The 104,469-nt window shown below is 47.2% G+C and carries 91 protein-coding genes, 3 tRNA genes, 1 pseudogene and 1 riboswitch (1 of these 96 cut by a window edge); of the genes and pseudogenes, 32 read left to right on the forward strand and 63 right to left on the reverse strand.

Annotated features, from left to right (window positions below; genetic code table 11):
- The 16 genes from ACR0QV_RS00545 to ACR0QV_RS00620 form a co-directional block, all read right to left on the reverse strand.
- Positions 1-710: the 5' portion of a pilin gene (locus tag ACR0QV_RS00545; RefSeq protein WP_432634076.1), read on the reverse strand. Its footprint begins 52 nt before the window's first position; the window shows 710 of its 762 coding nt (coding positions 1-710); its start codon is at positions 708-710; its stop codon lies beyond the left edge, outside the window.
- Positions 711-1,613: 903 nt separating this feature from the next.
- Positions 1,614-2,126: a 50S ribosomal protein L9 gene (gene rplI, locus ACR0QV_RS00550; RefSeq protein ID WP_428052697.1), complete on the reverse strand. Its 513-nt coding sequence runs from the start codon at positions 2,124-2,126 to the stop codon at positions 1,614-1,616.
- 17 nt (positions 2,127-2,143) lie between these two features.
- Positions 2,144-2,467 (reverse strand): 30S ribosomal protein S18, encoded by a 324-nt coding sequence (gene rpsR / locus ACR0QV_RS00555; protein ID WP_432634077.1) that lies wholly within the window; start codon positions 2,465-2,467, stop codon positions 2,144-2,146.
- 23 nt (positions 2,468-2,490) lie between these two features.
- Positions 2,491-2,937 carry a single-stranded DNA-binding protein gene (locus ACR0QV_RS00560; RefSeq protein WP_432634078.1) on the reverse strand — a complete coding sequence of 149 codons (447 nt, stop codon included), beginning with the start codon at positions 2,935-2,937 and terminating at the stop codon, positions 2,491-2,493.
- A gap of 7 nt (positions 2,938-2,944) precedes the next feature.
- Entirely contained in the window at positions 2,945-3,265 is a 321-nt protein-coding gene (gene rpsF / locus ACR0QV_RS00565) for a 30S ribosomal protein S6 (RefSeq protein WP_428052703.1), read from the reverse strand.
- 121 nt (positions 3,266-3,386) lie between these two features.
- Positions 3,387-4,085, reverse strand: coding sequence for a type IV pilin protein (locus tag ACR0QV_RS00570; protein WP_432634079.1), 699 nt, complete (start codon positions 4,083-4,085; stop codon positions 3,387-3,389).
- Positions 4,086-4,595: 510 nt separating this feature from the next.
- Complete coding sequence (locus ACR0QV_RS00575) at positions 4,596-4,823, reverse strand: DUF167 domain-containing protein (RefSeq protein ID WP_432634080.1); 228 nt, start codon at positions 4,821-4,823, stop codon at positions 4,596-4,598.
- Between the two features lie 131 nt (positions 4,824-4,954).
- Positions 4,955-6,508, reverse strand: coding sequence for a 2,3-bisphosphoglycerate-independent phosphoglycerate mutase (gene gpmI / locus ACR0QV_RS00580; RefSeq protein ID WP_432634081.1), 1,554 nt, complete (start codon positions 6,506-6,508; stop codon positions 4,955-4,957).
- A 2-nt stretch (positions 6,509-6,510) separates the two neighbouring features.
- Positions 6,511-7,104, reverse strand: a complete 594-nt coding sequence (locus tag ACR0QV_RS00585) for a 3'-5' exonuclease (protein WP_432634082.1) — start codon at positions 7,102-7,104, stop codon at positions 6,511-6,513.
- A gap of 3 nt (positions 7,105-7,107) precedes the next feature.
- Positions 7,108-7,821, reverse strand: a complete 714-nt coding sequence (locus ACR0QV_RS00590) for a hypothetical protein (RefSeq protein ID WP_432634083.1) — start codon at positions 7,819-7,821, stop codon at positions 7,108-7,110.
- Positions 7,818-9,527, reverse strand: coding sequence for a sensor histidine kinase (locus tag ACR0QV_RS00595; protein WP_432634084.1), 1,710 nt, complete (start codon positions 9,525-9,527; stop codon positions 7,818-7,820). The genes ACR0QV_RS00590 and ACR0QV_RS00595 overlap by 4 nt, the downstream gene beginning before the upstream one ends.
- 116 nt (positions 9,528-9,643) lie before the next feature.
- Positions 9,644-10,948, reverse strand: a complete 1,305-nt coding sequence (locus ACR0QV_RS00600) for a hypothetical protein (protein WP_432634085.1) — start codon at positions 10,946-10,948, stop codon at positions 9,644-9,646.
- A 354-nt stretch (positions 10,949-11,302) separates the two neighbouring features.
- Positions 11,303-12,493, reverse strand: coding sequence for an FAD-binding protein (locus tag ACR0QV_RS00605; protein WP_432634086.1), 1,191 nt, complete (start codon positions 12,491-12,493; stop codon positions 11,303-11,305).
- Positions 12,490-13,278: an electron transfer flavoprotein subunit beta/FixA family protein gene (locus tag ACR0QV_RS00610; RefSeq protein ID WP_177747937.1), complete on the reverse strand. Its 789-nt coding sequence runs from the start codon at positions 13,276-13,278 to the stop codon at positions 12,490-12,492. Before ACR0QV_RS00610 ends, ACR0QV_RS00605 begins: the two co-directional genes overlap by 4 nt.
- Positions 13,279-13,285: 7 nt before the next feature.
- A complete protein-coding gene (locus tag ACR0QV_RS00615) occupies positions 13,286-14,929 on the reverse strand; it encodes an acyl-CoA dehydrogenase family protein (protein WP_432634087.1) in 1,644 nt (547 codons plus the stop codon).
- A gap of 114 nt (positions 14,930-15,043) precedes the next feature.
- Entirely contained in the window at positions 15,044-15,511 is a 468-nt protein-coding gene (locus ACR0QV_RS00620; RefSeq protein WP_432634088.1) for a type IV pilin protein, read from the reverse strand.
- Positions 15,512-15,587: 76 nt separating this feature from the next.
- Between ACR0QV_RS00620 and ACR0QV_RS00625 the strand changes: the two genes are divergently transcribed.
- The 4 genes from ACR0QV_RS00625 to ACR0QV_RS00640 all read left to right on the forward strand — a co-directional run bounded on the left by ACR0QV_RS00625 (position 15,588) and on the right by ACR0QV_RS00640 (position 19,775).
- Positions 15,588-15,923: a histidine triad nucleotide-binding protein gene (locus ACR0QV_RS00625; RefSeq protein ID WP_428037778.1), complete on the forward strand. Its 336-nt coding sequence runs from the start codon at positions 15,588-15,590 to the stop codon at positions 15,921-15,923.
- A 44-nt stretch (positions 15,924-15,967) separates the two neighbouring features.
- Positions 15,968-16,216 (forward strand): 30S ribosomal protein S21, encoded by a 249-nt coding sequence (gene rpsU / locus ACR0QV_RS00630; RefSeq protein ID WP_428038374.1) that lies wholly within the window; start codon positions 15,968-15,970, stop codon positions 16,214-16,216.
- A 90-nt stretch (positions 16,217-16,306) separates the two neighbouring features.
- Positions 16,307-18,055, forward strand: a complete 1,749-nt coding sequence (gene dnaG / locus ACR0QV_RS00635) for a DNA primase (RefSeq protein ID WP_432634089.1) — start codon at positions 16,307-16,309, stop codon at positions 18,053-18,055.
- A 7-nt stretch (positions 18,056-18,062) separates the two neighbouring features.
- Entirely contained in the window at positions 18,063-19,775 is a 1,713-nt protein-coding gene (locus ACR0QV_RS00640) for a sigma-70 family RNA polymerase sigma factor (protein WP_432634090.1), read from the forward strand.
- A gap of 81 nt (positions 19,776-19,856) precedes the next feature.
- Here ACR0QV_RS00640 and ACR0QV_RS00645 read toward each other — a convergent pair whose 3' ends face one another.
- Positions 19,857-21,257, reverse strand: coding sequence for a hypothetical protein (locus ACR0QV_RS00645; RefSeq protein WP_432634091.1), 1,401 nt, complete (start codon positions 21,255-21,257; stop codon positions 19,857-19,859).
- Between the two features lie 43 nt (positions 21,258-21,300).
- Positions 21,301-22,056, reverse strand: coding sequence for a type IV pilin protein (locus ACR0QV_RS00650; RefSeq protein WP_432634092.1), 756 nt, complete (start codon positions 22,054-22,056; stop codon positions 21,301-21,303).
- A 561-nt stretch (positions 22,057-22,617) separates the two neighbouring features.
- Between ACR0QV_RS00650 and ACR0QV_RS00655 the strand changes: the two genes are divergently transcribed.
- Complete coding sequence (locus ACR0QV_RS00655) at positions 22,618-23,928, forward strand: ATP-dependent DNA helicase (RefSeq protein WP_428052729.1); 1,311 nt, start codon at positions 22,618-22,620, stop codon at positions 23,926-23,928.
- 36 nt (positions 23,929-23,964) lie between these two features.
- On the opposite strand, the gene ACR0QV_RS00660 is transcribed toward ACR0QV_RS00655, so the two are convergent.
- The 4 genes from ACR0QV_RS00660 to ACR0QV_RS00675 all read right to left on the reverse strand — a co-directional run bounded on the left by ACR0QV_RS00660 (position 23,965) and on the right by ACR0QV_RS00675 (position 27,628).
- Entirely contained in the window at positions 23,965-25,164 is a 1,200-nt protein-coding gene (locus ACR0QV_RS00660) for a prepilin-type N-terminal cleavage/methylation domain-containing protein (RefSeq protein WP_432634093.1), read from the reverse strand.
- A gap of 490 nt (positions 25,165-25,654) precedes the next feature.
- The gene (locus tag ACR0QV_RS00665; RefSeq protein WP_432634094.1) at positions 25,655-26,113 is read right to left on the reverse strand and encodes a prepilin-type N-terminal cleavage/methylation domain-containing protein; all 459 of its coding nucleotides are present in this window, start codon (positions 26,111-26,113) and stop codon (positions 25,655-25,657) included.
- Between the two features lie 7 nt (positions 26,114-26,120).
- On the reverse strand, positions 26,121-26,447 hold the full coding sequence (locus tag ACR0QV_RS00670) for a translation initiation factor (protein ID WP_432634095.1): 327 nt from the start codon (positions 26,445-26,447) through the stop codon (positions 26,121-26,123).
- On the reverse strand, positions 26,444-27,628 hold the full coding sequence (locus ACR0QV_RS00675; RefSeq protein WP_432634096.1) for an AlbA family DNA-binding domain-containing protein: 1,185 nt from the start codon (positions 27,626-27,628) through the stop codon (positions 26,444-26,446). Before ACR0QV_RS00675 ends, ACR0QV_RS00670 begins: the two co-directional genes overlap by 4 nt.
- Positions 27,629-27,696: 68 nt before the next feature.
- Here ACR0QV_RS00675 and ACR0QV_RS00680 point away from each other — a divergent pair, with 68 nt between their 5' ends.
- Positions 27,697-28,446 (forward strand): CBS domain-containing protein, encoded by a 750-nt coding sequence (locus ACR0QV_RS00680; protein ID WP_432634097.1) that lies wholly within the window; start codon positions 27,697-27,699, stop codon positions 28,444-28,446.
- Positions 28,447-28,818: 372 nt separating this feature from the next.
- On the opposite strand, the gene ACR0QV_RS00685 is transcribed toward ACR0QV_RS00680, so the two are convergent.
- From ACR0QV_RS00685 to smpB, 9 genes are all read right to left on the reverse strand, one after another.
- A complete protein-coding gene (locus ACR0QV_RS00685; protein WP_432634098.1) occupies positions 28,819-30,009 on the reverse strand; it encodes a S1 RNA-binding domain-containing protein in 1,191 nt (396 codons plus the stop codon).
- A gap of 47 nt (positions 30,010-30,056) precedes the next feature.
- Entirely contained in the window at positions 30,057-30,650 is a 594-nt protein-coding gene (locus ACR0QV_RS00690) for a lysophospholipid acyltransferase family protein (RefSeq protein ID WP_428060314.1), read from the reverse strand.
- Entirely contained in the window at positions 30,640-31,320 is a 681-nt protein-coding gene (gene cmk / locus ACR0QV_RS00695) for a (d)CMP kinase (protein WP_432634099.1), read from the reverse strand. Before cmk ends, ACR0QV_RS00690 begins: the two co-directional genes overlap by 11 nt.
- Position 31,321: 1 nt before the next feature.
- Entirely contained in the window at positions 31,322-32,413 is a 1,092-nt protein-coding gene (locus ACR0QV_RS00700; protein ID WP_428060310.1) for a type IV pilus twitching motility protein PilT, read from the reverse strand.
- 14 nt (positions 32,414-32,427) lie between these two features.
- Complete coding sequence (gene ftsZ, locus ACR0QV_RS00705; RefSeq protein ID WP_432634100.1) at positions 32,428-33,579, reverse strand: cell division protein FtsZ; 1,152 nt, start codon at positions 33,577-33,579, stop codon at positions 32,428-32,430.
- A 12-nt stretch (positions 33,580-33,591) separates the two neighbouring features.
- Entirely contained in the window at positions 33,592-34,842 is a 1,251-nt protein-coding gene (gene ftsA / locus ACR0QV_RS00710; protein ID WP_432634101.1) for a cell division protein FtsA, read from the reverse strand.
- Positions 34,843-34,884: 42 nt separating this feature from the next.
- Positions 34,885-35,604: a hypothetical protein gene (locus ACR0QV_RS00715; RefSeq protein ID WP_432634102.1), complete on the reverse strand. Its 720-nt coding sequence runs from the start codon at positions 35,602-35,604 to the stop codon at positions 34,885-34,887.
- Positions 35,605-35,726: 122 nt separating this feature from the next.
- Positions 35,727-35,810 (reverse strand) — tRNA-Leu (locus ACR0QV_RS00720).
- Between the two features lie 69 nt (positions 35,811-35,879).
- A complete protein-coding gene (gene smpB / locus ACR0QV_RS00725; RefSeq protein WP_428052326.1) occupies positions 35,880-36,350 on the reverse strand; it encodes an SsrA-binding protein SmpB in 471 nt (156 codons plus the stop codon).
- Positions 36,351-36,416: 66 nt separating this feature from the next.
- Between smpB and hydG the strand changes: the two genes are divergently transcribed.
- Positions 36,417-37,799 carry a [FeFe] hydrogenase H-cluster radical SAM maturase HydG gene (hydG, locus tag ACR0QV_RS00730; protein ID WP_428052324.1) on the forward strand — a complete coding sequence of 461 codons (1,383 nt, stop codon included), beginning with the start codon at positions 36,417-36,419 and terminating at the stop codon, positions 37,797-37,799.
- Positions 37,800-37,858: 59 nt separating this feature from the next.
- Here hydG and ACR0QV_RS00735 read toward each other — a convergent pair whose 3' ends face one another.
- The 5 genes from ACR0QV_RS00735 to ACR0QV_RS00755 form a co-directional block, all read right to left on the reverse strand.
- Positions 37,859-38,143, reverse strand: coding sequence for a GIY-YIG nuclease family protein (locus ACR0QV_RS00735; RefSeq protein WP_432634103.1), 285 nt, complete (start codon positions 38,141-38,143; stop codon positions 37,859-37,861).
- Between the two features lie 361 nt (positions 38,144-38,504).
- The gene (locus tag ACR0QV_RS00740; RefSeq protein WP_432634104.1) at positions 38,505-39,716 is read right to left on the reverse strand and encodes a hypothetical protein; all 1,212 of its coding nucleotides are present in this window, start codon (positions 39,714-39,716) and stop codon (positions 38,505-38,507) included.
- Between the two features lie 919 nt (positions 39,717-40,635).
- Positions 40,636-41,064: a PPC domain-containing DNA-binding protein gene (locus tag ACR0QV_RS00745; RefSeq protein ID WP_428052317.1), complete on the reverse strand. Its 429-nt coding sequence runs from the start codon at positions 41,062-41,064 to the stop codon at positions 40,636-40,638.
- Between the two features lie 20 nt (positions 41,065-41,084).
- The gene (locus ACR0QV_RS00750) at positions 41,085-43,433 is read right to left on the reverse strand and encodes a hypothetical protein (protein WP_432634105.1); all 2,349 of its coding nucleotides are present in this window, start codon (positions 43,431-43,433) and stop codon (positions 41,085-41,087) included.
- 15 nt (positions 43,434-43,448) lie between these two features.
- Positions 43,449-44,489: a M42 family metallopeptidase gene (locus ACR0QV_RS00755; protein ID WP_432634106.1), complete on the reverse strand. Its 1,041-nt coding sequence runs from the start codon at positions 44,487-44,489 to the stop codon at positions 43,449-43,451.
- 199 nt (positions 44,490-44,688) lie between these two features.
- Here ACR0QV_RS00755 and ACR0QV_RS00760 point away from each other — a divergent pair, with 199 nt between their 5' ends.
- Positions 44,689-45,666 (forward strand): class II fructose-bisphosphate aldolase, encoded by a 978-nt coding sequence (locus ACR0QV_RS00760; protein WP_432634107.1) that lies wholly within the window; start codon positions 44,689-44,691, stop codon positions 45,664-45,666.
- Positions 45,667-45,748: 82 nt separating this feature from the next.
- Here ACR0QV_RS00760 and hydF read toward each other — a convergent pair whose 3' ends face one another.
- Positions 45,749-46,915, reverse strand: a complete 1,167-nt coding sequence (gene hydF / locus ACR0QV_RS00765) for a [FeFe] hydrogenase H-cluster maturation GTPase HydF (protein WP_432634108.1) — start codon at positions 46,913-46,915, stop codon at positions 45,749-45,751.
- Positions 46,916-47,010: 95 nt separating this feature from the next.
- On the opposite strand from hydF, the gene ACR0QV_RS00770 reads away from it, so the two are divergent.
- From ACR0QV_RS00770 to ACR0QV_RS00780, 3 genes are read left to right on the forward strand one after another with little or no spacing between them, the layout of a single operon-like run.
- Positions 47,011-48,021 (forward strand): polyprenyl synthetase family protein, encoded by a 1,011-nt coding sequence (locus ACR0QV_RS00770; protein ID WP_432634109.1) that lies wholly within the window; start codon positions 47,011-47,013, stop codon positions 48,019-48,021.
- Positions 48,022-48,029: 8 nt separating this feature from the next.
- Complete coding sequence (gene dxs, locus ACR0QV_RS00775) at positions 48,030-49,883, forward strand: 1-deoxy-D-xylulose-5-phosphate synthase (protein ID WP_432634110.1); 1,854 nt, start codon at positions 48,030-48,032, stop codon at positions 49,881-49,883.
- Between the two features lie 7 nt (positions 49,884-49,890).
- Positions 49,891-50,709, forward strand: coding sequence for a TIGR00730 family Rossman fold protein (locus tag ACR0QV_RS00780; protein WP_432634111.1), 819 nt, complete (start codon positions 49,891-49,893; stop codon positions 50,707-50,709).
- Between the two features lie 44 nt (positions 50,710-50,753).
- Here the strand turns inward: ACR0QV_RS00780 and ACR0QV_RS00785 are convergent, their stop codons facing one another.
- Together ACR0QV_RS00785 and ACR0QV_RS00790 are read right to left on the reverse strand one after the other, a co-directional pair.
- Positions 50,754-51,194, reverse strand: a complete 441-nt coding sequence (locus ACR0QV_RS00785; RefSeq protein WP_432634112.1) for a GNAT family N-acetyltransferase — start codon at positions 51,192-51,194, stop codon at positions 50,754-50,756.
- 39 nt (positions 51,195-51,233) lie between these two features.
- The gene (locus tag ACR0QV_RS00790) at positions 51,234-52,184 is read right to left on the reverse strand and encodes a type IV pilin protein (protein ID WP_432634113.1); all 951 of its coding nucleotides are present in this window, start codon (positions 52,182-52,184) and stop codon (positions 51,234-51,236) included.
- A 309-nt stretch (positions 52,185-52,493) separates the two neighbouring features.
- On the opposite strand from ACR0QV_RS00790, the gene ACR0QV_RS00795 reads away from it, so the two are divergent.
- Positions 52,494-53,693 (forward strand): ankyrin repeat domain-containing protein, encoded by a 1,200-nt coding sequence (locus ACR0QV_RS00795; RefSeq protein WP_432634114.1) that lies wholly within the window; start codon positions 52,494-52,496, stop codon positions 53,691-53,693.
- Positions 53,694-53,759: 66 nt separating this feature from the next.
- Here the strand turns inward: ACR0QV_RS00795 and ACR0QV_RS00800 are convergent, their stop codons facing one another.
- The 3 genes from ACR0QV_RS00800 to ACR0QV_RS00810 form a co-directional block, all read right to left on the reverse strand.
- On the reverse strand, positions 53,760-54,089 hold the full coding sequence (locus ACR0QV_RS00800; protein ID WP_432634115.1) for a hypothetical protein: 330 nt from the start codon (positions 54,087-54,089) through the stop codon (positions 53,760-53,762).
- Between the two features lie 111 nt (positions 54,090-54,200).
- Positions 54,201-54,623, reverse strand: coding sequence for a hypothetical protein (locus ACR0QV_RS00805; RefSeq protein ID WP_432634116.1), 423 nt, complete (start codon positions 54,621-54,623; stop codon positions 54,201-54,203).
- A complete protein-coding gene (locus ACR0QV_RS00810; RefSeq protein WP_432634117.1) occupies positions 54,620-55,249 on the reverse strand; it encodes a CYTH domain-containing protein in 630 nt (209 codons plus the stop codon). Before ACR0QV_RS00810 ends, ACR0QV_RS00805 begins: the two co-directional genes overlap by 4 nt.
- Before the next feature lie 46 nt (positions 55,250-55,295).
- On the opposite strand from ACR0QV_RS00810, the gene ACR0QV_RS00815 reads away from it, so the two are divergent.
- Together ACR0QV_RS00815 and ACR0QV_RS00820 are read left to right on the forward strand one after the other, a co-directional pair.
- Complete coding sequence (locus ACR0QV_RS00815) at positions 55,296-55,781, forward strand: PaaI family thioesterase (RefSeq protein WP_432634118.1); 486 nt, start codon at positions 55,296-55,298, stop codon at positions 55,779-55,781.
- A gap of 78 nt (positions 55,782-55,859) precedes the next feature.
- A tRNA-Val gene (locus tag ACR0QV_RS00820) sits at positions 55,860-55,935 on the forward strand.
- Positions 55,936-56,536: 601 nt separating this feature from the next.
- Here the strand turns inward: ACR0QV_RS00820 and ACR0QV_RS00825 are convergent.
- A complete protein-coding gene (locus ACR0QV_RS00825; protein ID WP_432634119.1) occupies positions 56,537-57,049 on the reverse strand; it encodes a hypothetical protein in 513 nt (170 codons plus the stop codon).
- 385 nt (positions 57,050-57,434) lie between these two features.
- On the opposite strand from ACR0QV_RS00825, the gene ACR0QV_RS00830 reads away from it, so the two are divergent.
- The 3 genes from ACR0QV_RS00830 to ACR0QV_RS00840 are packed head-to-tail and all read left to right on the forward strand — an operon-like array spanning position 57,435 to position 59,249.
- Positions 57,435-58,253: a GIY-YIG nuclease family protein gene (locus ACR0QV_RS00830; protein ID WP_432634120.1), complete on the forward strand. Its 819-nt coding sequence runs from the start codon at positions 57,435-57,437 to the stop codon at positions 58,251-58,253.
- Positions 58,254-58,297: 44 nt separating this feature from the next.
- On the forward strand, positions 58,298-58,726 hold the full coding sequence (locus ACR0QV_RS00835; protein WP_432634121.1) for a hypothetical protein: 429 nt from the start codon (positions 58,298-58,300) through the stop codon (positions 58,724-58,726).
- A 13-nt stretch (positions 58,727-58,739) separates the two neighbouring features.
- Positions 58,740-59,249, forward strand: coding sequence for a hypothetical protein (locus tag ACR0QV_RS00840; RefSeq protein WP_432634122.1), 510 nt, complete (start codon positions 58,740-58,742; stop codon positions 59,247-59,249).
- 73 nt (positions 59,250-59,322) lie between these two features.
- Here the strand turns inward: ACR0QV_RS00840 and ACR0QV_RS00845 are convergent, their stop codons facing one another.
- The 5 genes from ACR0QV_RS00845 to ACR0QV_RS00865 form a co-directional block, all read right to left on the reverse strand.
- Positions 59,323-59,502 carry a hypothetical protein gene (locus tag ACR0QV_RS00845; protein WP_432634151.1) on the reverse strand — a complete coding sequence of 60 codons (180 nt, stop codon included), beginning with the start codon at positions 59,500-59,502 and terminating at the stop codon, positions 59,323-59,325.
- Positions 59,503-59,521: 19 nt separating this feature from the next.
- Positions 59,522-60,244: a helix-turn-helix transcriptional regulator gene (locus ACR0QV_RS00850; protein ID WP_432634123.1), complete on the reverse strand. Its 723-nt coding sequence runs from the start codon at positions 60,242-60,244 to the stop codon at positions 59,522-59,524.
- A 144-nt stretch (positions 60,245-60,388) separates the two neighbouring features.
- Positions 60,389-62,071, reverse strand: a complete 1,683-nt coding sequence (locus tag ACR0QV_RS00855; protein WP_432634124.1) for a hypothetical protein — start codon at positions 62,069-62,071, stop codon at positions 60,389-60,391.
- Positions 61,996-62,166 carry a P-loop NTPase fold protein gene (locus ACR0QV_RS00860; RefSeq protein ID WP_432634125.1) on the reverse strand — a complete coding sequence of 57 codons (171 nt, stop codon included), beginning with the start codon at positions 62,164-62,166 and terminating at the stop codon, positions 61,996-61,998. Before ACR0QV_RS00860 ends, ACR0QV_RS00855 begins: the two co-directional genes overlap by 76 nt.
- A gap of 416 nt (positions 62,167-62,582) precedes the next feature.
- On the reverse strand, positions 62,583-71,552 hold the full coding sequence (locus ACR0QV_RS00865; protein ID WP_432634126.1) for a beta strand repeat-containing protein: 8,970 nt from the start codon (positions 71,550-71,552) through the stop codon (positions 62,583-62,585).
- A 279-nt stretch (positions 71,553-71,831) separates the two neighbouring features.
- Between ACR0QV_RS00865 and ACR0QV_RS00870 the strand changes: the two genes are divergently transcribed.
- From ACR0QV_RS00870 to ACR0QV_RS00880, 3 genes are all read left to right on the forward strand, one after another.
- Complete coding sequence (locus tag ACR0QV_RS00870) at positions 71,832-72,710, forward strand: hypothetical protein (RefSeq protein WP_432634127.1); 879 nt, start codon at positions 71,832-71,834, stop codon at positions 72,708-72,710.
- A gap of 69 nt (positions 72,711-72,779) precedes the next feature.
- On the forward strand, positions 72,780-73,658 hold the full coding sequence (locus tag ACR0QV_RS00875) for a hypothetical protein (RefSeq protein ID WP_432634128.1): 879 nt from the start codon (positions 72,780-72,782) through the stop codon (positions 73,656-73,658).
- Between the two features lie 38 nt (positions 73,659-73,696).
- The gene (locus ACR0QV_RS00880) at positions 73,697-74,188 is read left to right on the forward strand and encodes a DNA-deoxyinosine glycosylase (RefSeq protein WP_432634129.1); all 492 of its coding nucleotides are present in this window, start codon (positions 73,697-73,699) and stop codon (positions 74,186-74,188) included.
- Between the two features lie 24 nt (positions 74,189-74,212).
- Here ACR0QV_RS00880 and ACR0QV_RS00885 read toward each other — a convergent pair whose 3' ends face one another.
- From ACR0QV_RS00885 to ACR0QV_RS00910, 6 genes and pseudogenes are all read right to left on the reverse strand, one after another.
- Positions 74,213-74,635: a hypothetical protein gene (locus ACR0QV_RS00885; protein ID WP_432634130.1), complete on the reverse strand. Its 423-nt coding sequence runs from the start codon at positions 74,633-74,635 to the stop codon at positions 74,213-74,215.
- Positions 74,632-76,158, reverse strand: a complete 1,527-nt coding sequence (locus tag ACR0QV_RS00890; protein ID WP_432634131.1) for a DNA methylase — start codon at positions 76,156-76,158, stop codon at positions 74,632-74,634. The genes ACR0QV_RS00885 and ACR0QV_RS00890 overlap by 4 nt, the downstream gene beginning before the upstream one ends.
- A 521-nt stretch (positions 76,159-76,679) precedes the next feature.
- Positions 76,680-76,826, reverse strand: a pseudogene (locus tag ACR0QV_RS00895) (protein adenylyltransferase Fic); the annotation flags it as partial.
- Positions 76,827-76,842: 16 nt separating this feature from the next.
- Positions 76,843-78,030, reverse strand: coding sequence for an ATP-binding protein (locus ACR0QV_RS00900; protein ID WP_432634132.1), 1,188 nt, complete (start codon positions 78,028-78,030; stop codon positions 76,843-76,845).
- Positions 78,031-78,200: 170 nt separating this feature from the next.
- Positions 78,201-78,458: a hypothetical protein gene (locus tag ACR0QV_RS00905; protein ID WP_432634133.1), complete on the reverse strand. Its 258-nt coding sequence runs from the start codon at positions 78,456-78,458 to the stop codon at positions 78,201-78,203.
- A 12-nt stretch (positions 78,459-78,470) separates the two neighbouring features.
- Positions 78,471-79,469: a tyrosine-type recombinase/integrase gene (locus tag ACR0QV_RS00910; protein ID WP_432634134.1), complete on the reverse strand. Its 999-nt coding sequence runs from the start codon at positions 79,467-79,469 to the stop codon at positions 78,471-78,473.
- 118 nt (positions 79,470-79,587) lie between these two features.
- Here ACR0QV_RS00910 and ACR0QV_RS00915 point away from each other — a divergent pair, with 118 nt between their 5' ends.
- Positions 79,588-79,749, forward strand: coding sequence for a ribbon-helix-helix protein, CopG family (locus ACR0QV_RS00915; protein ID WP_432634135.1), 162 nt, complete (start codon positions 79,588-79,590; stop codon positions 79,747-79,749).
- A gap of 116 nt (positions 79,750-79,865) precedes the next feature.
- On the opposite strand, the gene ACR0QV_RS00920 is transcribed toward ACR0QV_RS00915, so the two are convergent.
- The 3 genes from ACR0QV_RS00920 to ACR0QV_RS00930 all read right to left on the reverse strand — a co-directional run bounded on the left by ACR0QV_RS00920 (position 79,866) and on the right by ACR0QV_RS00930 (position 82,553).
- On the reverse strand, positions 79,866-80,084 hold the full coding sequence (locus tag ACR0QV_RS00920) for a helix-turn-helix transcriptional regulator (RefSeq protein ID WP_428062601.1): 219 nt from the start codon (positions 80,082-80,084) through the stop codon (positions 79,866-79,868).
- Positions 80,069-81,241, reverse strand: coding sequence for a phage/plasmid replication domain-containing protein (locus ACR0QV_RS00925; protein ID WP_432634136.1), 1,173 nt, complete (start codon positions 81,239-81,241; stop codon positions 80,069-80,071). Before ACR0QV_RS00925 ends, ACR0QV_RS00920 begins: the two co-directional genes overlap by 16 nt.
- A 307-nt stretch (positions 81,242-81,548) precedes the next feature.
- A complete protein-coding gene (locus ACR0QV_RS00930; protein WP_432634137.1) occupies positions 81,549-82,553 on the reverse strand; it encodes a hypothetical protein in 1,005 nt (334 codons plus the stop codon).
- A 448-nt stretch (positions 82,554-83,001) separates the two neighbouring features.
- Here ACR0QV_RS00930 and ACR0QV_RS00935 point away from each other — a divergent pair, with 448 nt between their 5' ends.
- A complete protein-coding gene (locus tag ACR0QV_RS00935) occupies positions 83,002-84,918 on the forward strand; it encodes a site-specific DNA-methyltransferase (RefSeq protein ID WP_432634138.1) in 1,917 nt (638 codons plus the stop codon).
- Positions 84,919-84,926: 8 nt separating this feature from the next.
- Positions 84,927-87,830, forward strand: a complete 2,904-nt coding sequence (locus ACR0QV_RS00940; protein ID WP_432634139.1) for a DEAD/DEAH box helicase family protein — start codon at positions 84,927-84,929, stop codon at positions 87,828-87,830.
- 77 nt (positions 87,831-87,907) lie between these two features.
- Here the strand turns inward: ACR0QV_RS00940 and ACR0QV_RS00945 are convergent, their stop codons facing one another.
- Positions 87,908-88,375, reverse strand: a complete 468-nt coding sequence (locus tag ACR0QV_RS00945) for a hypothetical protein (RefSeq protein ID WP_428072177.1) — start codon at positions 88,373-88,375, stop codon at positions 87,908-87,910.
- A 46-nt stretch (positions 88,376-88,421) separates the two neighbouring features.
- On the reverse strand, positions 88,422-89,903 hold the full coding sequence (rmuC, locus tag ACR0QV_RS00950) for a DNA recombination protein RmuC (RefSeq protein WP_432634140.1): 1,482 nt from the start codon (positions 89,901-89,903) through the stop codon (positions 88,422-88,424).
- A 351-nt stretch (positions 89,904-90,254) separates the two neighbouring features.
- On the opposite strand from rmuC, the gene ACR0QV_RS00955 reads away from it, so the two are divergent.
- The 5 genes from ACR0QV_RS00955 (at position 90,255) to ACR0QV_RS00975 (ending at position 95,785) form a co-directional block, all read left to right on the forward strand.
- On the forward strand, positions 90,255-91,190 hold the full coding sequence (locus ACR0QV_RS00955) for an HTH domain-containing protein (RefSeq protein WP_432634141.1): 936 nt from the start codon (positions 90,255-90,257) through the stop codon (positions 91,188-91,190).
- A 552-nt stretch (positions 91,191-91,742) separates the two neighbouring features.
- Positions 91,743-91,827: riboswitch (SAM riboswitch) on the forward strand.
- 91 nt (positions 91,828-91,918) lie between these two features.
- The gene (locus ACR0QV_RS00960; protein WP_428062587.1) at positions 91,919-92,041 is read left to right on the forward strand and encodes a hypothetical protein; all 123 of its coding nucleotides are present in this window, start codon (positions 91,919-91,921) and stop codon (positions 92,039-92,041) included.
- Positions 92,042-92,050: 9 nt separating this feature from the next.
- The gene (locus ACR0QV_RS00965) at positions 92,051-93,427 is read left to right on the forward strand and encodes an AAA family ATPase (RefSeq protein WP_432634142.1); all 1,377 of its coding nucleotides are present in this window, start codon (positions 92,051-92,053) and stop codon (positions 93,425-93,427) included.
- Positions 93,428-93,441: 14 nt separating this feature from the next.
- Positions 93,442-94,542: a hypothetical protein gene (locus tag ACR0QV_RS00970; protein ID WP_432634143.1), complete on the forward strand. Its 1,101-nt coding sequence runs from the start codon at positions 93,442-93,444 to the stop codon at positions 94,540-94,542.
- Position 94,543: 1 nt separating this feature from the next.
- The gene (locus tag ACR0QV_RS00975) at positions 94,544-95,785 is read left to right on the forward strand and encodes an N-formylglutamate amidohydrolase (RefSeq protein ID WP_432634144.1); all 1,242 of its coding nucleotides are present in this window, start codon (positions 94,544-94,546) and stop codon (positions 95,783-95,785) included.
- 673 nt (positions 95,786-96,458) lie between these two features.
- Here ACR0QV_RS00975 and ACR0QV_RS00980 read toward each other — a convergent pair.
- Positions 96,459-96,533: transfer RNA gene (locus ACR0QV_RS00980), tRNA-Arg, on the reverse strand.
- A gap of 167 nt (positions 96,534-96,700) precedes the next feature.
- Here ACR0QV_RS00980 and ACR0QV_RS00985 point away from each other — a divergent pair.
- From ACR0QV_RS00985 to ACR0QV_RS00995, 3 genes are read left to right on the forward strand one after another with little or no spacing between them, the layout of a single operon-like run.
- Positions 96,701-96,847 carry a hypothetical protein gene (locus tag ACR0QV_RS00985; RefSeq protein WP_428053441.1) on the forward strand — a complete coding sequence of 49 codons (147 nt, stop codon included), beginning with the start codon at positions 96,701-96,703 and terminating at the stop codon, positions 96,845-96,847.
- Positions 96,840-97,535, forward strand: a complete 696-nt coding sequence (locus ACR0QV_RS00990; RefSeq protein WP_432634145.1) for a hypothetical protein — start codon at positions 96,840-96,842, stop codon at positions 97,533-97,535. The genes ACR0QV_RS00985 and ACR0QV_RS00990 overlap by 8 nt, the downstream gene beginning before the upstream one ends.
- A gap of 1 nt (position 97,536) precedes the next feature.
- Positions 97,537-98,703, forward strand: a complete 1,167-nt coding sequence (locus tag ACR0QV_RS00995; protein ID WP_432634146.1) for a tetratricopeptide repeat protein — start codon at positions 97,537-97,539, stop codon at positions 98,701-98,703.
- Between the two features lie 44 nt (positions 98,704-98,747).
- On the opposite strand, the gene ACR0QV_RS01000 is transcribed toward ACR0QV_RS00995, so the two are convergent.
- Positions 98,748-99,383, reverse strand: coding sequence for a redox-sensing transcriptional repressor Rex (locus ACR0QV_RS01000; RefSeq protein WP_432634147.1), 636 nt, complete (start codon positions 99,381-99,383; stop codon positions 98,748-98,750).
- Between the two features lie 191 nt (positions 99,384-99,574).
- Between ACR0QV_RS01000 and adhE the strand changes: the two genes are divergently transcribed.
- Entirely contained in the window at positions 99,575-102,220 is a 2,646-nt protein-coding gene (gene adhE, locus ACR0QV_RS01005) for a bifunctional acetaldehyde-CoA/alcohol dehydrogenase (RefSeq protein WP_428053445.1), read from the forward strand.
- A 73-nt stretch (positions 102,221-102,293) separates the two neighbouring features.
- Here adhE and ACR0QV_RS01010 read toward each other — a convergent pair whose 3' ends face one another.
- A complete protein-coding gene (locus tag ACR0QV_RS01010; protein WP_432634148.1) occupies positions 102,294-103,046 on the reverse strand; it encodes a hypothetical protein in 753 nt (250 codons plus the stop codon).
- Positions 103,047-103,080: 34 nt separating this feature from the next.
- Positions 103,081-103,833, reverse strand: a complete 753-nt coding sequence (locus ACR0QV_RS01015) for a pirin-like C-terminal cupin domain-containing protein (protein ID WP_432634149.1) — start codon at positions 103,831-103,833, stop codon at positions 103,081-103,083.
- Positions 103,834-104,469: the final 636 nt, after the last annotated feature.

Consider the following 104,469-nt stretch of genomic DNA (forward strand, 5'->3'; position numbering starts at 1 on the left):
TGATACTCGGCTCCACCAATTTTGGCGCATTTATCTTGCCCCATACAAAATACCGTGCCTACCGGGGCATTTAAACTTTTGGCAGAAGTTGGGTTAAGCACCATATATAAATGCATACCTTTATAACTAACATTAACCCCACCGTTGACGGAGTAAAACAACAAATCAGGGCTTACTCGGATTTGGGAATCGCAATATAGCCGCCGGCTGGTTTCAATTAACCGGGAATCGGTATAAGAAAGGCCAGATAAATCGGCAAATTCCATTAAATCCAAGCAGGCAGAAGTTCCACCATTTAAAATAAACAACTCCTGCCCGCGTTTTAAGGCGGTAAACCAAGGCAAAACAGTGCTTACGCGACTTTTTGTAACGGCTTTTTCATATTGGGGCAGGGCCACAGCCGCCAAAATGCCAACGATAAGGACGACAACTAATAGTTCTATAAGGGTAAAACCACGGCTAACACCCCAAGCGTTAGAGCCTAAAACCCTGCGGGCCACCAGTTCAGTATGACTTTTTATTTTGTCGTCATCCCGTAAGGTTGTTATACGGGATCTGGCGTGGTAGTTGTCATCCCGGGCGTGGACCCGGGATCCAGTCTGTTTATTAGAAAAACTCCTTATTTTATTTCTGGATTCCAGGACCCTGCGGGCGGCTTCCTTGCCCTGGAATGACAACAAAGGCAGCAACCTATTCAAAAATCCTTTCATTTTTTCTCCTTTTTAAGGCCTTTATATTTGAGCAAAACAGCCTTTTATACGCGTTTTTATACGGCGGATACATCCGGGTACACAAACCGCAATTTATCAAAATTTTAACAAAAAAAAAAAACGAAACAACCCCTTTAAAAATAAGTCCTGCGGACGGCTTGCCTTTTTCCCTCTTTTGACTAATGGAGCAACACTCTTTTTATAATGTTGCAACCAACGAAACGACGGATCCCCGACAGAAACCCTCGGGGATGACAAAAAAAAACAATAAAACAGGTTCCGTCGTCCTGAACTCGTTTCAGGACCTACTTTTTTCATAAAGTCGTCATTCCCGAAGGTCGTAGTCGGGAATCTGTTGTTATAAAAAAAGGTCTTCCTGCTTGTCATCCCGGGCGTGGACCCGGGATCCAGTCTGTTTATTAGAAAAACTCCTTATTTTATTTCTGGATTCCGGTTTCCTGTTCGTATGCGGGCCCCGGAAGGACAATCACGCCAACAACAGCTCCCGTATAAAAACACTACGGGATGACAGTAGGGAAAAGGCCGTTATAAAATAAAAGTCATCCTGAATTGCCGCCCCTACCGCTAGGCGGCACCCCGTAAGGTTCTGTACGGGGTCCATTAATAGGGTTCAGGATCTACCGATTGTGCTGTTAGTTTTTTCCTTCTGTTATTTCTAACAACCCATAAGGTAGATTCCGAAAACCCTACGGGCCGCACCCTGCGGGCGGCAGATGTTCCGCACTCTTTTGATTTATTGGGGCACACTGTTTTTGCAATATCGCAAACAAACCAAACAACAACAAATGGTGTTATAAAAATTAGGGGGCATACCGCTTTTTGCTAACAACAAAAAACCCCCGCGCGGGGCGGGGGTCATACAAAACGCAATTAGGTTGGGAGTTATTTGGCTTCGGCCACCGGTTCGGCTTTGGCTTCCGGTTTGGCGTCGGCTACTTTTTCTTCCACCGTGGTCAAGGGGTTAATTTGTACCTTGATAACCGCGGTAACGGTGGGTTTCAAATAAATGCCCACTTCGGTTTCACCCAAAGCCTTAATCGGCATATTGAGTTCAATGGCGTCTTTGGCGATGTTGTGGCCCAAGGCGTTCAAGGCTTTAAAGATATCGGCTTTGTTTACGGAACCGAACACCACGCCGTCGCTGTTGACGGTTTTGGTGAACGGAAGCACGACACCGGCCAATTTTTCGGCGATGGCGCGGGCTTCGGCGAGTTCCGCTTCAATGCGTTTGGCGCGTCTTTCGGCGCCCAACTGCCAATTCTTAATAGCGCCTTCCGTGGCGATTTCGGCCAAGCGGTGCGGCACCAAGAAATTGCGGGCATAGCCGGGCTTTACATCAACGATGGTGCCCATCATACCCAAATTTTTTACGTTCTGTTTCAAAATAACTTTCATTTCTTGCGTCCTCCGGCTTATTTCTTGGGCAAAGAATACGGCAAGATAGCCAAGTTGCGATCGCGTTTGATAGCCTTGGTGATCTGGCGCTGGTGTTTAGCGCAGGTGCCGGTAATTCTTCTGGAAAGGATTTTACCGCTTTCCATAGTAAAGGACTTTACGAACTGAAAGTTCTTGTAATCCACATTTTCAATTTTTTCAGCGCAGACTTTGCAGACTTTTCTTCTGCTTTCAAAGCGCTTTTTGCCCATAAACGGACGCGCCGGTCTTTCGGGGCGGGCGGCCGGAGCAGTGGCGTTGGCCGCGGCGGGGGCTTGCGTGTTTTTAATTTCTTCGGACATTTGTTATCTCTCTTTGGTTCCTGTTAAAAGGGCACGTCGTCTTCCATTACGTCGGTAGTGGGGACGTCGTCCTTAGCGGCCGGAGCGGCATCAGCGGTGTGATAACCGCCGGCGGCGTTATTTTCCAGTATTTGGATTCTACGGGCCGTTACCTGCAAACTTCTGCGGGTTTGACCGGTAGTTTTGTCGGTGTATTCGCTGCTGGTGAGGCGGCCTTCCACGGAAATGGGGGTCCCTTTTTTCACCCGGTCTTTACACCGTTCGGCGGCAGCACCCCAAACCACTACGGGAACGAACACGGTGTCATCTTTCCACTCGTTTGTGGCAGCATCCAAATATCTGCGGTTGACCGCAATGTCACAACGGCACACTGCCTGACCTTTCTGCGTAAAAGCCACGTTAGGATCACGTGTTAACCGTCCGACTAGAAATACAACGTTTTGTTCCGGTAATTTGATTTGTGCTGGCATAGCGACCTTATTTTGCAACGGCAGGAGCCGGTTTTACCTTCACTTCTACGGCGCACATCGTCATAGAGCGGAGGACTTTTTCGTTAAGTTTCAAGGCTTCTTCAAAAACTTTTACAAATTTCGGTTCGGCTTTGAACTTTAAGTAGAGGTAGAAACCATCGCGAACGTGGTTTACTTCGTGGGTGAATTTTCTTCTGCCCAATCTTTCTTCGCTGGTTACTTCTCCACCGTTTTTCGTGATGAGGTCTTTGGCCTTAACCACGAATTCGCCCACTTCTCCGTCGGAGAGTTGGGGTTTAACAATAATTACGCTTTCGTAAGTTTTCATATACCAATTATTCTTTTTTGCGTTTTGCAGAGTCAAAAAACCACCAAGGGCTTACGCCCCTGAGAATTTGCTCTATGGATATTATAACAAAATTAGAGGCAAAACGGACACTTTTGCACCATTATTTGTAGAGATAGGTTTCGTACTCGCTGTTGGTACGGGCCGGGGCTTGGGTATTGGTTTCCAAACGGCACACCCGCTGGGCTACACTACCCCGCCAATGATAATTATGGCACATCCGTGTATGGCTGTCAAAATTAATTTGAAATTCCGGCACATCGGTATAATAATCAGATTTACATTGTACCGTTCCTACCGCATAATCTCGTAGCACACAAGCAAATCCCTTACCAATAGAAATAGCATTGTAAGTGCCGGCATCACCTTGAAGCGGAGTACTATTTCCAAAGTCAAAGTCCAAGGCGCTAAAATCAGTCGTGTATTGGCCATTTGCCATAAAATAGGCGTCTTCCGCCTTGGCAATATTGTTAGCCATTACCACTAACTGCTGATAACGCGTACGCGCCACCACCGTTTGGTATTGCGGCAAGGCCACAGCCGACAAAATGCCAATAATGAGCACGACAACTAACAGTTCAATAAGAGTAAAACCTGCGGTTGTGGCCATATGGCTGGGTGCTGTTAAGCCGTCATCCCGTAGTGTCTTTATACGGGATCTGTTGTTTATAAAACTAAGTGTCATACTGGAAGGTTTGCCGGCGCGGAGCGTTCCAGTATCTGTCGTTTTCCACTTTTTTAATAAAAACGGATCCCCGACAGAAACACTCGGGGATGACAAAATAGAAGTAAATCCTTTCATTTTTTCTCCTTGTTAAGGCCTTTATATTTGGGCAAAACGGCCTTTTATACGCATTTTTATACGGCGGATACATCCGGGTACACCAACCGCGATTTATCAAAATTTTAACAAAAAAAAAAACGAAACAACCCCTTTACAGAGAACGACAGAAAAGCAACAACAAAAAACCCAAAAAGTAGATCCGGAAACAAGTTCAGGATGACCGCTTTTTCATAAAAAGCCCTTTTTCCTCGTCATCCCCGAGGAATTGGCGGCCCGCAGGGTTTTCAGAATCTACCGATTGTGCCTAGTCGTTGTCGTCATCCTGGAAAGTCGTAGTCCAGGATCTGTCGTTACTCAAAAAGTGGAAAATAACAGATACTGGACAGAAACCTTCCAGTATGACCTTTTAGATAACAGCCACTACCCAAGCGGTAGATCCTGAACTAAATTCAGGATGACCTACTTATTTAACAACGACAACCCCCCCACAGAAAAATTCGGGGATGACGATTAAAAAATGTAAAAAAATTATTGACGTTTTAAGAAAATTTTGGCGGGAGAGGTGGCGCCTTTGATAAGGGAAAGTTTGTTTTCGGGCAAATTCAGGTATTCCGCCAGCAGGGTGCGCACGGCCTCGTTGGCGCGGCCCTGTTCGGCAGGCGCTTTTACCCACAGTTCAAAGGTGTCGGGGGCCTTTTGGACGAGTTTGTTTTTCTTTTCCCCCGCGTGTACTTTTACCTTAATATAACTTTCCATATTTCTATTGTACTTTTTTGCGCAGGGGACCGCCCGAATTTTCCGCTAAGCAGGCATAAAAAATCACTTTTGCGGCGCGTCTAGGTACAAAAACAACCGCAAAAGTGATTTTTATAATCGGAGTTTTTTTCTTATTTGCTGGCGATTAAACTCTTGGCCGTCATATCAGCCGGCTTTTTAAGGCCCATAACGTCCAACACCGTTACCGCAATATCGCCCAGGTTGCCCGTGGCAGCCATTTTGGCGTTTTTGTGGTCCTTGCTGACATACACAAAGTCCACCAAGTTGGTGGTATGCGCGGTTTTTGGCATATTGATTTTATCGTCCCACATTTCTTCGGCGTTGCCGTGGTCCGCGGTGATAAACACCGTGTAGCCGTGCTTCAAGGCATCCTCGGTTACGAGCCCGGTGCACTCATCCACCACTTCTACGGCCTTGACCACGGATTCAAATTTGCCCGTGTGTCCGACCATATCGCAGTTAGCAAAGTTGATGACGATAAAGTCATACTTGCCGGTAGCGATTTGTTTGAGGGCTTCGTCCTTGACGATATACGCTTCCATTTCCGGGTGTTCGGCAAAGGTGGCGGGGTCAAAACGGCCTTTAATTTCAATGCGGTCTTCTCCGGCGTACGGTTTAATTTGTTTGCCGTTAAAGAAGGACGTAACGTGTTTGAATTTCTGCGTTTCGGCCAAGCGCAACTGCTTCAATCCCGCATCGGAAATAACCTGCCCAAGCAAGTGGTCCATACCGCCGCCGTCCGTCATAGAGGGCAAGGCGTTGAACGGGAAGGCATCGTAATATTTGGTCAAACCGCAATACACGCAGGGCACGCGTTCGCCGCGGTGGCCCGGGTAATTGTCGTCAATAAACGCGCGGGTCAGTTGGATGGCGCGGTCTTGGCGGAAGTTAAAGAAAATCACGCTGGAACCGGGTTCCATCCCCTTGTAATCGCCCAACACGGTCGGCGGGATATATTCGTCCACCATCGGCGTATTGGTCGGGGTCTTCATCGTTTTATAATCGGTTTTCACCACTTCTTCGGCGGTGTTGCCGTGCAAGCCTTGGGCGTGGACAATTAAGTTATAGGCTTTATCGGTCAGGCTCCAATCTTCGCCGCGGTCCATAGCGTAGTAGCGGCCCTGGATAGTGGCAATCTTACCCACGCCGTATTCTTTAATTTTTTCTTCCAGCGTGCGGATAAAACCGATAGAACTCTGCGGCGGCGTATCGCGGCCGTCGGCAAAGAAATGGATATATACATCCTTAATGCCCTTTTCGGCGGCGTATTTCATAATGGCGTGCAAATGGTCCTGGTGAGCGTGTACGCCTTCATCCTGCACAAGGCCCATAATGTGCAACGGTTTATGGTTTTTGAGGCAGTTATCAATGCAGGCGGCAAACGGGGCGGATTTAAACAAAGAGCCGTCCTCAATGGTATCCTTCAAGCGTTTGAGTTCCTGCACCACAATGCGGCCCGCGCCCATATTGAGGTGGCCGACTTCGGAGGAGCCCATATAGCCCGCAGGCAAACCCACTTGTTCGCCGGAGGCTTCAATTTGCGTATGCGGATATTCGGCCAAATATTTCGTCATATTCGGCGTTTTGGCATTGGTTACAGCATTGTGCGGACCGGCTTTGGCATCGCCCCAGCCGTCGCGAATAATTAAAACTACTTTTTCCATACTTAATTCTCCTTAATTAAATCTTTCCAACGCTTTTGTTGGAACGAACTCAACTGTTCCAGCGTAGAAACGCCGTGCTTGCTAAGTTCGGTTAAAAAGTAATAAAAAATCTGTTCGGCCATTTTGGTATCGGCCATTGCGCGGTGCCAGCCCGCGCAGTTAATCCCCAAATCGGCGGCGATACAACCCAAGTTATTCTTGGCAAATTTACCGCTCTTGCGCGCCAGTTTGAGCGTATCAATCACGGGATAGGGCGGAAAGCGCATCCCGCATTGGGCGAACTCGCTGCGCAAAAAGTTTACGTCAAAATCGGCGTTGTGCGCCACGATCACGCAATCGTCCAACAGGCCTAAAAGTTTGGGCAGAATATCGGAAAATTTAGGGGCGTTAGCCACCATTTCGTTTGTAATACCGTGTATGGCAATTACGTCCGGGTGCATCGGCATACCGGGGTTTAACAGGGTGGAAAATTCCTCCACCGGGCGCCCGCCCTGCGACACGGAAACCGCCAGTTCGCAAATTTTTCCGCCGTCATCCGGCGACAATCCGGTTGTTTCCGTATCCAAGCAAGCAAATTTAATTTTAGAAAGTTCCATACCTCACCACACTAAATAAAATCTCATCCGTACCAAAAATCCCGCCAACAGCGCCCCAAACACGCCTATATAAAAAGCCGCGTGGGACACATCCATTAAGCGGATTTTGCGCGCATACACGCACGCCCCGTACCACACCAACAGCCACACCATCCACCGCCAGCCGGGCAGGAGCATAATCAAAAAGAAAATCGCACGTACCATCATCAGCAGCCACCGTTCGTCAAAGGTGGGGTAATCCCGCCCGTAACGGTCCTGCTCAATGGAAAAGATAAACCAGCCCACCACGCGGGTGGCCGTTACCAAACCGACCAAAAAGATTACCCACGATTCGGCAAAGAAATTGCCCGTTTCATACAGCACTCTAAACGGCACGCACAGGAACAAAAAGAGCAGGTTGGCAAAAATCTTGGTAAAAAAGGTTAATACATAGCCGTGGCGCATTTTGCCGCCAAACTGGAAGAAACGGTCCGAAAACACGTGGAACGCACAGCACAGCAAAATGCACATCCACCCGGGCAAGTGAAAAAGTTCCAAGAACGGCCAAGGCATTGTTAAATAGCCATAGCAAAGCAAATACGCCCAAAACAAAAACACCACGCTGTGCAAGCCCGCGGCTTTGAGCCAGTTTTCTTTTTCCAACTGGTTAATCGTTTTATGAAAGAAAACGAAATCCGTCAAAAAGAAGGTTAAAAACAACCGCCAAAAAACAATCATTTCTGCTCCTTGGGGATAGAGAGCGTAAACACACTGCCCTCGCCCGGTTTAGAAGTTACGTCCAGCGTTCCGCCGTGGGCCTGCATAATTTGGCGACTGATAAACAGCCCCAAGCCATAGCCTTGGCGGTCCGTATGGACTTGATGATATTTTTGAAAAAGTCCCTTTAAATCCTGTTCACTAATACCTATCCCGCTATCCGCCACCGATAAATAATATCCTTTTTCGTCCTGCCACGCACGCACGCGCACAAAGCCCTTATCGGTAAATTTAATCGCGTTGGAAACCAAATTCATAATCACCCGTTGCAAAAGTTTCGGGTCGGCGGGCAAACGGTCCACCGCAATATCGGCAGACAGCGCAAGCCCCTTTTCCTGCGCGGCGGGGGTCAATGTATCGGTAACGTTTTTGACGATTTCCGGCAAAGCCACGCTTTCCTTTTTAGGAAGCATCATCCCGGCCTGTACGCGGGAAACGTCCAGCACATCTTCCAATAAAGAGGATAAATTCTTGGCGGCTTGGCTCATTAATTCCAAATATTGTTTTTCCTCGTCCTTGGACACTTTGCCGCTTTGCAAAATATACAAATACCCCTGCAAGCCGAGCAATGGCGCGCGCAAGTCGTGCGCGACAGCGCGGAAAACCTGCTCCTTCATTTCGCTTACTTGGGCTTGGAGTTGCAACACTTGGTAATCCTTTAAATCGGCGGTCATTTTGTTAAAGGACGCAATCAACTGTTTAAATTCCCCCCAGCCGATTTCCTCGTCTATTTTTTCATCAAAATTACCCGCGCTGACCTCTTTGGCCGCCTGCGAAAGCGCGCCAATCGGCTCGCCCAAGCGTTCCGCAAACGTAAGCGCGCCGAAATAGGCCAAGGTGGCAATAGACAATAAAAATAGCGCAATAATAATGTTGGTGTAATAAATACTGCGGTAGGCTTCGCTCTTTAATTGGAGCACGGTGGCATACGCCCCCAAAATGGGCGTAGGCGCAAAGGCCCCGACATAAGTTTCCTGCGGGGTGTTTAACTTTTTAATCAGGCGGCTTTTGGACGAAAAAGCGTTCTGCAAGGCTTCGGCGTCAAAGGCGGGTTTGTATTGGTAATCGTTAGCATAGACGGAGCCGTTTTGGTCCACAATATAAATGCGCCCCGTTTGGCCGATACGCTGTTCCTGTATGCGGGATAGAAGGCCAAAGAAACTCATTATCCCATATAAAAAATCCCCGTTGGAAAGCGGATAGATAAACTCGCTAATCGGGCGGCCGTCCATTACGTCAAAACTGCTGACGGACAAGCGGCCTTCCTTAGCCAGTTCTGGCAGGGAATCGTCGCCCGACAAATCAATGGGCGGCAGTTGCTTTAAAATTTGGGTATCGCCCGCACGGTATAATTCCTTGCCGGACGAATCCAGCACGGATAAAATCAAAAAGTCAGGGTTGGCGCCCAAGGCCTCTTGCAACTGGCGGGTGGGATTTTTGTGCGCCGAGAGGGTGGATGTAATGTTTTGCGCAAAAGACAAACGCCAAGTAAGGTCCTCTATGTGTTGGTTCATAGACGAGGACACGATTTGCGCCAAATTGGCGTGCGTTTCCAAAATATTGTTCTTCAAATGCACCTGATAGTAGGCCAGTAGCAACACCATTGGGATAAGCGGCATCAGCACCACGGCCAGGAACAATTTGAAAAGTTTAGAAAATAAAGACATAATCCACCTTATTTAGATTATATCAATTCGGAGGGCGCAAACGGGAATTTTTGTTACGCGGCGGAAAGTTACGCCCCGGGTTTAATCCCTGGGGCGAGGTTGTATGTGGAAAACTTTTACCAACCGTTTTTAACCACTTCACACTCATAAGAATCTGTATGAAGGATTACGCCGCCAATACAAGATTTTAGTTCACAACGCTGATTCGGACTAGAACAAGTACCACAAGAAGTACCATAATTTCTATTATTACACCCTTCATCATCCTGCTCTCTGCTTATAATAAAAACCCAATCATATTTATAACACACCGTGTCCGTTTGAGGGGCCACAAAACAGCACTCGGCTTTATGACTGTCTTTGTAAACAAGATTAGAACAATCATTCGTCGGAATAGTCGGAAGTGTCGGACTGCCGTTGCAATTTGCAAGGGCAAGTAACTTGACCTTTTGGTTATCGCTCGTTACACGCTCTTCCCATTTTAACGTGCAGTTGCTAAGTGCCGCACCCGTGTTGACGTGCGAAGAAGTCGGTTGCGGGATATCGTTCCCAGCCAAGGTAAACCCGTCCGTTGTCGCGCCGTCATAAAGGCTCGCGTTCTCGGAGCCGCTGACAGATAATTTGCTTGCGCGCAAGGTGGCCGCCTTTTGTTTTAAACGGTTTACCGCGTCCAAGGTGGAAATATACGAATCGTTTTTGACGGTGGTCGTTCCGCCGTTTACATTTACGTTACCCAAAAGCGCGCTCGGCGTACCCGTATTAACGGCCTGATAATTATTATACGTATTGGCCGCACTCCCGTGGATGGCCGTATTCGGCATATCCAAGGCAGAGCCCGAAGCACCCACCACAGCTGGAACGTCGTAATTTAAATTAGGCGAGGTTGCCGTAACGGTCCCGCCGGAGCGGACAGTCATCGTATTACTTTCAATACCGCCCTTTAAATTGGCCTTATCAGCCACCTTTAAATAGACATAATCGCCCATACGGGACGGGTTATACGACACCGCGGAAATAATTTCCGCCGGGGCGTTTATCGCCGAAAACAGACCCATAAATACTACAACCAAACGTTTGACAAGAGCACTTGCCGTGCGGCCAGTTGTTGCTAAGCCGTCATCCCGTAGGGTTTGGCGGCCCGCAGGGTTACGGGATCTATCGTTATTATTGTTGTCATTCCCGAGTGTTGTAGTCGGGAATCTGTCGTTTTCCTTTTTTAATAAAAACGGATCCCCGACAAAAACTTTCGGGGATGACAAAATAGAGGTATTTACCGTGCGGCCGCCCCAAACAGACGTCATTCCGTAAGGTTTCTGTACGGAATCTCGCCGTTTCGCAACAACAGATTCTGGACTACAACTTTCCAGAATGACGCCACTAGCACAAGTGGCCGCACGGCTAACATCACTAAATTCTTTCATTTTTTCTCCTTGTTAAGGCCTTTATATTTGAGCAAAACGGCCTTTTATACGCGTTTTTATACAACGGATACATCCGGGTACGTCCACCGCGATTTATCAAAATTTTAACAAAAAAAAAAAACGAAACAACCCCTTTGCAGTAAACGACGGAAAAGCAACGACAGATCCCGGATAAAAAACTTCCGGGATGACGGCACGCGGGCCGCACACCGCGCGCCCCTAGCAGAGCGCTAAATTTCACAGATATGACAATATATTACGCGCCGAACTTGGCCGTTCAAAAATTCCCCCTATATGCAAACGCCCCCGGTTCCATTACAGAACCGGGGGCGTTTTATATTCCTTAAAAACCGTTTATTTGGTTTTTTTGAGTTCTTCCACAATGCGCGGCAAGATTTGGTGCGCATCGCCGACGAACCCGTATTTGCAGACATTGAAGATCGGCGCGTTGGCGTCTTTATTGATACCGATAATCACGTCGCTGTGTTCCATACCCACAATATGCTGTACCGCGCCGGAAATACCGCACGCCACATACAGTTTGGCAGAAACCGTTACGCCGCTCTGGCCGATTTGCTGGTCTTTGGGTTTGAGGCCCAAGTCAATCGCCGCGCGGGAAGCACCTACCGTACCGCCCAATTCGCTGGCCAGGTTTTCCAAGAGGTCAAAACCCGCTTGGTTCTTCATACCGCGGCCACCGGCGATAACCACTTCGGCTTCGTCCAGTTTCATACCTGCGGCGGGCGGGTCCATATGCGTATTGATAATGCGCACTTTGGCCGCATCGGCGGGCAGGGCAATGGCTTCGTTTACCACTTGGGCCATTTTGCCGGGGGTGGTTACCACTTTTTTGAACACGTTGGGGCGAACGGTGGACATTTGCGGACGGTAGTCCGGGCATTTAATGTCGGCCATAATGTTGCCGCCGAACGCGGGGCGGGTTTGAATCAGATTGCCTTCTTTAATGGAAAGGCCCGTGCAGTCCGCCGTCAAACCGACAAACAGTTCAGACGAAATACGCGGGGACAAATCGCGCCCGATATAGGTGGACGGATAGAGCACCACGCTGGGGTTATACTTTTTAATCAGCGTAACCATTGCGTTGGCATAAGCCGCGGTGTTGTAGTTGTGATACGCCGGGCTGCTGACTGCGTAGATTTTATCCGTGCCGTACTGGGAAAGTTCGGCAAAGTATTTTTCCACACCGTCGCCAATGACTACGGCGCAAAGTTCTTCGCCCAACTGGTTCGCCAATTCGCGGCCCTTGGACAACAGTTCAAAACCCACGGGGCGGACCTTTTGGTTGTGTCCGTCGTCGGAAATTTCAATAAATACCCATACGCCCTTGTAGGCGGAAAGGTCTTTCTTGGCGGCACCCGTCGTCGGCAAGGACAAGGCTTTCACCGGGCAGGCGCTTACGCACGCGCCGCACATCGTGCAGGCGTTGTTGGCCACCGCTTTGCGGTTTACCAAGGAGAGCGCCCCAAAAGGGCAGGTGGCTACGCATTTGCCGCAGCCTACGCATTTTTCCGAAATTTGAATCATTTGATTACACTCTCCTTTTTCAAAATCTCTACAAACTTATCGGCAAGTTCCACAGCAGAGCCGGAGAACATTTCGCCTTTCTGTCTGGCAGGCGGCGGGAAGATGCGGTCCACGCGGGTCGGAGAACCTTCCAAGCCCAATTTGTGCGGGTCGGCGTTTACGTCTTTTTCCGTCCAAACGTGAATCACTTTATCCTGCGCTTTGTGCGCGGCCATAAAGGAAGGATATTTCGCAACATAGTCGTGCGGCATCGTCATCGTAACCAAGGCCGGCAAGTCGGCTTCCAAAATTTGGTGGCCGCCCTCAATGAGTTTTTTAACAACAATTTGGTTACCGCTGGCGTCAATGCTTTCGCAGAACGTAATTTGCGGGATGCCCAAATGGAAGGCAATACCGGGGCCCGTTTGGGCGGTATCACCGTCAATAGCCATTTGGCCGCAGAGAATCAAATCGTACTGGCCGATATGGCGCACCGCCATAGCGAGCGCATAAGAGGTCGCCCAAGTGTCCGACCCGGCAAACGCACGGCTGGACAACAAAACGCCTTCGTCCGCGCCCAATGCAAGCGCCAAGCGCAGTACCGCCGTGGCCTGTTGCGGGCCCATAGAAAGCACGGTTACTTTGGCGCCCGTTTTGGCTTTAATGGCCAAGGCTTTTTCCAAAGCGTAATGGTCGTACGGATTTAAAATGCTGGGAACGCCCGCACGGATGAGCGTACCGGTCTTCGGGTCCACCTTTACTTGGGTGGAATCGGGAACTTGTTTAATGCAAACAATGATATTCATAAGTATCCTATTTTTTGAAAACTTCTCTGAGTTTAGCGGACACTACGTCCATATCGTCAATCAGGCCGAGCATTTTTTCTTCAATGCCCACCAAGTTGACGGCTTGGCTGAGTTCAGCCGCGTTGTGCGCCGGGCAAGTGCCCAAGATAAGGCGCATACCGTCCGTAGCGGTTTTGAACGCGCTCTGGCGGGCGTTTACGCGGGCCATCGTGCTAAGCGTGTTGATATCAAAGCGGCTGCCTTCGGTTACTACCTTGTTGGCGCATTGGCGCGTAAACACGGCGGCTACTTCCATTTCGCTAATCAGGTCGCCCAACATAAAGGTTACGTACTGATGGCGCGTAAGTTTGTTCATACGGCAATCGTCCAGCACGCGGGCCAACGCTCTAAAACCCAAGGCCACGCTGTCGGCTCCCACATTGGGGTTCTGCGCGTGGATAGCGTCAAACTCGGCGGCTTGGTTCAAATAATATTGGCCGCGACTCTTTAAATGTTCCTGCCAGCGTCCGCGGAAAATCGTCATTTCCAACACTTCGCTGGTACCTTCATAAATGCAGGTAATCTTTACGTCGCGTTTGATTTTTTCTACCGCAAATTCTTTGGTGTAGCCGAAGCCGCCCATAGCCTGGATAGAATCTTCGGCTGCCTTATTGCCCGATTCGGTGGCATACAATTTGGCAATAGCGCCCTCGGTGGCTAAACCGTGGTTGTTTACTTCCAACTGTTTGGCTGTCCAGTCAATATAAGCGCGCGCGGCTTCAAAGCGGACATAGTGCGGGGTAATAAGTTTCAGCATAAAACCCTGCTTTTGAGCCAACGGGCCGCCCGCCTGGATACGCTGCTGGGCATACTGCAAGGCCGTTTCTACGGCTTCTTCGCCGCCGCCTAAACCAAACGCCGCTACCATTAAGCGCGTATAGCCGAATACGGCCTGCGCTTGCAGGAAGCCTTGGCCTTCTTTCAGGCCAATTAAATTTTCAGCCGGCACATAGACGTCGTCAAACGCCAAGCCCGCCGTGTTGGACAAGCGGATACCGTGCTTGTCTTCGTGCACGTCCTGGGTGAAACCCGGGGTACCCTTTTCTACAATAAACCAACTCGGGCCGCCCGGAGCCAACGCGAGGACCGTGTAAATATCGGCCACGCCGCCGTTGGAAATCCACATCTTGCTGCCGGTAATTTTATAGCCCACTACTTTGCCGTCTTTAATGACGTGTTCGGCGCGGGTACGCAAGGAAACGAGGTCGGAGCCTGCATCGGCTTCGGTAGCGCCGTAGGCCACCAGTTTATTTTCCTGCGCGATTTTTTTGAACCATTTGGCTTTTTGTTCCGGGGTACCGCCGACGTTAATCGGGTCGCTGCCCAGGAAGGTGGCGAATACGCCCGTGGCGATGCCCAAGTCAATGCGGGCTAACTGTTCGCACACGCGGTAGATTTCGGTGGTTTGCCCGCCGAGCCCGCCGTATTCTTCGGGAATAAGCAAAAGATGCACGCCCAGCACATCGTGGTCGTACATCTCTTTCAAAATGTCTAACGGAATTTCGTTTTTGGCGTCATGCTCCCGGATCAGATTAAAGGAAATCCGGTTTTTAGCATATTGCTTCAAACTGTCTAACATCAGGTTTCTGGTTGTCAGGTCGTTTTTTGCCATATTTGGGTTTCTCCAAAATACAATATAGGTATATGATACCAATTTTTGAGTTCCTGCGCATTTTTCAGGCATAAAAAATCCCCGGCCAAAACCGGGGAATTTTTTAAACACCTGTTAAAAATAATACGGGGCTTCGGTCTTGCCTGTGAAAATCTGGCACCACTTTTCACCCTCTGCGTTATCGTAGTAGCAGGCTAATTGTTCATCGTTACGGGCATAATAAATGGCGTACGGCTTGCCGTTGCGGCGGCACACGCCGATACCAAAAGCGTTATCCGCCGTAGCACCCGCGTTCACCGCGCGGCAGGAAAAATCCTTTGTATTAAGAGACGGCGTTCCGCCTGCACTGGTGGGCGTGCCGGTAAAGGACAAATCCAAATCCGCCAGGTCCGTTGCATAACTGCCGTTAGACATTAAATAAGCCTGTTGCGCCGTCCAGATAGCGCGCGTACGGGCCACCGCTTCGGACACGCGGGACTTTTCCACCGCCCGTTCGTATTGCGGCATTGCCACCGCCGCCAAAATGCCGATAACCAGTACCACTACTAAAAGTTCAATTAAAGTAAATCCGTTTGTTTTCATAAGCACCTCGCCGGGATAGTTCATTGTAACAAAAAAGCTCCTGTTTCACAAAGTGTTTTATATGTATAATAAGGATATGAATTGTATTTTTTGCGGCATTGCCGACGGCTCTATTAAAAGCCAACTGATTTACGAAGATGACGACGTGGTGGCGTTTAAGGATTTAAACCCCCAAGCGCCGACGCATCTTTTGATTATTCCCCGCAAGCACATTGCGCGCTTGTCGGAAGCGGACGAAAAGGACGCTTTGCTGTTGGGCAAAATTTTGCTCGTAGCCAAAAAACTGGCCAAACAGTTTGATTTAAAGGATTTCCGCCTGGTAACCAACAACGGCAAAGGGGCGGGGCAAAGTGTGGACCATTTGCACTTTCATTTAATGGCCGGCAGACGTTTTTTGTGGCCTGCGGGCTAAAAAACGTAAAATTTAAGAAAAATAAGGTATAATATACATAAGGTATAAAATACCGTTTTTATTTTTGTCTATTAACCGTAGAAGGTGGTGAAAAAGTAATGGTTTTCGTAAAAGTGAGAGATGCCGAACATCTTGAAGAAGCCCTCAAACGCTTCAAAAGAGAATGCGAAAAGAACGGCATTTTGAAAGAAATCAAAAGACGCGAAACGTATATGCCTCCGAGCGTGAAGAGAAAAATCAAATCGCAGGAAGCCCAACGCCGCGCCCGCCGCACCAAACGCAGACGTTTTTAATTAAAGTAACACCACAGGCAATAGTCCTTTACGCAAGTATCGGACTATTGCCTTATTTGCCTTTAACTTTAATCTAAAACAGGCGGCACCGTGAATAATAACCTCACAGAACAAATTAAGGACAGATTGGACATTGTAGAATTTATCCGGCAGTATGTTCCAGATCTTAAACGTTCGGGTAAAACCTACAAAGCCTGCTGTCCGTTTCATAAAGAAAAGACCCCTTCCTTCACTTGCAACAGCGAAAAGGGGTTGTTCTATTGTTTCGGTTGCCAGGCAGGCGGGGATATTTTTGATTTTCTGATGAAGATTGAAAATTTATCCTTTAACGAGGCTTTGGAAAAATTGGCCGCGCAAGCCGGGCTGGAATACAAGCCTATGCGCCCTTTAACGGGCGAAGAGATGCGCCGCTCCACCTTGCGCAGGTTATTGGACCACGCCAAGGCGTTCTATCATAAAAATTTAATGTCGGCAGGCGGCGAGTCCGCGCGCGCGTACGTAAAAGAGCGTAATTTAACCAAAGAAACCTGCCAAAAGTTTGAATTGGGGTTTGCCAAAAACGACCCGACCGCCCTAGCCAAGGAAGCGCGCGCCGCAGGGTTTACGGACCAAGATTTAAAGGACGCGGGACTCTGTGTTTTAACGTCTTACGGTCCGCGGGATTATTACCGCAGCCGCCTGATGTTCCCCATTATCAACCAACGGGGCGACACGGTGGGCTTTGGCGGACGTATTTTAGGTGAGGGCGAGCCCAAATATTTAAATTCGCCCGAAACGGTTTTGTTTACAAAAAGCCAAGTATTATACGGGCTCAATTTTGCGGGGCCTGAAATCCGCAAAGCGGGCCGCGCGGTACTCTTGGAAGGGTATATGGACGTTATCGCCTGCCACCAAGCGGGCGCAGGTTATACGGTGGCCCCGTTGGGCACCAGTTTAACCGAAGAACACGCCCGGCTGTTAAAACGCTATACGGATACGGTAATCGTCCTGTTTGACCCGGACGCGGCCGGAATTAAAGCCGCCATACGCGGCGGACTTATTTTGATTGAGCGCGGGCTCTTTGTAAAGGTGGCCTCGCTGCCCGACGGGCTGGACCCGGACGAATACATTGCCCAATATGGCAAGGAAAAATTTGAAGAAATTTTAAATAACGCCCAAGATTTAATTGCGTTTCACACCAATTTGCTCCTCTCGCAATGCGAGCAGCCTATCCAGGCGCAGGACAAAACGCGCCTGGTATCCGAATTGGCGGAAACGATATCCAAACAGCCGGATGAAATCGTCCGGCGCGAGTGGGCCAAATATGTGGCCGAACATTTGGGCGTAGATGAAGAGTTGGTAATGGAACGCTTGCGCGAGGTGTCTTATTCCCCGGCGCCGCGTTTCCGCCGCCAGCAAACGGTGTTGGAAAATACGATTGCCACCCCGGCGGAAGAAGATTTGCTGTCTTGGATTTTAAAGAGTCCGGCGCATTTGGTATTGTGCTCCGAACTCACGCGGGAGGATTTTTCTACCCCCGCCGCTTGGAACCTGTTTGAAACCTTGGTCCGGGCGCATATGGAACACCCGCAGGAAGCCGATTTGGCGCAGGAAGCGGCTAAATTAGCCCCCGCGCAAAAGAGTGAATTTGTAAAGTTGGCCCTGTTACAAACGCCGGAAGATTTTGACCCGGCGCGCGACATTGCCGCCTGTGCGGCCAAATTGCAGCAAAGCGGTCTGCATAAGCAATTACAAGAAATCCGCCGCCAGATGAAGCAACTGGGCGCCGGAAATGTACCGCCGGAAGTTTTTAAAAAATATATAGAATTGCAAAACAAATTAAAAAAATATCGCAGTTGAGGGAATTATGGCATCGGGAAATAAAGCGCTGAAAGATTTAGTAGAAGAAGGCAAAGAAAGCGGCTTCTTATCTTTGGAAGATTTGAACCGCTCTATCGCCGCGTCGGATATGAGCGCGGAAGACATTGACGGCGTAATGGGTACGCTGGACGATTTGGGTATTCAGGTAGTGGACCAAAAGAAATTCAAATCCGTCTCCGCCGCCGATAAAGAGGCGTTGAGCGAAGATTGGTCCTCCGCCAGCCCGGATATTTCCAACTCTATCCGTATGTACTTGTCCGAAATGGGTAAAGTGCCGCTTTTGTCGCGCGATGAGGAAATCACCTTGGCGCGCAACATCCGCGAACGCGAAAAAGAACTGCGCAAACTGGTGTTGGAATCCCCTATCACAATGCGCGAAATTTGCAACTGGGAAGAATTGGTGGACCAGGAAGAAATGACCACCAAGGAACTTATGCCCCGCGGTAAACGCACCACGCGCGAACTGAACAATATGCGCAAAAAACTCAAAGATGCGGCGCAATTCATCGGCAAACGCGAGCAGGAAATTACCAAATTAATGAAGGAACTGCGCGAGGGCAATCTGACGGACAAAAAGCGCAACAACGCCATTGAAAAATTGGAAGCCAAACAAAAAGAAGTCGTGGCGACCATTACCAAATTGAATTTGAACCAAAACAAAATCAAACGTTTGACCAACAAAATTAAAAACTTGGCCGACCGCTTGACCGAAACCCGCAACGATATGCAACGCTTTGACGATTATTTCGGCAAATACGAAGACGTCAAAAAACTGGTTACCAAATTTAAAGCGGGCAAAATGACGGAAAAAGAATTTAAAAAAGCCACCAAATTTACGTTGCCGGAATTGGAACGCGCCTTGGCGAATATTGAGGACGTCCAACGCCGCCACGCGCAAATGGTGGATACGTTGCCGATGACGGAAAAGGAATTTTTGTCCTTTAACGACCGTATCGTCTTCTTTGAAGATATGATTTTGCAGGACAAATTAAAACTCATCAAGGCGAACTTGCGCTTGGTGGTTTCCATTGCCAAAAAGCACGTCAATTCCAACTTGGAACTCTCTGACCTAATTCAAGAGGGCGGCTTGGGCTTAATGAAAGCCGTGGAAAAATTTGAATACAAACGCGGTTTTAAATTCTCCACCTATGCCACTTGGTGGATTCGCCAGAGCATCAACCGCGCCATTGCCGACCAGGCTAATACAATCCGTATTCCCGTGCATATGAAGGAATTGGTTTCCAAACTAACCAAGGTTACCAACAAATTCCGCCAAGAACACGGCCGCGAGCCCACCTTGGAAGATTATTCCAAAACGCTCCGCCTGTCCGTAGAAAAGGTGAAAAGCGTGCTCAAAATTATGCAGGATCCGATTTCCCTTTCTACGCCGATTGGCGAGGACGAGGATTCCAACTTGGAAGACTTTATTGAAGATAAGAACGGGCCAAACCCCACCAGCGCGGCTGTGGACTTCCTGCGCAAGCAAGAAGTGGCCGATGTGTTGGCGACGCTCTCGGAACGCGAAGCCAAAATTATCAGCCTGCGCTTTGGGATTGACTCCGGCTACCCGCGCACCTTGGAAGAAGTGGGTAAAATGTTCAACGTTACGCGCGAACGCGTGCGCCAGATTGAAGCCAAGGCTATCCGCAAACTGCGCCACCCCAGCCGTACCAAAATGTTAAAGGATTACCAAGAATAATCTTTTGCAACACATAGCACAGCCCCGCATAAATCAAAAACGCGGGGCTGTTTTTTACGGCTAAAACCAAGAAGAGAACTGTTATTCTACGGCAACGGGCGTGCTTTCCGCTACATATTTATTATAAAAGGTTAATAATAACTTTTCCACACGCTCCTGCTGGGCTTGTTCGGCGGCTTGCTGGGCTTTGCGCAGCAACACAGCCTCTTGTGCGGACTCGGGTTCTTTTTCCGTTCCGGATTTTTTTACAAACACCCGGCGGCCTCTTATTACCAACTTTCCCGAAGAAAAACCATATTCAAAAAATCCGTCCGCCCCTTTATAGGCTAAAATTTTTTCGCCCTTACCGTCAAAATAATTCAACCAAATGCTTCTGCTCTGGGGCGCAGAATAGGCCAAACTTACAATGTGCACCTTTTCATACGGGAAATAATCCTCCAACAGCGCCACATTGGCCGCTTCTTTGGTTGCTACACACCGCTTGCGCTCGTACATATAAGAGCAATACATTTCTTCGTCCTTTTCACTTTTCCCATAGAGCAAACGGCCCGATTTATCTTTATCCTCCGGCTTAAAAACGGTTTCTATATCAAACGCATAATCCTTAGCGTCGGGGAAATACTGCGTATTTTGCAACTGGCCCTCTTTGGTGAATGTCATCACCACCACATTGGGGGGCACTACTTCTACCGCGTATTTATCGTTGCTGGTGGGGCGGCCCTGCACATATCTGTATGTGCGATTGGGGCAAAAACTGCGCCAGCCGTCCTTTCCCCCGCGGGCTTTACCATATACGCCCACATCCAACAGGTTAATGAATCCATCCGCGTCATCACACGAAAATTTTACCCCGGCCTTGGCCACGGACATTATTCCTTTACCGCTGTCCGGCGTATGGTACACCATAGAGGAGTTAATGCGTCCGTAGGGGTACTGGTCCGCAAAACCTAATGTATGACCTAATTCGTGCGACAATAATTTATCGTCCCCTCCTTGGGCCCAGTTTGCAAGACCTTTTTTAGGAGAAAAATACATTTTGTAAGGTCTGGTCTCGTTATCCACGCACGCCAACGCCGCCGCAGACTTACAGGCCTGGGCCATTTGGTCGGCGGAAATAATAAATAAAACCATATCCGGCTGTTCACAATCCTTATGCACGGCTACTTGGGTTTGCAAGGCGGGCAGTAAATCTTTAAACTCCTCTTCTCGTCCGGATTGCTGTACGGTTTGCCGGGTAAAATCAAACCACGCCTGATAGCCTTGGCGCAACATTTCCAAGTATTCTTCCGTCGGGCGGTTTTCGTCCGGGCGAAGATTTTGCACCGACACACAAACAGGCTCGCCCGCCGCTATCTTACGGAGCAAGGCGGACGGGGAGCGCGGATTATCTATATTTTCCGCCCCCGGCAAAAAACCAAAAGGAGCACTCCACCCCAACGGGGTTACAAACAAAGCAAAAAGCAAGATAAAAAATGTTTTCATATACCTTATACTATAATCTTTTTGCTGAAATTTTCAAGAGAATTTATGGCAAACGGTATCGGCGCAGCCCTACATCTGCATATACTTTTGTACCGCCAAAAATTTGTGTACAATAACTGCCCGCCTCTTTTCCATACGCAATGCCGATACCTTTTCGCTCGCCGCAAAATAAAATGCCGTTGTCCTGCCCAGAATTGCCCGATAAGCCCATTGTAAAACCAGCCCCTTTATATTCACCCGCAATACGCCCTAAATAAATAGCCATATGTTCCCCACTCTTATACATTTGCAACGACCATTTGTCATTAGATCGCGTGTCTGTTGCATCTGAATACCATTTTGTGCTCCCCGTCCACGGTACATTGATATCCAAATCATCAAACGAGGTGGCATACGAACCATTAGCCATATAATAGGTTTCCTGTGCAGCGTATAAAGATTTTAAAATTGCCAAAGCCTGAGTGGCACGGCTTTTTTCCACGGCCTTATTATATTGCGGCATTGCCACCGCCGCCAAAATACCAATAATAAGCACGACAACAAGGAGTTCTATGAGGGTAAAACCTGCCATTGTGATTCTAGGGCTGGGTGCTGTTAAGCCGTCATCCCGTAGTGTTTGGCGGCCCGCAGGGTTACGGGATCTGTTGTTACCGTTGTAGTTGTCATCCCCGAGGAATTTAGTCGGGGATCCGTTGTTGCCGTTGCCTTGTTGAATAAAAACAGATTCCCGACTACGACACTCGGGAATGACGCCACTAGCACAAGTAGCCGCACGGCTAACATCAATAAATCTTTTCATTTTTTCTCCTTTTTAAGGCCCTTATATTTGAGCAAAACGACCTTTTATACGCGTTTTTATACAGTAGATACATCCGGGTATAGAAAGCACGATTTATCAAAATTTTAACAAAAAAAAAAAACGAAACAACCCCTTTACAGAGAACGACGAAAAAGCAACAACAAAAACAACATTTTTTGCCGTTATAAAAATAAGGGGTCATTCTGAACTTGTTTCAGAATCGACATCTTGGGTCGTTTATTAAACAAAGGAAACAATACACTCAAATACAACAACACAATCGGTAGATCCTGAACTAAATTCAGGATGACTTTTATTTTATAACAACATTATTTTGTCTTGTGCCGTCATCCCGGAGTGTTTTTATCCGGGATCTGTTGTTGCCGTTGTAGTAGTTGTTGTCATTTCCGAAAGTCGGGCGGCCCGCAGGGTTTGGGAATCTGTCGTTATTGTTGTTATCCCGGGCGTGGGCCCGGAATCCTGTCTGTTTATGGGGAAATACAGTAACGCTGCCGCCACACAACCCGGTAAGCGCACCAACCTAATTGCTATAATTTAAATATGCCCGCACAAAACCCTGACATTATTTTAACCGACGAATTTAAGGACGCTTTATCCTTACTGGAAGCCAAACCGCCCGTTATGCCGCTTATCTTTATCACGGGCCGTGCGGGCACGGGTAAAACCACGCTCCTGCGCTACTTTGCCCAACACACCGCGCAAAATGCGGTCGTTCTGGCTACTACGGGGCTGGCGGCTATCAACATACACGGGCAGACGGTGCACTCGTTTTTCCATTTAAAGCCCGGCAACCTGCTAGACAAAAGCAATCTTAAACGCTTGCCGCGCAAAACCGTGGACGCCGTAGATACCATTATCATTGACGAAGCCTCTATGCTCCGGGCCGATTTATTGGATGCCATAGACTATATTTTGCAAATCTCCACGCACACCGAGGAACCCTTCGGCGGTAAAAAAATTGTACTGTTCGGCGATTTATTCCAGTTGCCGCCCGTAGAGGAATCCAGCACGGGCGGACTCTTTGATTATTTCCGCCAAATTTACAAAAGCCCGTACTTTTTTGAAGCGCAAGTCTTGCGCCGATTGCCGACGGAAGTGTTTGAACTGCGCCGTATCTTCCGTCAAAAGGCGGACCCGGATTACGCCAATTTGCTTAACTTAATCCGCGAGGGCAATGTAACCCAACCGCAGTTGGATTCCCTGCTCAACACGCGCAAAACCTTTGAATTGCCGGAAAATTTTGAAAACAGCATTATTTTAGCCCCCACCAACCGCGATGCGGCTTGGCGCAATGTGCACTATTTATCCTTGCTCCCCGGCAAAGAATTTACCTACGAAGCCACGGCGGACGAATCCTTTGGCAAAGCCACCCCCGCGGATAAAACACTCCACCTAAAAAAGGGCGCCAAAATTATGATGCTGGTTAATGACGACAACTGGGTAAACGGGGATATTGGTACCGTATATGATTTGGGGCCCGATTTTATACAGGTGGAACTGAAAGGCTGCATTTACCAAGTGGAGCCGCACGTGTGGGAAGATGTGCGCTACGAATTTAACGCCCTCACACAAAAACTGCAACCCAAGGTAAAGGGCTTTTTTAAGCAGTACCCACTCAAACTGGCGTGGGCGATTACCATACACAAATCCCAAGGCCTGACGTTTGACAGCATTTATTTGGACATCGGGCGCGGGGCCTTTGCCCCTGGGCAAACATATGTGGCATTAAGCCGCTGCCGCACCTTGGCGGGCGTACATTTAAAAAAGGATATTTCGGTAAAGGATGTTTTGTGCGACAGCCGCGTAAAGCAGTTTTTTGACTATATGCGCGGCAACAAGGTTTTGCGATAAAATGTAAAACCCCGGCATTTATAACCGGGGTTTTTATTACATACAAACTTCTACCTGTTGACCACCACCTGGGCAATAATCGTTTAGTGCGCATCTATATTGTTCATAACCACGGCACGGATTTTCTACTTTTTCGCCACAAAGGTAATAGGCCACAGTTTGCCAAGTACACCCCTCGCTACTACCACCAGAGGAACTACCGCCCGTTTCTTCTTCACATTCTCCATCTGAACCAAGCGTGGTTTGAGACGGGCAGGAACACGTACAGGTTTCATCATCCCAATACCCCGATTGCGTATTTGACCCCTGAGGCTGTTCGCATTTTTGGGCTTCATACCAGTTGCACTGAGAGCACTCTGCTTGCGTTTTGCTACACGTATTCCACACGCTCGTGGTCCATACACCGGTAGTTGTATTACAAGTTACTGTACGCGTCTGCGTACCGCAACTGTTACAGGTTTGAGAGGTTGCGGGTTTGCTCGACTCGTCGCAATTTTTTGTACAACCCGAAAGATTACACGTACCCCAAGCACCGGCCACCCACTCGCCGGTTGTAGTGTTACAAGTTACCGTGCGCGTTTGTGTACCACAACTGTTGCAGGTTTGGCTCGTGGAAGGCTTCGCAGCAGTACAAGAGCAAGTATCCGCAATAGAGCAGGTACTCCAAGCACTCCAAGTGCCCGTGGTCGTATCGCAGGTTCTCGTTTGCGTGCCACCATTTTTGCATCCGCAGGCTTGTGTAGAAGAGCCGGAGCAGGCAATAGTCGGGGCACTGTCGGATTTTACATCTGCCGCACATTCCGCACCGCTTGTATAATCCGCCTTTGCAATAAGTTCATTACACGCCGGATAATTTTTATTGAGTTTCGCGCATTGCTCCGCACTATCACAGCACAAGCGGCCATCACGGTAAGACGGCATTTTTAACGTATAGCCGTATTTACCCTTGCTTGCCGCTTCTATACCCGTGTTCTTTAACGTATAGTTAAAGTTTTTAGTATTTAATGAGGCCAAATTGACCGTGGCCGCGTCCGTGGTATAGGCTTTATCCAAGGCACAGCGTTTTTCTTGCTCTGTTCTGACGGCCGCCATCATTTCTTCGGCTTCCGTCGTTTTGCGCGTTTCTATCACTTTACTGAATTTCGGAAGCACCACCGCAGACAATACGCCAATTACGATGACCACTACCAAAAGTTCCGTAAGCGTAAACGCTTTTTTCTTCCAGTTATTATTCATTTTTCCCTCCCCTTAAAATTGGGGGACGTACGGGTTATTAGTCGTACGTCCCGTGGCTTTCTGTCTTGTTAGAGGAGGGACAGAAAGAACGAGCAAAAACACCCTTTTTAGCAACTTTTAACTGCCGCATACGTCCCCCCTCATAAACTTGCCGCTAATGAAAATTTACCAAAAAAAAAAAACGGGTCAAGCCCTCTACGATAAACAGCGAAAAAACAACGGCAACAACAACGACAGATCCCGGATAAAAACACTCCGGGATGACGATAAGGGAAAATTATTTTCCTTTTTGGTGTCATTCCCGAAGGTTGTAGTCGGGAATCTGTTTTTGCTGGTGTTGTTACCTTACGAAACGACAGATTCCCGACTACGACACTCGGGAATGACAGCAACAGCAACAACAGATCCCGTATAAATACACTACGGGATGACAAAGGGAAAAAAGCCTCTTATTAAAAAAGAGGTCATCCTGAACTGGCGACCCACAGGGCTATCTAATAATATAGGCGGTTTTTCCGTTTATTTCAAGTGGGGAGGATTGGCGGGATTGCCCTTCGCAAAAATTTTCGCCCGCACCATTAAGCCCGATGCAGGCCAAGTCCATAAAATTATTCGTAGTCGTCAGTTGGTATTGGGCGTGGGGATTCGTGGAGGTTTGCGTGAAAACGGCTTCCCAGCAGGGAGTATTTTCGTCGTTCCCCGGGCGGCAGACGGCCTCACCCGTGAAATATTTTAAATTTGCCTTGTTAATCTGTTCCGTCAGGCGGGCGGCCTGTTCCGCGCTCATAAAGCGCCCGCTTACAAAATTCTTTTGCCGCCCCCATAAAAGCACCACTTCCGTAAGGCGCGCGTTTTCCACCGCGTTATAATAATACGGGATAGCAATCGCCGACAAAATGCCGATAATCAGCACCACCACCAGCAGTTCAACAAGTGTAAAGCCTTTCATAACGCTCCTATAACACGCGGACCTTGTAGCCCTCTTTTTCCAACATTTGGGCCGCGCGCAGTTTTTTATCGCCTTGGATTTCCAACCGCCCCTCTTTGACCGTACCGCCGCAACCCAAGGATTTCTTCATTTTTTTAAGCAAATCTTCTTTGCCCTGCGGGTGAAGCGGCAATTTTTCTACCACCGTCATACCGCTCCCCTTGGCGTTTTTTACAAAACGCACGCGCACGGGCTCAGTTTGCTTTTTAGGCGCACCCAGTTGGTTGCAAACACACGGGATATGCTTGCAATGCGGGCAAAAATTCGGGTCAGTGGAATAAAAAATTTCGCTCATTTGGCTTCCCCCAAGGTGTGTTTAATTAAATCCTTAATCTCGTTGTTTTCCGTGCGGAGCCCAAGGGACCAAGCCGCTTCCTGCAACACATCCGTGAGTAACTCCGGCAGGCGGGTTTCCAGGTCGGACAAGGTAATTTCCCTATCCAAGCGCAAATAATCTTCCAGCACGGTGGCCTGCCGCTTGCCCAACAAAGCGCGCAAGGCGCGGGTGTTATTCATTTTAAAGCGGAAATACAGCGGTCCGCCAAAGGCCAAGAGGGATAAAAATTTGCGCGCCGTCAGCAGAAACAGCGTCAAATGTTGCGCCAATACTTCTATACGCACGGTTTTAGATGTGTGCCCGTTAAACAGTTCCTCGCGGGTAGCGATTTGCTTGTTCATAATAAGCCCGTAATCGTTAAATTCCGTCATTTTATATACGCCGCGCGTGTTGGAAATCACAGCCGCGCCGTCCTGCACCGGGCGGAGCGGATAATCGGGATTGGCCATTGTGCCGTAGTCCGCGTGCGAAGAAGAGGCCGCTATCATTTCGGGCAGTTTTTTATAATCGGTCAGCGGTTCGTCCGGGTACATCGGCAACAGGGATAACGTACAAACCGTCTCGCCGTCGGCAGATACATTCATCGTTTTTAAATAATTGTCAAAATGGCTTTCGGCCTTATCGTAGAGAATATGCCGCAAGCGCTCGGATTTTTGGCGGTGGTCCAACAGCCACGGCAGTTTAGACGGGTGAACGATAATTTCCGGGCGGCTGCTCTGCCCCGTGCGGATATACGCCCGTTTGGAGGGGCCGACCAAGTGCGGGGTTAAATTGCTCTGCGGGATATTGATAAGCACAAACATCCTGTCCCCGCGCGGGCTCAAACAAATATTAATATCCACGAAGACAATCGGGTCAATATATACTTGGATGACGTCCTCAATGGAGTTGCGCATTTTTTCGTGGTACGGAATCCCGGTAAAGGGCGGTTTGGGGCGGTCGTTGCGGTCGTCCTGCACGCCCAGGATGATAAGGCCGCCCAAGGCGTTGGCAAACGAGGCTATCGTCTTGGCGAATTTTTCGCGGTTCTTGGGCATAATGTATTTGTAGTCCAACTGCTTGCCCTCGGGCAGGCCCCGGCGGCAGAATTGCACTACGTCTTGAAAGGTTACGGCGTGAAAGGGTTTATTAAAAAACATTTTATACCTCGCAGTTTGGCCTTATCGGGCGTTAATTTATTATAATAAATTAACAGAGGTTTATTTAAATGAACTCCCCAATGCACGCCTTGGCGGGCGTAATAACTGAAAAATTTATTTTGGCGGCTCCGCAAGAGGCCGCCCGCGCGCTGGCGTCCTTAGCCACGCACGAAGTATTGCTGTTAATCGGCCCGCTGAAAGCGCAGGTGGTGGTGGCTTGTTTGAACCCGATGGACCCGCCCAAGGCCGCGGCTGTTTTGCGGCGTTTGCCGTTAAAGCAGGCCTCGTATATTTTGGCGCGGTTAAATGTGGAGCAGTCGGCCAAATTGTGGAAGGAGTTTTCCACCCCGTACCGCGAACGACTTTCCTCTGCCTTGGAGCCCGCCTTTGTAAAACTGCTGGCGGAAGCCAATTCCTTTGCGCCCGACAGCGTGGGGCGGCTGATGCGTACGGATTTTGTGTCCGTCCGCACGGAAAGCAAACTCTCCGCCCTGATAGAGCGGCTTAAAAGTTTGCCGCGCAAAAAATTGCCCACGGCTTGCTACGTTACCGGGAAAGACGGCGAATTGAAGGGCGTTATCCGCACGGCGGAACTGGCTTTTTATACGCCCCAATCTGTTTGCGGTAGCGTAATGAACCCGGCGGATTTTTTGCACCCGCAAGACAAGGCTGAAAAGGCCCGTAAAGCGTTTGCGGAAGCGGAAACGGATTCCTTACCCGTGGTGAACGAAAAAGGCGTTCTACTGGGCGTTTTACTCAAAGAAGCCCTACCTGCAACAACCGAAAAGACCTCTCTTTGGTCCCGCCTTACGAAATAAAGAACAACCTTTGTTTTAATAACAACGAGAGCCCGGATAAAAACACTCCGGGATGACCTTTTTGGTGTCATTCCCGAAGGTAGCCGGCGTGGAACGCTCGGGAATCTGTTTTTGCTGTTCTTGTTCTCTTACGAAACGACAGATCCCCGACAGAAACCCTCGGGGATGACAACTAAGTGGTTGTTATCTAAAAGATCATACTGGAAAGTTTGCTGGCGCGGAGCATTTTAGTATCTGTCTTTTTCCACTTTATTAATAACAACAGATCCTGGAACGCTCCGCGCCGGCTAACTTTCTAGGATGACTACAATACACAGAAAAAACCCGGGGCATAGGAAATATGCTCCGGGTTTGTATTCAATAATATCTAACTTATTTGTTGTCTTCGTCAGAAGTGGTTTTGAAAGAGTCCTGCAACAACTGACCGAGGGTCGGGCGCGGGGCCTGTTTCAAATACTGGGCGACCACTTTGCGGTTTTGCACTTGGTCGTATTTCTTGACGGAGAGGTTCACCGTAAAGGTTTCCGGGTCCACACCCACGACGAGCGCGGTGATGGTGTCGCCTTCCTTGGCGGTAAAGTCGCGTCCCATTTCAAAGGGGCTGATAAACCCTTTGGTGTTGTTTTTGCCGATGGTGCATTCTACACCGTTTTCGGCATCCACTTTGGTAATGACGGCTTTAACGGAACTCTTGTACGGATAGCGGCGTTTCAACGCGTCGGCCGGGTTCAAGAAGAGTTGCTTCAAACCGAACTCCAATCTCGGGGTTTCTTTGTCCAATTTTAAGAGTTTGGCTTTAAGGCGTTGACCGCGGCGGAAATTGGAAATAGCGGTTTCGGGCTCCTTCCAAGCGATGTTTTCCAAGTTTACCACGCCTTCAATGCCGTGGAAGCGCAAGAACAATTTGTCCTTGTCAACCTTGGAAACGACTACGCGCAACACTTCGCCTTCTTTAATTTCGCCCAACACCTGTTCGCGGCGGACGGCTTCGTCCTCTTCCAACACTTGTTTGCGGGAAATGATGAGTTTCTGTTTTTCCTTGGCAAATTCTACGATTTGGGCTTTGATTTTGGCGCCTACGGGTAAATAGTGTTTGTAAGCGGTGTGGAGTTCAGACAAGGAAAGCGGCATAAAACCGTTCACGCCGAACACTTCCACAATATAACCGCCCTTTACGCATTGCACAATGGTGCCTTTTACGCGTTCTTTGGCTTCGTAGGCTTTTTTGCAGATGTCCCAGCCCAAGTATTCCAAGGCTTTCTTGTGGGACAAGATGGACGGGCGTTCGTCGCTACCGCGTTTTACGAGCACGGCAGAAATGGTGTCGCCCACGGCGGGAAGCGTTTTGCCTTCAAATTCGGAAACGGCAATCGCGCCTTCTTTTTTAGCGCCGGTATCCACCAAAATATAATCTTGGTTAATCTGTACTACGGGTACTTCTACAATTTCTTTTTTGTACAACTTCTCCGATAAAGACTCTTGCTGCGCAATTAACTCGGCCATCGTCATTTCTTGTTCGTTAATTGTGTCTTCGGTATTTTTGATTTCTTCGTTCATCGTCATAAGTCCTTATTACAGTCCTTCCCTGCGGGAGGACTGCGTAACCTCCGTTAGATATTAATTGAATTTATTTCTTCCATTATTTTATTTGCAAATTGTTTGTACTGCGCTTTATGGTCCAAGGCCGGGTCTTTTTCCAAGTGCATTACCGTGCCGAATTTCACACGGATTTTGCGCACCCACGGCCAACCAAAGGTTCCTTCCACTTTCACCGGGAGCACCGGCGCACCCGTCGTATAGACCAGATAGCCAATGCCGCTCTTCGGTTTTTGCGGTTTGCCCGTTTTACTGCGGGTTCCTTCCGGGAACATTACCACGCTTTCGCCCTTTTCCAAGGCGTGCACGACCGACTGCAACGAACTAAACGCATCCATAGAGCGCGCCCGGTCCACCGGGATATATCCGCTGCGGCGGAAGAACCAACCCAAGCCGGGAACCGAAAACAGTTCCTTTTTGGCCACAAAGCGGGAATCACGCACGAGCCCGGCAAAACTGCCGATAGCCGGCGGGTCCGCATTGGACAAATGGTTCCCTGCAATAATCAGGGCGCCCGTTTTGGGGATATTTTCAAGCCCTTCTACCTTAAAGTCGTAAAAGGTTTTAAAATAAATCCTTGCTATTAATTTTATCAAATTAAGAAGCATAGTGTTTGATTTTCTCCAAAACCGTATCAATTACCTGCTGCATCGTAAGGGACGAAGTGTCAATTATCACTGCATCCTCCGCCGGTTTTAAGGGGCTGACGGCGCGGTGGCTGTCCCGGTAGTCGCGCTCCTGAATCATTTTTAAAATTTGGTTATAATCGGCCTTTTGCCCCGCTTCCTTTAACTGTTTTACGCGGCGTTTGGCGCGTTCCTCGGCGGACGCATCCAAATAAAATTTTAGTTCCGCATCCGGGAACACCACCGTTCCCACGTCGCGCCCTTCCATTACCACGCCGCCGTCCTCGCCTACGTCGCGCATTTTGTCGGTCAGCACGCGGCGGGCTTCGCCGTTGGTGGAAACGCGGCTGGCAACCGCGCCCACTTCTTCCAAGTGGAGTTTATCGCCCAAATATTCCCCGTCCACAAACATTTTGAGTTTGGCGTCCGGCTGGCGCATAAACGTAAAGCGCAACTGGCGCGCGGCTTCCAACACCGCATCGTGGTCTTCGGGGTTAATTTTTTTGGCAAACACCTTGTAGGCTAATGCGCGGTACATTTCCCCCGTGCTTAAAAAGCCATAGCCCAAGTGCGCGGCAACCGCGCATCCCACCGAAGATTTACCCGTTCCGGCGGTTCCGTCAATAGCAATTAAATATCCGTTCGTGCGCATATTATTCGTTCACCGCATCCAAACTGCCGCTTACGCCGCGGATAGCCAACATAATGGCATCGGGGCTGGTGGCGGCGGACTGGGCCGTTTCCAGGTCAATGGCGCCCTCTTTGTACAAGTGCGCGAGGGCTTGGTCAAAGGTGTTCATACCGTAGAACTCGCCCTGCTGCATAGCCTTTTGCAAATCGCTGGGTTTATTTTCCAAAATCAGTTTGCGGACCTGCGGCGTAGAAACCAACACCTCTAACGCCGGGCGCATACCGGGTTTAATCGTCGGCAGTAAGCGCTGGCAGACAATCCCGCGGATAAGTTCGGAAAGTTGGAGTCTTACCTGGTCGTGCTGTTCCACCGGGAAAGCATCCACCAAGCGCGAAAGCGTCTGCGTTACGTTTACCGTGTGCATCGTGCCCAATACCAACTGGCCCGTTTCCGCCGCGCCGATAGCGGCGCGCATTACTTCGGGGTCGCGCAATTCGCCGATTAAAATAACGTCCGGGTCCTGGCGCATAGCCGCGCGCAGGGCCGCCGTGTAGGACGGCGTATCCACGCCCAGTTCCAACTGGCTGACAATACAATGATTGTCCGTGTGCATAAATTCAATAGGGTCTTCAATCGTTAAAATGTGGCCGGCGCGGGTTTTATTGATGTGGTCAATCATCGCGGCCAAGGTGGACGTTTTACCGGAGCCCGTCATACCCGTTACCAAGATGAGCCCGCGGCGCGTGTTAGACATTTTGCGCAAAATATCGCCCGGCAGGCGGAGTTCTTCAAAGGTAGGAATTTTGAGCGGAATATGGCGGATAGCCATACAAATTTTACCCATTTGGCGGAACACGTTAAAGCGGAAGCGGCCAAAGGATTTGGCGTCTAACGAAAAGTCCACCGCGCTGTACTGTTCAAAAATGCGGCGTTCGCGTTCACCCATACAAGCATAAGCCATTTTCTTCACTTCGTCATTAGGCACAAAACTGTCGTCAATGGGCTTCATCTGCCCGTTTAAACGCACATACGCATTGGAATTGCCGCGGATATGCAAGCCGCTGGCTTTGTTGTCCACTACCGTTCTTAATAAACTTTGTAATCCTACCGCCATAAAGTTCTCCTATATTACCGGTTTTTTTTGCGGCGCAAACACGCCGGGATAAGCATTGCATCCTCGGGCTCGGAGGTTTTGGGTTCAAAGGCTGTGAACACATCCTCGGCCGTGGGTTTTTTAACAGAAAAAGAAGCCGGCATACCGGCGTTTGGAAGCGGCCTGCGCGCGCTAAACACGCTGGCCTTTTCGGCGCTGAAACCCGTAGCAATTACGGTAACCTTAAACATTCCGTTTAAGGAGGAATCATACGAGTGGCCGAACATAATAATAGAATCGTTGCTGGCGTACTGGCGGATTAAATTCATTACCTCGCCCTGTTCCAAAAGCGTCAGGTTTTCCTCGGCGGAAAAGTGTACGATAAACCCTTTTGCACCGCGGATATCGGCGTTTTCCAGCAGCGGCGAAGAAATAGCCTGCTTGACGGCCAACAAATGCCGCCCCGGGCCGCTGGCCTCGCCGATGCCGATAAGGGACTTATGCGAGTGGCACATTACCTTGCGGATATCGTTAAAGTCAATGTTTACCTCGCCCGGCTTGGTAATCACTTCGGAAATGCCCTTTACGGCCTGCAACAGCACCTCATCCACCATTTTAAACGCATCGCGCGACGAGGTTTCCGGGTCAATGTTAGCAAAAAGTTTTTCGTTCGGGACAATAATCATAGAGTCCACATACTTTTGCATTTCCTTAATGCCTTCGTCGGCCTGCTTTTCGCGGACGTACCCTTCAAAATTAAACGGGCGCGTAACTACGCCCACCACCAACAAATCGTCGCCGTAAATTTCTTTGGCAAGTTTGGCCAAATACGGGGCCACGCCCGTACCCGTGCCGCCGCCCATACCGGCCGTGATAAACAGCAAATCGCATTGGCCAATGATGAGTTTTAACTTTTCCTTGGATTCTTCGGCCGCTTTTTTACCCTTTTCCGGGTCGCCGCCGACACCTAAACCCTTGGTAATCTTTTCCCCCACCTGCACCAAATAGGGGGCTTGGTTGCGGCGTAAGTCCTGCGCATCGGTATTGACGGCAATAAAATCCACGTCTTTAATTCCGGCGCTGACCATATGGTTGATGGCGTTTCCGCCGCCGCCGCCCACGCCGATGACTTTAATTTTGGCCTTTTTGCTCTCAAACGAGCCGGCCGGCATAAATAAATCTTTCATAAGAAAACGTCCTTAATTACCAAAAATATCCAGCCCTTTGATAAATTTACCCAATTTACCGAACAGCGACCCGCCGTTATCGTACGAGCCGGAGCCGTAATCGTCGTAACCCGGGTTACCCGCCGCATAAATGACAAGCGCCATAGCGGTGCTGTAAAGCGGGTCAAAAAATTGTTCGTCGCTTGTAATCAAATCGCGCTGGACGATACCGCGGCGGACTTCCTTCAAGCCCAAAATGCTCACGCAATGCTCGGTAATGCCCGGCATTACGGAACCGCCGCCCGTTACGACGCCCACCACAGGGAAATTCTTATAGCCGGACGTATCCACCACGCGGCCGACTTGTTCAATCAGTTCCTCTACGCGCGGCTGGATGATATCCAACACATAACTCTTTTTGATGTTATGCGTACTGCGCCCGTCCAAGGACGGCACCGGGATTTCCCCTTCCTCGTCCAAGAACGTCGGGAACGCCACGCCGTATTTTTCCTTAATTTCGCGGGCGTTTTGGCGGCTGGTGTGGAGCAAACGGGACAAATCGCTGGTAATCAAATCACAACCGTAGGGAATATCGCGCGAGAACTTTAAAATACCGTCAATGTAAATACCGACGGACATTGTTTCCCCGCCAAAATCAATCAGCATTGCGCCGATTTCCTTTTCCTCTTGCGTAAGCACGGCATCCGCCAGCGGCACCAAGCCGTAAATCGTATCGTCAATATTGTATCCCGGGCGTTGGATAGCCTTCGCCAAGTTGTTAATATGCGTAGAAGAGCCCGTCGTAATATGGACGTCCACCTCCAACAGGGAGCCTTCCATCCCCTCCGGGTTGGTAATGCCCTTTTGCTTATCAATCGCGTACCCTTGGGTAATTACGTTGATAATTTCGTTATCGTTTTTAATGGGCATAGCCTTGGCGTTTTCAATCGCCAGTTCCATATCGGCCTGGGTAATTTCTTTATCCATACGGGAAATGTTATACGTCCCGTGGTTGGAAAAAGATTCCAAATGCGCCCCGCGCACACCGACGTACAAACTGCCGATGCGCTGGTTGCACTCGCGTTCAATGCTGCTTAAAATATGGGTAACGGCGGCGGACGTTTCGCGGATATCCGACACCATCCCCCCCTTAATCCCGCGGCACGGAACACTCCGCCCGGCGAGCACCTTTAACGTATTGGTTTCAAAATCGTGTGCGGCGGCGATACAAGTCAACTTTCCGCTGCCGACGTCCAGCCCTGCAATAAGATTCGTTTTAGCCATAAAATCCACCTAAAAAAATTTATCTTACTTCTATTATAAAACTTAATGAAACTTCTGTCTTAAAAAAACTTTTCCGTATTCAAAAAATTCAAAATCCAGTTGGAGCGGATGCGTGTATCTGTCGCGCGAAAAAGCCATAATCTGCGCCGCGCGGACCGCCTTTTTTTTGAGGTTCTTCGCCTCGCCGAAGTCAATAAAAGACCCGTCCGGCATATACATTTTTACGGTGTTTTCCTTCAAATTCATCCGCAAAAAAGCATAATCCAGTTCTTTTTTTAACTTTAAGGTGCTTTCCACCAAATCAATAAACTCCGGGCTTAACTTTTCCGGCACGTCCCCTTCCAACTCCACAAACGGCACGGGATTTAGCACATTGGGCGCCGGGTCGGAATACACGGTGCTGTCGCCGTCAATGTATTTGACCGATTCGTCCGGCAACACAAATTTGGCCACCGGCACGCGGTGCTTGGCCGACACGGTTAGTTTGCCGCTTAAAATACCGCGGCTGACGGAGACGTTTTTTAACATCGGGTATTGGCGCACAATATTCTCGCGCAGGGCGGCAGAATCCTTTAACGAAAAGGCCTGCCCCTTGTATTTGGCGGACAGGGATGATAAATCCTTATTTAACTGGCCGGAAACGCCCGAAACGGCAATCTCCTTGGCGTGCCAGTTGGTCCACTGGGCGTGGACTAAAAGTTGATAGGTTTTAGAGACGGCAAAACAGGCCCCGCCGACGAGCCCCAACACGATAAGCCACAAAAAAAGTTTAAAAAAAAAGGATGACCCTCTCTTTTGCCGAGGGCTGCGTTTTCTGCTTCTTAAAGACGCCGCTTTCGGCCGGTAGTCATTCTTTCTCATAGTCGGTGGAACCAAAAATAAAATGGGCGGAAAGGGAGTTGAACCCTTAAGGACTTTCGTCCATACGGTCCTGAGCCGTACGCGTCTGCCAATTCCGCCACCCGCCCAATTAAGTATATTTTAGAATATTCCGAAGAAAAAATCCAGCATTTTATTTTGTATTGCGGCCGCCGGGGTTAAAAGCGGATATTGTTCTTAAAATGCTGTTCCATTTCGCGGTTTAAATCGCGCTTTTTTAAACTTTCGCGCTTGTCAAACAAGTGCTTCCCCTTGGCTACGGCCAATTTTAACTTAGCCCACCCGTTTTTGAAATACACCTCTACCGGCACCAAGGAATACCCCTTAATTTCGGCCTTGGCCGCCAATTTGCGCAATTCCTTTTTGTTGAGCAACAGTTGGCGCGGGCGCGTGGGGTCCAGTTCCACCAGCGAGTTAAACTTGTACGGCTTTACGTGCATATTATACACGCGCGCCGTACCGTTTTCTACCCGCACAAAACTCCCCTCCAAACTCAGTTCCTTTTGGCGGACGGATTTTACTTCCGCCCCCAACAGCGCGAGCCCGGCTTCGTAAGTGTCTTCAATAAAATAATCGTGGTACGCTTTGCGGTTGGAGCAAACGACCAAAACGGATTCTTTCTTCGGCATAGATATATGATAGCAAATCCGCGCGCCGCGGGGAACGGCAACCCCCAAAAGTGGTATCATATATATATGATTATAGACAACGAAAAACTGCAACGCACTTTGGAAAAAGCCAAGTCCCATACGGACTCCGAAGTAACGGAAATTTTAAACAAAGCCCGCCTGTTAAAGGGCATTTCGCTTGAAGAAGCCGCCGTACTGTTAAACATTACGGACAAAAAACTGCTAAACGATTTATTCGCCGCGGCCAAATATGTAAAGGAAGCCATTTACGGCAACCGCATTGTACTTTTTGCACCGCTGTATATTTCCAACATTTGCACCAACGAGTGCGTATATTGCGCGTTCCGCCGCTCCAACACCCATTTAAAGCGCCACGCCAGCACGCAGGACGAAATCCGCCAAGAGGTTACCGCCCTTTTACAGCAAGGCCACAAACGCATTTTAATGGTGGCCGGAGAAGCCTATCCCGGCGGCGGCCTGCAATATGTGTATGACAGCATTAAAACCATTTACGACACCCGCTGGAACGGGCAGAACATCCGCCGCGTGAACGTAAACATAGCCCCGCTGACGGAGCCCGAATTTGAAGAGTTAAAAAAGTGCAACATCGGCACTTACCAGTTGTTCCAAGAAACGTATCACAAGGAAACCTACGAAAAACTGCACCTGGCGGGCGCCAAAAAGGACTACCAGTTCCGCTTGGACGCGATGGACCGCGCCTTGCAGGCGGGCATTAATGACGTGGGCATTGGGCCGCTCTTAGGCCTGTACGACCACAAATACGAGATTTTGGCCACCTTGGAACACTCGTGGTATTTGGACAAAACCTACGGCGTGGGTCCGCATACGATTTCTATTCCGCGCATTGAACCCGCCGAGGGCTCCGATTTCAGCCAGCACCCCAACGATGTATTGAGCGACGACGAATTTAAAAAGTGCGTAGCCGTTCTGCGCTTGGCCGTACCGTACACGGGCATTATTTTAAGCACCCGCGAATCCCCGGCAATGCGCAATGCCTGCTTGGAATTGGGCGTATCGCAGATTTCGGCCGCCTCGTGCGTGAACCCCGGCGGATATTCCTACGACAAGCAAAACGGGAGCCAATTTACGCTGACGGACAGCCGTTCCTTGGCCGAAGTGATTGACGCCGTAGTGGACGCCAAGCATATGCCGTCCTTCTGCACGGGCTGCTACCGTTTGGGCCGCGTGGGCAAGGACTTTATGGATATGGCCAAACCCGGGCTTATTAAAACGCATTGTCTGCCCAATGCTATGTTTACGTTTGCCGAATACTTGGAGGATTTTGCCCCCGCCCCGTTAAAGGCCAAAGGTTACGCGCTCATTGACAGCACGACTAAGGAAGCCTTTAAAGAGGGAACACCTGTGCGCAAAATGATTGACGAGAATTTGGCCAAAATAAAGGCCGGCAAGCGGGACTTATACTTTTAGTTCTGCTTTACCAATGGTTTATTTTCCCCCGCCCTGGTTTTTTGACCGGGGCGGGGTTTTTATAAGCAAATTTCCGAATATAAATCTTTCCAATCGGGGTTAAACTTACTAATTAATCGCTTTTTCCACGCTCTTTTCCAAAATTTAAGCACTTTTTCCCGCTCTATGGCCTGAACAATATCCGTATAGCACTCATAATATACCAACTTATTTAAGTGATAACGTTCGGTAAAACCGGGCACTATTTTCGTACGGTGTTCATACACACGACGAACTAAATTATTCGTAACCCCAATATACAAAACCTGATTGGTGGCATTAGTCAAAATATACACAAAAGACATAAAAAAATTATAACAATAAACCCCGCATTTTAACACAAGGATTTATTACTGTGTTCATAAAATTAAGGGCATTCTGGAAGGGTTGCCGGCGCGGAGCGTTCCAGAATCTGTGGTTGCTGTTGGCCCTATTGTTAGTCGTTGTCGTCATCCTGGAAAGTTGTAGTCCAGGATCTGTCGTTATTAAAAAAGAGGAAAACAACGGATTCTGGACAGAAACCTTCCAGAATGACCTTAATTTTATAAACAACAAATTCCCGAGCCCTGCGCGCCGTCTCCCCTACCGGATGACAACAAAACCACACAGCAAAAGGCCCCGCCACGAGGGCGGGGCTTACAACAAAACTATCAGCAGTCAGTTAAGTTAGAATTTAATCAACATACCCAACTGGCCAACGGTGTTGTCTTTGGTATCCTGCGATTCTTTGAGTTCCGTGCCGTATTTAGCATAACCAATACCGGCAAAGAGTTGGACATAATCGTTGTGGTTGTATTTGGCCACCAAGTCGGCTTCCCAAGTGGAGGCATCTTTGGCGGTGCGATCTTGGAAGGAGAAACCGTCCAAGGAGAACACAAACTTGTTCCACGCATAGTCCACACCCACATTGAACATTCTCACACCATCAGAAGAGTAGTAAGCAAAGGGGTCACCCCAACCCGCAAATACGTGGCCGATAGCCAAACCGGGGTAGTAGTTACCAAACGGAGAAACTACACCTTTGGCATAGTAGAAAGCCGCTCTGGGAGTGATTACGTCCATATTCAGGGCCGCATCCACTTTCACCATATACGGAGAGTCATTGCCTTCTCTAAACAGTCTGTTGGCTTCGTAACCGCGGGCATATTCCGCGCTTAACGTAGCGGCTTCGGGCGCAAAGGTGGCCTTGGCGCCATAGAAACCTTCGTGTCTCTTTTCCCTGGCAGCATCATATTTGCTGTTCATAAAATCATAACCGTAAACTTGGGCGGTCAAGGTATCGGTCAGGTTCAATTTCAAGTCCAAGCCATAAACGGTCCAATTATCATCTACGACAGTAGAAGGTCCCGCAGGGGATGGAACCGTTCTATAGGTAACCAATTTACCGGCGAGCATCGTGAAGGTTTTAAAATCGTCGCTATAAACCAGTTTAGCGCCGTCCAAAGACGGGGCGTTGTTCATACCGAACACATAGTGGTTGGGGCCGAAATACATAACGGCGCTGTCTTCATCGCCATAGAATTGGCGGCCGACCGTGGCTTCCAAGCAGCAGAACAGGTTGGAAAGCACCACATTGGCTTCGGCCAAGCGGACTTCGTCCCAATAGTTCTGTACGGTGTTGCCTTCGGTACCGCTCAACCAAGCGTCGTTATATTGAAACAGCACATTGGCTCTTACGTCTTCCACTAAATCAGCGGACAAACCAGCCAATACGCGGAAATTCGTGCCGGATTTATATACATCTGTTTTATCGTGGCGGGCATCAGAGGCAATCGTCTGGATTTCACCTTTGAGGTCCACGTTTTTGAGCACTTCTGCACTTGCCGTAACAGGCCACGCCATAGTCATAGCCAAGAGCAAGCCTAGTAGTTTCTTCATTAGGTACGTCCTCCTATGTAATTTTTACTACCCTACTTTTTTATTAAACTCTTTTCTTTACGCTTTGGCAACCCCTTTTTTATTTTCCGCTTGACTTAGGGAATAAATACTTTGTATTATGATAGCCCTTTTGCCAAGGGGATAGAAAAATGCGGGTGCTAGGCTCTTTTTCTCCCTCCCGGAGTGTTTGGCAGAGAGCAGGGCTTTTAGGAGTCGTTTTCCGTTAAGTCCAACAGCAACAAACAACCCAATTTGTAGATCCTGAAATAAATTCAGGATGACCTTCTTTTTTTATAAAGCCGTCATTCCCGAGTGTCGTAGTCGGGAATCTGTTTTTTGCTGTTGTTGCTTTATTTAATAAAGACAGATCCCCGACAGAAACCTTCGGGGATGACAACAAAGACATACAACAAGTCCCCCGAACCCTGCGGGCCACCAATTTCGCGGGGATGACGACAACGACGATAACAACCAAACAACACAACAAAAACAGATCCCGTATAAGAACATTACGGGATGACGGCAAAACGGCAAAAAAACCACGACCCCTGCGCCCCGCCAAACACTACGGGGAGACAACAACGACTAACAACCCAATTTGTAGATCCTGAAACCCCATTAATAGATCCCGTATAAGAACACTACGGGGTGCCGCCTAGCGGTAATGCGGCAATTCAGGATGACCTTCTTTTTTTATAAAGCCGTCATTCCCGAGTGTCGTAGTCGGGAATCTGTTTTTTGCTGTTGTTGCTTTATTTAATAAAGACAGATCCCCGACAGAAACCTTCGGGGATGACGGCAAAGACGGACAACAAGCCCCCCTGCGGGTCACCAATTCAAAATAATCTCTCATTTAAACGTAAAAAATCCCGCACGTGTATATAAATACAAGCGCGGGATAAATACTTATAAGCCCGGGTTAGGCCCAAAGCGAAAGTTTGGTAACCTTGTCGGAGCGTCTTACCTTGGGTTCGCCCACCAGTTCCTGGATATACGCTTCGCAAACGTAAATCTTAGTGCCGGGGAACAAGTGGCCGCCGATGGCGTTGTAATCCTTGCCGCACATCACCACGTGCGCGTGCACTTGGGGGCGGTTATCCTGGATGCTGATATTACCCGTGAGGGAAATCAGTTCCATTTCCTCGTTGATTACTTTTTTATCGTATTTCTTTTTGGCTTGGTCATACACGCCAACCGTCGCGTTGGACACCGAGCCCATTACGCTTACGATACCGCATTTTACTTGGTTATCGTGGCAAAAATCGGCCAAGGTTTCCAACAAATCTTTTCCTTTGGGGAGTTTAAATAAATACGTCCGTCCGGTTAAATAAGGTTTTTCTTCTGCCATTTTAATCTCCTATAAATATGTTACATCCACGCTTGGGCTTGCGCCAAATCGCGTGCGTAGTCTTTTAACGCCGCCAACAGGGAAGCGCCGTCCAGTCCGGCTTCTTGATAGACTTTGTCAGCCGAACCGCTGGATAAAAATTCGCCTTTTTTATGCGGGTAGAGCGAGTGCGCGCGGCCCGCCACGCTGTTAAGCCAGCAATCTAGGGTCGGGAGCGTAAAGTCCGTAATGCCCATAGCCGTGCGCAGCATTTCGGGCGGCAAGATTTTGTCCTGTTCCGCTTTCGGCAACGCTTCAAACAGTTCGCGGCTGGCTACATACAGCACATTTAAGTCCGGCCCGCCCGCGTTCAAAGCAGGCAATACTTTTTCTACCACAATGCGGCCCACGCCCGCGCCCTGTACAATCACCGTACCAGCGGCCTTGCCTTTGGCGCGGCGCAAATAGTACACACCGTTTACGGCGTTAATCGCCGGGTCGGCGCCCAAGGCTTCGCGGTCCATAAACGCGTAAGAAGGGCGCACCACAAACGGTGCAAACACCGCCGGGCGCAAGGATAAAGCGCGCACAGTAAGCGGCCAAATTTCATCTACTTCCAAGGGCGTAATGGTAATGCAAGCGCCTTTTGGAAAGTTGTCCTGCACCAGTTGCAAGGACTGCGGGTCGGCGTGCGTCGGGCCGTCCTCGCCGGTGGGCACGCTGGCGTGTCCGTTAAACATAATAAAGGTATTGGGGTTCACGCCTGCTTCGCGCGCACATTGTACGCCGATAGCGTGCAAGCGGGCCGCCACGTGTTCAAAGGCTAAAAACGCCCCGTACGAAGCCGCCACGCCGATGTGTTTTCCAAAGGCGGAAATACCCGTGCAAAGAGCGGCCATACCGTCCTCGCAGATGCCACCGCCCGCCAAACGGCGAGAAAGCGGATTGGTCTGCGTGTTAAAATTGCCCGCCGGGAAGTCCTTAGCAATCGCCGCGGCACCCGTGGAGCCGTACAAATCGGCGGACGCGGTTAAAATCGTACCGTTCGTATGTTTGTTCAAATACGCCAGCACCGCACCCAAAATACCGCGGGTGGTGTAGGATTTGCCCTTTTCAAACACAAATTCCGCCGGAACTTCGCCCTCGTGGAATTTGGTGTAAAGGTCCTGGCAGTTGCCCAAGTCCGCGCGGACGGTGCGATTTTTGGCGGCCAACTTTTGGCTGGCGGCCTTTAACTGCGCCGCGCCAAAGGCGGCTACCGTCTTATCCGCTTCCAACGCGTGGCGGACGGTCAGCAAACTGTCCCAGTAGTATTTTTCCACATTTTCAGCGGTTTTGTCGCCCTCAAAATGCGGGAATTTGACATTAAAGGTGGTTTCAAACTCTTCCAAGGATTTATAAAACCCTTCGGAAGCGAACTTGTGGCCGGATCCGTGAGAGGCCTTGCCCTCAATACCATAATGCCACCCCTTTACCGTGCGATAGACAATCGCCGTGGGCTGGTGGTTTGAAATTTCTTCCGCCAGTTTGTGCGCAATATGGATTTGGTTGTAATCGTGGCCGTTCGGCACGCGGATAACGTTAAAATCGTGGATATAGAAGAACTCCATCGGGTTCCATTGTACATAATCTCCGGGGTGTTCCCCGTCGGCAGTTACGCGTTCGCTTTCAATAGAGGCTTCGTTCCAGTCAATATGGAAGACCGCGTTTTTCAGTTGCGCCGTAGCCGCCATACCGGCCACTTCGCTCACGCGCCCGGCCGTTAAGCCGCCTTCGCCTTCCACAATGTGCACCACGGGGCAATTTTCGCCGTACGCATCCGCCGCGGCCAACGCCAAACCGACAGCCGAGCCGTCGCCCACGCCACTCGCGCCCGTAGAGGTGCGCACAAACGGAACCAAGGGTTCCGGGTGGCCGCCCAAGGCTTTGGAGTGGAATTTTTTAAATAAAGGGGTTCCCTGCACTTTGGGGTGGCGGAAGCCGAGCAAATCCTCCAAGCGCAGTTGTTCTTTATCGCTTGCGGGCAAGAGTTCCGGCGCGGCAATACGCGCGCACTCGTTGCGCAAGGCCCACATAGCATACAGGCCCAAGGCTTTATGCCCCGCCGCATAGGAAATAATATCGGCTTCGTCCTTGTGCGGGTGCGTAATATCGTACGCCATATCCTTATACAACAGGTGTTCTACAAACCGCCCGCTGGAAATACTGCCCCCCGGGTGGCCGGAAGTGGGCACATAGTTATATAAAAGGGATACCAACGCGCGGTAGGCTACATCCAAGCGCGAAAGGGCTTTTTTATCCTCCTCGCTTATTTGGTAAGCGGGGTTATTTAAATAGTCGGTTACGTCCAAGAAAATGGCTCTTTTTTTGCCTAATTGAAATGTACTCATAATTTATCCTCCGGCCTATGCTTTCAGACCGTTTTGTGCCGCCCAGTATGCCAGGCGGAAGGTATCTTCCAAGTCTTGTTTACTGACAATTTCCACATTGGAGTGGATGTTGCGCGTGGGAACTGACAACCCGCAAGTGGGCACACCTGTTTTGGACAAGTGCACCGCGCCTGCATCGTTTCCGCCGCGGGGTGCCACGCGCACCTGCCTGCGGATATTGTGCGTATCACAAATCTGTTTGAGTTCGTTAAATAACCCTTCGGGCGTAATCGTCCGCGCGTCCAGGGCCGTAATCCCCACGCCGCCACCTAACGAACAAATATAATCTTGCGGCGCGCAACCGGGAATATCCGCCGCGCCCGTGGTGTCTAAACATAGGGAAACATCGGCATTTACGCCATAAGCCGCCGTAGTGGCCCCGCGCAAGCCGACTTCTTCCTGCACCGTAAAAACAGCATATACATTATAAAAGGGATTTTTTAAGGCGCGCACCACCTCGGACAATACAAACACGCCCGCGCGGTTGTCTAACGCCTTGGCGGAAATTTTACCGTCGCCAAATTCTTCGTAATTACGGTCCAAAACCGCCCAATCGCCGGGTTCCACGCGTTTTTTGACCTCTTCCGCGGGGAGCCCCAAATCAATAAAAAGTTCCTTTACGCCTAGCGCCTTGCCGCGGTCTGCCTCGGTGGTGATGTGCGCGGGCTTGGTATCAATAATTCCCAACAGCGCGCCCGATTTAGTTTGCACGCGCACCCGCTGGGCCAAGAGCGTGCGGGGGTCAATTCCCCCCACGGTTACAAAGCGCAAAAAACCGCGCTCGTCCACAAAGTGAATCATCAGGCCGACTTCGTCCATATGCGCGCAAAAAAGCAAATTCTTGTCCGAAGTGCCCTTTTTAAAAACAATCAAATTGCCCAAAGCGTCGGTACGGATTTCGTCCGCCGAATCTTTCAGCAAATTTTTAAGATATTCCCGCACGGCGGTTTCGCGGCCGGACACGCCGGGAAGTTCGGTTAAGGTTTTAAGAATAGAAAAATCCAGTTTTGCGTCCATTTTTACTCACTTTTAGGCAGTTAAGGTACCTACATTATACCCACAAAGGCGTTTTTTTGCAAGTTTTTCCGTCTGATTTACGAACGCGCGCGCACTCTTTAATGCACCCGGCACAGTAACTAATCCAATTCCCCCGCCCCACAAAACGCAAAAAATAGTAAAATATTTAGGACAGAAATATTTTTTAGGAGGATGTCCAATGACCGTTTCTTATAAAGAACTGGGTCTGGTAAACACCAGACAGATGTTCAAAGACGCTATGGCTGGCGGCTATGCCATTCCGGCTTACAACTTTAACAATATGGAACAGTTGCAAGCGATTGTTACCGCTTGTGTACAGACCGGCTCCCCGGTAATCTTGCAGGTTTCCAAAGGCGCCCGCCAATATGCCAACTCCACGCTCTTGCGCTGGATGGCCCGCGGCGCGGTGGAAATGATGAACGAAATCGGCAAACCGGTACCGCTCTGCTTGCACTTGGACCACGGCGATTCCTTTGAACTGTGCAAAGACTGCATTGACAATGGTTTCTCTTCCGTAATGATTGACGGCTCTCACTTGCCGTACGAAGAAAACGTAGCCCTTACCAAAAAAGTAGTGGAATACGCGCACCAACACGATGTAACCGTAGAAGGCGAACTCGGCGTTTTGGCCGGTATTGAAGACGAAGTTTCCGCCGAACACCACACCTACACCGACCCCGCCCAAGTGGAAGACTTTGTAAAACGCACCGGCGTGGATTCCTTGGCTATTTCTATCGGTACTTCCCACGGCGCTTACAAATTCAAAGTGAAACCCGGCGAAAAATTGCCTGAACTGCGCTTTGATATCTTGGAAGAAGTTTCCAAACGCTTGCCCGGTTTCCCGATTGTATTGCACGGTTCTTCCAGCGTTCCGCAATGGGCCGTCAAACAAATCAACGAATACGGCGGCAAATTGGAAAACACCGCCGGCGTGCCCGAAGAACAACTGCGCAAAGCCGCCAAAATGGCTGTGTGCAAAATCAACGTGGACTCCGATGGCCGCTTGGTAATGACCGCCACCATCCGCAAAATCTTCGCCACCAAACCCAGCGAATTTGACCCGCGCAAATACTTGGGCCCGGCCCGCGAAGAACTTATCAAAATGTATGCAGAAAAGAACCAGAACGTCTTCGGTTCCGCCGGCCGCATTAAATAAGTAACTTGTTTTGATTGAAAAACCCCCGGTTTAACGCCGGGGGTTTTTTATTACGTCTGATTTTGTAAGTTTACCTTTGTGGTTACCTTCTAAATATTTCCGTTACGCGGTTAAAAATACCGTTGCAATAGGCTATCGTTAAGCCGTAGTTGGAAAGCGCGACGCCCTTTTCCTTTAAAATATTCAGCCGCCGCATAATCTGCGTGCGCGTTACCATACAGCCACCGCATTGTATGGCCAATTTGTAAGTTTGGGCATCGTCCGGCAAAGCATCCAAATTGGCTACCACGGTAAACTGCAATTTTTTGCCCGTGTACTTTTGCAGCCAGTTGGGAATTTTTGTCCGGCCGATGTCGTCGCACTTGTTCACGCTGTGGGAGCAAGACTCCATAATCAGCACCTTATCGCCTTCCTGCAAAGTATCAATCGCACGCGTACCCTTTAAATACGCGTCAAAATCCCCCTTTAAGCGCGAAAACAAAATGCTGAAACTCGTCAGCGGGATAGTGGGCGGAACCACGGAACTGACGTATTTAAACGCTTGGGAATCCGTTACCACCAGTTTTGGTGTATGCGTGCGCAAATATTCGCGCAACTCGGTGTCCTTTAAGCACACGGCCACCGCACCGATATCAAGCAAGTTGCGTATCGTCTGCACCTGCGGCAGAATAAGGCGGCCCTCGGGCGCGGAAGCGTCAATCGGAATCACCAGCACTACCTCGTCCCCGCGTTCCACATAATCATCCAACAAAACATCCTGCGAATAGGAACTCTTGGGCAGGTGCTTTTTAATCATATCCAGCAGAACAGGCAAGTACGGCGCCTTGCACGAAAAATCCACTATATCTACACCCTTAACTTGCGCGCTTAACTTACGCAAATCACTTTTGTTATGCACTAAAAAGAACGGCACCTTGCGCGCGGTGCACAGTTGCATTAAATTTTTGTCGTACGAATCCAATTCGCCCGTGAACACCAAAATCGCCAAATCCACTTGGTCCAAGGCTTCGTTTGTGCGGCGCACGCGTTGCGCGCCCAAGGCGGAAGCGTCGTCAATCCCGGCGGTATCCACCAAGGTTACCGGGCCAATGCCCAAAATTTCAATAATCTTTTTAACGGGGTCCGTCGTCGTACCCGGGTGGGCGGCCACGACGGAAACTTCCTGCCCCGTCAGGGTGTTAATGAGGGAACTTTTGCCCACGTTCATTTTTCCAAAAATGCCGATATGCAGCCTGTTTACTTTTACCATAATAGGAATTATAATATTTTTCCCCTATCGCTGTCCGTGCGGCGGGCTCAATATAAGGTATAATAAAATAAAGTCCGTACCACGAGGTTATTACTATGAATAAGTTTGACGTATATCTAAAAGACCGTGCCAAGTTGGTGGAAAAAAATCTTTCCAAATATATTTCCAAAATCAAAAACTCTCCTAAAATTTTGACCGACGCAATGGATTATTCCTTGGAAGCCGGCGGCAAGCGCGTGCGCCCTATTTTGCTTATGGCCACCGCCGAAGCGTTCGGCAAAAAAGCGGCTGACGTAATGCCCGCCGCCTGCGCCGTGGAAATGTTGCACACCTATTCTTTAATCCACGACGATTTGCCGTCTATGGACAACGATTCCCTGCGCCGCGGCAAACCCACCAACCATAAAGTGTTCGGCGAGGACCTTTCCCTGTTGGCGGGCGATGCGCTTTTGACGTATGTGTTTGAAGTGTTTGCGCAAAACGGCAAGGTAAAAGCCATCGGTGCGGAAAACACCTTAAACGCGCTGATGAACTTTGCCAACTGTGCGGGTGCTTCGGGTATGGTCGGCGGACAAGTGGCCGACGTGTATGCCGAAGGGATGGGCGCCGCCGATGCGGCCAGCACGAGAGCGGACAAAATCCGCAAAATCTCTAAACCGCTTGCGGATAAATCCCTACACTATTTTATGCTTCCCTCCACGGTTAAGGAAACCACACCTGAAACCATTTTGAACTACATCCACGCCAACAAAACGGGTGCGTTAATCCGCGGCAGTGTGGAAACGGGCGCGTTGTTGGCCGGAGCCAAGGGCAGCGACTTAACCTTGATTAAAAAGTACGCCAACTGTATCGGCCTTGTGTTCCAAATCGTGGACGATATTTTGGACGTTACGGCCTCTGCCAAGCAGTTGGGCAAATCCAACAGCGACAAGGAAAACGGCAAACTGACCTTCGTCAGCCTGTACGGGTTAGAGGGCAGCCGCAAACACGCGCAGTTGTTAATCGCTAACGCGCAAAAGGCGTTAAACGCCCTTAAAAACGTCAAAAAGAGCAATCTGTGGCCGCTGTACGAAATGGCGGAATTTTTCAAAACCAGAACGTATTAAGGAGTAATATGAAAGTTCTCCCCAGTATTCAAAATCCGCGCGATTTACGCCTGATTAAAAAGGAACTCCTCCCCACGCTGTGCGAGGAATTGCGCCACGTAATTATAGAAACCGCCAGCCACAACGGCGGGCACTTGGGTTCCAGTTTGGGCGCGGTGGAAATTATCACGGCCCTGCATTATGTTTTTAATACGCCCGAGGATAAAATTGTGTTTGACACCGGCCACCAAGCCTATGCGCACAAGTTGCTCACGGGCCGCCAAAAGGAATTTTCCACTATTCGCACGCAAAATGGTCTTAGCGGGTTTCCCAAACGCACGGAAAGCGAATACGACACCTTCGGTGCGGGGCACGCCTCCACGGCTATTTCCGCCGCGCTGGGGCTGGCTATCGCGCGCGACCAACGCAAGGGAAAAAACAAAGTAATTGCGGTGGTGGGCGACGGGTGTTTGACTGGCGGGATGGCGTATGAAGCAATGCAAAACGCGGGGCTTTTGCGCACGGATATGCTGGTTATTTTAAACGATAACCAGATGTTTATCTCCAAGCGCGTGGGAGCCTTGGGCAAGGCGCTAACCAAACTGCTGACCACCAAATATATGCAACTGGCCGAAGAAAAGGCCACCAACTTTTTAAAACGCTTTGACGAACTGGGAAACAATGCGGCCAAACTCGCCAAGCGGGCGCGCTCTATCCTGTTTCCCGGTACGCTGTTTGAGGAAATGGGCTTCCGTTATTTCGGCCCCGTAAACGGGAACGACATCAACGAAATGATTGAGGTGCTGGAAAACTTAAAGGACGTAAAGGGCCCGGTAATGCTGCACGTGGTTACCAAAAAAGGCAAGGGCTACAAGCCCGCCGAGGAAAAGCCGACCAAGTTCCACGGTATCGGTATTTTTGATGTGGAAACGGGCGATTCCTTGGGCAAATCTTCCGCGCTCACGTTTACGAAGGCGTTTTCCGACGCGCTTTTGAAACTGGCGGAAAAGGACGCGTCCATTGCCGCCATTACTGCCGCAATGCCCGAAGGAACGGGGTTAGACGCGTTCCGCGACAAATTCCCCTCCCGCTATTTTGACGTAGGCATTGCCGAGGAACACGCGGCCACCTTTGCGGCCGGACTTGCGGCAGGCGGCGTAAAGCCTATTGTCGCGCTCTATTCTACCTTTGCCCAGCGTTGCTACGACCAGATTTTGCACGATATTTGCTTGCAAAAACTGCCCGTTGTGTTTGCGCTGGACCGCGCGGGCTTGGTGGGTGAGGACGGTCCCACACACCACGGCGTGTTTGATTTAAGTTTCCTGCGCGACATCCCGAATTTGATTTTGGCCGCCCCGGCGGACGAAAACGAAATGCAACATATGCTTAAAACCGCCTTTGACGCAAAAGCCCCCTTTGTGCTGCGCTATCCGCGCGGAGCGGGCTTCGGCGTGAAATTAGACGACGAACCCCAAGATTTGCCTATCGGCAAGGGCGTATGGCTAAAAAAAGGCAAGGATGTTACCATTTTGGCCATTGGCAACCGCGTGCACCCAGCCTTGGCGGCGGCCGAAGCGCTCAAAAAGCATAAAATTGATTGCGGAGTCGTCAATATGCGCTTTGTCAAACCGTTGGATACGCAACTGATTGACGAAGCCTTAAAGGTTTCCAAGCATTTGGTTACCGTAGAGGATAATATGCTGGCGGGCGGTTTTGGCTCGGCCGTGGCCGAATATCTGGCCGACAAACAGGCCAATTTCAAACTCCTGCGCCTGGGCATAGGCGACGAATTTGTGGAGCACGGCAAGGTGGCTAACTTGTTTGATAAGTTGGGCCTCAATGCCGAACAAATGACGGACCATATTTTAAAATGGATAAAGTGAGGACTTTATGACTACCAAAGAACAACAAGCCATTGAGCACGAAGATTCTTATATTAAAGCGTATGAAGATATTGCGCTTTTGAAGAAGGACATTATGCGCCCCGTGCGTATGGAATTAGAGGTAATGAAGCCGGAAATTTACCTCCGCCATTTCAACGTAACCGATACGGTGGTTTGCTTTGGCAGTGCGCGCGTGCGCGAGGAAAAGGATGCGGCCGCCAAACTCAAAGCCGCCAAGGAAGCCCTTGCCAAAGACCCGTCCGACAAGAATTTGCAAAACCGCGTGTACGAAGCCGAAGGTTTGGCTAAACTTTCCAAATATTACGACGAAGCGCGCAAATTCGCCAAAATCGTGGTACAGCACGCCGGCGACCGCTTTGCCGTGGTTACGGGCGGCGGCCCGGGCTTAATGGAAGCCGCCAACCGTGGTGCCTTTGAAAACGGCGGACGCAGTATCGGTATGAACATCACACTGCCGCACGAACAGCACCCCAATCCGTACATCACCAAAAATTTGGCGTTTTTGTTCCACTATTTTGCCATCCGCAAACTGCATTTGGTAATGCGCGCAAAAGCCTTTGTGGTGTTCCCCGGCGGGTTTGGCACGTTTGACGAACTGTTTGAAATTTTAACGCTTGTTAAAACGGGCAAAAAGCAGGAAATCCCGATAGTTTTAGTGGGCAAAGAGTTCTGGAATACGGTAGTTAATATTCCGGGCTTGGCCTCTTATGGCGTGATTTCGCCCGAAGAAGCCGAATCCTGCGCCACGGTGGAAACTGCCGAAGAAGCCTGGGACATCATCGCCAAGTTCTACAAAATTAAATAACGCTCAAAAGCGCGCAAAAAGCCCCGCCAAATAGCGGGGCTTTTTTATGGAATATACTTCATATACAAAAGCGGGTATGGGTTGCCTTGCTCGTCGCAATCCGTCCGTTTGTAGGTGATAAATCCTAACTGTTCGTAAAAGCCCACCGCCTGCGGGTTCTGCTCGTTTACCGTAAGTTCACGCAAGCCATAATGCGCCAGCGCGTATTGGACCAGCCGGCGGCCGAGGCCTTTTCCCCTCTCTTTGGGAGCAACAAATAGCATTTCAAGCCGCCCTTTTTCTACACCCATAAAGGCAACCGGGGCGCCCTCTTCCGCCACGATTAAATGCTCCACTTGCCTTAACGCCTGCGGCACATAGTTTTTTATTTTGCTTATTTCCACCGGGGAGAGGAACAAATGCGTTTCCCGCACGGAATTTTCCCACACGGCTACTAATTGCGCCACCAACTGCGGCCCGCGGTGGCTTACTTCAACTATTTTCATAATAGTTATTATACGATACTTACCGTTACAAATAAAAATCTACTGGATTACAAACCGCCGCCAAGAGCCGTCGCTGTCCTCTTCCGAGGCTCCGATTTCGCTGCATATTTCTACCGCTTTTTGGTTGCTTGGCTGAGCCGCACAATAGATTTTCCCGGGCAAATGTACGCCGCGGAAATCGCCAGACGCCACAATAATATAAAAATATTTTTCAGCCGAGCGGGAAATAGCAAAACGCCCGTTTTTTAGTTGCTCAGGACCATCCCAATGGAAATTTTTTGCCAGAGATTGCGGGAACGATAACGTGAGCGAATCCAAAGAAGACGCATACCGTGAGTTCTGCATATAATATAATTCCTGCGCGTGGCGCACCGAACGCACCAGGCCAACGGCTTCCATAGCGCGCGTTTTTTCTACCACTTTTTCATATTGCGGCACGGCCACCGCCGCCAATATGCCAATGATAAGAACGACGACTAGGAGTTCTATAAGGGTAAAACCTGCGGTTGCCGTACGAAAAGTATTAGGAGTGCGAACACTTGTTGTTAAGCCGTCATCCCGTAGGGTTTTGCGGCCCGCAGGGTTACGGGATCTGTCGTTGTTGTCATCCCCGAGGAATTGGCGGCCCGCAGGGCTCGGGGATCCGTTGTTGTCGTTGTAGTGATTGTTATTGCCGTCATCCCGTAGTGCTTTTATACGGGATCTGTCGTTGCCGTTGTAGTAGTTGTTGTCATTCCCGAGTGTTGTAGTCGGGAATCTGTCGTTTTCCTTTTTTAATAAGGTATTTGCCGTACGACCGCCCCAAACAAGGTTGTTGTCGTCATCCCGGAAGGTCTTTATCCGGGATCTGTCGTTTATAAAACTAAGTGTCATACTGGAAGGTTTCTGTCCAGTATCTGTCGTTTTCCACTTTTTTAATAAAAACAGATCCCCGAACGCTCCACGCCGGCAGACACTCGGGGATGACAAAACATTACTAAATCCTTTCATTTTTTCTCCTTGTTAAGGCCTTTATATTTAAGCAAAACGGCCTTTTATACGCGTTTTTATACAGCGGATACATCCGGGTATGGCAAGCACGATTTATCAAAATTTTAACAAAAAAAAAAAGAAACAACCCCTTTACAGAGAACAGACAAAAAAACACAACCCAACAGGTAGATCCTGAAACAAGTTCAGGATGACCGCTTTTTTATAAAAAGCCCTTTTCCCTTGTCCTCCGCGAGGAATTTATGTTGCGCTATTATATATAATAGAATTATAGTTAATAAAAACATTGAGAATATTGAGGAGAACACGATGACCGCAGAAGAATACATAAAGAAAATTGAAGATTTGCTAGAAACGGACTCGGAACAAGTCTTGGCTGTGTGTGATGAGGCTCTTGCGGCCTACCCAAACAAAGCCAAACTCTATTATCTTAAAGCCCTCACTTTATGGAACCCAAGCGAAGTGTTTGATATGCCACGGGAAGAATTTAGTGCGTTGCTTAAAAAAGCCACTGATTTGGACCCGCATTATTCTGATCCTCATTATCTGTGGGCCTATACCAATGAACTATTGGGACATCCCGAATTGGCTTTGCGCGGGTATCAAAGGGCTGTTGATGCCAATCCCGACGATATGGAAGCATTGGGCAAAGTAGGAGAAATGGAACAAAAATTAGGCGATTTGCCCGCTGCACTAAAAACATTTGATAAGTTGATTTCCCGAATACCCCCATCAGATAGAGCCTACAACAGCCGCGGACACATCCGCCTGGAACTGAAAGATTATGCTGGCGCTATGGAAGATTTTAATAAAGTTTTGGAGATATCCCCCCAGGCCGGCGGCAGTTTGTGGGGAAGAGGACAGTGCAAAAAAGAATTGGGGGATTTGGCCGGAGCCATAGAAGATTTTTCCCAGTTTATTACGCTTTATCCGCAAGAACCATTGGGTTATGTCGGCCGTGCGGCTGCGGAAGTATTTCAAAATGATTTAATAGGGGCACTTAAAGACTATCAGTTGGTCATTACCCAAATAGACCCCGAAAATAAAAAAATTTGGAAACAGATTGTCAATTTACAAAATCAACTATTGCAGCAAATTCCAGCCAATACACCTGTTATGCACTCCACCTTAAAGTCTGGGCATAAGGCGATGACGGTCCCCATCAAAGGAGAAATGGTTCTCTTTTTAATCCCGCCAACAACGCCTATCAATACACCCGATCAATTTGGGGAAACCCCGCTTTTAAAAGCGATTAAGAAGGGAAAACTGGAAGAAGTTAAAAACTTAATTGAACAAGGCGCTGATGTGAATTTTGTAGACCGGTTTACAGAATCTGTCCTAATGGCTGCCATAAAGAAAAACCACGTGGAACTCGTTAAACTTTTAATAGAATCCGGCGCGGATGTAAATTACAAAAACCATTTTGGAAAGAGTGTCTTGGAATTGGCAGAACAGAAAGGATATACGGAAATCATAGACTTGTTAAAATCTGCCGGAGCAAAAGAATAAATCAACCGGTGTAGCAAAAAAGGCCGGCGGGTTGCTGCCCGTCGGCCTTGTTTGCTGGAACTTAAATTATTTTCTTTTTGTTGCTTTTTTTACCGTTTTTTTAGCGGCCGGTTTCTTGGCGGCGGCTTTTTTTACGGTTACTTTTTTAGCAGTCTTTTTAACAGCAACCTTTTTCACGGTTTTCTTAACAGCCGCTTTTTTAACGGCGGTTTTTTTGATTGCTGCCTTTTTGACGGCTACTTTCTTCACGGTTTTTTTTGCACAGGCTTTTTTGGCGCAGCCGGCTTTTTTGCAAACCTTTTTAACAGGTTTCTTGACTGCGGCCTTTTTAACGGCTACTTTTTTGGCGGCCGGTTTTTTTGCGGCGGCCTTCTTCACGGTTTTTTTAACAGCCATTTTTCTCTCCCGAGACAATTAGTTTTAACCTCATAAAAATAATAGCACAAATTATTTTAAATTGCAAACATTTTCTCGTCGTAAAATAATTTTTTCAAAAAAATCAAGTGCTTATTTTTCTATTTTTTCCGTCGGAGATTGCTTTTTCTGGCGCAAAATGCTATATACGCCCGTGCGCCCGCAAAGCGCCGTAAAAACAAACGCATTTAGCGTATTGCGGTACGCCAGCGAAATCGCCAGCGCCGCCAAAATGGCATACCACGCGTGCGTATGCTGCGCGTAAAACCCGTGCCAAACTGCCGAACAAACCGCGTATGCAATCAGCAAAATATAGCACCAGTTGCAAGCGTAAAAAAATTGCAGGGTGCGCTTTAAAGATTCCACTTTTAGCACGCGTAAAACAAGCGGCAAAAGCACGCTTTTGCCCAGCGCAAACACCACGCCCAAGATGATACCCTCGGCGTAATGGCCGGTAAAAATCTGCCCGGCACCGGGGGCTACCAAACTAAACACAAGCGCAAAAAAAGCGGTCATTTCTCCCCCCACAGCGCAAGCAACGCCGTAGCCGTTTTGACCTTGGAAACACGCGCATAAGAGAGCCCGGAAAAGTGCGTAATGCACCGCGCCAATTCGTCCAGTTTTTCAGGCGTGCCTTGCTTTAATTCCAATTCCGCTTCCTTCATCAGCACGCGCCGACCGCACACATAAATCACAAAATTATCCAGCGAAAGTTCGGCCGCCGCTCCGGCATACAAAATATCATACGAGGTCCGTTTGTTGCGCAACGAAAAAAGCGGCTTTAACCCCGTTAAGGGCAATTTTCCCCACTCTTTTTTATCCGCCAAAAACGATAACGCCTGTGCCAAATTTTTAACGCGTGGCATAGGCAAGGTTTCCTCCCGCCGGACGGCCCGGCCGTTTTTTACTTCCGTACGGGTTTTGAAGGTGGCTTCCCATTTTTCGTCGGCATTCCGCACGCGGAAAGCGATTTTATTCTGCTCAAAAAAGTGATTGGGCGTATCCAAATAAGTATCGCAAATGTGCAAGGTTCGGGGTTTTACAAGGTGCGCCGTAGAAACCTGACGAACGGCATCCAGCACCTTAAAAAACGCACGGGGCGAATTAGCGTCCCATTTAAATTCTGTTTCTATGTTTGGCATAAAATTAGTTTAGCAAAAAAGTATAATAAAAGTTAGGAGAACGCTTATGAAAAAATTACGTCAACCCACCTCTTTGCATTGTTTTGCCTGCGGGAAAAACAACCCGCTGGGCCTGAAATTGGAGTGGTTCAACGATTACGAAAACAAACAAATTGAAACCACTTTCACGCTGTCGGACGATTATTGCTCGTACCCGGGCACGGTACACGGCGGCATTATCGCCACGATTTTGGACGAAACCTCCGGCCGCGCGATTTTGCTGGATAACGATTTTAACCGCCTAATGGTTACGCTAAAAATGGAAGTGGTATATAAGCACAACACGCCGACGAATACCCCGCTAAAAGCCGTGGGGCGCGTCCTGCGCGACGGCGGCTCCCGCGCGCAAGTGGAGGGCGAAATCATCCTGCCGGACGGTACCGTTTCGGCCAAGTGCACGAGTATTTTATTTAAAATTCCGCAGGCGGTAAAGGACAAATGGGGCCCGGAAGCCGACGAGTGGGCCCGCACTACGCCCAAGGTGGAAGAGTAAGATTTTAGGAAAATAGTTGAAGTTGCGTATTATTTTTGCTAAAATAATAACTGTCCTAGTTAAGGATAATTGATCTTTGGATCGGTAGCTTAGTTGGTAGAGCGCCTGCTTTACACGCAGGAGGTCAGGGGTTCAAGTCCCTTCCGGTCCACCATTTTAAAAGGCACTCCATATGGGGTGCTTTTTTTGTTGGGGTCTTTGGCGCGCGTTCGACGGAGCGCGACTGGAATTTTTATCTATTCGGGTCTTGGAGTAGTATTTGCAGAGACGAACAAGGCCCGGAAACGGGCCTTGTTCTCTAATGGGGAAATTGGGAGGATTCACTTCCCTGGCTCCACAGCTGTTCCTGTGCCATAAAATCGCTTTCCCCTTCCGCCAAATTCATCAACTCTTATAAACTCATATTGAGTGGATGGTTATATTCCCAGATATCCGCAACAATAGACGGCAATAAATAGCACAAGTTGATATACCGCATAATGGTATGTTTCGTCATATAGACGTCCTTGTAAAATTACAGTTTGTTCCTCCGCTTGGAAGGCGTCTTGGCTTGATAGCCTACGTCCGATAAAAATTTTTCTACCAAATGATTTGTCTCAAATGTAATCATTATTCCTCCTGAACTATTACGCCTTACTTAGGCCAAATACGTCAAGTTTATGATACCAAAAGAAAACAACAGCCCTCTGTCGGTTCCCACATTATCCAGTCACGCCAGGCTTTTAAAGAGAATAAATAAGAAACATTTTTTACTACTATTTTTCTCTTTCCACAATAACTACTGCTACCGATAGTTCGGACGCAAGCTTTTGTAATTTCTTTTTATCTTCGGAAGATAAACATTTGCCAAATGTATGTATTGCAATAAGATTTAAATGCTCCCCTTTCTTTTGTAAAGATTCTGCCAAACAAAATGTCCGCTCTACAATGATTGCCCCGTTTACCCCAGGCTCGTCATCTATAAATATGGGCAACAGCACAAGACGGTCCAGTTCTTCGCGAATAGCGCCATATTCTTGTTTTGTAAAATAACCACTAGCCAATTTCCAAGAATCTATCCCTGTACTCCCAGCCACTATTTGTTCAAAAAATTTATCTTTTGATGTAGTTCCAAGAAGAAAAACAGCCGTCGCCTGACCCATTTTCCCAGACTGGTAAACAACACTTGAAACCGTTAATAAAGATTCCCGCAAAGTTTTCTTCTTCAAAACAACCAGTTCTCCTGATTGTAAATTATCTATATTTTCTTGTTTTTTCTTAGTTTGCATAATTACTCCTTGGAACTGTTAGTATGACTTTTCCGGCGTGCAAGTTGTCCTTTTTCAGCAACTCCATTTTCTTGGAAAAAAGGTTATAATATAAGAGTTGTTGTAAATACAATTTGCTTTTGGCTTGTTTTTGGCGTTATGCGTCTGGCATAGCCCCGCCGGATTACTCCGGCGAGCTGAGAAACGAAAACGAAGCCGTCTTTTAGCACGCCCCCTTTCGGGAGCGTGCTGGCGGCATATCGTTTTGGGTCGGTTCTCAGCTACCCGGAAAGATTGCCGCTTTTTTCTTGCCTAATTTATCTTACCAATCAAAAGCGACAAACGTTTGTCGGAAATATTTTCTAACATTTTTTGTAAGGCTAAATGCACATAAGGAGGACATACTATGCAAAAAGAAAAACTCTATTTAGAAGATGTGTTTGATGTGGATTGGAATAAAGTCAAAATTAAATTTAACCAAACGAATCCTGAAGGAAAAAATCCTTTAGAAATCTGGCTGCAAAATCCAGAAGAAATCGACAACAATTGGCTATTTTGGGAAAACGACAAAAACCGCTTTCAAACAGGTGATATAGCCATTTGTTTAATCAAAATGTCCCATAGCCGCTGGCTCCTTACTACTGTTAAAGAAATCACCAAAATTTTGCCTATAAAAAATGGGGTACATTATGAGGGCCAAGAATTAAAAGAATATCACCCTTATTTCGGCCGTTTAATTATACAGTTTCACAAGTCTTTTATGTCTGTTATCCGCAAAGCAAACACTTTACGCAACCAACTGGAAGTATTGGAATTACTGCCAGAGAATTATAACGGGGATAAATTTCCAGGCTATGATAAAGTACATCTGTCTTGGTATCAACTACAACATATTTTAGATTGTAAAAAAGTTGATTGGATACAAGCATTAACTCATCAAAAAGGGGTGTATCTAATTACCGATAGCAAAACTGGCAACCTGTATGTGGGGTCCGCCTCAGGAAACCAAGAGGGATTATTGCAACGGTGGGAACAATATATAAAAAACGGACACGGTGGCAATAAAGAACTAAAACAGTTGAGTTTTGATTACATCCAGCGTCATTTTCACTATACTCTCTTAGAGAACTATAATTTCAATACAGATGAAAAGATAATTAAAGATAGAGAAGATTGGTGGAAAACAGTTTTAGCCACCCGCAAACACGGCTATAACAAAAATTAATCAAAAGCGACAGTTGTAATGCTAAATAAGAACAAGGAGACAATATGTTTTTCTTCTCAAATTCAGAAAAATCCGAAATAGAAAGGCAATACCATAGTTATGTTGGGAATTTACCCTACCAGCTGCCCCATGACTTAAAAAATAAAATCACCCGTGCCGCGGAAGAGTTAAAAACGCTGCGAATGCGCCGTTACGAAAAGCAAACCGCCAGCTTGCGTCAGCAAGAACAAGAGGAAAAACGGGAGAAAGATTCTTTCCAGCAACATAAACGCCAAATCGAGCAACGCTGGCAAAGAGAAGTAGAAGAACTAACCCGGCAATACAAAAGAAAAGCCGAGGAAATTTCTTCCCGTTATAAACGGGAAACAGACTCCCTTTCCCGGTCAGACCAATATACGGAAGAACGCTTGGTAAATCAAATTAAAGAATGCCAACGGGAGATACAAGAGTGGCAACGGAATAACAACAAATAAAAGGAGAATTAGTATGAAAGATCAAGAGCACGATAAAGCATTCATTCGTTCCGCAGGTGAGCATTATGTCCTCGCGCGGATCGCCAAAGAATTGGCCATTCCTGCCGGCCTAGCACCAGAAAATACGAAAGACATAGATATTTTGGCAATTCATCCTTCTCACGAAAGTCCTATTCGTATTCAAGTAAAAACTCGTACCGATGGTAAATCGGCAGATGAAGGATGGATGATGAAACAAAAACATGAGAATATTTGTGATAAAGATTTATTCTATGTTTTTGTCAGTTTGCCCATAAAATGGACCGATGAGTACCAACCGAAAACATACATCATGCCCGCTAAAGAAGTAGCGGAAATTTTGAAAAAAACTCATCAAGATTGGTTAAACACCCCAGGAAAACAAGGACAAGCACATAAAGATACAATCTTACGTCGTATAAAACCAGCCTATAAAGAATCGCCCGATATTCCCTCAAACTGGTTGGACCAGTATAAAGACAAGTGGGAACTTTTGCTTAAATAAGCAAAAAACAAAGAACTCCGCATAAAGTACGCATATTTTGCGTACTTTATGCGGAGATTAATTATATACAATTCTATAGCCTTCGGATAGCCTGCCCCAAAATATCTTTGATAAGAGTCTTAAAATCTTCCGGTTCCACTAGCGTGATATGTTCCAACCAACTAAGTACCGTAGGGATAATTTCGCGATAATTGGATATGCACGTTTCCACCAAAATCTCTCCGTTTTTCTGCTTTTTGAGGATTTTTTGCAGCGGGAAATACGCTTTTTTCTCAAAATACGAGGCAAACTCCCGGAACCCAAAAACTCACTTTTTTATCCCGTTTCTCGCCAAACCAGATATTTTGGCTCTCTTGTAGTATTTTTTGGATGTTTTTCGTAGGTTTAAAACTCTTATCCGTATTGATTGCATCCAAAATGCGGTCCAAGCGAAATTTTCGCACTTCCTTATAGGCATTGATGCCAAGCAAGTACCAAAAGCCGTCATAATTCATAATTTTAAGCGGTTTTAGCTCGTAGGTTAACTTCCGGCTTGTATCGGCCGCCAAGGACATTAAAACTTCCGTATGCGTACGGATGCCTTTCTCCAACACGCGCGTAATTTTGGTTTCCTCGTATTTACTGCCCGCGGGCATTTTGATATAAAACGGGGATTCTTCGGGCGCGTTTAGCACCTTCTGCCGGAGCGAAGCAAGTGAATTTTGGAACGGTTTGCCCAGCGGGGAAATCACATCTTGCATAACAAGCAAGAGCGATGCCTCCGCTTGCGTTAAATTCATTTTTTTAAGCGAAAACCCTTCTGTAAATTTATATACCCCCGGCGCGGCTTTATAGACGGGAAATCCGCCCGCATCAATATCATTGATATCACGCTGGATAGTACGCTCGGTCACATCCAATTCGCGCGCTTCGCGCGGAACGCGGATTTCCCCGCCGTCCAAGATATTAAGCAAATACAACAAACGGTTTAATTTTTTAAGATTTTTCGGTTGCATAACCTTATTTTCACAAGTTTTGTAGGATTTCAATCATAATTACTTTCTTTAACATGCACAATACTACAAGGAATAATATTAAGTTTTCAAGGCAGCCGTTAAGAAAACATAATTTAAAGTGACAAAATAATAAAAACATACGAACTAACACAATTTTTTTTGCTTATTATATCGATTTACTAAACTCAAGCTACGTCTTTTGAGTTTTGCGGCGTATTTTTTATAACATGGAGTTCCCCAGCTAGCCACAAATCGTAAAACCCAACGACGCAATACTTCTATTTCACAGGGACTACTAGCCTCAGATAAATAAGTCTGAATAAAAGAGTCTACTTCTTTTGTTTTAAGAATAGTATTCGGCATTTTATGGAACATAAACCGCACAAAATCAATTAGTTTTCCTTGTCGTGCTAAATGAACTCGATTTTCGTAGAGCTGTTTCCATAATTTCTCTTTTTGTTGAGGCGTTGCCGATTCACAATAATGTAATAATTCCGGATTATCAAAATCGGCTTGTAAAAACAATTTGATATATTTTTCTTCTAAAAATTTTTTATGTTCATTGTATAATCTCGTCCAAAAATCTTGTATTTCTTTATTAACCCTACATAACAAATGCCCGCTACTCTGTGATAATAAATTCGCAGAAGAAGAAGCGAGTACTACCTGTCGAATATGAAGACGCAATGAGAAAACAATTTTTGAATATTCTTGCCCAGGAATAAATCCCACTTCCCGCAAGAAACTAAGACAGGAATAGATATCAAGCAGTAAATCAATATCATTAAGTTTTGGATATTCTTGTACAACAGATTTTAAAGCTTTACTTACTTCATCATATGAATAATTATCAAAATGATTTAAACGGTTTAGAGCTCCGCCAATGGGATCCCGTTGAGTATAATAAACTAAACGTTCAGAAATTTCCTGTTGTAACTGGTGGACATTTAAAATACCATTTTCGCAAAACTGATGAACAAATCGATATTTAGGTGGAAAAATAGAGAATCTCTCAAATGGATACATAAATTCCGCTTTTGACGAAGGCGGTGTTACTTGTAAAAAAATATATTCATACCACAATATTATCCACAATTCATTTAATACATCTTGTCTTATTTCATTAGAAGGAAAATTTATTTTATCAAAATAAGGCCAAATGGCAAAAAAAGCGTCAAAAAACTGATTATAATATCTCAAATTTTGTGTGGTATTTTCAATAAAAATTTTTTTTAATACTGACGCCGTTAATAAGGTTTTATAAAGAGGAGTTTCTAAAGCAGGGTAACGCTTTTTTAAATAATCAGCAAAAATATCATTAATATTTTGAGTAAAAGGTAATTCTCGATAAAATACCTTATTAGATACTTGGCTATACTGTTCAGAAGATGTATCAGTTTCTTCAAAAAGGTGTGCCTTATCTGTTACCACTATCACATTGCTAGAACGTCCCTCTAATAACAAACTATGAATATAAAAAAGAACATCTTTATAATCAATATTCGTTGACAGACGTTCCAAATCATCAAAAATAAAAATGTACTTTGTTAAATCAACCCCAGAAATGACACTCTTATCTAAACACTGCACTAAACCAGATGTATTTAAATATGGAATATCTATATTTTCAAACATCTTTAGAATAGGGAATCTAGAAAGATATTTCGAAAGTTTTTCATTTTTAGGTAATTTGCACATCGCAATTTGTAAAAAAATTTCTTGAGAAATATCCTCTAACGCAGAAATACCTTTTAATGAAATAAAAATTGTTTTTTTCCCATTCCATTCTTCTTTAAATAAATGTCTAAGAAAAAAGTCTTTCCGCATCCCCATGGCCCATATATTAATAAAGCCAGGTCTTTGCAAGGTATTTTTAAAAATTCTTCAATAGCTGGGACAATAGGATGTATTATTCTTTCCATACTACTTCCATTTCAATCAATTTTAGTATTATTATATTATTTTTAATGTCTCAAAAGTAAACAAAGCAATAAATTTACCGGCTTTTTCCTGTTATCTCTTTTAGGGGATTTGGCGGTATCTTCTCCGGTTTTCTCCGACAAGACATATCATAGAGATATATCTCCAAAATCCCAAAAATAGGCCTAAAAGCAGCAAAATTCCCTGTTTTTACCCTGATAAACATGGCACGCAAGGACCTGGTTTTAAAGAAGAATCATCACGCACGGTTGCCCAACCATTTATAACCCCACCCAAAAGGTGGGGTTTTTTATGGGATAAAAACATACAAACGGCTTTGTCCACACTCGGCCTTAAAAATCCCCGGGGTACTAAAACACCCGGGGATTTTGCATTTTATTATTAATCCGCTTATCTATTAAAAGGCATATTCTACGCCAGCTTGGAGGGCGCCTTTGGTGCGGCTGCCCGCGCGCAGGTTAATTTGCGCGTAGCCGTTCCAATGTTCCCGCCACGATTTGCTTACGCCCAAGCCAAAGTTGGCGTAATCTTGGCGCAATTTGGTGTCCGGCAGGTCAATATTCCCGGCCGTGCCGCCCACCCCGTTATTTAGGTTAAACATATATTGCGCCGTAGCGTATGCGTTCCAGGTATTGCCCAAGTAAGTAAAGTTTACACCCGGCGCCACGTTAAACCCGTTTAACGCCTCGGCGGACATTGCCATTTCGCCATAATCCGTATCCCAATTTTGCTTGCCAAAAGTATTATAAGCCACAAACAAATTAGGCTGGATTATAAACGACGGAGCCGCCTGATAATTATAGGCCGCCTTGGCCGCCGCGCCCGCAAACCAATTATCCGTGCGGTCCGTTACGCCGGAGACTTTCATTTTGTTGTTATATCCCCCGCCGTAAACGGTAGCGGAAAGCGTATAAGCACCCTTTTGCAGGGTGCCCATTACACCGCCGTAAGCGCCGTCTTGGCTGTTTTTAACGCCATAGAAGGTTTGTTCGGCATTTTGATAGCCCAGGTAAACCGTCGGAATCAAGTTCCAGCCGCTCCCGTATTCGCGCGTGGCAAAATCCACCCCTGCCAAAGTGCCGTAACTGTTATCTTTTACGTTTAATCCCTGCGTCAGGCGCAACTTATCCAGCGAAGCATACGTCTTCATCCACGCCCCTTCCAAGCAGGAGCACTCGCAGGTTTCTTCTTCCGGGATATCCTTTTTAAGGTTATGGCCCAAAATGAAATGGTTGGTAACCATATCCGCTACAAATACTTGGTGATTATACGATGCCAAGGTGGCCACTTGGCCTCTAAATGCCTGCGGGTTGAAATCCGCCAGACTGGCCATATACGCCCCGTCCCCCAGCGAGGACAACTGATAATTTCCCACCGGGGTAGCAATTTTTTTGTTGCTGGCGGTGAAGTTGGTTGAGCCTGTATCCTGCGCGTCAAACACTTGGAATTTAATGTTGTTTTCCGTCGGCGCGCCGCCCACAAAGTTAAAATCCGCCACGTTAAACGTGCCATTGGACACGCTTGTTACCTGGTTCATTACAAAGGTATCGCCCGTTTTCGTGCGCGGGGAAAGGTCAATCGCAAAGTGGTTCACACCGTCCAAGGACACATCACCTAATTGGTTCGTATCCAAGGAGCCGTTTACCGTGCTTACCAGCGAATCGCCCGCCAAGTTAAACCCGTCCGCCAGCACGGTTACACCACTGCCGATGCGCAGGGCCGAACCGTCAGACAAGGAAACCTTTCCGCCCGAAATGTAACTGCCGTCCGTAATGGAAATATCGGATTTCCCGCCGAAGGAGGCCTCGCCGTTTTCCTGCTGTAAAACACCGCCGCCCAGCGTATTGTTTACGCCGTCCGTAGAAAATTTGCCGTTATCCGTCAACGAAACCGTCCCGTTCCATTTGTCTTGGTCATCCAAGTTAAATTCCGCCCCGTTTCGCACGGTAACTTTGGCCCCTTGTTGCAGGTCCACCAGCACTTCTTGTGCCACTTGGCTCGGGTTTTGGATATCCAGCACAGAGCCGGAAAGCAAATTCAAATTACCCGTCTCGGCCTGTAACGTACCGCTGTGGGTGGCGGAATAATTTAACGTACCGCCCTTGTTGTTGGCCCCCAGTTGGAGGGTGCCGTCCCAAGTGTCATCATCGCCGATAGCGGCTTCCCCGCCCTCAATGCTGACGGTGGCGCCCGCTTGGATGTCGGCAGTTACGGCGTCTGCTATCACGCTGTTTTCCGCCACGGTAAGCGTGCCGCCGGCCACAGTCAAATTACCGCTGGCCGCTTTTAGCGTACCCGTGGAAGTAAGGTCCTTTACGGTTAAATCGCCGCCGTTTAATAAGACTTCACCCTGCCAATTTGTACCGCTGCCCAGGGATACTTTTCCGTCCGTATCCACTTGCAGGCGGGCCTCATTGGCCACGGTGGTATTTACCGTGTCTTTGATTTCGCTCCCGGCCGCTACAATCAAGTTACCGCCGTTTACGTTCAAATCACCGGACTCCGCCGCCAACACAGCCCCGGTGTAATTGGTAATGTTATTTAAATTGAGTTCACCGCCGTTTAAGGCCAGTTTACCGCCCCATACATCCGCGCTTGTAAGCGAGGCTTTGGAACCCGTCTGCAAGGTAAGTTCCGCATTTTGCAAGAGTTGCAACTTGGCCGCTTCGGCCAGCACACTCCCTGTCCCCAAGGTCAGTTTGGCCCCGTCATCCACCGTCAGCGTACCGCCGTTCACCAGCAAGGTACCGCTTTGTGCGTTGGCGGTTTGCCAGAGCAAATGGCCGCCGTCAATGGTGGATGTACCGCCAAAGAATTGGGCCCCGTCGCCGGACACGGTGGTAACGGCACCGTCGCCTTGGGTAAAGTTACCCGTAAATTGGGAATTATCGCCCGTTAAGGTAAGCGCGCCCTTATTGGCGAGCGTGCCTTCGCCGGAAATAGCGCTGTTTACGGTATTCGTACCCGTGAACGTCAGGCTCCCCGCCGACGTTTGGTAAATATCGTTCTTGGCGGAACCGTTCGCCGCGGCAAAAGCGACATTATCCAAAAGCAGGTTGCCCGCGTTGTAAATGGCGCCGCCCAAACCGTCTGCTCCGTTGTTTTCAAACTGCGTGTTAGACACTACCATATTATAAGAGCCGTCCGTTGTGTGGGCCCCGTTATACAGCGCGCCGCCGTTGCCCGTGGCGGTGTTATCCTGTATAATAGCGTTTTTAATAGTAACCAAAGCGGTTTGGCTGTCATTAGACACCACGGAGCCGTTTCCGTCCTTGGCGGCGTCCTGAATAACCACGTTGTCTATGGTCAGTTGCGTGCTCTTATCCGCGCCAATTTGGAAGAAACTTCCGTTTTCGCCCGTCAAATTGCCGTCCGCATCCACCAGTGCGCCGGAGAGGACGTTTTTATTTTCGTTTTGGCTGGACACCGTAAACACGCCGTCTTTGGTTACGCCCAAAGACTGGTCAATATGGTATTCGCGCGTATCGCCGTCTGAAAATTGGAAGAAGCGCGTACCCTCGGTATCGTTCATTTGGTAGAGGGTATGGCTGCCCGCGTAATCCTTTACCGCCAGTTGGATAGACTGGTTATCCGCGGTTTGGGTTAAGTCGTAAATCCACGAGGTGCTGGCTACCGTAATGCTGTCCGTCAGCGGGGCAAAGGTGGCGCCCGAAAGCACATTGCGCGTGGTATTATAGGCGCCGCCCTTGTAGCCGTTTTCTTCGCCCGAAATGTGGATATTGCCCAAGTTAAACAAGGGGTTTCCGCCGGCTACGGCCAAGTAATCGGTTTCCAAGGCGCGTTCGCCGGGCTCTTCCGTACCGGCGGGGACAATGTTTACGTTAAAACTTAACTTTGTGTTTTCCGCATTTACCTTGGTAAAATTATATACTCCCGTGGTGCCTGCGGAATTGGTCAAATCCAGTTCCGCATTTTTAAAGTCGTAAGTGGTACCGCCCGAATAATCGCCGTCCGCCAACGACACCTTGGTTCCGTCAAAGGAAACCGTATTGGCTTGCCCGTTATCCAGTTTACCCAGCCGGAGATTTCCCCCCGTAAAATTCGCCTGCGCACCGCTGCCCGTAAAGGCCAGCGCGCTACCAGTTAGCGCGGCTTGCGTGCCGTCCGTAACCGTTTGGTTGAGCGAAGTTTGGCTGCCCAGTTTCACATCCGTATAATCCACCGTACCGCCGGAAACAGTCAAACTGCCCGCTTGAATATCCTTCACACCGCCAAACAAGTGGCCAGACGTATCCACCGTGGTTTGCCCGGCCGTTTGGATAAACGAACCCGTAAAGTTGCTTTGGTCCCCGGTAACGGACAGCGTACCCGCATTGGTAAACGCGCCGGAGCCAGACATCGCACCCGAAAGCGTCAAATTCCCCGTGTTGGAAACTTGTGCCTTATTTACCAAATTGCCGCCGTAATTTACCGTATCCGAAAATTGCAAGGAAGAAATCGCCGCGCCGTCCACGGTTACGTCCGCATTTGCGTTAGAACCCGCCAAGGCAAGCGTTAAGTTGTCATTGGTCCCGTTTGCAATTTTGGCAAGCAAATTATCCGCACTATCTAACCCCGCCAGCGTGGCTTGGGCGTTAGAGGACGACCAGTTTAAACCGTCCGCCAGCACAGAGGAAGCGTCAAACGTAAGGTTTGCATCCTTTGCCGTCAGCGTACCCGTACCGTTAATTTTTTTAACGGTCATATCCTTGGCTAAAATCAAATTGCCGTTTGCGGTAACGGAAGCGGCATTATCAATAGAACTAGCGCCCGACACCGTTAATTGGCCGTTAGCGTCCACGGTTAAATGCCCGCCGTTTACGGTTAGCGCGGCGCCGTCCGCCAGGTCATTGGCGGTGTTCCAGTTAAGGCTGCCGCCTTTAATATTGCTGTTCCCGGCAAAAAATTGCGCATTATCCAGCACATTGGTTACGCCGTTATTTTGCGTGAAACTGCCCAAATAGGCCGAGTTATCTCCGCCCAAGTTTAAGGTATTGCTTTCTTCGGCGGAGGTGTTGTTGACGATAGACGCATCCTGCGTACCCGCAATGCCGCCCGACACCGTAACTTCGCCGTTGCCGTTCATTAAAATAGTTCCGGCGTTGTAGATATCATTGGCCGAACCGCCGGCGGTATTGCCGCTAAACGAAATATTGCGCGTAGCCACGGCGTTCATTTCCACCGTTGCCCCGGCAGCGTTATAAATCGCCCCACCCAAATTTTCAGCCGAGTTATTTACAAACTCCGTATTGCCGTTAATTTTTAAGGTCCCGCTGTTATTCTGCACCACACCGCCGTTTCCGCTGTTATTATCAGCCGTTGTGGCGTGGTTTTCTTGGAATTTAGTGGCGGTAGCGTTTACTTCGCCCCCGTTATTAATAACCGCGCTGTTAAAGCCCTCATAAGTGGAAAGTTTATTAATCAGCAGGGTTTGCGCGTTACCCTCTTCGTCCAGCCCCAGTTCAATCCCTTTTATATTGTTATTGGCGATTAAGCCCTTATCGCTTACGCCGTTAATTTGAAAACTGAGCCCGGCCAAGCGGTTGTTGTTATCAATCCAGTTATTTACAATTTCGTCCTCGTCCCCGATGTTAAACGTGCGGGAAACGCCGTGGTCGGTATGGATAACCTCGTAAGCAAAGCCGCCCGATTTGCCTTCCTCGGCAATGGATAAGCGGTTATTGCCGAGCAAAGAGACGGAATAGGTAATACCGTTTTGCGTAATGGATTTGTTTACATCCGCCAAGGAAGCAATTAACTCATCCGTATTAATAAATTGCACCGTAGCGGACGTTTGCCCGTCGGCCAAACCTTGTACAATGTTTAAGGGGCCGATATCCAGCGCGCCGTTTGCCGTTACACTTCCACCGTCCGCCAGCGAAAGGGCATCGGACTTTTGGTCCGCCAAATTTACGTCCATTAAAAACTGCGGCGTATCCGCGCCAACGGTTAAATTATTAACGGCCACCGTATCTATAAACCCGTTTTGCAGGTTGAAGGCGCCGCCGTTTAAGGTTAAGTTTACATTGTCAAAATAATCGGTTCTGCCCGCCGTGGCGTTTGCACCCAGTTGGAGGGTGCCGTTATTTAAGGTTACATTTTGGTTGGCAACCGTGTTGTTAAACACCACCCGGCCCAATTTATCCGCCGCGCCGATATTGATTTGCCCCAAATTGGCCGACGAGCCAGCAATTCCGCCGTTAAAAATAATGGAACTCTTGTCCGCCGCGGCTAAATTCAAAGTACCTTCGTTGTAAATATCATTGTCCGCGCCCGCGGCTTGGTTGCCCGAAAAGGTAACCTCCTGGTTGTTATCAGCCAAAATATTTACGGTAGCGTTTTGGGCGTTATAAATCGCGCCGCCCTTACCCGTAGCGGTATTGCCTGTAAAATTGCTGTTGGTGATGTTCACGGTTCCGGCTTCGTTATACACCGCGCCGCCGTGGCCCAACTTGTTTACAGTCTCTGTCGTTCCGTCCGCGGTGCGCGTAAAGGTTACATCTGACGCGTGGTTGTCAGAAAAGATAGAATCCGTCAGGTCCACCGTGCCGCCGTGGTTAATAAAAGCCGAGTTAAAATAACTCCACCCGCCGGTATTGTCATCCTTTTTTACGTTATTTACGGCCAAGGTTTGGTTATTCCCTAATTCAATACCCACCACGTTGGCGGACGGCGAAGCAATCACGTTTTTGCCGTTGCCGTTAATCTGCAAGGAGTTACCTTTTAACACATTGGAAGCCACGCGGGAAGAAACGGTGCCGTCGTCATTTAACACGCTGTACGACTTGCCCCACGCATTGTCGCCCGTGTCGTAGCCCGTGATTTCCTCGTCCTCGGTGGCGTTATATACATAGGTGCGCCCGTCCTCTCCGCCCAAGGAAACCGCAATCGGCAAGCCGCCCGCGTTAATAACCTTGGTTACCTTTACGGAGTCCATTTGCGTAGAATCATCCGTATTGGAAATATCGCCCGAAAGCACATACCCGGCGCTGCTGGTGATAATGGTTTTTAAATTGCCGTCTAACAAGGTATTTGCGGTATTGGACTTGGCAAATTGCAACAAGGTGGAGGAGCCGACTGCGGCATTTTTGGCCGAAGCGTCCTCGGTTACCGTCAAATTATCCAGCGTCAGCGTGCCGCTGCCCGTAATGCCGCTTGCGATATAGTCAATCATACCGCCCAAATCGGCGCCATTGCCCAGTAAATTCAAATCCAAGCGCAGTTTGGCGTTACCCAGCACGGCTACGGAGTCGGGGTTTAACAAGTTACCCGCTTCCAAGTTGCCGTTCATCAAATCCAGAGCACCGCCCTTTAAGGTAATTTTGCCGCCGTCCGAAAAATATTGCGAGGGCGTAACCCCGCTTTGGGCCGCATAAACATTGTTCTGCCCAAAGGCCAGCACGCCGTTATGCAATACCAAGTTGGCCCCTTTAATGGTATTGTTAAAAATAATCGTACCGTTGGTGGGGGCGGCTTCTTCCTCGGCGTTGGCGGAGGTGGGCTCCAACTTGCCATAAGTAATGCCCGCTTGGTTTAACTGGATATTGGGGTTATTGACGTTGGGTCTTTCGTTGGAAACGGTTTTTTCCCGCATATCGTCTTTTGCGGCGCCCAAGGCATCAATCGTATCGTTAAAAATAATCCGGCCCGAATTACCTGCATTTAAATATACGTTGCTGTCGTTTCCGTCGTCCCCCGTAATCGGGTTGCCGTCCAAACCGCCGTTATCGGTAATGGCTACCCCCAAATACAGGCCTTCACTCGTTTCGGGCGTGTAGGCGTCCCCGTTTCCGACCCAGTTGCCCGAAAAAACTGTATCCCCGCCGTCTGCAATAACTTTTAAAAATTTATCCGCAAGCGCGTTTTTGGGGTTATAAGACAGCGCACCGCCTGCAAATCTGGCGTGGTTATTTACAAAGGTGGAATTGACGACGGTCAAGGCCGTACCCGAGGGAAGCGCGCCGCCGGAGTCGTTAGAGTAGTTGGAATCAAACAGAGTATTAGAAATATAGCCGTTGACGGTGTCGGACTTGGAATCCAAGCCGATTGCCCCGCCCCAGCCCAAGTCGTTTCCGTTAAACCCGGTTACTTTATTGCCGATAAATTTGGAATCCTCAATATTAAAATCCACATACTCATCCACATAAATCGCCCCGCCGTGCGAGGAGGAATAGTTGTTTTTAAAGTCCGCATTTTTGACATTTAAGAACGCCTGTTTATCCTCATCGCCGCGCACGTAAATTGCCCCACCGCGCGACTCTCCTGCCGTATTGGTGGTATAGTTGCCGTCAAACAAGACGGACGCATCACCCGCGCTATCGCGCGTACCGTTAATCGTCAGGTTGCCCTTGCGGTTGGCTACGGCCCCGCCGCTGGTATTAACGTGGTTACCCGTAAAGGTATAGGCCCCCTCTAAACTCATTACTCCCGTATTGTACAAGGCTCCGCCCAAACTATACGAACTGGAAAGAGAGTTATCCGTAAAATCGTAATTTCCAAACAGGGACAAGGTTCCCTCGTTAAAAATAGCCCCGCCGTAAAAAGCGGCCCCGTTACCCGAAAAGGTCATACGGTCCGTATCCGAAGCCGACATAAACATATTCCCGCGGTTGGAAATTGCACCGCCCTGTCCGGCGGCTTGGTTATCCGTAAAGGTATAGGTTCCGCGCAAAAGAGCAGTACCGCCTAGGGCGTTTGCAATAGCCCCCCCGTATGAATTGGAAGCGTTTTGGGTAAATAAATAATTGCCGGACATATTGAGGGAATCTTCGTTATAAATGGCCCCGCCGTGCCCGGGCGTGGTGTTGCCCGTAAAGGTCATTTGTTCGGTATCATCCGTAGAAACGGTCAAGACCGCGCCGTTAAAAAGTGCCCCGGATTTATTACCAATGAAAGAGGAATTGCCCGTCAGTGTGGTTTCCCCGCTGTTATAAGTGGCCACCGCCCCTTTTACCGCGCCGTTTGTGGTATTATTTTTAAAGGTAACATCCTTTAAGGTCATTACCCCCTCGTTATACACGGCGCCGCCCCACTTGTTGCCGCTATCGTAATCTTGCATCGTCGTACCGTCCAAATGCAAAACGCCGTCCGCCTGCACGTCCAGCCCCAAATGCTTGGTATCGCCCGATTGCAAGGTGCCGCCCTTTAAGGTAATTTCTTTACCTTCTATATATAACTGGCCGGAAGCATCGTCGGTTATCGTTCCGTCCAAGGTGATTTCCGTAGGTTCGGTGGCATTAGCAACCGCCTCTTTGAGGGAGGTGTAATCCGTAACCGTAAGCGGAACAGCCGCCAGGGCGACATTATCCGCCAGTAACACACCGCCCAAAATAAGAGCAAACAACTGCGTGGAAAAAGACTTTTTCATAATAATCAAATAAACCTTTTAACTAATGAATTTTTAATAAGAATAGCAAGTAAGCATAATATAGATATTTTACCAATTATCGCAGTATCCCTGCCAACTGCAATAAAAAACGCCTCTTGGGTGTTTTATAGGTAGCGGGCAAACCTAGTAGTCCGCTAATCTTCCTGTGTAAGAGCGCCCGTTCCCCAACTGCGGGCGCTTTTTATAATATAGGGCCCACTGCGCGGATAGGTCCTTTGACCCTGTTTTTTATTCCCCCGATTTCTATATAATGTATATATGAAAAAATTAACGACTCTTTTTATTTTTGTTTTCGCCGTTTGTACGGCCAGCCCGGCTTTTGCCCAAAGCGACCTGATTAAAAAAGCCGCCAAGGCCAATGTTAAGGCGGGCGAAATTGCCGCCAGTTCCTCCGCCAAAGCAGGTGAAGCGGCTGTCCGTGGTGCCGCCTCGGCCACGTCCAAAGTGCTCTCCCAACAAGCAAAACTGGCCCAAATTACCGAGCAAATCAAGATTTCTGTGCCTACGCCCAAGCCGCCAGTTCCGGCAAAAACTTCCCGCATCGCCAGTGTTAAAAGCGCATTAAACCTCTTGTTTGGCAGAGCCCCCACCGTACAGTTGCCGCCGCAGGTATTGCGCGAGGACTTACGCCTCCCGGTGCAGGATTTTTCCGCCTTTAAAACGGACATAGCCACTATGCCCGCCGAAACACCGTGGAAAGCCACCCCGCAGGATATGTACCGCGCGCTCAGTTTGCCCGCAGACGGTGCGGCCTTGCGCAACATTATGGAAAACGGCCTTTTGTTAAAGGATGTTGGCAAGTTTAGCAACAACCGCACAATGGCTTATGTCAGCGGGGACCCGCGTATGGTAAGAACCGTTTCTTCTATGAGATTTAACTCCCTCGCCTCCGACCCGAACAACGCTGTTCATTACGCCAAAATGCACCACAGCAAGGACATTATCGTCGTAGTCCGCGTGCAAGGTTTGCCGGAACACGAAAAAGTGGCACACGTAGGCAGAGATATTCCGGCCGAGAACATTAAAGAAGTTATCGCCGCTTTAAATATCGGTGGCAACACCGTCTGGTGCCGCGTGGAAGCCACGCCAAACGGCTTCACCTTTACCCCGTATCTGTTTGACACCACCGGGTTATAGGTCCAAAGGCCTATGGTTTTTTACCAAGGAACGCTTATACTATAAGTAAACCCGGATAAGGAGCCCTTTATGAAACGCAACCTATTTCTTTTACCTATCCTTGCCTCTTTGCTTTTTGCGCTACCGTTGCAGGCGCAAGAAGTTGTACAGGTGGGCAAAGGTGCCGTTAAGGTAACGGATACCGCCACAAAGGCCGCCGAAGCAGGGGCGAAAGCCTCCGCCAGAGCCGCCGCCGCGGGAACCGCCGTATCTTTTTCCGCGCGACTGGCCCAACAGTTCCCGGGCGTGGTGGTAAAGGCCTACGAATTAAAGGGTTTATCCCGTCCGCAAGCGTTGCGCAAAGCCGTGGAATTGGGTGCCAATAAAGCCCAGCCCGCTTGGCCCAAATTGCAGGCAGACGGCGCTATCCACACGCAAACCTTTAAAGATTTAACGCTGGACGGCTACAAGGGCGTTGTTCCCGCGCTTCCGCACCCGAACCGCAAAATGTATTTGCACCGCGGTATGGGGCTGACAGAAGAAGGCTTGGTAAAGGTATTACAAAAGGGCGTGCTCTTGGAAGATGCAGGCGGGGCTTCCGACTGGTTAAACACCTCTTTGGCGATGGGCAGTATTGGCACGCCGGGGATGTCTCAATCCCTGCTTGATAAAATGAGTGAGGCCAAGGCCATTAACTTTACGATTAACGCGCAAGAAGCCGCGCACTACGCCCAGAACAACAGTTTCAAAGACGGCAAGGTGCCCGTCGTGGTAACCACGCACGGTATGCGCGACAAAGACCCGCTGTCCGGCTATTACACCTTTAAAGAGGACATCAAGCCCGAGCAATTTACGGCGGTGGCCGTCCTATTAAAAGGGCCGACAGGGCTCCCAATTTGGTACCGGGCCAACTTGGCAAAAGACGGTAAAACGCTCGTCCTAACCCCCTATCAAGTAGCCGAAAAGTAATTTTACCCGGGGTTCTATAAAAAGCCCCGGGATTTTTTATGCTTTATAGTTTTCCCCCACTTATTGATTTCAAAACCCGCGTACTGGTTATCGGCAGTATGCCTGGGGTGGCTTCATTAAAAGCGCAGGAATATTACGCCTTTAAATACAACCAATTTTGGAAGATTATTTTTGACCTGTTTGCCGGCGGACGCACGCCCCAAAATTATGCGGATAAAAAGCAAGTATTACTCGCCCAAGGCATTGGCTTATGGGACGCCTTAGCCGCGTGCGAACGGGCGGGCAGTTTGGACGGAAATATTCTAAAACCCACACCTAATGATTTTCCTGCTTTATTTAAAGAATACCCGGGAATAAAAACGCTTTTGTTTAACGGACAGGCCGCGCACAACCATTTTAAGCGCGCCTTTGGCGACGGCGGAAAAATTTGCGAGGTTCTCCCCTCCACCAGTCCGGCGCACGCGTCGCGCTCCTATGACGAGAAAAAACTCCTTTGGCAACGCGCCCTTTTTTCTGCGTTAAACATTTAACCCCGCTCGTCCAACAAAGAGCGTTTAGCGCGTGAGAGATAAATGGATAATGTCTTCTATATTTATCTGTGTATTATCGGTAAAGATAAGTAAATTGCGGTATATATCCACCCTTTTAACCGTACCCGATTTGGTACGGTAGGAACCGCCGTTTTTTTGTGCATCCGCCACAAAATATTCCACGGTTACGGTGGGAAGTGCCTTTCCCAAAGGGGGTAACGCTTGGACCAAACAGTTAAGTTGTTCGTTGATTAAATTCTTTTCGCTTTCGGCCAGTTCCTTTTTTTCTACGGTCTTGCGGGCCGTCTCTTTCAGGCCGTCCTCAAATCCGCTAAGCGCCGCAAAAGGGGAAAACTGTGCGGCACGGTCCTGCAAGGACATTTTGGGATGCCTTTTAGATACCGGGCGGCTTAAATGGATGATGTCGTCATAAGCAGTTTCACTCACGCTTTATGCCCTCCTATTTGTTTATTGCGCTCAATGGCCTTGGCTCCCTTTTTTAGGTTCATCCCCTTCACAATGGCATTTTTCCCAAATTTCTTTTTTATGTCCAAAACCGTTTCTTGCAGGTTGTGCTCTTTGGCAAATTGCGCGTCTTCCCGCTTTTTCTGTTTGGCCAAGGCTTCATAATCCGTAAACAGGTCCAACTGTTCCGTGGGAGCCTTGGCGCGGACTTGGCTAACCGGCAGCACTCTATTGGCCGTTATGTAGATTTTGCGCACTACCAAATGGTTATCTACCACCCTTTGGTAAAGCCCGCTCATCGCTTCCATAATTACTTTGGTGGACGAGGTGTAATCTTTTAGTCCAATGCTCCCGTGCGCGGGTTTTGGGACTTTCCGGCCATACCTGTCCACCGATACAGGCCCTCTATATCCGCGGGCAACAGCCGGGTTAGACAGGTTTTCTATGTCATATTCCACGGTAAGCACCAACTGGTCCGTCATCAGCCCCTTTTCTACCAAGTCCAGTACCAATAAATCGGTCATTTCACGGGTGATTAACAGGCCTTCCTCATAGCCGTAGGGACGGTCCAGCACTTGGCCGGAGCCTATACTGTGTTCCTCGGACTTGTAGGATTTAATTTCCTTCATCGTGCACGGTTCAACGCCCCACGCGTGGTCTATTAAAAGTTCCGCATTTACCCCAAACAGTTGGTAGAGCAATTCTTCATTATAATATTCATCATCCCGCCCTAAGGAGCAACGCGCGATATCCCCCATCGTTAGAAGTCCGTATTTCTTTAATTTTTCCGCATAGCCTCTGCCCACCCGCCAAAAATCCGTAATAGGCGTATGGGCCCAAAGTTGTTCCTTATACGTTTGCCCGTTTAATTGCGCAATGCGAACGCCGTCCTTATCCGCCGGGATATGCTTGGCCACAATATCCATTGCGATTTTGGCAAGATACAGGTTTGTGCCTATTCCGGCCGTGGCCGTAATGCCGGTGGACTGCAATACTTCGTGGATAAGTTTTCTGGCAAATTCGTGCGCGGTTAATTTATATAACCTCAAATAATCGGTAGCGTCTATAAACACCTCGTCCACCGAATAGTTATGTATATCCTCGGGGGCTACATATTTAAGATAAATATCGTAAATTTGGTTGCTAATAGCCATATAGCGCGCCATTTGCGGAGGTGCGGCAATGTAATCCACCGCCCAACCGGGGTTTTTGATTAGGTCCTCTTGGTTATAGGATTTCCCCGTTAATCGGTGGTAAGGAGCCCGCAAACGCCGCTGTTCATTAACGTCTTTTACCAGTTGGACCACTTCAAACAGCCTGGCTCTTCCCCCAATGCCATAGGATTTCAGGGCGGGAGATATTGCCAAGCAAATCGTTTTTTCCGTGCGGCTGGTATCCGCCACCACTAAGTTGGTGGTTAGCGGATTTAATCCGCGCTCCACGCACTCCACGGAGGCATAAAAGGATTTTAAATCTATGGCTATATAAGTTTTTGGCTCTGACATAGGTACTTTAAACTTGGTCTTTTATATGGTGCGCCCACGGTTGTATTGTAAAGAAAGGCATACAAGTTCGGTTTATTTGCGCACAAAAAAACCTGCCTTTCAGCAGGTTTTATATGGTGCGCCCAACAGGAATCGAACTTGTATCTTCAGCTCCGCAGGCATCTTAGGCAGTTGTCTTTTTGAGTGTTTTATCGTCGGAGAAACACATATTGTAAAAAATGTTATTTCCCATGTGTCCAAAAAGTGTCCATTTTCTGAAAATGGGCTATTTCCCCCCTTTGGCAATTTGGAGACAAGGCTTGCTATAACTTGGCTAAAGTATTCAGTGAATACGCCGTTAGAGCGGGAAAATCTTCCGTCAAAATAGGCGGGAAAGTAATCATACGTGAACCGCTTATCACTTTTAAGTGCCTATTTTCAAATCTACACATGTTCTAATAATTTTTTGTGTAGATGAACAAATAAAAAACCTACACACAACTCCTAGCAGGGTATGTGTAGGATTTTCAAAATTAAGGAATTTAACTCTCTTTTTTGTATCCTTCGTAATAATAAGACTGTTCTATTCCCTTAAAAACAACTTCGCGGTCGTTGGTTTTGTCGGTCAAATGCAGCTCTAAAAGGGCTCGTAATTCCAAACCATTAATCGGGCTACGTTCTATTATCTGGTGGGTTTGCATACATTTATTTTAACAAAAAATCCGCTAGGTGCATGATTTCTATGCCGTTAATATTTCCCACGGCAAGTTTATCAAGCGTAATAACATATTTGGGATAATTATCCTCTATGGCGAGCAAATTATCGGTTTCACGCGTGGAATCATGCGGTAAATTAACACAAACCTGTATATAGAGCTTTTCATTTTGCTTTTGGGCAATAAAATCTATTTCCTTTGTCTGATTTTTACCAATATGCACCGCATAGCCACGTCTGCAAAGCTCCAAATATACAATATTTTCCATTACAGAGGGCAGCATAGTAGCGTTATAACCCATTAAGCCGTACTTGAGCGAAATATCCCCTAAATAGTATTTTTCCTGCGTTTTTAATATGGCTTTTCCAAGGACATCGTAGCGTTGACATTTGTGAATAATAAAAGCCTGCTCCAACCATTTTAGGTAGTTATAAATGGTTTCTACGGATATTTTACGGTGTTCACTGCGCAGAAATTTAACAATAGCATTGGCAGAAAAAGTTTTTCCCATGTTATCTAAAATAAAGCGTACCACACGGTCAAATAAATCCTGCTTATTAAGGCGATGCCGGCGCAAAATATCATTAGTCACAATCGCATTATAAATATCCTGCGTAATTTGGTAGGTGGTGCGTTCGTCCAGTTTATTGGCCGCAATAAGGGGGAAACCGCCCAATTTGATATATTGTTCCAATAGTTCTTGGGTAGATAAGGTTGTGCCCTTATTAAAGGCTATATATTCCTTAAAAGAAAGCGTATAAACGGGAATAGAAACATAGCGCCCAGACAAATAGGTAGAAATTTCACCGGACATCAATTTAGAGTTAGACCCCGTGACATAAATATCCGTATTTCCCTGTTCCATTAACTGATTTACTACCTTTTCCCAACCATCTATTTCTTGTAGTTCATCCAAAAAAAGGTAATACTTTCCCTTGTTTGTAAGGCTTTTTTGTATATCGGCAAGCATTTCTTTGGCTGTAAATCCGCTATATGCTACTTCCGTATAGTTTCGCATAATAATATATTGATTGTCAATACCACGCGAACGAAGTTCATTCTGTATCATTTCCAAAATGGTAGATTTGCCCGAACGACGAATGCCCACTAATATTTTAATAATCGGAACATCAATAAATTTGCTTAATTTTTCTATATAATCTGGTCTGTTAATCATAAAATTTTTCCTCATTAGTAATAGTATATAGAAAAAGTGTTCAAAAATCAATAGTTTTTCTAGTCTGACTAGAAAAACTTTATAAAATAACCTAGTTTTTATATAGGGATGTTGAGAATCTGCGCCTCTTTTAATGGTGTGCAGATTCTCAAACAACATTCCAAACCCCTCTATTGTTTATCATTTGAGGGATTCGGGGATTTGCCATTCAAAATAATTTGCAATAAGGGTATTAGTTCTTTTTTCCAAGTTTCTATTTTCATACAAAGCCCTTTGTTTGTTGGAATTAATTTTCCATCCATTTTCTTGGTGTATGAAGAAAGCCCCAAGCAAAGATTCTCATTATACTGGCAAATTTCACATTGGACTACTTCTTGTGCATTTTTGGAAAAACTATATACAACTTCTCCTGTTTGATTGTTTTTCATATTTATTTCTCCTTATATTTCTTGCGGAATTAAATTATTTATTACTTCAATAGACTTGCGTAAATAAGTGGGGCTTAAATGCGCGTAGCGTTGCGTTAGTTTTAGGTCAGAATGGCCCAAAATGCGCTGTAAATCGGTTAGGCTTCCGCCGTTCATCATAAAATGGCTGGCAAAGGTATGGCGAAGGTCATGGAAGCGAATGCCGGTAATATTAGATTTTTTTAGGGCACGCTTATAGTCATACTCCACCATAGTTTCCGTGAACGGAAAGAGGACACCACTTTTTTGGGGATTCATTGTCAACAGAATTTGCTTTAATGAACTCATTATGGGCACTTCGCGCTTATTGCCGGATTTAGACTCGTAAATATGGATAATCCCGTTTAGCAAGTCTATATCTTGCCAAGATACCCGCAAAATCTCCCCGCGGCGCATACCCGTGCAAATAGCAAAAGCCACTAGATTGCGGGAGCGCGCGGGCATATTGCCCAACAAAGTGCGTATTTGCTCCGTACTCAAATAACTCGTACGGGCGGGATTTTCTTTCTGTTTGGCTACGCCAATACAAGGATTAACTCCTTTATATAGCCTTAACCGTATTACTTTGTTTATTACCGCTCTTAATGTGGTAAAGTTCCGGTTTGCCGTAGAGGGGCTTGTTTCTGCCATACGCGTATTATAAAAGCGTTGAATATCTTCCGTTGTCAGTTTACTTAGCAATACATCCCCAAAATATTTTTTAAGTGCGTTTAAGGTATATCTTAGTTTGAAAGCACTTTTCTTTTTGGATAAATGTATATCCCAATACTTCTCTATGGCCATGGCTAATGTCAGTTTGGCAGCCTGCTGGCGTTCCGGAAAATATTTGCTTTCTGCTATTTCTGCCAAGCGTTTGTTTAACACTTCCTTGGCCAGTGTTTTACTGCCCGTAATGGTTTCACGGTGTCTTTTTCCGGCATTATCCCGGTAATCAATAGTTAGTGTTCCATTTTTATTATCTCTTATTCCCATATCTCAAACCTGCCTTATTATTACTTGTCATCATTATTTAATATATATCAATATACATCATCATAAAGTAATAGTCAATAGGTCTTGTTAAACTTCAATAATTTGTTATAATTTATCTATGCAAGATAAACAAATTAAAAAAGCCAAAGAACCGACTATCAGCTTTGTGGCTACCCAAAAAATAGTGGATGCTCTAAATGCTCGTGCTGAACAAGAGGAGCGCAGTATTTCTTGGTTAATTCGCAAAGCGTTGGAACAGTATTTGGGTGTTTCCAAATAGTTCAGGCAGAGGGCCAACTCCGCCCAAAACTATTTGTTTTTAGCCTTTTAGGGACAAAAATCCCCCAAAGGGCTTTTTTATACCCTTTTTACTAAATCCCAATTATTGGAAGTTAATTACGCCTTATGTTGGAAGAGATTGTCAAAACCTTTGTTGGCGTCTTTGCTGTCTTCTATGAACTTATCTATTTCTTGAATATCATAACGTACAGAACGACCCATTTTAACAATCCATGTAGAAGGTATTTTACCCTGGCACTGTAAAGTGCGAATACTGCCTTCGGTGCTTCCAATATATTCTGCTAATTCTTTTGCGGTTATTAAGCGTTTAACCATAAACGATTCTCCTTGCTGTCTGCCGTAGTTTGTGTATTACCTTGCAAATTGGGTATATATTTATCCCCAACCTGCATTAAAAAGTATTCTAACTTTATGGGTTCTACTTGATTGATAGTTTGCATAACTATATCTCTGAACTCTATTTCCTCATTACTTTTGGGAAAGTCTAATTTAGAAATATGGTTGATATATTTATTAACTACTTTCTTATCTGTAAACTGTTTAAGGTATTGGCATAGGGCATTAATACCAAAAGTATTAATTATCCATACAACCGCTGTCATAGCCAATACTGCCTGTATCCCGTGGATGCCATAGCGGTAGCATATATTTTGGGCGGTTTCCAATAGAGATACCGTAGAGTTATCTATCGTCAACATCCCGTCTAACTGCTGCGAAAGATGATAGCCTAAAATCCTTTGGCAAACTTGGGGCTTAAAGGCGTTTTCAAAGGTGCAATCCATAGCAAGTCCTACTCTCTTAAATTCCGCTTGAATATCCCGTTGAAGTTGCATTTGGTATTCCACTTGTAATAGCCGTCCTCTAAGTTTGAATATATCCGGTTTTAGCCCAGCCGGTATATTCTGCTCTTGCTCTACTTCGGCTATTTTATCGTAAATAATCAATTTACGGTGTCTTAAACAGTTTGCACAACTTTTACCCTGATTGGGGTAGGTGCTTATGGTTTTATTAAAACGCCCTTTGGTGCGGGAGTTTTCCAATAAGCGCTGTGCCAGAAAGATAGGGTTTTTAAGCAGAACCAGTTTATTGACATCCAACCTTGATAAAATGTGCCTGCTTAATACCTCTGGTTTTACAAAAATTCCAGCATATCGCAAGGCGGAAATTGTTTTATCTAGGACGGCCTTGAAATCTTGTTCTCCTACCTCGCTTAAATTATGCCCATATAATAGTTTAGCGGGACAAAATTCCAGTTTTATGCCCATATACCCATTGATAAAGTTCGTGCGTATATCCGGCATATACTCATATTTATCGTTTCTAAACGCTCTGGATGTGAAATAGCGTTCTGACTGAGTTAAATAATCGTGGCGTGGAGAGCGTAAATCCATTGGAATAACGCTAAATTCCGCCCTCGTACTATCTTTATTTCCTGCTTTGCTTAAATACATCCCAATTTTATCTGTGGACATAGAGTCCCTCCTTGTTGGTTTCTAAACTGCCGGCAGAAAAATATTTCTGCGATTTAATACTATTTTTCACAAGTATCTTCATAAGTCGTTTTTTCTCCTTATTTCATTTTGGCCTTTATCTCCGGCCGTACTGATAGTATAAGAAGATATGAAATTAGAAAAAAGCTGAGGAAAAATCTAATTGCCCGACGAGAAATGAATTAGAAAAATCCCTATTTACTTAGAAATACAGTAAATAGGGATGAATGTTTTACGACGAGGAAACAGACTACTTGAAACAAAAAATAAAATTTCTAAGAAAATAGTTTTATTCTATATAGATATCGCCATATTTTGTTGAGCGAGGAGAGTGTTCCTTAACGTGTATCTTAAAATTTAATTTAGAGGTTTTCTGCGCTTTTTTGCAGGCCTTATATATTTCTGCAGCATACGCACGCATACGTTGCAAACTGTTTTTATTGGGGTCCAGTCCAAAACCAAATTCATCGGCGTGAAGATGATTTTTCCCAGCTTTTATTAATTTTATTAAGAATATTCCAGTAAAGGATATGGGTTTAATAGCAAGTTGTTTGTCACCAAACCAGAATGTCCCGTTTCTATGAAAAGCCAATTCTTTGTATTGCGCTACAACTTCAGACATATCCCGCAAGGGGCCGGTCAACTCACATTGGAAAATAAAATATCCTTTGGTTAATAAGTTTTCATTTATCTCGGGAAAATTCAATTCGTTTTTGGCACCCAAAATATTTATTTGTGAACCGCCCAAATGAATTTTGTAGGCTAGTAAAACCTCAGGCCAACGCACGGATAAAGGCAATGGTACCTTTTGGAAAGCCTCGCTTGTTATAAAGAATTTGTTTCCTAATTCTTCATTGCGTTTTTTCAACCATTCTTGGGTGGCTAGAAGGCTTTTTGTGTAATCGGCAGTTTCTTGGAGATATTCCAATTCTCCATTCATATATTTAGAAATATAATCTTTTACATACTTCTCAAAATCCCGTTTTTTCTCGGGCAAAATTCGTAATATGCTTTCTCTCGGCGCAATGTGATATTTCTTCTGGAAAGTATGGAGGTGGACTAGAAATTCTTGGCGGAATTTTTCTTGTTGTTCTTTGGTGCCTTTTGTTTGCCAAAATTTATGACAATCAGGAAGTTGTATTTCACTCCCAGTAATAAGGTCTAAAAACGGCAAGGCGGGCAATATTTTCCAATGAATCGGGAATAAAAGACGGACATAATTTCCATTGCAATGCAAGGCAAAAAGGGTAATGGCTTCTGTAAATGGTAAAAGGAATTGTTTGTCTATTTTCATGCCAGTATTATAACACTTATATATTTAATATATGGGGAAAATTATTCTTTTTATTTAGAGAAGAGTTGTTTTTGTTGCAAAACGGTGCAAGACAAAAGCAGTATATATTTAACTTAGATATATGCTATCATAAGATTAAGTTTTAATAGGAGTTTTGCAGCACAACCGCAGTGAGCGGTAAACTTACAATTTATACTGTTTTCGGAGGGCGTAAGCCCACTTTTTTGCAAAAGCAAAAAGGCTTCTGAACCGAGAACAGTCGCTCTGCAACACCACATGGAAGGCCTAATTACCCTTCTAAATGGTGTTTATATCCCTGTCTATTTTTAGACAGGGAGGCGGCTGTTTATTGAGAGTTCAGAAGCCCTCAAATACAACAGTCGCTTTTTATTTACGGGCTTCTTTGTAAATTGCCTTTGCAATAGCAGAAAACATGTGTGGAGGCAAGATGAAATCCTTAATAGAAGAACTGCCCAAAATAGTGGCGGAAGGCAAAAAAGAAGTTGCAAAAATATTAGAAAATTTGGAAAGCGGGCATAAAATTACCCTGCAAACCAATGAATACGTCTTGCCTGTTGAAAAAGGCAATTTGCTCTACCAAAAACCGATAGAAGCCCCTTCCAAAGATACTTGGCTGAACCGTTTATGCTATGGGGATAATTTGCTGGTTATGCAAGCCTTACTAAACGGAGACCCCGCTACGGGGCTGCCCTCTATGCGGGGAATGATAGATTTAATTTATATTGACCCACCCTATGACAGCAAGGCCGATTACCGCAGTAAAATCACTTTACCCGGTGTAGATGTGGAATTAAACCCTACCGTTTTAGAACAAACCGCCTATTCGGACACTTGGAAAGACGGCACGGTCAGTTATCTTAAAATGATGTACCCGCGTTTAGTGCTTATGCGGGAATTGTTGTCTGATAAAGGCAGTATTTATGTGCATTTGGATTGGCATGTAGGGCATTATGTAAAACTGTTAATGGACGAAATTTTTGGGAAAGATAAATTTGTTAATGAAATTATTTGGAATAAAGGATTTCGGGGAACCGAATCGCAACGAATTTTTCAACATTCTCACGATACAATTTTGATGTATTCTACATCAAAGAATTATATATGGAATCAGCAAGGGCAGCCGTATAAGGATATGTCATTAGGACGTTATAATCAAATAGATGAAAACGGTAAACGATATGCTTTAATCAAACGAACTAGGACAAATGGAGAGGTTTATTATGGTAAAACATATCCGAATGAAGCAGGCAAAAAGATAAATGATGTGATTGCTCATATTGCAACTATGGCATCAACAAACAAGGAACGATTAGGATATGATACCCAAAAACCAGAGGAACTAATTAATATATTCATAAAAGCCTCCTCTAACGAAGATTCTATTGTGGCGGATTTCTTTGCCGGAAGCGGCACGACCGGCGCTGTGGCCGAAAAATTGGGCCGCCGTTGGATTATGAGCGATATGGGCAAGCCCGCCACTATGATTATGCGCAAGCGGCTTGTAGATATTCCGTCCAAGCCGTTCTTATACCAATGTATTGGCGATTACCAGCAGGAAACTTTCGCGTCCAACAAGGAGTTTAAGACGGTAGGCGCGTTAGCCCAAGTGGTATTAAACTTATATGGTGCCATTCCGTTCACGAACGAAGATGCCCCGCGCAATTTGGGGTATATCAAAGATAAACATACCTTAGTGTTAGTGGATAGCCCCAATCGCGTGACCGGAAGAAGCATGTTAAAACGCGCCTTGGAGTTGAAAGAAAACTATTTAGGCGGTTGGAATAAAGTAATTGTGCTTGGGTGGAACTTTGCTTTTGATATTGCAGATATAATCAGAGAACTTAATAATCCGTCATTGGAAGTATTAGTCATTCCGCCGGATTTGCTGGATAAATTGCGCACTAAAAGCAACTATACCAAATTAGTGCAAAATAAAACAATACGCTTTGTTTCCTTGCAATATTTGGATATTAAAAAACCGTTTACAACGCCTATTTCTTCCGACGTGGAAACCCTGCATGTGGAATTAAATAACTATGTCGTGTTATCGCCCGATGCCTTGCCTTTGGATGAGCCCAATAAAGCCAAACTGCAAGGGGTAATAGATAAAGACCCGCTGGCCCTGATTGAGTATTGGAGCGTAGACCCCAATTATGACGGAGAAACCTTCCGCAGTAAATGGCAGGATTACCGCGAAAACACAGAACACGAACAAAACAATTTGCGCGTGTTGGCAAAAGCCGTTTTTCCGGTAGCCACCTTGCCGGTAGGCCCAAAACGGAAAGTCTGCGTGAAAGCTGTGGATGTGTTTGGCCTTGAAAGCGTGGTAGTGGAAGAAATTTAGGGGGATTTATGCCGTCTGCAATTAATATCAAAACAAAAGACTTGCCTTTGCAATTTGCCAAACAGTTATCGGCCACTGTAAACCACGAATGGGAAACCGGCACTTTCTTAAATAAAGTATCGCCCATAACCAAAGATTTGCTCAAATTTTGGTTTAAGGAGCCTTTTACAACGGATAGAGCAGTAAATTTTCATTCCGGCCAAAAGCAGGCCATTTTGAATGCTATTTATTGCCACGAAGTGTTAAAAGGGACCTGCCCGTTGGATTTATACCAACAAATTAGCCAAGGGTTATTGTCGGCCGATATGTTGGTGGCCTTAAATGATGAGAAAAACAAGCACCCCAAGTATTGTATAAAAATGGCTACCGGAACCGGCAAAACGTGGGTATTGGATGCTTTACTGGTTTGGCAATACTTAAATGCAAAAAATTCCACACCAAATAATCCGGTTGTATATACAAAAAATTTTTTATTGGTGGCCCCCGGTTGTATTGTGTATGACCGTTTGTTAGATACGCTGTTGGGTAAAGAACAAAAAGACGGTAGCCGCAATTTTTCTACCGCAGACCTCAAAAAACACGAAAAACTATTTATCCCCGAAAAATATCGTCAAACGGTATTTGCTTTTATACAAAATAATGTGGTTCCCAAGGAAGAAATTGGGCATAAAATTACAGGGGAGGGGATAATTGCTGTCACAAATTGGCACCAAGTAAAAGAGGATAAAGAAGAAAAAAACTTGTCGGATACGCCCCTTTCTGACGTGTCTGCTTGCGTAAAAGCATTTTTACCTGTACAACCCGGCAAGGACACTGGCCACTCTTTGGAAAGTTTTGATAATAAATACTTAAAAGAAGATAAGTTGGCATATTTGGCAACACTGCCTAATTTGTGTGTATTTAATGACGAGGCCCACCATATACACACCAATAAAGTGGCCGGAATAGAAACAGATGTAGAATGGCAAAAAGCACTTAATAAATTGTCTGAAAATGTTAAAGATTTTGTGCAAATTGATTTTTCCGCCACTCCTTATAACCCAACCGGAAGCGGGCAACGCAGAACAAAACAGTATTTCCCGCATATTATTGTAGATTTTGACTTAACAACCGCCATCAAAGAGGGACTGGTTAAAGTTATTGCTATTGATAAACGGGATGAAATAGCCAGTTTGCAAAATGAACACATAGAGTTTAAGGCTAAAAGAGACAACAAAAAAGCGTTGGCTTTATCCGAAGGACAACGCTTAATGTTGCGGGCCGGACTAAAAAGATTAGGCATACTGGAAGATTCTTTTACCGGCATAGACCCGACGAAACACCCCAAAATGCTGGTGATGTGCGAAGATACAAGCGTTTCCCCATTGGTAGAGGATTTTTTACGGCAGGAAGGGTTAGCAGAACAGGAAATCGTGCGGATTGATTCCAACGCGAAAGGGGAGGTAAAGGAAAAAGAATGGAAGATAATTAAACAACAACTATTTAATATAGATAAACTTGTTTCACCCAAAGTGATAGTCTCCGTTCTTATGTTAAGAGAGGGGTTTGACGTTAGCAATATTTGTGTTATTGTGCCGTTGCGGTCTTCGGATGCGCCTATTTTATTGGAGCAAACTATCGGCCGTGGATTGCGCCTTATGTGGCGGGAACCTGAATATAGTGATATTAAGCATGAAAATCTACAAAACCTGTTTTGTAAAAAACAGCCTAGCAACTATTTGGATATTTTAAGTATAGTGGAACATCCTGCTTTCTTAAAATTTTATGAAGACCTACAAGACGGTTTAGTTGTAGAAGAACGCGCATCCATAGATAAAGGTAGCATTTTGGGGGATATGATAACCGTAGGGCTAAAAGAAGATTATCAAAAGTATGATTTGTTTTTCCCGCAGATAGTGCAAGAGAGAGAAGAATTGATTAAACCAGAAATTATAACTGCTAAGTGGGAGCCCTTTAAGTTTTTTACCTTAAAACAATTAAAAGAGTTTGTGGGTAATGCAAAAGGAGAGAAATTCTTTGCGGAAGAAATAATTGTAAAAACCCGCTTTGGGGAATATCACGTATCAACGGATTTATTTTCTGCCGGTAATTACAATGATTTTTTGGTTAAGTTGTTAGACGGTATAACCAGTAATTTGCGAAGGATTGGATCCTCTTCCCGCAAGCAGTTCCCGGTGCTTTGCGTGAATAAGGTTTCTTTAATAAAAATGTTGGATAAATACATCCGTCGCGAATTGTTCGGGGAGGAATTTAATCCATTAACTGACAATAATTGGCGGGTGCTAATGCTGGCTGAAAAGGGTATTACTGCCCATATTATGCGCCAAATCAGCCAAGTAATTTATGATATGCAACATAATATTACGGTAAATGAGGCTATTGTGAACAAAAGGTGGTTTTCAGAAATCCCAACCTTAAAAATGAGAGAAAATTATTCATTGGATATTAAAAAATCAATTTATCAAAAAACAAAATATCCCTCCAACAAAGGCCTTTTTGAAAAGAGTTTTTTGGAGTTTGCGGATAGAGACAGCGCCGTGGAGCGTTTAGTAAAAATAGACGAAAATTATCACACTTTTGCTACGTTGCATTATATTCGCACCGACGGTTTATTATCCAATTACTATCCTGATTTTATGGTAAAGTTCGCACAGGATATATTTTTGGTGGAAACCAAGGCAGAAGATAGTTTGGATAATGCGAATGTTCGCCAAAAACAAAAAAGTGCTTTGGACTGGTGTAAGCAAATAAGTGCCCTGCCTGAACCAGAGCGGATGAACTGCATTTGGCATTATGCCTTATTAGACGATGCTACTTTTACAAGTTTAAGCCAAAACAATGCCAGTTTAATGGAAATCCTACGGTATAGCGAACTGACACAAAACAAGGTAAAAGAAGGATTGTTTGAATAAAATACTATAATATCTACAGGACAATTTCATAGTAAAACTCCCCTAGTCGGTGTTCTTGTAGCTAGGGGAGATTGTGTTTATTTTTTACCGCAGTGGATAAACGGCGGGCGGTACTTTTTGATACGCGGGTTTCGGGCCGCCGGTGGGGGAAGTGTGGGCGTTTGCGCAGAAGTTATACTTTCTCTCAAATAGCGCAAATCACACTTCACTTTGTCTTGAAAATCCTTCATTTCCTCTTTTTGTTTCTGTTTGAAGACCGCCCACTCTTGTTGCAGTAGCAACACTTCGCCGTAGGGTGAAACGGACGGAGCAGAGCCCTTTTCCCCGTTATCTTTCCCGCTGTCCACGGGAGCACGCTGTTGGCCTTGCGTTGCGCCAGTATTAGCGGTAGGAAGTGGCACCGCGTGGGCTAGCATAAAGGCCATATCTTCTTTGGCTTTATCCAAATTATGTTTCAACTCGTAATTATCACTTCGCACTTTCAGATACTCTTCCCACGCGGGTTGTTTGACCCAATATTTTCTTGACAAAAACATTACTCCCATACCGAGAGCAAAACCGTATAAACACCATAACCAAATATTTGCCATATTAATCCTCGCTCTTGGGGGCATCAGGTAATGATACGGGAGCCGTTTCGTTATCCAAATAAGGTTTTACGGAGTTTTTGTGATTAATGCCCAGCCTTTCCAAATGCTCCGCCGCCCGAATAATGCCTTGCTTGCCTTGCAAAGCCGTATTGGCATCTTCATATGCTTTATCGGCCGAGTTTAAGGCGCTCTTAATCCCGTCCATACGCTCCAAAAAGCGAAGCACCCGGATGTGCATATCTGCCCCTGTTTTTAAGATTTCGTCCAACATTTTGCTGGTACGTTCCACCCGCCACAGTTGTTCCACCACCTGCATAACGGAAAACAGGTTAGACGGCGTTACGATAGCCACTTTTTTAGATTTGGCATACGCGTTTAAGTCTTTATCCGCCTTTAATGCCGCAAAGTAGGCATATTCAATCGGGATAAACATAAAAACAAACTCCAAGCCGTTTTTGATGAGTTTGGCCTGATAATCCTTGGCGGAAAGTTCGTCAATATGTTTGCGGATGGCAGAGAGGTGCTGTTTCAAAAATTGCGCGCGGTCTGCTTCGTTCGTGGCATTACTCCAATCTACATAACTGTTGATAGACATTTTGGAGTCAATAATAATATGTCTGTCCCCCGGTAAATGGACGATAAAGTCTGGCAGTTGGCGCTCATTATTTTCGCCCTTAAAGCATACTTGTTTATCATATTCGCGGCCCTCTTGGAATCCTGCGGATGTCAGCACTTCTTCCAAGGTCAGCTCCCCCCAGCAACCTTGCGTTTTTGGCGCTTTTAACGCATTGGTTAAGTTCTCGGCTTCTTTGGACAAGGTTTCGTTCATTTCCAAGGTTTTGGAAAGCGCGTTTTTTAATTCCTCGTGGCGGGAAATACTACTTTCCTTAAACTGGTTTAAGGTGCCGTTAAAGCGGTTCATAGTTTCCGTTAAGGGAGTAAGAAGACCGGCGCTTTGGCTTTGCAGTTCACTGCGGGATTTGGAGAGGGCCTCTTCGGCCTGTTTTTTTAACGCGCCGACAGATTCTGCCGCCATACGGCTAAATTCGCTTTGAGATTTTTCTTGCAAAGCGCTAAACTTTTTTTCTTGCTCGCTCATCAGTTGGCGCAGATTCTTTTCTTGCTCCGACTGTGCTTTTTCCAAGGCCTCTTTTTGTTCCCGTACTTTGATTTGTTCCTGTTCGGCTGTTTTTAACTTGGCGTTGGCGTCTTCCAGTTTTTGGGTTAAGTCGTACAACTTGTTTTTTTGTTCCTCGTTGGTGCGCGCTAATTCGTCGGCCCGCCCCGCCGCTTTTTGGCTTTGGGCCAATTCGTTTTGGGCCGTTTGTAATTGTTCCGCGGTAGTTTTTAAGGAAGTTTCCAACTCCTCATATTTGCTGGCTTTAAATAGGACGGCTTCGTCCGTTTTCGGCTTTTTGAGCATCCACGCCGTTAGCGCGCCCACTCCGGCGCCGATAAGGGCAATTAATAGCATTGTTTCCATATATTTTCTCCTAATACATTTGTTTGCGATTTGTATTAATGGTTTGAGTTCAGGGAAAAAGAGGCTTTTTGAACATAAAAAAGCGGCGTATTACCCTGAGCTATTCCACTAACCCGTAGTAATAGACGCCGCTACCTGTCCCCTTGCGGAAACAGGCAAATCAAACGACTATCTTGGAGTGGAATATGCCTCACAACGTGTTTTTGCACCCGTTGCCCGGCTATGCGCAGGCCGTACCTGCGCTTCCTTGATAATCTCAATTATCTTTTACTAATATAGAATTTTTGGAGGTTTTTGTCTAGCCACTTTATAAAAACGACATTAAAACGACAAAAATGCTATAATATTTATATGTCAAAGGAAATCGTCAGCAAAACAAAACGCATGGCCGATATTTTGGCGCTTTTAGAACAAGGCGCGGTAAATATGCCTGGCTTAGTGGAAAAATTAGGGGTATCCAAACGCACTTTGCAGCGGGATTTACGCCTGATGCAAGAGGCCGGTGTACCGCTTATATCCCCTAAACAAAGTGTTTATACGTTTGTGAACGGCTTTTCCTGTAAACAAATTAAGGTTTCTCCTATGCGTGCCGCGTTGCAAGTAACCGCGTTTGAAGTGGCCCAGCAATGCGGGGTAGATTTCCGCACCACCACGCAAGAGGTTGCTTCTCTATTTGTCCCTACTTCATTTGGAAGTTGCACCTTTGCCAACTCGGAAGACTTTGCTCTGTCTTTTGGACTAATGAGCCAAACAGCATATAACGCGTGCGAAAAACACCAGTTTTTGCGCATTACCCTGCCCAAAAAGCGCAGTTTAACCATTCGTCCCTATCAGTTGTGGCAGATTTTAGGCCGTTGGTATGTGGTAAGTATGAACGCTTCGGGTGAAATAAGCCGGTATGCGTTGGACGAAATCAGCGCGTGCGAACAGTTATTTAACCCCGGCTCTTATGTGCCGGCCGAGTTTACGCCTATTCCTTTTGCGCTTTGGCCTATCTGGAAAATGGCTCACACTTGGTTGAACCAAGATATACAAAAACAGGTGTTATTGGCAAAAAAACAAGCCGATGACGCATTAATGTCGCAAAAGCAAAAAATGGAGCAGGTCCCTGCGGCCGCGGCTCCGGCTCCGTCGGAGCAGGTGGAAAAAACAGCGCCGCAAACCGTGTCTAATTTGCCGCAAAACGCGCCAGCTGTGCCGCAAAATCCGGCCGAAACCGAGCCCCAAAACCACGATTTATCTGCCAAAACCCCTGTTTTACCCCCAAAAATACAAATAAATTCATAAAAACGACATTATTGTAGCGTAAACAAATCGCCCATTGACAGGGACGGTTTTAAATGCTATAATATATTTATAAGAAAGATAGAAAACGGCTTTTTAGTGTCGTTTTTATAAAATTAACCTTATTCTTGTTTTGGTCCGGGTTTGTACCTGTTGGCGCGAACGCAACGGCAAGCCCACCGCCAAATTTCCCGCATTGTTTAGAAAGGTTAATGGTTGGGTTGTTGTTAAAAATCGCAACCGGGGTGTTTTATTCCCTAAAAATTATTTTTAACGACGCATTAAAGGCGTTATTTGAAAATTATAAAGAGAGGAGCAATATGACACAGAAAAGACGAATTCGTGTTTGCAATCATTATGCATACCAAGCGGTATATCCGCGGACGGAGAATCAGTCCTCTTCTCTTTATAACAGATTTGAACCGTTGAGTGATGACCGCGGAAATTTTTATTAACTATTCCACTAACCTGTAGTAGTGGGGGCCGCCTGTCAGTCCTACAGGCAGGCGGCTTGACGTAAGGAGAGGTTTTATAGAAAACAAAAAATAAGTAACGCATCCATTTAGAGTGTACGAGGGACAAGCCCTAGGACTACACAGCAACCTGCTAAGGTAAGGTGCTAATGCTTGAACGATGGGGACTAGAACGATTTGTTTATAATATAGAACCCATTGGAGACGATGGGTTCTTTTTTTACCACCGCTCTCATCAGAAACGAATCGGGAGTTTTTATGAAAAAAGTATATGTATCAAGAAAGGCCTATATGGTTGCGTGGGCCAAATACAAACCGGTGGTGGATACACACCAACCTTGCACTTACGGACATGATGAAAATTTAATTTACGGTTATTAAGGGGAAACTATGGAAAAGAAACAGAAAAAAATAAACAAATATGCATCCCGTTCCCAAATGGTGGAAGATATTATTACTTGGAACGATTTTTACGGCCCTGCCACCAAAGAGGCCGCGTATAAGGAGCGGTTTGCCGAAATACACGCCCGCCTGTTGCACTCGGACGGCGCAAAATTTCCTTTGGCGGCGTTTATCCAAAAGCATAAATTATCCGCGGTGGAAGTGTTTTTGCTGTTGCGGGTATCGGCACTGGATACCTTGCGGCTCGTGTCTGTCCCGCTCTATAAAATTACGACTCTTTTGCAAGATGCGCAAATTATCGGCACGCGCACGGAAGCCATGCGTATTTTATTGGACCGCCAAAGCGCTTTATTTACCGCAGGGGTGTTGGGAATTGCGCGCGGGTGTATAGAGTTAAAGCATAATTTTCTGTCGGCTCCGGCCACCACCCGCAAAAAAACGGTTAAAAAGCGCACTCTCAGCCCTCTGCGTGTATTAAAAGAATTAAATAAATATGTAATTGGGCAAGAGGCGGCCAAAAAGCAACTGGTGGCAGGGGTGTTTGAACATCTGGCCAAATGCGCGCATGCCAAAAAGGGCGAAACTTTTACCAAAAGCAACATTTTTATCAGCGGGCCGACGGGGTGTGGCAAAACGTATTTGTGCCAATGTTTAGCCAAAATACTCAATATTCCGTTTATCCACGCGGACGCCAGCCAATATACGCAAACAGGATATTCGGGGTTAAATGTAAGCGATATACTTACGCCGCTATTATCCCAATGCAAAGAAAAGGGAAAACTGCCGGTTGCTATTGTGTTTGTGGACGAAATAGACAAACTCCGCGCCAATACGGAGCGCTGGGGAGTATCAAGCACCAATGTTCAAATGGAATTTTTGCGACTTTTGGAAGCCAAAACGGTACTTTTGGAACAGCGGCTTTTGGGGCGGACGACGACAGAGGTTGACATCAGCCAAGTGCTGTTTGTGGCGGGCGGCGCGTTTGAAAACCTGCTGGTGCGCCACGACGCCGGAAAAGACATCGGTTTTACCAAAGCGCCCGCGGTGTATGGCAAAACGCTGACGGCGGATGACTATATACAAGCGGGCATGGTACCGGAGTTAATGGGGCGGTTTACCTATTTGGTGCAGTTAAGCGGGCTGGAAAAAGACGAACTGCGCCGCATTTTGCTAAACCCTTACCACGGGCCTTTTCAGCAATACAAAGACTTACTTAAAAGCCAACAGGAACTACTGCCGGAGTTGGTGGAGCAAATGGTCGATGCCGCCTATGAACGCCGCTTGGGCGCACGCGGACTTCAACAGCAGGTGGGGCGGCTGTTCCAAGAGCAATTTTTACAGCAGAGTGTGCAAATTGAAATCTAAGAGGAGTAAAACAAATGGATATTGCGAAAATGGTTGCGCAAGATACTATCGTCCGTATAGATAAAAATAAAAAGTTTACTGTATTTTATCAAGAACAAGCGGTTGCCACCGGAGAAATTAGGTCGGACGAAACATTGTGCGGCTTTGAAGATAGAAATAATAATATGTTTGATGTGGTTATCCGCATGGTTGACGGCGCATACAAAGCGGAGTTAGCACAGGTGTTTATGGGGCTGACACTAGATAAAAGTGCCTCTTATGAAATATCCGTTGCGGCGGAAAAAGCCGATATCTCGGCTCAAAATAATAGTACCGGACCAGACAAAAAGAAAGAATCCTCCAAAGGATTAACCGATAAGGAGATACAGAATATTATAGAGGAGCGGATAAATTTCTTACAAACAGGAAAAATCTCCGGAGTGGATTTTCATACTGGCAGAAATTTAGTTGCCAGCGGGCTGGCCGCTCTTGTTGGATGGTTTGGTTTCGTCCCTCTTTTGGTGGTATGGTATTTTAATAATACTTTTCTTGGCGCAAATAGCGTACCACTTTTTAAGTTTTTAAGTATGGATAATAATGGAGATAATATGGGAATATCTATTTTAGTATCACTTGGTATTGTAGGACTGGCGTTGTTTGGGGTGTGCTGTCTTATTGCGCTTATCTTTACGGGTGGTTTGAACGGCCCTGATTTTACCAAGAAGTATGAAGAAGAATGTGAAAAAACAAAAAAATTAGTGTTGGAATTGGGAAAGCACTTGCAAGAAGACGTGACACCGGAAATTCAGAAGGCGGAAATAACTATAAATGCGCTGCATAAAGAAAACACGAAACTTGAAAAGGCCCTCAAAACCAAAGAGGAAAATTTTGGCAGAAGAATAAAAGAATTGTCTGCCCGCAACAAAGAAAATGAAAAAGTGGCCCTTTCTTTAATGAAAGAAAATGACGATTTGCGGGCGGAACAAAACCTGTTGCGCCGCCAACTGGGCAATGTGCAGGAGGATTGCAAAGCCGCCTTGCGTAAAAAAGAAAACGAGTTGGACGAAATGGCCCATAAAAACAATCTTTTACGGGCAGATTTGGAGCATTTGCGCGCCAAAAATCAGGGAGAATAAAATGTTTTCTTTACAAACACACGAAAAATTTATGCAGTCTATTGCTCCACGCGAAATGGAGCCGGGGTTTTATCAAGTGCATTGGTTTAACCCAAAGCCTATTTCGGGCTTCCCCGGTATGTTTGGTATGATGCACCTGAGTTTAGAGAGCAAAAATAACCAAAAATCCTTTGTGCGTAACGGCCAGGAGCCTCTTTTGGGAGGAATGGTTATTTCGCCCATTGGGCGGGAAATTAAACAGGTAGATGAGGTGTTTGCAGCCGTTGGTGCGGTACAAGGGCAGGGTTTTACAGGGAGGTATGTGTTTCAAGGAAATACCTTTTATAAAAATTCCCATACGGCGGATTTTGCCCAAGCCACGTTGCCGGAGTTAAAGCGGGTGGCGAGTTCCCTATTAAAAATGCTTCACTTGCCGGCCGTGCTTATCAAGCATTTTGATAGTGGTAATATTTATGTAATGACCCCAGAGTGGAAAGAGGGTGTTGTTTTCTCGCGGGATTATTCCAATGTGGTGGCGTGGCTGCCGCATACCAGCGTTTTTTTACCAGGAACGCCGACGGCAGATTTGCGGCGGGATGCACATATTTTAGCCGATTGGCGTTTGGAAGAAATTTGGAACTTTTTGCCTAGTCCGCTGACGAGCGACTATTCCCGCTTTGCGGTAGATTTGGAACGCTATGCAAACGATAAAAAGGAGCCTATGGCTCAAGCGGGTATGGGCGTTTTGTATAACCGGCTGATTGACGGCATTAAATTTGACCGCAAAATATTAGGCCCGCAAAAGAGGCTTGTGAACTATTACGAAAAACAGCATAAACGCCTTAAAAAAGCCGTTTTACAGGCCGGAGAAGGGGCGCTACTGCTGGATTTGCACAGTTTTTGCCCCGCGCCGCTCCCTTGCGATAGGGATAAATCTATGCCCCGCCCCGATATTTGTTTGGGGTTTAATGACGATTTAACCGCGCCCGATTCCTGTAAATTGCGTGCAGTGGAAAATATGCTAAAAAAGTGCGGCTACCGCGTGGCTATAAATAGCCCTTTCGTGGGAGCGATGACCACCCCGGTAAACATCCGCTATACGGCTCTGATGATAGAAATTAATAAAAAATTGTATCTACCAGAAGCTGAAATTTTTGCACCCAGTACAACTAGGGAAAAACAACCTTTATTACCTAATGCGCAAACCTTGCGTGAAGCGTTGCAAGATGTGGTGGAAATTTTATTAGAAGGTTCTAGGAGTTAACCTCGGATGAAAGTGTAAAGAAAGAACTTGCCAAACAATTACCCTAACATAAGGTCAAATATTAGGCCATGTGCGTAAAGTTTCTTCTGCGGAGATATGGTAAATTGCACGCCATATCTCCGTATTTTATGGAGAAAATTGGAACGTTTGGGCGCTTTAATAAGCCAATATAAGCATACTATTTGTTGCGCCTTATGATATCTTTGTCTCCATAAATACGAAACACGATACTGCAGTTTGGGAAAATTCTCCAAAATTTTCCCCGCAAATTTTTAGAGAGGGCCTTCTGTAAAAAATCCTAGAAAATTTTTTGCCCGAAGCCCTTTTTTGTAAATCAAAAAATTATTTTTGTGATGTTATAAACCACTGGTGGCGCATAGGCGCCTAAAACCTTCTTTTTGGCCGGCGAAAGCAGGCGGCTAAAATAGGCTTAAATTAAGCACAAATAAATGGAAAGTGTCCAATTTAGGTAATAAAATGCCGGCTTTTAAGAAGAGAAAACCCCCTAAAATTAGGTGTCCAAAAAGTGTCCAAATGGTATTAAAAAGTGCTAATTTCGGTTAATAGACATTCAAAAAGGCCTCCAAATAATTTTGGAGGCCTTGTAGATTGTTTTGGTTCTTTTATCGTCGGAGATTTAACTTTATTAAACTCCATTAAGAACCATTTTAAATGGTGCGCCCAACAGGAATCGAACTTGTATCTTCAGCTCCGCAGGCTGACACTCTATCCATTGAGCTATGGGCGCTTAAATCGGATTTTGTTTTGCGGATTTCTTACTACCTAATTATTTTAACATTTTTATTTATAGTTTTCAACGGGTTTTGTAAAATTTTATTTTCCCGTCGTAAACTGACAAATTTATTATATCATTTTTCTTTCCGCGCGCGCACGCCAAACTGCTATAATAACAGTATGAACGAAGCAAAAACCGGTACCTATGTGTACGATAAAAAATTAGGAAAAGTCGTAAAAGTGTCCGACCGCGTACCGTCCGTTAAAAAATCCGCGGGCCACGTTTGCGGCGGATGCTGTGGCTGCTGCCACGGGCACAATGACTAACCTGCGCCCGACGGCAGGCGCCCTGTTCGCACAAGCCTTGCAAGGGCTTGCGGATATTTTGCGCAAAGTTTTTCTGCCGCATTTAGCCGCCGGACTGGGGCTATTTATTATCTCGGTGTACAGCGTGTATTCCTTTGTTTTGGCGCCTGTACATTTGCCTGCCCCGGTGGAATTTATCCTCGTTGGTGCGCTCTTTTTAGGATACGGGCTGATTGCCTTTGCATACGCCTTTATCACGGCGTGTGCGTTTGCCCTGCGCATTGCCTGCGCCACTTGGGAAGAGTTTATTGATAATACCCTGGACCAAGTGAAACAAGCCGCCGCCAATAAAATTGACGATATGAACGAGGGCCTCGCCAAGGACCAAGCCAAGGTCATTGTTTCCGGCAGTGTGCGCGAGGTGTTTGGCGAATTTAACCAAGGGCGCAAAACCTCTTTCGGGCGGGCCTTAACGCGGCTCTTGTTAGGGGTAACTTCGCTTGCGATGCGCTCCGTGCTTTTGGCACGCGTGGTTAAAATTTCAGGCCAAACGGTGCAACTGGGCAAATTGTTTGCGGGGCGGGCTACATTGGTAGGGGCGATTTTCCTTAATTTGCGTTTATTTTCCACGTTGCTTTTGGTATTCTTATATGTGTTGGGCGCTGCGGCACTAACGCTAAATTTCTTACTCGTGTTTTGGTTAAAATAATATGATTCAAAAATGCTTACTCGTAATTCTTTTCTCGTTTATTTCCGTTGCCGTCTCGGCGGAGACGGGGTTGCAGTTATTAAACCGCGCTAAAAAACAAACGGACCCCGCCGCGCAAATTAAACTTTTAAATAAAGCCATTTCCAAGTCGCCCAAACTGGCGGACGCCTATCACTACCGTGCCGATGCCTATTTGGCAAGTGGCAAAATTAACCAAGCCTTGGCCGATTATTCCAAAACCGTCTCGCTCCGCCCCAAGGACCCATTCCGCTATTACGCCCGGGCGTTGGCCTATATGCAGGCCGGGCGGGCTTCGCTTGCGCAGGCGGACCTGACGAAGGCCATTTCGTTAAAGCCGTCCTACCGGGAATTTTACTTGGCGCGAGCGCGGGCCAATGTAGCGTTAAACAAGTATGAACTCGCGCTGGCCGATTACCAAAAATATTTAGGAAAACGCACGCCGTCTGAATCATTGGGGCGGGAATTAATCCCCGTGTATTTGGCCGCATACCGCTATTCTGCGGCGGAAGATTTAATAGCCGCCCAACAAGCCGCCGGAAACGATTCGGCCGACTTACACTATTGGCAGGGGCGCATTTTTTCGGGCCAAGGGCGTTTGGACGAGGCTGTCTCTGCATACAGCAAGGCTATCAACCGCGATGACGCCCACGCTTCCGCCTACCGCTACCGGGCGGGCGCGTTTAAGGATATGGGTGATTTTGAGGCGTCCCTGGCGGACTATACGGTACTGTTAAAATTACAGCCCGAAGCACTGTTTTTTAACCGCCGGGGGCTTGTGTATGAGGAAATGAAGGATTTTAAGCACGCCGCCGAGGATTATTCCCGCGCCATAGAACTTTCGCCCAAGTGGGCTATCCCGTACAACAACCGCGGATTTGTCAAAATGCAACTAAAAGACTGGAACGGCGCCAAAGAGGATTTGGAAGCCGCCATCCGCCTGGACGGCACGAGCCCGACTCCGTACGTCAATTTGGCTGGCGTATATTGGATAGCCAAAAAGGACCGCAAAAATATGTATGACAATTTGGATAAAGCGGTGCGGCGAAACTTTAAAAATTTTGAATCTCTTTACGACGAGGACCAAAAGGGCTGGATGTTTAAAAGCATAAACAAAACCGCCGAGTTCCGCGCTATCCTTTATAAGTAAAAATCCCCGGGTGAATCACCCGGGGATTTTTTATTGCTTTAAAATTACCGTTTTAACTTGGCGCACAGTTCCGCCAGGCCCGAAGAGATATCTTCCTTCTGCACAATTACCCCCTCCGGCACCGTCAAATTGACGGGGGCGAAGTTCCATATCGCCTTAATGCCCGCCGCCACCAAGGTATCCGTAATGCCTTGGGCGGCTTCGGCGGGGACAGTCAAAACCGCTATCTTTAAATTTTCCCGCTCAATAATGCTGGCCAACTGCGCCGTGTGATACACGCGCACCCCGTGCAGGGAATTACCCACAATTTCCGGGTGCGTATCAAACGCGGCTACAATTTCAAGCCCGTGGTTTTTAAACCCGGCAAACCCTAAAAGAGCCGAACCCAAATGCCCCGCTCCCACGAGAAAAGCCTTATTTAAATTGTTCCAGCCTAAAAACTTTTCAATAACTTCTATCGTCCCCGCCACCTTAAACCCCGCGCGCAACTTGCTGGGCGCGCCGACGGCCTGCAAATCCTTTTTAATAACAATGGGCAACAGTTGCGTTTCTTCCGCTAACGTGGTGGAGGAAACCAATTCCCGCCCGTAAGTATGCAGGTTGTAAAAAATACGCAGGTATTGGGGCAGGCGGCGTATGGTTTGGACGCTGATTTCTTTTTTACGGTGAAAAAGGCTCATAAATAAAAATGCTCCGTCGTAAACTACTGGATATCTTGATATCTATGTTATCTTTTTTGATTTGTTTTTGTCAAGTTGCAAACGCCCCTCTGCCGAGGAGTTATTGACTTTAAAACCCCCAAAAGTTAAAATATAGATAACAAAATATCTATAAAAGATATTTTAAACACTTAAAGGAGAACAAGAAAATTATGGCGGAAAAGAAAGTTGCCGCTGCTCCGGCTGTTGCCACTCCCGAAGAATTGGAACATTTGACCCAAGTCGTGGATAAGGTAAAAGCCGCCCAGCGCATTTATGCTACTTATACGCAAGAACAGGTGGACAAAATTTTCCGCGCGGCCGCTATTGCCGCTGCGCAGCAACGTATTCCCTTGGCCAAAATGGCCGTGGAAGAAACCGGTATGGGTGTAATGGAAGATAAGGTAATCAAAAACCAATTCGCTTCCGAATACATTTATAACCAATATAAAGATACCAAAACCTGCGGCGTTCTGTCCGACGACGACGCCTTCGGTTACCGCAAAGTGGCGGAACCTATCGGCGTAATTGCCGGTGTAGTCCCCACCACCAACCCGACGGCTACCGCCATCTTCAAAAGCCTTTTGGCCTTGAAAACCCGCAACGGTATTGTTTTCTCTCCGCACCCGCGCGCTAAAAAATGCACCATCGCCGCGGCTAAAATCGTATTGGATGCGGCTGTGGAAGCCGGCGCCCCGAAAGACATCATCGGTTGGATTGAAAACCCGACGATGCCGCTTTCCAACGCTTTGATGCACCACCCGCACATTAACTTGATTCTCGCCACCGGCGGCCCCGGTATGGTGAAAGCCGCTTACTCCTCCGGCAAACCGGCCTTGGGCGTAGGCGCGGGCAACACCCCCGCCGTCATTGACGCTACCGCCAATATCAAAATGGCCGTAAGTTCCATTATTATGAGCAAAACCTTTGATAACGGTATGATTTGCGCCAGCGAACAGTCCGTCGTGGTGGAAGAACCCGTTTACGAACAGGTAAAAGCGGAATTTATCGCCCGCGGCTGCCACTTTGTAACGGGCAAAGACCGCAAGAAATTGGCCGAAACCATTGTGGTAAACGGCAAACTCAACTCCGGCATTGTGGGCCAAACCGCTATGAAGATTGCGGAAATGGCCGGCATTAAAGTTCCCGCCGGAACCAAGATTTTAATCGCCGAAGCCAGCGAAGTAAACGACCAAGAAGTCTTCGCGCGTGAAAAACTCTCCCCCGTGTTGGCCTTCTACCGCGCCAAAGATTTCAACCAAGCGGTGGAACTCGCCCGCGATTTGATTCTCTACGGCGGCGCCGGACACACCTCGGTGCTCTATACCGATGAATCCAACGAAGAGCATATTGATATCTTTAAGGATATGCCCACCGCCCGCACGCTGATTAATATTCCCTCTTCCCAGGGTGCCATCGGCGACGTGTACAACTTCAAACTCGCTCCGTCTTTGACGTTGGGCTGCGGCTCTTGGGGCGGCAACTCCGTCAGCGAAAACATTGGGGTAAAACATCTTATGAACGTGAAATCCGTCGCGGAACGCCGCGAAAATATGTACTGGTACAAAGTACCGCACAAAATCTACTTCAAACGCGGTGCGCTCTCTCAGGCCTTGGCGGAACTCGCCGGCAAACAGCGCGCGTACATCATTACGGATAAAACGATGGAACAGTTGGGCCACGTCCGCTCCGTAGCCGACGTTTTGGAAGGCCTCAACATTAAGTTCCGCGTCTTCTCCAATGTACTGCCGGACCCGAACATCTCCAACGTAAACGAAGCCTTGGCGATTGCCAACTCTTGGCAGCCGGATATTATCATCGGCCTCGGCGGCGGTTCCGCTATGGACGAAGCCAAAATGGTATGGCTGCTGTATGAAAACCCGGACACCAGTTTTGAAGATATCGCTATGCGCTTTATGGATATCCGCAAACGCATTTACGCGGCTCCGCCCTTGGGCAAAAAAGCCACGATGGTTGCTATCCCGACCACGTCCGGTACCGGCTCCGAAGTTACGCCGTTCACCATTATCACCGACGAAAAGACCGGCACCAAATACGCTATTACGGACTATGCCTTAACGCCCGATATGGCTATCATTGACCCGGAATTTGTACTCGGTATGCCTAAAAAACTGACGGCTTGGTCCGGCTTGGACGTGCTGACCCACGCCATTGAAGCCTACACTTCCGTTTATTCCACGAACTTTACGGAAGGGCAAGCCTTGGAAGCGATGCGCTTGGTATTCAAATATTTGGAAAAATCCTACACCTTGGGTGCCAAAGACATCAACGCCCGCGAAAAAATGCACTACGCGGCCACCATTGCCGGTATGGCATTTGCCAACGCGTTCCTGGGTCTGTGCCACTCTATGGCGCACAAATTGGGTGCTATGTACCACGTTCCGCACGGTTTGGCCAATGCGCTGTTGCTCACGTATGTAATTGAGTTCAACGCCACGGATAAACCGACCAAACAGGGCTTGTTCCCGCAGTACAAATACCCGTTTGTGAAGGGCCGCTACGCCAAGATTGTGGACTTCTTACTCCCCCACAACAATATGGGCGACGACAAAGATGCCAAAGTGGAAAAATTAATTGAGATGATTACGGACCTGAAAAACAGATTGGATATTCCGAAATCCCTCAAAGAATACGGCATCCCGGAAAAGGAATTCTTGGATAACTTGGATAAACTTTCCGAATTGGCCTTTGACGACCAGTGCACCGGCGGCAACGCGCGCTATCCGCTTATCAGCGAAATTAAGGACTTGTACCTGAAAGCGTACTACGGCGAACCCGTCAAACACAAAGCCGACTAGGCCTAGTAGATAGATTATGAAAAGCAGCCCCGGGCGTAATCACCCGGGGCTGTTTTATGTGCCTAAATAGCGCCTACAAATAGAGCAGTTTAAAGCCAATACTAATGCCCCAATCCTTGCTCTTCCAGTTGCCTGCGGCGTGCGTGCTGACGTTGGCATAAAAAGCCGTACCATCATTAACCAGCGTGCCGACTTCCACCTCGGGGATGAGTTCCGCCTGTCCGCCGTGTTCGTAATTCATATAATAGTACAAGTTCGTGGTTACCCACCACTCGTTGGGCGAGGTATATCCCATATTTAAGCGCAAGCGGCCCATATTGATATCGTCGCGCGCGTGGTCGCCCGCCACGGAAACATAATACTTGTACCCCAAGGCCGCATAGGCCCCGTCAAAAAGTCTGCGCAAAATAAACACGGACGGGCTGGCCTGCAATTTTCCGGCCCCCAAGCGTTTATCGGTAGCCGTGGGCACAAACATTTCCATTTTTACGCCGTAGCCGAACACGCCGTCCGCTTGCGGGTTCAGCCAAGACATACTGACCAGCGCATCGCCCAATCCGCTAACGGACTTTTCCGGCGATTCGTAGCGCGCGAGCGGCACTTCCACCCCCCAGTTATAGCGGGGGCTAATCACACGGTAGGTCTTTAAGGTCAGTTGGCTGGACGAAATCCCCGCACTGTCGTCAATAGTTGTAAGCGAGGGATTTACCTCAAAGGTGGTGATGTTTTCCGTCGGCACTACCCCATAATGGTAGGACCGCTGGATTTGGGCCGCCGCAGGGCCCGCAAGCAACGCACAAAATAACACAAGTATCCATTTTTTCATAAAATCCCCTTTCTTTTAATTTACTGGTATTGTATCAAAATTCAAGGTTTTCGCCTGTTTTAGGCGGGGCGGACAGGAGCAAAAAGCGCGCGCCCGTCTGCAAGGTGTAGGCGGTTACATTGCCGCCGGACATATGCAAAAAGGAATCCTTGCCGAAGAAAAGTTCTTCGCCCTCGCCAAAGTGCGCCCGCCCGCCAAACACATACACAAGCGTATTGTTTTCGGGCGGCACCGGGCACGCAAACGAAGCCCCGGGCGACAGCGTAACATCCAGCATCAGGCACTCTCCGCACGAGGGCTCAAAGGGGCCCGCTTTGCCCGCAAATTGCCCGCACAGCACGCGGACGTCGGCCCCGTGGTATTCGGGCACCAGCGGGACATTTTCGCTCTCTAATTGCAAATTTTGCGGTTTTTCGGTGGCGGAAGCGGCACGGAGCCAAAGTTCCACATTTAGAATATAGACGGTTTTGGCGGGGGTATGCTGTTTGAGCCCGCCTATGGTATTTATCCAGCGGGCAACCCCGCCCCGCGTGGCGAGTTCGTCCAAAAGTTCGGTTTCCTCGCTTGGGCCCGTTACCAAATAGTTTAAACGGTCCCTACCCGGCACGGCAGACGGGGCCAATATGTCGGAGCGGTCAAAATCCGCGCTGCAATAGCACACGGCCAGCCAGCAAAACGGGTCCAACGCCGCGGCGTTGCGGCGGTCTATCAAGCGGCGGATAACTAAACACGGCCCGGCGGGGGCCTTTTTCCACATTGTTTTTTTGGGTTTTAGAGCGGTTGTCATTTTTCCCTCCCACAGGGTACTTACTTTCTATTGTACCCAAACCGCGTTCCCTTTTAAACGCCTAGAAAAGGGTTAGTTACCCTGCGGGCCGCTACTCTATACGCGGGGTAGCGATTGGTTGGGCGACACTCTTTTTACATTGTCGCGCTCCCCCAAAACGGCCTTGCGGGCTCTACCGATTGTGTAGTGGTTGTTGGTCGTCATCTTGGAATGTCGTAGTCCAGGATCCGTTGTTATCAAAAGAGGAAAAAAACAGATTCTGGAACGCTCCGCGCCGGCAACCCTTCCAGAATGACCTTTATTTTTATGAACGTCAAATGTCCTTTTTTTGTCATTCCCGAGTGTCGTAGTCGGGAATCTGTTGTGGCTGTTGTTGTTCTCTTACAGAACGACAGATCCCCGACAGAAACCCTCGGGGATGACGGCAACAGACAACAACAGATCCCGTATAAAAGCACTACGGGATGACGACAAAAACAAAAAAAGCCGTTATAAAAATTGGAGGTCATCCTGAATTGCCGCCCTTACCGCTAGGCGGCACCCCGTAATGTTTCTGTACGGGGTCTATTAATAGGGTTCAGGATCTACTGCTTGTGTAGTTTGCTGTTGTTTTTTAACAACCTATAAGGTAGATTC

The sequence above is a fragment of the Candidatus Avelusimicrobium sp. genome (assembly GCF_050873505.1).
In the GTDB taxonomy this organism is placed as follows: domain Bacteria; phylum Elusimicrobiota; class Elusimicrobia; order Elusimicrobiales; family Elusimicrobiaceae; genus Avelusimicrobium.

Excerpts from the sequence above, each read along its gene's own strand:
- rplI (WP_428052697.1), bottom strand. The coding sequence starts at position 2,126 with ATGAAAGTTATTTTGAAACAGAACGTAAAAAATTTGGGTATGATGGGC.
- rpsR (WP_432634077.1), bottom strand. The coding sequence starts at position 2,467 with ATGTCCGAAGAAATTAAAAACACGCAAGCCCCCGCCGCGGCCAACGCC.
- ACR0QV_RS00560 (WP_432634078.1), bottom strand. The coding sequence starts at position 2,937 with ATGCCAGCACAAATCAAATTACCGGAACAAAACGTTGTATTTCTAGTC.
- rpsF (WP_428052703.1), bottom strand. The coding sequence starts at position 3,265 with ATGAAAACTTACGAAAGCGTAATTATTGTTAAACCCCAACTCTCCGAC.
- ACR0QV_RS00570 (WP_432634079.1), bottom strand. The coding sequence starts at position 4,085 with ATGAAAGGATTTACTTCTATTTTGTCATCCCCGAGTGTTTCTGTCGGG.
- ACR0QV_RS00575 (WP_432634080.1), bottom strand. The coding sequence starts at position 4,823 with ATGGAAAGTTATATTAAGGTAAAAGTACACGCGGGGGAAAAGAAAAAC.
- gpmI (WP_432634081.1), bottom strand. The coding sequence starts at position 6,508 with ATGGAAAAAGTAGTTTTAATTATTCGCGACGGCTGGGGCGATGCCAAA.
- ACR0QV_RS00585 (WP_432634082.1), bottom strand. The coding sequence starts at position 7,104 with ATGGAACTTTCTAAAATTAAATTTGCTTGCTTGGATACGGAAACAACC.
- ACR0QV_RS00590 (WP_432634083.1), bottom strand. The coding sequence starts at position 7,821 with ATGATTGTTTTTTGGCGGTTGTTTTTAACCTTCTTTTTGACGGATTTC.
- ACR0QV_RS00595 (WP_432634084.1), bottom strand. The coding sequence starts at position 9,527 with ATGTCTTTATTTTCTAAACTTTTCAAATTGTTCCTGGCCGTGGTGCTG.
- ACR0QV_RS00600 (WP_432634085.1), bottom strand. The coding sequence starts at position 10,948 with ATGAAAGAATTTAGTGATGTTAGCCGTGCGGCCACTTGTGCTAGTGGC.
- ACR0QV_RS00605 (WP_432634086.1), bottom strand. The coding sequence starts at position 12,493 with ATGATTCAAATTTCGGAAAAATGCGTAGGCTGCGGCAAATGCGTAGCC.
- ACR0QV_RS00610 (WP_177747937.1), bottom strand. The coding sequence starts at position 13,278 with ATGAATATCATTGTTTGCATTAAACAAGTTCCCGATTCCACCCAAGTA.
- ACR0QV_RS00615 (WP_432634087.1), bottom strand. The coding sequence starts at position 14,929 with ATGGCAAAAAACGACCTGACAACCAGAAACCTGATGTTAGACAGTTTG.
- ACR0QV_RS00620 (WP_432634088.1), bottom strand. The coding sequence starts at position 15,511 with ATGAAAACAAACGGATTTACTTTAATTGAACTTTTAGTAGTGGTACTG.
- ACR0QV_RS00625 (WP_428037778.1), top strand. The coding sequence starts at position 15,588 with ATGAATTGTATTTTTTGCGGCATTGCCGACGGCTCTATTAAAAGCCAA.
- ACR0QV_RS00640 (WP_432634090.1), top strand. The coding sequence starts at position 18,063 with ATGGCATCGGGAAATAAAGCGCTGAAAGATTTAGTAGAAGAAGGCAAA.
- ACR0QV_RS00645 (WP_432634091.1), bottom strand. The coding sequence starts at position 21,257 with ATGAAAACATTTTTTATCTTGCTTTTTGCTTTGTTTGTAACCCCGTTG.
- ACR0QV_RS00650 (WP_432634092.1), bottom strand. The coding sequence starts at position 22,056 with ATGAAAAGATTTATTGATGTTAGCCGTGCGGCTACTTGTGCTAGTGGC.
- ACR0QV_RS00655 (WP_428052729.1), top strand. The coding sequence starts at position 22,618 with ATGCCCGCACAAAACCCTGACATTATTTTAACCGACGAATTTAAGGAC.
- ACR0QV_RS00660 (WP_432634093.1), bottom strand. The coding sequence starts at position 25,164 with ATGAATAATAACTGGAAGAAAAAAGCGTTTACGCTTACGGAACTTTTG.
- ACR0QV_RS00665 (WP_432634094.1), bottom strand. The coding sequence starts at position 26,113 with ATGAAAGGCTTTACACTTGTTGAACTGCTGGTGGTGGTGCTGATTATC.
- ACR0QV_RS00670 (WP_432634095.1), bottom strand. The coding sequence starts at position 26,447 with ATGAGCGAAATTTTTTATTCCACTGACCCGAATTTTTGCCCGCATTGC.
- ACR0QV_RS00675 (WP_432634096.1), bottom strand. The coding sequence starts at position 27,628 with ATGTTTTTTAATAAACCCTTTCACGCCGTAACCTTTCAAGACGTAGTG.
- ACR0QV_RS00680 (WP_432634097.1), top strand. The coding sequence starts at position 27,697 with ATGAACTCCCCAATGCACGCCTTGGCGGGCGTAATAACTGAAAAATTT.
- ACR0QV_RS00685 (WP_432634098.1), bottom strand. The coding sequence starts at position 30,009 with ATGACGATGAACGAAGAAATCAAAAATACCGAAGACACAATTAACGAA.
- ACR0QV_RS00690 (WP_428060314.1), bottom strand. The coding sequence starts at position 30,650 with ATGCTTCTTAATTTGATAAAATTAATAGCAAGGATTTATTTTAAAACC.
- cmk (WP_432634099.1), bottom strand. The coding sequence starts at position 31,320 with ATGCGCACGAACGGATATTTAATTGCTATTGACGGAACCGCCGGAACG.
- ACR0QV_RS00700 (WP_428060310.1), bottom strand. The coding sequence starts at position 32,413 with ATGGCGGTAGGATTACAAAGTTTATTAAGAACGGTAGTGGACAACAAA.
- ftsZ (WP_432634100.1), bottom strand. The coding sequence starts at position 33,579 with ATGAAAGATTTATTTATGCCGGCCGGCTCGTTTGAGAGCAAAAAGGCC.
- ftsA (WP_432634101.1), bottom strand. The coding sequence starts at position 34,842 with ATGGCTAAAACGAATCTTATTGCAGGGCTGGACGTCGGCAGCGGAAAG.
- smpB (WP_428052326.1), bottom strand. The coding sequence starts at position 36,350 with ATGCCGAAGAAAGAATCCGTTTTGGTCGTTTGCTCCAACCGCAAAGCG.
- hydG (WP_428052324.1), top strand. The coding sequence starts at position 36,417 with ATGATTATAGACAACGAAAAACTGCAACGCACTTTGGAAAAAGCCAAG.
- ACR0QV_RS00735 (WP_432634103.1), bottom strand. The coding sequence starts at position 38,143 with ATGTCTTTTGTGTATATTTTGACTAATGCCACCAATCAGGTTTTGTAT.
- ACR0QV_RS00740 (WP_432634104.1), bottom strand. The coding sequence starts at position 39,716 with ATGAAGAAACTACTAGGCTTGCTCTTGGCTATGACTATGGCGTGGCCT.
- ACR0QV_RS00745 (WP_428052317.1), bottom strand. The coding sequence starts at position 41,064 with ATGGCAGAAGAAAAACCTTATTTAACCGGACGGACGTATTTATTTAAA.
- ACR0QV_RS00750 (WP_432634105.1), bottom strand. The coding sequence starts at position 43,433 with ATGAGTACATTTCAATTAGGCAAAAAAAGAGCCATTTTCTTGGACGTA.
- ACR0QV_RS00755 (WP_432634106.1), bottom strand. The coding sequence starts at position 44,489 with ATGGACGCAAAACTGGATTTTTCTATTCTTAAAACCTTAACCGAACTT.
- ACR0QV_RS00760 (WP_432634107.1), top strand. The coding sequence starts at position 44,689 with ATGACCGTTTCTTATAAAGAACTGGGTCTGGTAAACACCAGACAGATG.
- hydF (WP_432634108.1), bottom strand. The coding sequence starts at position 46,915 with ATGGTAAAAGTAAACAGGCTGCATATCGGCATTTTTGGAAAAATGAAC.
- ACR0QV_RS00770 (WP_432634109.1), top strand. The coding sequence starts at position 47,011 with ATGAATAAGTTTGACGTATATCTAAAAGACCGTGCCAAGTTGGTGGAA.
- dxs (WP_432634110.1), top strand. The coding sequence starts at position 48,030 with ATGAAAGTTCTCCCCAGTATTCAAAATCCGCGCGATTTACGCCTGATT.
- ACR0QV_RS00780 (WP_432634111.1), top strand. The coding sequence starts at position 49,891 with ATGACTACCAAAGAACAACAAGCCATTGAGCACGAAGATTCTTATATT.
- ACR0QV_RS00785 (WP_432634112.1), bottom strand. The coding sequence starts at position 51,194 with ATGAAAATAGTTGAAGTAAGCCACCGCGGGCCGCAGTTGGTGGCGCAA.
- ACR0QV_RS00790 (WP_432634113.1), bottom strand. The coding sequence starts at position 52,184 with ATGAAAGGATTTAGTAATGTTTTGTCATCCCCGAGTGTCTGCCGGCGT.
- ACR0QV_RS00795 (WP_432634114.1), top strand. The coding sequence starts at position 52,494 with ATGACCGCAGAAGAATACATAAAGAAAATTGAAGATTTGCTAGAAACG.
- ACR0QV_RS00800 (WP_432634115.1), bottom strand. The coding sequence starts at position 54,089 with ATGGCTGTTAAAAAAACCGTGAAGAAGGCCGCCGCAAAAAAACCGGCC.
- ACR0QV_RS00805 (WP_432634116.1), bottom strand. The coding sequence starts at position 54,623 with ATGACCGCTTTTTTTGCGCTTGTGTTTAGTTTGGTAGCCCCCGGTGCC.
- ACR0QV_RS00810 (WP_432634117.1), bottom strand. The coding sequence starts at position 55,249 with ATGCCAAACATAGAAACAGAATTTAAATGGGACGCTAATTCGCCCCGT.
- ACR0QV_RS00815 (WP_432634118.1), top strand. The coding sequence starts at position 55,296 with ATGAAAAAATTACGTCAACCCACCTCTTTGCATTGTTTTGCCTGCGGG.
- ACR0QV_RS00825 (WP_432634119.1), bottom strand. The coding sequence starts at position 57,049 with ATGCAAACTAAGAAAAAACAAGAAAATATAGATAATTTACAATCAGGA.
- ACR0QV_RS00830 (WP_432634120.1), top strand. The coding sequence starts at position 57,435 with ATGCAAAAAGAAAAACTCTATTTAGAAGATGTGTTTGATGTGGATTGG.
- ACR0QV_RS00835 (WP_432634121.1), top strand. The coding sequence starts at position 58,298 with ATGTTTTTCTTCTCAAATTCAGAAAAATCCGAAATAGAAAGGCAATAC.
- ACR0QV_RS00840 (WP_432634122.1), top strand. The coding sequence starts at position 58,740 with ATGAAAGATCAAGAGCACGATAAAGCATTCATTCGTTCCGCAGGTGAG.
- ACR0QV_RS00850 (WP_432634123.1), bottom strand. The coding sequence starts at position 60,244 with ATGCAACCGAAAAATCTTAAAAAATTAAACCGTTTGTTGTATTTGCTT.
- ACR0QV_RS00855 (WP_432634124.1), bottom strand. The coding sequence starts at position 62,071 with ATGCGGAAAGACTTTTTTCTTAGACATTTATTTAAAGAAGAATGGAAT.
- ACR0QV_RS00860 (WP_432634125.1), bottom strand. The coding sequence starts at position 62,166 with ATGGAAAGAATAATACATCCTATTGTCCCAGCTATTGAAGAATTTTTA.
- ACR0QV_RS00865 (WP_432634126.1), bottom strand. The coding sequence starts at position 71,552 with ATGAAAAAGTCTTTTTCCACGCAGTTGTTTGCTCTTATTTTGGGCGGT.
- ACR0QV_RS00870 (WP_432634127.1), top strand. The coding sequence starts at position 71,832 with ATGAAAAAATTAACGACTCTTTTTATTTTTGTTTTCGCCGTTTGTACG.
- ACR0QV_RS00875 (WP_432634128.1), top strand. The coding sequence starts at position 72,780 with ATGAAACGCAACCTATTTCTTTTACCTATCCTTGCCTCTTTGCTTTTT.
- ACR0QV_RS00880 (WP_432634129.1), top strand. The coding sequence starts at position 73,697 with ATGCTTTATAGTTTTCCCCCACTTATTGATTTCAAAACCCGCGTACTG.
- ACR0QV_RS00890 (WP_432634131.1), bottom strand. The coding sequence starts at position 76,158 with ATGTCAGAGCCAAAAACTTATATAGCCATAGATTTAAAATCCTTTTAT.
- ACR0QV_RS00900 (WP_432634132.1), bottom strand. The coding sequence starts at position 78,030 with ATGATTAACAGACCAGATTATATAGAAAAATTAAGCAAATTTATTGAT.
- ACR0QV_RS00905 (WP_432634133.1), bottom strand. The coding sequence starts at position 78,458 with ATGAAAAACAATCAAACAGGAGAAGTTGTATATAGTTTTTCCAAAAAT.
- ACR0QV_RS00910 (WP_432634134.1), bottom strand. The coding sequence starts at position 79,469 with ATGGGAATAAGAGATAATAAAAATGGAACACTAACTATTGATTACCGG.
- ACR0QV_RS00915 (WP_432634135.1), top strand. The coding sequence starts at position 79,588 with ATGCAAGATAAACAAATTAAAAAAGCCAAAGAACCGACTATCAGCTTT.
- ACR0QV_RS00920 (WP_428062601.1), bottom strand. The coding sequence starts at position 80,084 with ATGGTTAAACGCTTAATAACCGCAAAAGAATTAGCAGAATATATTGGA.
- ACR0QV_RS00925 (WP_432634136.1), bottom strand. The coding sequence starts at position 81,241 with ATGTCCACAGATAAAATTGGGATGTATTTAAGCAAAGCAGGAAATAAA.
- ACR0QV_RS00930 (WP_432634137.1), bottom strand. The coding sequence starts at position 82,553 with ATGAAAATAGACAAACAATTCCTTTTACCATTTACAGAAGCCATTACC.
- ACR0QV_RS00935 (WP_432634138.1), top strand. The coding sequence starts at position 83,002 with ATGAAATCCTTAATAGAAGAACTGCCCAAAATAGTGGCGGAAGGCAAA.
- ACR0QV_RS00940 (WP_432634139.1), top strand. The coding sequence starts at position 84,927 with ATGCCGTCTGCAATTAATATCAAAACAAAAGACTTGCCTTTGCAATTT.
- ACR0QV_RS00945 (WP_428072177.1), bottom strand. The coding sequence starts at position 88,375 with ATGGGAGTAATGTTTTTGTCAAGAAAATATTGGGTCAAACAACCCGCG.
- rmuC (WP_432634140.1), bottom strand. The coding sequence starts at position 89,903 with ATGGAAACAATGCTATTAATTGCCCTTATCGGCGCCGGAGTGGGCGCG.
- ACR0QV_RS00955 (WP_432634141.1), top strand. The coding sequence starts at position 90,255 with ATGTCAAAGGAAATCGTCAGCAAAACAAAACGCATGGCCGATATTTTG.
- ACR0QV_RS00960 (WP_428062587.1), top strand. The coding sequence starts at position 91,919 with ATGAAAAAAGTATATGTATCAAGAAAGGCCTATATGGTTGCGTGGGCC.
- ACR0QV_RS00965 (WP_432634142.1), top strand. The coding sequence starts at position 92,051 with ATGGAAAAGAAACAGAAAAAAATAAACAAATATGCATCCCGTTCCCAA.
- ACR0QV_RS00970 (WP_432634143.1), top strand. The coding sequence starts at position 93,442 with ATGGATATTGCGAAAATGGTTGCGCAAGATACTATCGTCCGTATAGAT.
- ACR0QV_RS00975 (WP_432634144.1), top strand. The coding sequence starts at position 94,544 with ATGTTTTCTTTACAAACACACGAAAAATTTATGCAGTCTATTGCTCCA.
- ACR0QV_RS00985 (WP_428053441.1), top strand. The coding sequence starts at position 96,701 with ATGAACGAAGCAAAAACCGGTACCTATGTGTACGATAAAAAATTAGGA.
- ACR0QV_RS00990 (WP_432634145.1), top strand. The coding sequence starts at position 96,840 with ATGACTAACCTGCGCCCGACGGCAGGCGCCCTGTTCGCACAAGCCTTG.
- ACR0QV_RS00995 (WP_432634146.1), top strand. The coding sequence starts at position 97,537 with ATGATTCAAAAATGCTTACTCGTAATTCTTTTCTCGTTTATTTCCGTT.
- ACR0QV_RS01000 (WP_432634147.1), bottom strand. The coding sequence starts at position 99,383 with ATGAGCCTTTTTCACCGTAAAAAAGAAATCAGCGTCCAAACCATACGC.
- adhE (WP_428053445.1), top strand. The coding sequence starts at position 99,575 with ATGGCGGAAAAGAAAGTTGCCGCTGCTCCGGCTGTTGCCACTCCCGAA.
- ACR0QV_RS01010 (WP_432634148.1), bottom strand. The coding sequence starts at position 103,046 with ATGAAAAAATGGATACTTGTGTTATTTTGTGCGTTGCTTGCGGGCCCT.
- ACR0QV_RS01015 (WP_432634149.1), bottom strand. The coding sequence starts at position 103,833 with ATGACAACCGCTCTAAAACCCAAAAAAACAATGTGGAAAAAGGCCCCC.